Origin of the sequence: Sphingomonas sp. (assembly GCF_965200135.1) — a bacterium.
Taxonomy (GTDB): Bacteria; Pseudomonadota; Alphaproteobacteria; order Sphingomonadales; family Sphingomonadaceae; genus Sphingomonas.
In genome coordinates, this window is the sequence record NZ_CBDATK010000006.1 from 556,703 (window position 1) to 653,290 (window position 96,588).

General features: G+C 69.0%; 104 protein-coding genes, 2 tRNA genes, 2 other RNA genes and 2 pseudogenes (1 of these 110 running past the window's edge). 50 read left to right on the forward strand and 60 right to left on the reverse strand.

The genetic code is table 11. From position 1 onward, the window contains the following. Both ACOFKS_RS07465 and ACOFKS_RS07470 read right to left on the reverse strand, forming a co-directional pair. Nucleotides 1–365: the 5' portion of a DNA -binding domain-containing protein gene (locus tag ACOFKS_RS07465; protein ID WP_419808606.1), read on the reverse strand. 127 nt of this gene lie to the left of the window's left edge; only the first 365 of its 492 coding nucleotides appear in the window; the start codon lies at nt 363–365; its stop codon lies beyond the left edge, outside the window. Nucleotides 366–510: 145 nt separating this feature from the next. Next, nucleotides 511–708: a transcriptional regulator domain-containing protein gene (locus ACOFKS_RS07470; protein WP_419808607.1), complete on the reverse strand. Its 198-nt coding sequence runs from the start codon at nt 706–708 to the stop codon at nt 511–513. Between the two features lie 137 nt (nt 709–845). Between ACOFKS_RS07470 and ACOFKS_RS07475 the strand changes: the two genes are divergently transcribed. From ACOFKS_RS07475 to ACOFKS_RS07485, 3 genes are all read left to right on the forward strand, one after another. Then, nucleotides 846–1,595: a LuxR family transcriptional regulator gene (locus ACOFKS_RS07475; protein ID WP_419808608.1), complete on the forward strand. Its 750-nt coding sequence runs from the start codon at nt 846–848 to the stop codon at nt 1,593–1,595. 411 nt (nt 1,596–2,006) lie between these two features. Further along, nucleotides 2,007–2,864: a hypothetical protein gene (locus ACOFKS_RS07480; RefSeq protein ID WP_419808609.1), complete on the forward strand. Its 858-nt coding sequence runs from the start codon at nt 2,007–2,009 to the stop codon at nt 2,862–2,864. Between the two features lie 845 nt (nt 2,865–3,709). After that, on the forward strand, nt 3,710–4,705 hold the full coding sequence (locus ACOFKS_RS07485) for a rod shape-determining protein (RefSeq protein WP_419808724.1): 996 nt from the start codon (nt 3,710–3,712) through the stop codon (nt 4,703–4,705). 363 nt (nt 4,706–5,068) lie between these two features. Here ACOFKS_RS07485 and ACOFKS_RS07490 read toward each other — a convergent pair whose 3' ends face one another. Together ACOFKS_RS07490 and ACOFKS_RS07495 are read right to left on the reverse strand one after the other, a co-directional pair. After that, nucleotides 5,069–6,055, reverse strand: a complete 987-nt coding sequence (locus ACOFKS_RS07490; RefSeq protein WP_419808610.1) for a hypothetical protein — start codon at nt 6,053–6,055, stop codon at nt 5,069–5,071. Between the two features lie 454 nt (nt 6,056–6,509). Then, nucleotides 6,510–7,679, reverse strand: a complete 1,170-nt coding sequence (locus ACOFKS_RS07495) for a tyrosine-type recombinase/integrase (RefSeq protein ID WP_419808611.1) — start codon at nt 7,677–7,679, stop codon at nt 6,510–6,512. Between the two features lie 151 nt (nt 7,680–7,830). Here ACOFKS_RS07495 and ACOFKS_RS07500 point away from each other — a divergent pair, with 151 nt between their 5' ends. The 4 genes and pseudogenes from ACOFKS_RS07500 (at nt 7,831) to ACOFKS_RS07515 (ending at nt 12,113) form a co-directional block, all read left to right on the forward strand. Next, nucleotides 7,831–8,304: a hypothetical protein gene (locus tag ACOFKS_RS07500; protein WP_419808612.1), complete on the forward strand. Its 474-nt coding sequence runs from the start codon at nt 7,831–7,833 to the stop codon at nt 8,302–8,304. A 91-nt stretch (nt 8,305–8,395) separates the two neighbouring features. After that, nucleotides 8,396–8,887: pseudogene (locus ACOFKS_RS07505) on the forward strand (TonB-dependent receptor plug domain-containing protein); the annotation flags it as partial. Nucleotides 8,888–9,911: 1,024 nt separating this feature from the next. After that, entirely contained in the window at nt 9,912–10,739 is an 828-nt protein-coding gene (locus ACOFKS_RS07510; protein ID WP_419808613.1) for a TonB-dependent receptor domain-containing protein, read from the forward strand. 3 nt (nt 10,740–10,742) lie between these two features. Continuing rightward, nucleotides 10,743–12,113 carry a PepSY-associated TM helix domain-containing protein gene (locus ACOFKS_RS07515; RefSeq protein WP_419808614.1) on the forward strand — a complete coding sequence of 457 codons (1,371 nt, stop codon included), beginning with the start codon at nt 10,743–10,745 and terminating at the stop codon, nt 12,111–12,113. Here the strand turns inward: ACOFKS_RS07515 and ACOFKS_RS07520 are convergent. The 5 genes from ACOFKS_RS07520 to ACOFKS_RS07540 are packed head-to-tail and all read right to left on the reverse strand — an operon-like array spanning nt 12,058 to nt 17,988. Then, nucleotides 12,058–12,993, reverse strand: coding sequence for a C1 family peptidase (locus ACOFKS_RS07520; protein WP_419808615.1), 936 nt, complete (start codon nt 12,991–12,993; stop codon nt 12,058–12,060). The genes ACOFKS_RS07515 and ACOFKS_RS07520 overlap by 56 nt on opposite strands. 27 nt (nt 12,994–13,020) lie before the next feature. Beyond that, the gene (locus ACOFKS_RS07525; protein ID WP_419808616.1) at nt 13,021–14,580 is read right to left on the reverse strand and encodes a serine/threonine-protein kinase; all 1,560 of its coding nucleotides are present in this window, start codon (nt 14,578–14,580) and stop codon (nt 13,021–13,023) included. Further along, nucleotides 14,577–15,722 (reverse strand): FHA domain-containing protein, encoded by a 1,146-nt coding sequence (locus ACOFKS_RS07530; RefSeq protein ID WP_419808617.1) that lies wholly within the window; start codon nt 15,720–15,722, stop codon nt 14,577–14,579. Before ACOFKS_RS07530 ends, ACOFKS_RS07525 begins: the two co-directional genes overlap by 4 nt. A gap of 37 nt (nt 15,723–15,759) precedes the next feature. Next, nucleotides 15,760–17,427, reverse strand: coding sequence for a hypothetical protein (locus ACOFKS_RS07535; RefSeq protein ID WP_419808618.1), 1,668 nt, complete (start codon nt 17,425–17,427; stop codon nt 15,760–15,762). A 3-nt stretch (nt 17,428–17,430) separates the two neighbouring features. Beyond that, nucleotides 17,431–17,988, reverse strand: coding sequence for a hypothetical protein (locus ACOFKS_RS07540; protein ID WP_419808619.1), 558 nt, complete (start codon nt 17,986–17,988; stop codon nt 17,431–17,433). Nucleotides 17,989–18,122: 134 nt separating this feature from the next. Between ACOFKS_RS07540 and ACOFKS_RS07545 the strand changes: the two genes are divergently transcribed. Then, a complete protein-coding gene (locus tag ACOFKS_RS07545) occupies nt 18,123–18,590 on the forward strand; it encodes a hypothetical protein (RefSeq protein ID WP_419808620.1) in 468 nt (155 codons plus the stop codon). 27 nt (nt 18,591–18,617) lie between these two features. Next, entirely contained in the window at nt 18,618–20,039 is a 1,422-nt protein-coding gene (locus ACOFKS_RS07550) for a hypothetical protein (protein ID WP_419808621.1), read from the forward strand. A gap of 7 nt (nt 20,040–20,046) precedes the next feature. On the opposite strand, the gene ACOFKS_RS07555 is transcribed toward ACOFKS_RS07550, so the two are convergent. Next, the gene (locus ACOFKS_RS07555; RefSeq protein ID WP_419808622.1) at nt 20,047–21,885 is read right to left on the reverse strand and encodes an AsmA family protein; all 1,839 of its coding nucleotides are present in this window, start codon (nt 21,883–21,885) and stop codon (nt 20,047–20,049) included. A 197-nt stretch (nt 21,886–22,082) separates the two neighbouring features. On the opposite strand from ACOFKS_RS07555, the gene ACOFKS_RS07560 reads away from it, so the two are divergent. The 4 genes from ACOFKS_RS07560 to ACOFKS_RS07575 are packed head-to-tail and all read left to right on the forward strand — an operon-like array spanning nt 22,083 to nt 25,960. Beyond that, complete coding sequence (locus tag ACOFKS_RS07560; RefSeq protein ID WP_419808623.1) at nt 22,083–22,964, forward strand: GDSL-type esterase/lipase family protein; 882 nt, start codon at nt 22,083–22,085, stop codon at nt 22,962–22,964. Then, the gene (locus tag ACOFKS_RS07565) at nt 22,961–24,187 is read left to right on the forward strand and encodes a GDSL-type esterase/lipase family protein (protein ID WP_419808624.1); all 1,227 of its coding nucleotides are present in this window, start codon (nt 22,961–22,963) and stop codon (nt 24,185–24,187) included. Before ACOFKS_RS07560 ends, ACOFKS_RS07565 begins: the two co-directional genes overlap by 4 nt. Continuing rightward, nucleotides 24,187–25,593 carry an MBOAT family O-acyltransferase gene (locus ACOFKS_RS07570; protein WP_419808625.1) on the forward strand — a complete coding sequence of 469 codons (1,407 nt, stop codon included), beginning with the start codon at nt 24,187–24,189 and terminating at the stop codon, nt 25,591–25,593. The genes ACOFKS_RS07565 and ACOFKS_RS07570 overlap by 1 nt, the downstream gene beginning before the upstream one ends. A 10-nt stretch (nt 25,594–25,603) precedes the next feature. Next, on the forward strand, nt 25,604–25,960 hold the full coding sequence (locus ACOFKS_RS07575; RefSeq protein ID WP_419808626.1) for a hypothetical protein: 357 nt from the start codon (nt 25,604–25,606) through the stop codon (nt 25,958–25,960). On the opposite strand, the gene ACOFKS_RS07580 is transcribed toward ACOFKS_RS07575, so the two are convergent. Then, complete coding sequence (locus ACOFKS_RS07580) at nt 25,957–26,544, reverse strand: cell wall hydrolase (RefSeq protein ID WP_419808627.1); 588 nt, start codon at nt 26,542–26,544, stop codon at nt 25,957–25,959. The genes ACOFKS_RS07575 and ACOFKS_RS07580 overlap by 4 nt on opposite strands. Nucleotides 26,545–26,996: 452 nt before the next feature. Between ACOFKS_RS07580 and ACOFKS_RS07585 the strand changes: the two genes are divergently transcribed. The 5 genes from ACOFKS_RS07585 (at nt 26,997) to paoC (ending at nt 31,366) form a co-directional block, all read left to right on the forward strand. Further along, nucleotides 26,997–27,209: a cold-shock protein gene (locus ACOFKS_RS07585; RefSeq protein ID WP_419808628.1), complete on the forward strand. Its 213-nt coding sequence runs from the start codon at nt 26,997–26,999 to the stop codon at nt 27,207–27,209. Nucleotides 27,210–27,276: 67 nt separating this feature from the next. Next, nucleotides 27,277–27,519: a hypothetical protein gene (locus ACOFKS_RS07590; protein WP_419808629.1), complete on the forward strand. Its 243-nt coding sequence runs from the start codon at nt 27,277–27,279 to the stop codon at nt 27,517–27,519. Between the two features lie 99 nt (nt 27,520–27,618). Then, a complete protein-coding gene (paoA, locus tag ACOFKS_RS07595) occupies nt 27,619–28,257 on the forward strand; it encodes an aldehyde dehydrogenase iron-sulfur subunit PaoA (RefSeq protein WP_419808630.1) in 639 nt (212 codons plus the stop codon). Then, nucleotides 28,254–29,213, forward strand: a complete 960-nt coding sequence (locus tag ACOFKS_RS07600) for an FAD binding domain-containing protein (protein WP_419808631.1) — start codon at nt 28,254–28,256, stop codon at nt 29,211–29,213. The genes paoA and ACOFKS_RS07600 overlap by 4 nt, the downstream gene beginning before the upstream one ends. Next, on the forward strand, nt 29,210–31,366 hold the full coding sequence (paoC, locus tag ACOFKS_RS07605) for an aldehyde oxidoreductase molybdenum-binding subunit PaoC (protein WP_419808632.1): 2,157 nt from the start codon (nt 29,210–29,212) through the stop codon (nt 31,364–31,366). Before ACOFKS_RS07600 ends, paoC begins: the two co-directional genes overlap by 4 nt. A 1-nt stretch (nt 31,367) precedes the next feature. Here the strand turns inward: paoC and ACOFKS_RS07610 are convergent, their stop codons facing one another. The 7 genes from ACOFKS_RS07610 to ACOFKS_RS07640 are packed head-to-tail and all read right to left on the reverse strand — an operon-like array spanning nt 31,368 to nt 38,539. After that, nucleotides 31,368–31,763: a GtrA family protein gene (locus ACOFKS_RS07610; protein ID WP_419808633.1), complete on the reverse strand. Its 396-nt coding sequence runs from the start codon at nt 31,761–31,763 to the stop codon at nt 31,368–31,370. Then, nucleotides 31,760–33,571 (reverse strand): thiamine pyrophosphate-binding protein, encoded by a 1,812-nt coding sequence (locus ACOFKS_RS07615; protein WP_419808634.1) that lies wholly within the window; start codon nt 33,569–33,571, stop codon nt 31,760–31,762. Before ACOFKS_RS07615 ends, ACOFKS_RS07610 begins: the two co-directional genes overlap by 4 nt. Next, nucleotides 33,568–34,602, reverse strand: coding sequence for an NAD-dependent epimerase/dehydratase family protein (locus tag ACOFKS_RS07620; protein WP_419808635.1), 1,035 nt, complete (start codon nt 34,600–34,602; stop codon nt 33,568–33,570). The genes ACOFKS_RS07615 and ACOFKS_RS07620 overlap by 4 nt, the downstream gene beginning before the upstream one ends. Next, nucleotides 34,599–35,897, reverse strand: a complete 1,299-nt coding sequence (locus tag ACOFKS_RS07625; RefSeq protein WP_419808636.1) for a hypothetical protein — start codon at nt 35,895–35,897, stop codon at nt 34,599–34,601. The genes ACOFKS_RS07620 and ACOFKS_RS07625 overlap by 4 nt, the downstream gene beginning before the upstream one ends. Beyond that, a complete protein-coding gene (locus ACOFKS_RS07630) occupies nt 35,894–36,868 on the reverse strand; it encodes a glycosyltransferase family 2 protein (protein ID WP_419808637.1) in 975 nt (324 codons plus the stop codon). Before ACOFKS_RS07630 ends, ACOFKS_RS07625 begins: the two co-directional genes overlap by 4 nt. After that, nucleotides 36,865–37,707 carry an inositol monophosphatase family protein gene (locus tag ACOFKS_RS07635; RefSeq protein ID WP_419808638.1) on the reverse strand — a complete coding sequence of 281 codons (843 nt, stop codon included), beginning with the start codon at nt 37,705–37,707 and terminating at the stop codon, nt 36,865–36,867. Before ACOFKS_RS07635 ends, ACOFKS_RS07630 begins: the two co-directional genes overlap by 4 nt. Nucleotides 37,708–37,726: 19 nt before the next feature. Next, nucleotides 37,727–38,539 carry an aldolase/citrate lyase family protein gene (locus ACOFKS_RS07640; RefSeq protein WP_419808639.1) on the reverse strand — a complete coding sequence of 271 codons (813 nt, stop codon included), beginning with the start codon at nt 38,537–38,539 and terminating at the stop codon, nt 37,727–37,729. Nucleotides 38,540–38,698: 159 nt separating this feature from the next. Between ACOFKS_RS07640 and ACOFKS_RS07645 the strand changes: the two genes are divergently transcribed. Further along, a complete protein-coding gene (locus tag ACOFKS_RS07645) occupies nt 38,699–40,747 on the forward strand; it encodes a hypothetical protein (protein WP_419808640.1) in 2,049 nt (682 codons plus the stop codon). Then, the gene (locus tag ACOFKS_RS07650) at nt 40,744–41,409 is read left to right on the forward strand and encodes a DUF3142 domain-containing protein (protein WP_419808641.1); all 666 of its coding nucleotides are present in this window, start codon (nt 40,744–40,746) and stop codon (nt 41,407–41,409) included. The genes ACOFKS_RS07645 and ACOFKS_RS07650 overlap by 4 nt, the downstream gene beginning before the upstream one ends. On the opposite strand, the gene ACOFKS_RS07655 is transcribed toward ACOFKS_RS07650, so the two are convergent. After that, the gene (locus tag ACOFKS_RS07655; RefSeq protein ID WP_419808642.1) at nt 41,406–42,908 is read right to left on the reverse strand and encodes a hypothetical protein; all 1,503 of its coding nucleotides are present in this window, start codon (nt 42,906–42,908) and stop codon (nt 41,406–41,408) included. The two genes, ACOFKS_RS07650 and ACOFKS_RS07655, sit on opposite strands and share 4 nt — an antisense overlap. Before the next feature lie 661 nt (nt 42,909–43,569). Next, entirely contained in the window at nt 43,570–44,484 is a 915-nt protein-coding gene (locus ACOFKS_RS07660) for an ROK family protein (RefSeq protein WP_419808643.1), read from the reverse strand. A 99-nt stretch (nt 44,485–44,583) separates the two neighbouring features. Here ACOFKS_RS07660 and ACOFKS_RS07665 point away from each other — a divergent pair, with 99 nt between their 5' ends. Continuing rightward, complete coding sequence (locus ACOFKS_RS07665) at nt 44,584–45,573, forward strand: SDR family oxidoreductase (protein WP_419808644.1); 990 nt, start codon at nt 44,584–44,586, stop codon at nt 45,571–45,573. Nucleotides 45,574–45,583: 10 nt separating this feature from the next. Here the strand turns inward: ACOFKS_RS07665 and glmS are convergent, their stop codons facing one another. Both glmS and glmU read right to left on the reverse strand, forming a co-directional pair. After that, entirely contained in the window at nt 45,584–47,404 is a 1,821-nt protein-coding gene (gene glmS / locus ACOFKS_RS07670) for a glutamine--fructose-6-phosphate transaminase (isomerizing) (protein ID WP_419808645.1), read from the reverse strand. 31 nt (nt 47,405–47,435) lie between these two features. After that, the gene (glmU, locus tag ACOFKS_RS07675) at nt 47,436–48,782 is read right to left on the reverse strand and encodes a bifunctional UDP-N-acetylglucosamine diphosphorylase/glucosamine-1-phosphate N-acetyltransferase GlmU (RefSeq protein WP_419808646.1); all 1,347 of its coding nucleotides are present in this window, start codon (nt 48,780–48,782) and stop codon (nt 47,436–47,438) included. A gap of 62 nt (nt 48,783–48,844) precedes the next feature. On the opposite strand from glmU, the gene ACOFKS_RS07680 reads away from it, so the two are divergent. Next, nucleotides 48,845–49,519, forward strand: coding sequence for an HAD-IA family hydrolase (locus ACOFKS_RS07680; RefSeq protein ID WP_419808647.1), 675 nt, complete (start codon nt 48,845–48,847; stop codon nt 49,517–49,519). Here ACOFKS_RS07680 and ACOFKS_RS07685 read toward each other — a convergent pair. From ACOFKS_RS07685 to ACOFKS_RS07700, 4 genes are all read right to left on the reverse strand, one after another. Continuing rightward, nucleotides 49,491–50,495 carry a nucleotidyltransferase family protein gene (locus tag ACOFKS_RS07685; protein WP_419808648.1) on the reverse strand — a complete coding sequence of 335 codons (1,005 nt, stop codon included), beginning with the start codon at nt 50,493–50,495 and terminating at the stop codon, nt 49,491–49,493. The genes ACOFKS_RS07680 and ACOFKS_RS07685 overlap by 29 nt on opposite strands. Beyond that, nucleotides 50,480–51,346: an HprK-related kinase A gene (locus ACOFKS_RS07690; protein WP_419808649.1), complete on the reverse strand. Its 867-nt coding sequence runs from the start codon at nt 51,344–51,346 to the stop codon at nt 50,480–50,482. The genes ACOFKS_RS07685 and ACOFKS_RS07690 overlap by 16 nt, the downstream gene beginning before the upstream one ends. After that, nucleotides 51,343–51,618: an HPr-rel-A system PqqD family peptide chaperone gene (locus ACOFKS_RS07695; protein WP_419808650.1), complete on the reverse strand. Its 276-nt coding sequence runs from the start codon at nt 51,616–51,618 to the stop codon at nt 51,343–51,345. The genes ACOFKS_RS07690 and ACOFKS_RS07695 overlap by 4 nt, the downstream gene beginning before the upstream one ends. A 109-nt stretch (nt 51,619–51,727) precedes the next feature. Continuing rightward, nucleotides 51,728–52,120, reverse strand: coding sequence for a hypothetical protein (locus ACOFKS_RS07700; RefSeq protein WP_419808651.1), 393 nt, complete (start codon nt 52,118–52,120; stop codon nt 51,728–51,730). 96 nt (nt 52,121–52,216) lie between these two features. Between ACOFKS_RS07700 and ACOFKS_RS07705 the strand changes: the two genes are divergently transcribed. The 6 genes from ACOFKS_RS07705 (at nt 52,217) to ACOFKS_RS07730 (ending at nt 57,292) form a co-directional block, all read left to right on the forward strand. Next, complete coding sequence (locus ACOFKS_RS07705) at nt 52,217–53,332, forward strand: ATP-binding protein (RefSeq protein ID WP_419808652.1); 1,116 nt, start codon at nt 52,217–52,219, stop codon at nt 53,330–53,332. Between the two features lie 70 nt (nt 53,333–53,402). After that, a complete protein-coding gene (phoB, locus tag ACOFKS_RS07710; protein WP_419808653.1) occupies nt 53,403–54,095 on the forward strand; it encodes a phosphate regulon transcriptional regulator PhoB in 693 nt (230 codons plus the stop codon). Nucleotides 54,096–54,274: 179 nt separating this feature from the next. Beyond that, complete coding sequence (locus tag ACOFKS_RS07715; protein WP_419808654.1) at nt 54,275–54,733, forward strand: hypothetical protein; 459 nt, start codon at nt 54,275–54,277, stop codon at nt 54,731–54,733. Nucleotides 54,734–54,820: 87 nt separating this feature from the next. After that, nucleotides 54,821–55,720 carry an SDR family NAD(P)-dependent oxidoreductase gene (locus ACOFKS_RS07720; RefSeq protein ID WP_419808655.1) on the forward strand — a complete coding sequence of 300 codons (900 nt, stop codon included), beginning with the start codon at nt 54,821–54,823 and terminating at the stop codon, nt 55,718–55,720. Beyond that, complete coding sequence (locus tag ACOFKS_RS07725; RefSeq protein ID WP_419808656.1) at nt 55,717–56,172, forward strand: hypothetical protein; 456 nt, start codon at nt 55,717–55,719, stop codon at nt 56,170–56,172. Before ACOFKS_RS07720 ends, ACOFKS_RS07725 begins: the two co-directional genes overlap by 4 nt. A gap of 58 nt (nt 56,173–56,230) precedes the next feature. Next, complete coding sequence (locus ACOFKS_RS07730) at nt 56,231–57,292, forward strand: hypothetical protein (protein WP_419808657.1); 1,062 nt, start codon at nt 56,231–56,233, stop codon at nt 57,290–57,292. A 25-nt stretch (nt 57,293–57,317) separates the two neighbouring features. Here the strand turns inward: ACOFKS_RS07730 and ACOFKS_RS07735 are convergent, their stop codons facing one another. Genes ACOFKS_RS07735 through epsC form a run of 4 tightly spaced genes read right to left on the reverse strand, consistent with a single transcriptional unit; the run spans nt 57,318 to nt 59,451 of the window. Beyond that, nucleotides 57,318–57,722, reverse strand: a complete 405-nt coding sequence (locus ACOFKS_RS07735; RefSeq protein ID WP_419808658.1) for a hypothetical protein — start codon at nt 57,720–57,722, stop codon at nt 57,318–57,320. Nucleotides 57,723–57,748: 26 nt separating this feature from the next. After that, entirely contained in the window at nt 57,749–58,381 is a 633-nt protein-coding gene (locus ACOFKS_RS07740; RefSeq protein ID WP_419808659.1) for a hypothetical protein, read from the reverse strand. A gap of 57 nt (nt 58,382–58,438) precedes the next feature. Continuing rightward, nucleotides 58,439–58,777: a DUF2794 domain-containing protein gene (locus ACOFKS_RS07745; protein ID WP_419808660.1), complete on the reverse strand. Its 339-nt coding sequence runs from the start codon at nt 58,775–58,777 to the stop codon at nt 58,439–58,441. Further along, entirely contained in the window at nt 58,777–59,451 is a 675-nt protein-coding gene (epsC, locus tag ACOFKS_RS07750) for a serine O-acetyltransferase EpsC (protein WP_419808661.1), read from the reverse strand. Before epsC ends, ACOFKS_RS07745 begins: the two co-directional genes overlap by 1 nt. 154 nt (nt 59,452–59,605) lie before the next feature. On the opposite strand from epsC, the gene ACOFKS_RS07755 reads away from it, so the two are divergent. Next, nucleotides 59,606–60,373, forward strand: a complete 768-nt coding sequence (locus ACOFKS_RS07755) for a sulfite exporter TauE/SafE family protein (RefSeq protein WP_419808662.1) — start codon at nt 59,606–59,608, stop codon at nt 60,371–60,373. A 51-nt stretch (nt 60,374–60,424) separates the two neighbouring features. Next, on the forward strand, nt 60,425–61,045 hold the full coding sequence (locus ACOFKS_RS07760) for a fasciclin domain-containing protein (protein ID WP_419808663.1): 621 nt from the start codon (nt 60,425–60,427) through the stop codon (nt 61,043–61,045). On the opposite strand, the gene ACOFKS_RS07765 is transcribed toward ACOFKS_RS07760, so the two are convergent. The 3 genes from ACOFKS_RS07765 to pgsA are packed head-to-tail and all read right to left on the reverse strand — an operon-like array spanning nt 61,042 to nt 62,323. Further along, a complete protein-coding gene (locus ACOFKS_RS07765; protein WP_419808664.1) occupies nt 61,042–61,503 on the reverse strand; it encodes a molybdenum cofactor biosynthesis protein MoaE in 462 nt (153 codons plus the stop codon). The two genes, ACOFKS_RS07760 and ACOFKS_RS07765, sit on opposite strands and share 4 nt — an antisense overlap. Then, a complete protein-coding gene (moaD, locus tag ACOFKS_RS07770; RefSeq protein ID WP_419808665.1) occupies nt 61,500–61,754 on the reverse strand; it encodes a molybdopterin converting factor subunit 1 in 255 nt (84 codons plus the stop codon). Before moaD ends, ACOFKS_RS07765 begins: the two co-directional genes overlap by 4 nt. Before the next feature lie 2 nt (nt 61,755–61,756). Next, the gene (gene pgsA / locus ACOFKS_RS07775; RefSeq protein ID WP_419808666.1) at nt 61,757–62,323 is read right to left on the reverse strand and encodes a CDP-diacylglycerol--glycerol-3-phosphate 3-phosphatidyltransferase; all 567 of its coding nucleotides are present in this window, start codon (nt 62,321–62,323) and stop codon (nt 61,757–61,759) included. 153 nt (nt 62,324–62,476) lie between these two features. Between pgsA and ACOFKS_RS07780 the strand changes: the two genes are divergently transcribed. Further along, nucleotides 62,477–63,793 carry an MFS transporter gene (locus ACOFKS_RS07780; RefSeq protein WP_419808667.1) on the forward strand — a complete coding sequence of 439 codons (1,317 nt, stop codon included), beginning with the start codon at nt 62,477–62,479 and terminating at the stop codon, nt 63,791–63,793. Here ACOFKS_RS07780 and ACOFKS_RS07785 read toward each other — a convergent pair. From ACOFKS_RS07785 to ACOFKS_RS07805, 5 genes are all read right to left on the reverse strand, one after another. Continuing rightward, nucleotides 63,785–63,952, reverse strand: coding sequence for a hypothetical protein (locus ACOFKS_RS07785; protein WP_419808668.1), 168 nt, complete (start codon nt 63,950–63,952; stop codon nt 63,785–63,787). The genes ACOFKS_RS07780 and ACOFKS_RS07785 overlap by 9 nt on opposite strands. Nucleotides 63,953–64,100: 148 nt before the next feature. Next, nucleotides 64,101–64,175, reverse strand: a tRNA-Val gene (locus tag ACOFKS_RS07790). A 154-nt stretch (nt 64,176–64,329) separates the two neighbouring features. Further along, nucleotides 64,330–64,632, reverse strand: a complete 303-nt coding sequence (locus tag ACOFKS_RS07795) for an HU family DNA-binding protein (RefSeq protein ID WP_419808725.1) — start codon at nt 64,630–64,632, stop codon at nt 64,330–64,332. 98 nt (nt 64,633–64,730) lie between these two features. After that, nucleotides 64,731–67,142, reverse strand: a complete 2,412-nt coding sequence (lon, locus tag ACOFKS_RS07800) for an endopeptidase La (protein WP_419808669.1) — start codon at nt 67,140–67,142, stop codon at nt 64,731–64,733. A 177-nt stretch (nt 67,143–67,319) separates the two neighbouring features. Next, nucleotides 67,320–67,390: transfer RNA gene (locus ACOFKS_RS07805), tRNA-Gly, on the reverse strand. Nucleotides 67,391–67,501: 111 nt separating this feature from the next. On the opposite strand from ACOFKS_RS07805, the gene ACOFKS_RS07810 reads away from it, so the two are divergent. Continuing rightward, nucleotides 67,502–69,049 carry an acetolactate synthase large subunit gene (locus ACOFKS_RS07810; RefSeq protein WP_419808670.1) on the forward strand — a complete coding sequence of 516 codons (1,548 nt, stop codon included), beginning with the start codon at nt 67,502–67,504 and terminating at the stop codon, nt 69,047–69,049. Between the two features lie 35 nt (nt 69,050–69,084). Next, nucleotides 69,085–69,450, forward strand: coding sequence for a hypothetical protein (locus tag ACOFKS_RS07815; RefSeq protein ID WP_419808671.1), 366 nt, complete (start codon nt 69,085–69,087; stop codon nt 69,448–69,450). A 31-nt stretch (nt 69,451–69,481) separates the two neighbouring features. On the opposite strand, the gene rimM is transcribed toward ACOFKS_RS07815, so the two are convergent. The 4 genes from rimM to ffh are packed head-to-tail and all read right to left on the reverse strand — an operon-like array spanning nt 69,482 to nt 72,123. Continuing rightward, nucleotides 69,482–69,928, reverse strand: a complete 447-nt coding sequence (rimM, locus tag ACOFKS_RS07820) for a ribosome maturation factor RimM (RefSeq protein ID WP_419808672.1) — start codon at nt 69,926–69,928, stop codon at nt 69,482–69,484. A 19-nt stretch (nt 69,929–69,947) separates the two neighbouring features. After that, nucleotides 69,948–70,091 (reverse strand): hypothetical protein, encoded by a 144-nt coding sequence (locus ACOFKS_RS07825; RefSeq protein WP_419808673.1) that lies wholly within the window; start codon nt 70,089–70,091, stop codon nt 69,948–69,950. Between the two features lie 49 nt (nt 70,092–70,140). Then, on the reverse strand, nt 70,141–70,605 hold the full coding sequence (gene rpsP, locus ACOFKS_RS07830) for a 30S ribosomal protein S16 (RefSeq protein WP_419808674.1): 465 nt from the start codon (nt 70,603–70,605) through the stop codon (nt 70,141–70,143). Between the two features lie 27 nt (nt 70,606–70,632). After that, on the reverse strand, nt 70,633–72,123 hold the full coding sequence (gene ffh / locus ACOFKS_RS07835; RefSeq protein ID WP_419808675.1) for a signal recognition particle protein: 1,491 nt from the start codon (nt 72,121–72,123) through the stop codon (nt 70,633–70,635). Nucleotides 72,124–72,334: 211 nt separating this feature from the next. On the opposite strand from ffh, the gene mtaB reads away from it, so the two are divergent. The 3 genes from mtaB to ACOFKS_RS07850 are packed head-to-tail and all read left to right on the forward strand — an operon-like array spanning nt 72,335 to nt 75,260. Then, nucleotides 72,335–73,645, forward strand: a complete 1,311-nt coding sequence (gene mtaB, locus ACOFKS_RS07840; RefSeq protein ID WP_419808676.1) for a tRNA (N(6)-L-threonylcarbamoyladenosine(37)-C(2))-methylthiotransferase MtaB — start codon at nt 72,335–72,337, stop codon at nt 73,643–73,645. Next, nucleotides 73,642–74,577, forward strand: a complete 936-nt coding sequence (ftsY, locus tag ACOFKS_RS07845; protein WP_419808677.1) for a signal recognition particle-docking protein FtsY — start codon at nt 73,642–73,644, stop codon at nt 74,575–74,577. The genes mtaB and ftsY overlap by 4 nt, the downstream gene beginning before the upstream one ends. Next, the gene (locus ACOFKS_RS07850) at nt 74,574–75,260 is read left to right on the forward strand and encodes an inner membrane-spanning protein YciB (RefSeq protein WP_419808678.1); all 687 of its coding nucleotides are present in this window, start codon (nt 74,574–74,576) and stop codon (nt 75,258–75,260) included. Before ftsY ends, ACOFKS_RS07850 begins: the two co-directional genes overlap by 4 nt. 2 nt (nt 75,261–75,262) lie before the next feature. Here ACOFKS_RS07850 and ACOFKS_RS07855 read toward each other — a convergent pair whose 3' ends face one another. After that, entirely contained in the window at nt 75,263–75,865 is a 603-nt protein-coding gene (locus ACOFKS_RS07855; RefSeq protein ID WP_419808679.1) for a superoxide dismutase, read from the reverse strand. Nucleotides 75,866–75,929: 64 nt separating this feature from the next. Continuing rightward, nucleotides 75,930–76,940 carry a phage shock protein operon transcriptional activator gene (gene pspF / locus ACOFKS_RS07860; protein ID WP_419808680.1) on the reverse strand — a complete coding sequence of 337 codons (1,011 nt, stop codon included), beginning with the start codon at nt 76,938–76,940 and terminating at the stop codon, nt 75,930–75,932. A 254-nt stretch (nt 76,941–77,194) separates the two neighbouring features. Here pspF and ACOFKS_RS07865 point away from each other — a divergent pair, with 254 nt between their 5' ends. The 10 genes from ACOFKS_RS07865 to ACOFKS_RS07910 all read left to right on the forward strand — a co-directional run bounded on the left by ACOFKS_RS07865 (nt 77,195) and on the right by ACOFKS_RS07910 (nt 80,839). Next, nucleotides 77,195–77,332 (forward strand): hypothetical protein, encoded by a 138-nt coding sequence (locus tag ACOFKS_RS07865; protein WP_419808681.1) that lies wholly within the window; start codon nt 77,195–77,197, stop codon nt 77,330–77,332. An 89-nt stretch (nt 77,333–77,421) separates the two neighbouring features. After that, nucleotides 77,422–78,096, forward strand: a complete 675-nt coding sequence (gene pspA / locus ACOFKS_RS07870; RefSeq protein WP_419808682.1) for a phage shock protein PspA — start codon at nt 77,422–77,424, stop codon at nt 78,094–78,096. Nucleotide 78,097: 1 nt separating this feature from the next. Beyond that, nucleotides 78,098–78,406 carry an envelope stress response membrane protein PspB gene (gene pspB / locus ACOFKS_RS07875; protein ID WP_419808683.1) on the forward strand — a complete coding sequence of 103 codons (309 nt, stop codon included), beginning with the start codon at nt 78,098–78,100 and terminating at the stop codon, nt 78,404–78,406. A gap of 1 nt (nt 78,407) precedes the next feature. Then, a complete protein-coding gene (pspC, locus tag ACOFKS_RS07880; RefSeq protein WP_419808684.1) occupies nt 78,408–78,788 on the forward strand; it encodes an envelope stress response membrane protein PspC in 381 nt (126 codons plus the stop codon). A 54-nt stretch (nt 78,789–78,842) separates the two neighbouring features. Further along, the gene (locus ACOFKS_RS07885; protein WP_419808726.1) at nt 78,843–79,136 is read left to right on the forward strand and encodes a hypothetical protein; all 294 of its coding nucleotides are present in this window, start codon (nt 78,843–78,845) and stop codon (nt 79,134–79,136) included. Nucleotides 79,137–79,161: 25 nt separating this feature from the next. Then, entirely contained in the window at nt 79,162–79,452 is a 291-nt protein-coding gene (locus ACOFKS_RS07890; RefSeq protein WP_419808685.1) for a hypothetical protein, read from the forward strand. A gap of 10 nt (nt 79,453–79,462) precedes the next feature. After that, nucleotides 79,463–79,729, forward strand: a complete 267-nt coding sequence (locus tag ACOFKS_RS07895; RefSeq protein ID WP_419808686.1) for a hypothetical protein — start codon at nt 79,463–79,465, stop codon at nt 79,727–79,729. Between the two features lie 15 nt (nt 79,730–79,744). Next, nucleotides 79,745–79,981: a hypothetical protein gene (locus tag ACOFKS_RS07900; RefSeq protein ID WP_419808687.1), complete on the forward strand. Its 237-nt coding sequence runs from the start codon at nt 79,745–79,747 to the stop codon at nt 79,979–79,981. Nucleotides 79,982–79,991: 10 nt separating this feature from the next. Continuing rightward, nucleotides 79,992–80,228 carry a hypothetical protein gene (locus ACOFKS_RS07905; protein WP_419808688.1) on the forward strand — a complete coding sequence of 79 codons (237 nt, stop codon included), beginning with the start codon at nt 79,992–79,994 and terminating at the stop codon, nt 80,226–80,228. A gap of 200 nt (nt 80,229–80,428) precedes the next feature. Then, nucleotides 80,429–80,839 (forward strand): SufE family protein, encoded by a 411-nt coding sequence (locus ACOFKS_RS07910; RefSeq protein ID WP_419808689.1) that lies wholly within the window; start codon nt 80,429–80,431, stop codon nt 80,837–80,839. Between the two features lie 223 nt (nt 80,840–81,062). Here the strand turns inward: ACOFKS_RS07910 and ACOFKS_RS07915 are convergent, their stop codons facing one another. The 10 genes from ACOFKS_RS07915 to ACOFKS_RS07960 all read right to left on the reverse strand — a co-directional run bounded on the left by ACOFKS_RS07915 (nt 81,063) and on the right by ACOFKS_RS07960 (nt 89,231). Beyond that, nucleotides 81,063–81,593, reverse strand: coding sequence for a J domain-containing protein (locus tag ACOFKS_RS07915; protein WP_419808690.1), 531 nt, complete (start codon nt 81,591–81,593; stop codon nt 81,063–81,065). A 204-nt stretch (nt 81,594–81,797) separates the two neighbouring features. Beyond that, an RNA gene (gene rnpB, locus ACOFKS_RS07920) (RNase P RNA component class A) lies at nt 81,798–82,182 on the reverse strand. 10 nt (nt 82,183–82,192) lie between these two features. Beyond that, nucleotides 82,193–82,876 (reverse strand): N-acetylmuramoyl-L-alanine amidase, encoded by a 684-nt coding sequence (locus tag ACOFKS_RS07925; protein ID WP_419808691.1) that lies wholly within the window; start codon nt 82,874–82,876, stop codon nt 82,193–82,195. A gap of 38 nt (nt 82,877–82,914) precedes the next feature. After that, the gene (locus ACOFKS_RS07930) at nt 82,915–83,757 is read right to left on the reverse strand and encodes a CheR family methyltransferase (protein ID WP_419808692.1); all 843 of its coding nucleotides are present in this window, start codon (nt 83,755–83,757) and stop codon (nt 82,915–82,917) included. Next, nucleotides 83,754–84,827, reverse strand: coding sequence for a chemotaxis protein CheB (locus tag ACOFKS_RS07935; RefSeq protein WP_419808693.1), 1,074 nt, complete (start codon nt 84,825–84,827; stop codon nt 83,754–83,756). The genes ACOFKS_RS07930 and ACOFKS_RS07935 overlap by 4 nt, the downstream gene beginning before the upstream one ends. 12 nt (nt 84,828–84,839) lie before the next feature. Next, nucleotides 84,840–85,202 carry a response regulator gene (locus tag ACOFKS_RS07940; protein ID WP_419808694.1) on the reverse strand — a complete coding sequence of 121 codons (363 nt, stop codon included), beginning with the start codon at nt 85,200–85,202 and terminating at the stop codon, nt 84,840–84,842. 62 nt (nt 85,203–85,264) lie between these two features. Next, a complete protein-coding gene (locus tag ACOFKS_RS07945; protein WP_419808695.1) occupies nt 85,265–85,699 on the reverse strand; it encodes a chemotaxis protein CheW in 435 nt (144 codons plus the stop codon). 4 nt (nt 85,700–85,703) lie between these two features. Beyond that, nucleotides 85,704–87,992 (reverse strand): chemotaxis protein CheA, encoded by a 2,289-nt coding sequence (locus ACOFKS_RS07950; protein ID WP_419808696.1) that lies wholly within the window; start codon nt 87,990–87,992, stop codon nt 85,704–85,706. A 119-nt stretch (nt 87,993–88,111) separates the two neighbouring features. Further along, complete coding sequence (locus ACOFKS_RS07955) at nt 88,112–88,765, reverse strand: histidine phosphotransferase family protein (protein ID WP_419808697.1); 654 nt, start codon at nt 88,763–88,765, stop codon at nt 88,112–88,114. A gap of 61 nt (nt 88,766–88,826) precedes the next feature. Then, nucleotides 88,827–89,231: a Mov34/MPN/PAD-1 family protein gene (locus tag ACOFKS_RS07960; RefSeq protein WP_419808698.1), complete on the reverse strand. Its 405-nt coding sequence runs from the start codon at nt 89,229–89,231 to the stop codon at nt 88,827–88,829. A 19-nt stretch (nt 89,232–89,250) separates the two neighbouring features. Between ACOFKS_RS07960 and ACOFKS_RS07965 the strand changes: the two genes are divergently transcribed. The 4 genes from ACOFKS_RS07965 (at nt 89,251) to mtgA (ending at nt 92,461) form a co-directional block, all read left to right on the forward strand. Further along, nucleotides 89,251–90,186 carry an RluA family pseudouridine synthase gene (locus tag ACOFKS_RS07965; RefSeq protein WP_419808727.1) on the forward strand — a complete coding sequence of 312 codons (936 nt, stop codon included), beginning with the start codon at nt 89,251–89,253 and terminating at the stop codon, nt 90,184–90,186. A 58-nt stretch (nt 90,187–90,244) separates the two neighbouring features. Continuing rightward, nucleotides 90,245–91,150, forward strand: coding sequence for an RNA polymerase sigma factor RpoH (rpoH, locus tag ACOFKS_RS07970; protein WP_419808699.1), 906 nt, complete (start codon nt 90,245–90,247; stop codon nt 91,148–91,150). Nucleotides 91,151–91,271: 121 nt separating this feature from the next. Next, nucleotides 91,272–91,787: a hypothetical protein gene (locus ACOFKS_RS07975; RefSeq protein ID WP_419808700.1), complete on the forward strand. Its 516-nt coding sequence runs from the start codon at nt 91,272–91,274 to the stop codon at nt 91,785–91,787. Then, a complete protein-coding gene (gene mtgA, locus ACOFKS_RS07980; RefSeq protein WP_419808728.1) occupies nt 91,787–92,461 on the forward strand; it encodes a monofunctional biosynthetic peptidoglycan transglycosylase in 675 nt (224 codons plus the stop codon). The genes ACOFKS_RS07975 and mtgA overlap by 1 nt, the downstream gene beginning before the upstream one ends. A 134-nt stretch (nt 92,462–92,595) precedes the next feature. Here mtgA and ACOFKS_RS07985 read toward each other — a convergent pair whose 3' ends face one another. From ACOFKS_RS07985 to ACOFKS_RS08010, 6 genes and pseudogenes are all read right to left on the reverse strand, one after another. Next, on the reverse strand, nt 92,596–92,919 hold the full coding sequence (locus tag ACOFKS_RS07985) for a YbaB/EbfC family nucleoid-associated protein (protein ID WP_419808701.1): 324 nt from the start codon (nt 92,917–92,919) through the stop codon (nt 92,596–92,598). A 45-nt stretch (nt 92,920–92,964) separates the two neighbouring features. Further along, entirely contained in the window at nt 92,965–94,602 is a 1,638-nt protein-coding gene (locus tag ACOFKS_RS07990) for a DNA polymerase III subunit gamma/tau (RefSeq protein ID WP_419808702.1), read from the reverse strand. A 261-nt stretch (nt 94,603–94,863) separates the two neighbouring features. Then, nucleotides 94,864–94,958, reverse strand: an RNA gene (ffs, locus tag ACOFKS_RS07995) — signal recognition particle sRNA small type. A gap of 84 nt (nt 94,959–95,042) precedes the next feature. Then, the gene (locus ACOFKS_RS08000) at nt 95,043–95,306 is read right to left on the reverse strand and encodes a hypothetical protein (protein ID WP_419808703.1); all 264 of its coding nucleotides are present in this window, start codon (nt 95,304–95,306) and stop codon (nt 95,043–95,045) included. Between the two features lie 106 nt (nt 95,307–95,412). Then, entirely contained in the window at nt 95,413–95,715 is a 303-nt protein-coding gene (locus ACOFKS_RS08005) for a 2Fe-2S iron-sulfur cluster-binding protein (RefSeq protein ID WP_419808704.1), read from the reverse strand. Continuing rightward, nucleotides 95,712–96,588, reverse strand: a pseudogene (locus ACOFKS_RS08010) (cysteine desulfurase family protein); the annotation flags it as partial. The pseudogene ACOFKS_RS08010 and the gene ACOFKS_RS08005, both read right to left, overlap by 4 nt.

The window sequence follows — 96,588 nt, forward strand, 5'->3', positions numbered from 1 at the left end:
CGAACCTGTGATCGCAAGGAGTCAGATGTTCCATTCCACGCGAGCCTCGCTCGATCTTCTCCAAACAATGCCGCGGCGATTTGACGATGAGTCGCACCGTCAGCGAGGGCGTCGTGAACGCGAAGCAGTGTTAGCGCCCTTTGCGCCCGTGGTTCTGGCGCAAATAGCCTTATAGGGAATCGTCTCCGGGCTGTGATCTCTATTGCTCTCCTTAATGGCAGGACCTTCGAAATCGCGCTGCGTGACCCTTCAATAGCATACACTAAAAGAACGGGTTCATGACCGAGATAACCGCCTGCCACGTCTATTCGAATTCGACGCAACCCATCCGAAAGGACAACGTATTCTCCCCATTGATCGACCACGCTCGCAAACCAAGGTCGCAATATATCGATCGAGACCGCATCGGTATTGCTTGCACTTGTTCGATGCGCTGTAGCCTTAAGTGTTTCGGGATCGCGTTCGGCACGCCAGATGATCCGGGCGTCGGGTGCAATGACGTCGGGGTCCTCAGCGAAAGTGCAACCCCCAAATAGCGGGGTCGCGAAAACGAGGCTCGACGTGTTGAGCGAAACTGCCTGCTCTCTGAAACCAAGCTACGTATCCAGCATCACGGCGAAGCCATTCCCACATCAGCCCTGCGCGATCGATTCCGATCAAGCGGCTGTACGTATTTGCATCCTGCCAATCTTGGCGGGTCGCCTTCATCCCTCGGCTCGCCAAACCAAAAGGCTACTGAGACGCGGTCGCCGCTTGACTCTATGTAACCCTTTGGGGGAGCTATATTCCTGTTCGATTGAAGCGCATGCTCGAGCCGGTTGAGTCCTCGAAAAGGAGGAATTCCGATGATGAGATTCGAATCTGTAGAACGCCTTCTGGATGTAATTGACAGCTCCGAGTCTCTTCGAGAGCTTGGCTGCGCAATGGCAGAAGCGACTAATGATCTCGGTTTTCAATATTTCGCCATTACTCATCACACGGACTTCGGTCGACTGGCTCCGCATTCTATCCGGCTGCATAACTACCCGGCCAACTGGGTCGGAACCTATGATGAAAGTGATTTGGGCGCGCGCGATCCCGTGCGACGGGCGTGCAATGTTACGAATGTAGGGTTCCCGTGGTCGCGCATTCCCTCGATGATTCCACTTAAGGCCCTGGACCATCAGCTTATCGAGTTGGGTCGGGACCACGGCATTCAAGACGGATTCGCTGTCCCAGCGAGCCTCCCAGGAGAGGCGCTGGGTTCTTGCACCTTCGCGACCCCTACCGGTCGGACAGTCGCTCCAGAGCATTTCCCCGTGGCGCAGCTCGTCGGCGCATTTGCTTTCAATCGCGCAAGGCATCTCTGGATTGCGGCGCGACCGATCGCAGAGGATCCGCCCGCCCTTACAGCACGCCAGCGCGAATGCGTGATATGGATGGCACGCGGCAAGAGCGATTGGGAGATCAGCCGCATCCTCTGTGTCGGCGAGGAAACAGTGACCCGCCATCTCAAAGCTGCCCGGGAAAAATATGGTGCCGAGAAAAGAACATCACTTGCAGTCCGTGCGCTAGCTGATCGGACGCTGAGTTTTGACGAAATCCTAGCGTGTTAAAATTACCCTTTAGGGCCCGGCCCAGCGAGCCGTCATCAGAGTAACGGAATAATCAGGCGAATCGGGGCATTGCGCCCCATAGTTGCCGTTTGAGCGTATCAGCATGAGCTCAACAGCTGTCGTTCGAATTAGGTAACGCAGCGGGCTAAGCAAGAGTTGAGATAATACCGCCCTTAGCGCGCGCCGCGTGTCCGTTGACCAGCTCTAACCCATAGGACGCGTTCGGTGGACATCGTTGGCTCGAAGACAGGTCGTGTCGGTACCTGCGGAAAGAGATCAATAAACGCGAGTAAAATCCCGGCAGGTTTTTTTCCAACAAGTTCGCCGGATATCGCATAAAAATTGGGGCCAGCTGCGTCCTGCCGTTGCGACGCGCCGAAGCCTGCGTCAACGTCTACACCTGGAGGTTGGATGACGCAGCGTAACCGCAAGATACGGACATGGGCGAGCGGGCTGCCGCGTCGGGTCGACGAGTATGATTTCGACCGTCCATTGCGACGCTATTTTTCGCGCCTGGCCGGGGCGGACCGGCTGCCGATCGTCCACGTCACCCACGTCCATGCCGCGCGGCGGATTGTCGAGACCGCCAAGCTGACGACCAAGCTGTGCGAGGTGTTTGCCAAGAGTCTGGCGTATTTCTTCGTGCTAAAACCGGCCTATCTCGGCAAGTTCGACCGCGAAAAATCCGATTTCCTCGACTATTTTCCCGTCGCCTTCATTCTCAAGCCTGAGGCCGTGCCGGCACCCTATCATGTCTACCCTTTCGACACCGGCGGTGCCGCGACCGGCGCGTTCAAGGCGCGCGCCAACCGGCTGGTACCGCTTGAGGATTATGAACTCGAGACGAGTCATGAAGCCGCGGTCGGCTTCATCGGCTGGGCGTTCGGCAGCACTGCGGCATATTATGACGGCATGCTCCGCCACCATCTGTCGACCGAACTTAGCCCTGCGGACAGCGTAGCAACCGGTTATGTTGCGATCGCCCGGCTCGGCGTGCCAGGCGACCCAGAGCACGATATGCGCGCCGCCACGCTCGAACTGGCGAGCGCCGATGCCATCGACCTTGCGGGCAATGTGCTCCTGACGATCATCCCCAAGCAGCTACTCGAGTCCCAGGACCGCTTCGGCCAGGCGCTCGATGCTCTAAAAGCTACGGGGGCGATGATCGAAACCTATGACTGGCAGCCCAACCGCGCCCCGGCGGAATTTCAGCGCGATCTTTTACGACTGGCCCGCGTCTGGTACGCCGAAAACGGGCTCGATGTCTAATGGAAGCGGTGAAGCAAGAGGGCGCGAAGCCGGCAACATGCATGCAGCTGGCGGGCTATATATCACTGACCGATCGCGGGTTCGCGTTTCCGACCTATGAGCGGGCCGACCTGATCGGCAATGCTTGTTATCGCGCCGTTCCTGAGATCGACGGGGATCACAGCTCGGCGATTGCCGAATTCGAGGTACTCAACGGCCCTAATGCCACGCCGCTCGATCGTCGCAGAAACGTGTCCGCCGGCGATCATTGGCTCGACATCTTCCTCTGGGACGATCGCGCGCTGGTCGGAACGACGCGCGAGATTTATGAAGCGCTCGCCGATCAGCACGTCGAGATTGCTGTTGCGGCGCCGCTGACGTTTCTCGATCTCGGCCTCGCTGCCGAGGCGGTCGACACGCCAAGGATGTCGGCGGCCGCCCGCACCTTTCTGCACCGCGCGCTCGGTGAGAGGACGGGCGAGCGCAATTTCCGGGACGTCGTGATCCAGCCTGGCGTCGCCCTGGCGGTCCGCCGGTGCCTCCACCGATTCGGCGACCCGGTGCCGTTCGGTGCCGGGGTCGGCTTCGACACCGTGCCGATCAATGAGCAGAATTTTCATATCGTGCTCGATGGCGAAACGCTCCGGCGCGTCTCGACGGGCAGTTTGTTCGAGGACGTTCGCGCCGCTATAGCTCGGTTCGGACGGTCGCTCGGGCTTGGGATCGAGATGCTCGAGCCGCCGTCTGCGCCTGCTGCCGTCGAACCGCGAGATGAGACGCCGCCCCCGCCCGAGCCCGACGCCGTAGCATCTGTGGGTGGCGGCGGCCGCAAGCCCCGCTCGCGACTGTTCGGGCTGGTTCAGGAAATGGCCATGGACCTCGGAACTAACAACATTCGTGTCCATGCGCGGGGCCGCGGGGTGGTGCTTTCTGAACCGTCGGTAATCGCAGTGGAACGTCGCAATGGCATCCGCAAGGTATTCGCGGTGGGCGATGAGGCGAAGCGTGCACTCGATCGCACGCCGGAAAATGTCGAGGTAATCCGGCCGCTGCGCGACGGGGTGATCGTCGACCTTGACGCCGCGGTGATGATGCTTGGCGGAGTGATCCGGAGGATCCGCCCCGTTGGCCTGGTGCGACGCCCGCTCGACCTCGTCATCTGCATTCCCTGCGGGAGCACCAGTGTCGAACGACGCTCGCTCCAGGACGCCGCTAGGAAAGCGGGGGCAAGCAATACATGGCTAGTCGAGGCGCCGCTCGCCGCGGCGATCGGCGCTGGGCTGCCAGTGAACCAGCCGGTCGGGTCGATGATCGTGCAGGTCGGAGGCGGTACCACTGAGATCGCCCTCGTTGCGCTTAGCGGCCTTGCCTATACGACGTCTGTCCGCGTCGGTGGCGATATGATGGATGAGGCGATCGTCAATTATGTTCGACGGTCGCACAATCTGCTGATCGGCTTGCGCAGCGCGGAGCAGCTGAAGCGCGAGATCGGCAGTGCGCTACGGCCGGCCGATGGGATCGGTGCGCTGGCGCGCGTGAAGGGGCGCGATCTGGTCAATGGTGTACCGAAGGAAATCGAGATGAACCAGGGTCAGATCGCCGAGGCGATCGCTGAACCTGTCGGCACGATCCTCGAGGGCGTGCGGATCGCGCTGGAGAATACCGCACCGGAATTAGCCGGCGACATCGTCGAACAAGGGATTGTGCTCACCGGCGGCGGGGCCCTGCTCCAAGGGCTGGAAGATCTGCTGCGCAATGAAACCGGCTTGTGGGTCCGGGTGGCCGACGATCCCACGCAGTGTGTGACCATCGGCTTGGCACGCATCCTCGATGAGGAGATCTGGCGTCCGCTGCTGAAATAACCGGTCACGACGCTGCCCGCGGGCGATTTATATTAGACAGGCAAGATCTAGGCACAGCATCGTGCGACCAGGGGCGCGACTATCCGACGCCGAGCCCATCGACCTCACGACAATGTCAATCGTTTCAGCCTAGAGGGGCCCGCCAACTCAAGGCACTCCAAACACCGTAGAAATGCGCCCTCAGTCCTCGCTCTCGATCCGATGTCGGAAGCCGCCTCACCGCTGTCGGTCCAAATCGAGAAGGCGCGAATCCTGACCGAAGTAATGTCCGATTTCGCCGTGAAGCGCCGCAACAGCTAGCATTCTGCAACCGGCCCAATCGTGATAGACAAGGCCGATGACCGATGGCAGTTTCTGATCTGGTCACATTAAACCGAACGACCGCTTGCCGGCGGCGTCGGTCGGCAACCACGCAGTATTGTCATCCTGGTGTACGGTCGCACCCGTAGCTTGACTTTCGGGGGGCCGGTCATCCGGCCTCGGTTCCGGCAGGCGCGAGCTGATTAGCGTATCGGGGTCAAGGAAGAATCGTTCTGTCCGCTCGTATCCGAAGCATTTCCGTCCTTGCAAATGAGGACTCCCGGCGCCTCTGTCGGGCCACCACACTCCCAGGGGGACACAGTCCGAGTACTGGTAAACTTTTACGACCTGCGGCGGGCCGCCGATAGTATGCGCCTTCGACGGGTCTCTAAGCATGTCACGAACCACTTCGAATGGCTCGAAATCCAGCTTCCCGAACGAGGATGCGTCGACCTTGGTCTTGATCAGGTTGGCCAACTCTTCACGGGCCTTCGGCGCTTGGTCGCCCGCTATCGCGACCTGCCCTATCGGTCGAAAGTTACGCGCGCGGCGCTTCCTCAAGCCGACCCGGCCTGTGATCGTATCGATGCCAATCCAGGGGGCCGGCTGAGCCAGATGTCGCTTCTCACGGCTGCTATATTTAATCGTCCAGAGCAGGAATTCCTTGCGAACCCAAGAATACCCTCCAAACAGAAACTCTGCGGCGGGGCTTGGCTGCGCGTCGGGAACGCCATGTATGAGAGGTGACGGTCGGATAGCGGCTCCCATAGCGTCAATGACCTTCAGGGCATGGGTCTTCGCTGCTGGCAAATCCATTGATCTGCGGCGGAGGGGCGCATGAGCGTCGAATGCTGCCGCGACCTGATGCATCATCGGGTAGGCGTGGTCGGTTTCGCCGGCGAAGGCGATCGCGCAATCACTCCGCGGCAGGGGAAGTACCTTCGGGCAGGCGTCGAAATCGAAAGCGGTGCCAGACAAGCGGCTGTCGGTCGTGAAGACCAGTTCCTCGCAATCCGTGATCCTCCGCACCCATGCAATCGCGATAGTCAAATTCCATCCCCAACGAGATCGTCGTTCTTGTAACGAGCAGCGTTTGCGGTCGCTCGCGCTGACAGCAGCTAACAAACGGCAGAGCTTTGCACGACTACCAATTGAGCACGCTAGTAGTGAGGATGCCACTGCAGAAGCGTGGCCCGCTATTTGCTCCCTCGGTCAGTGGTGCCCTCTCATCGACGTTTGTATCATGAGCCTGGTGACAATCTCTGTCGGGAAGCTTCGATATTGCCCGATCGAAAAGCCGATCGTTCGGTTTGCCGAACTCCCGTCGTTTTTGCCGATTCCTTCAAATCAATAAGCGGGCGACAGGCTATGCTGAACCGACCGCAGCAGCAGGAAGCTCACTCCGGCTCCCAACGGCCGCCATGTTGGCGCAAGCCGCACGTCCGCACCCGCAGTCGAGGACGCCGAAACCGGATGGTCCGCTACCGGCCCAGCTCTCGCCATATCAGCGTGCTGGCCACTTCATCAGGAAACGTGCCCAAGAGATCATGAGGCCGCGCCGTTTATCGAAGAAATCTGTTCGCCGGTATGCAGCCTCCACCGCGTTTGGAATCTGATGCGCCAGCGCCCTCTCCACCACTTCCTTGGGCACCCTCGTGCTCTCGGCCGCCCAGTCGGCGAAGGTGCTGCGGAAGCCATGGACCGTTGCGTTGCTGATCATCATGTCACGCAGCACCTTGAGCATGGTCATGTCGCTGATCGGTTTATCGTCCCTCGCACTGAACAATAGGCTTTCTGACTTCACCTCGCCGTGCAATTCCAAATGGCGTGTCCGCAGCGCCCGTAAAAGCGTCACCGCTGCGGGCGCGAGCGGCACAATATGTACCTCCTTCATCTTCATCCGCGATGCTGGTATCGACCAGACTGCCTTGGTCAGGTCAAACTCACCCCACATGGCGCGTCGTGCTTCCCCTGACCGAACCGCAGTCAGCATAGTCAGCTTGAGCGCATCTCGCCCCAGAGTTGGCGGGAGAAGCATGAGCGCTTCCATGAATGCGGGGGCCTCGACGTATGGCATCGCAGCGCGATGGGTTACCTTCCGCGTTTGACGCGGCAGCCCGCGCATGACCGAGCGTAGCGACACCTCCTCCGGCACCAATCCCTTGATGTGTGCATAGTCGAGGACGGTGCCGATCCGCTGAAGCACCCGCTTGGCGGTATCCGGCCTAGTCAGCCAGATCGGTTCCAGCACGGCAAGCACCGCGGCGCCGTCGATCGCGGTAACGGTCTTCGTGCCAATCTTGGGAAAGACATGGCGCTCAAAGCTAGCAAGCCACGAAACATGGCGCTGGTCTTTCCAGCCACCCTTCATCGCGTCGTAGCAATCGCGCGTCACGCGCTCGAAGTTTGGCGTCAACTTGCGCGCATCGCGCCGCTTCGCAGACGGATCTGCTCCGGAGCGAACCGCCTTACGCAGGTTGGCAGCAAGGATGCGTGCCTCCGATAGCGGTACGTCGTGCGCTGCTCCCAAGCCGAAGTCCCGACGCTGTCCCTCATGCTGCATTCGCAGCACCCACGAGCGAGTTCCGCTGTCGCGGACGAGGAGATACAGTCCATGGCTATCGGCGTGCCTGCCGGGGCCAGCATGGCGAACCTTGAGCGTAGTAAGCGGCATTGTGACCTCGTTCTGAAGTCCCACATCGCGTCCCACATCTTGATCCGGATTTGCAGAGAAACTGTGGGACATGCTGGTCCGTAGTTTTTCCACAACTCGCTTGCAGATCAATAGGTTGAGACGTTCTGATGGTGACTGGAATTTCAGAACAGTGCCCGTAGGGGTCACCAGCGACGCGGGGACGAAGGCGCGACCTTCCCCGGCTCGGCAGGAGCGGCCCGTCACCTCGCTTCGCCTCCTGATCGCCGCCCGCTCCCACTGGTTCGCGGTGCTGATGGCCTGCACGCTGGCGGCGCGGCTGCTCGTGCCGGTGGGGTTCATGCCGGTCACCGACCACGGCCGCGTGACGTTGCAGATCTGTCCCGGCACCATGCCGACCGTCGCCGCTCATGCGATGGCGGGGATGCATCACGACCAACCGGCCGGCGGCGAGCATGGCAAGGCGGAGATGCCGTGCGCCTATTCGGGCTTGGGGCTCACCGCGCTCGGCTCGGTCGCACCCGTGCTGCTGGCGGCGGCGGTCCTGTTCGCCTTTCTCCTCGCCGCGCGTGCGGTCGCGCTCGTCCTGCCCGCCCCGCCCGGCCGCCTGCGCCCGCCGCTGCGCGCGCCGCCGCTCACCGCCTGATCCCGACCGTCCCGCCGGCACCGTCCGGCTGTCCTCGCCCGCATCGGGCGAGCCTTCGGCGCGTGCGCGTCCGGACCGATCAGGAATTGTCATGTCCCCCAATCTCTTCGCGGCGCTGTGCGTCACGGCCGTCGCCGTCTCTCCCGCCGCCGCCCAAACTGTCCCGGACCGCCGTGCCGAGCTGCTGCGCCAGCGCGCCGCGATCGACGCCGAGCTTCGGGCGCTCGACGCCACCCGAACCGACCTGCCGGCCGCCCCGGACCTCTCGCCCGACGACGTCGTCGTCACCGGCCGGGCGCTGTCGCTGACGACACGGGTCACCGGTCAGACCGTCACCACCGTCGACGACGGCGCGTTCCGCAACACGCCCGCGACGACGATCGCCGACATCGTCAAGCTCGCGCCCGGCATCGCGGTGATCCAGGGCAATGGCCCGCGCGACGTCGGCGTGTCGATCCGTGGCTCCAACGCGCGCAACGCGTTCGGCGCGCGCAACATCCAGGTGTTCGAGGACGACTTTCCGGTCACGCAGCCCGACGGGCTCGCGCGCTTCGACCTCACCGACCCGCATGCCTATGGCGCGGTCGACGTGGTGCGCGGGCCGTCGTCGGCGCGGTACGGCAATTATGCGCTCGGCGGCGCGGTCAACTTCCGCACCCGGCGCGGGCGCGACATTCAGGGCGTGGAGATCGGCACCGACGTCGGCGGGGACGGCTATGCCAATGTCTACGCCACGATCGGCCATGCCGGTCCGCGCTACGACTATGCGCTGTTCGGCAGCCTGGTCGGCGGCGACGGCGCGACCGGGCACACCGGCTACCGGACCGGCACGATCAACGCCTACGCCACCTTCGCGCTCGGCGACCGCGATCGGGTCGCGGCCAAGGTGATCTATAACGAGGGCGAGTTCCGCCTGTCGACGCGGCTGTCCTACAACCAGTATCTGGCGAACCCCTATCAGCAGGGTTGCGAACGCGCCGCCGATGCGGCACCCGGCTGCGGCACGATCGCGGTGCTGGTCAACGGCACCAACGGCGCGCGTATCGCGCAAACCGCGGCAGAGGGCGACCTCGCGCGCAACGACCGCCGCACCATCGTCGGCACCCGCTACGAACACGACTTCGGGGCGAGCACGACGTGGCGCACGCAGGCGACCTTCGACAGCCGCGTCGTCAATCAGCCGACCAGCGCCACCCCGTTCAAGGGCACGCTCGACAGCTACAACATCACCTCGGACGTGACGAACCGGAGCACGGTCGGCGGCATGGCGCTGACCGGCTTCGCCCAACTGTTCTACAACTACCTCGACAACCAGAGCTACAGCTTCAACAAGACACCCGCCGGCCGCGACGGGTTCGGCGCGCTGGCGCAGACCGTGTTCGGCGATGTCCGCAACTATGGCGTCCGCGCGCGCGCCGAACTGTCGCTGCGGCCGACGCTGCAGCTGATCGCGGGGGCGAGCGGCGAGCGGTCGCTCCTCGCCGTCCGCCAGACCGCCTTTGCCTATCCGATCGGCGGCAGCCCGGTGCTGACGCTGATCCCCGCACGGCGCACGTTCTGGAACGTCGCGCCGGAGGCGGCGCTGTTTCTGGACGCCCGTCGCCCCGGTGCGGCTCCATGCCCGGATCGGGATTGGCTTCGGCATTCCGCAGGCGGGGCAGCTGTTCGTCACGCCGCAAGGCACCTTCGGCAACAACGTCGATCTGCGGACGCAGCGGAACACCGGCGTCGATCTCGGCGCGGAGCTGACGCTGGGCGACGACCTCAAGGCGGAGGTAACCGGCTATCAGGAGTGGTTCCGCAACGAGCTGGTCAGCCAGTCGGCGGGCGTCAACCTCCAGACCTATACCTCGAACGTCCCACGGTCGCGGCATCGCGGCATCGAGATCGGGCTCGACTGGCGACCGTTGCCGGCGGCGCTGCCGGGCGCACGGGTGCAGGCGAGCTACAGCTACAACGACCAGTATTATACCGATTTCCGCGAGCGGCTGACGGCCGGCCCGACCTCGGTGGTGCTGGACCGGGCGGGCAATGCCATTCCCGGCGTGATCCCGACCTTCGTCAACGCGCGGGTCGGCTATGACCATCCGGCGGGCGGGCTGGCCGGACTCGGCGCATTCGGGGAGGTGACCTATCGGCAGCGTTATTTCATCGACAACGCCAATCTGCTGCGCGTGCCCGGCATCACGCTGGTCAACCTGAATCTCCATTACGACCCGCTGCGCGGCGACGGCTGGTGGTCGCGGCTGAGCCTGTTCGCGAGCGTCCAGAACCTGTTCGACCGGACCTATATCGGCTCCGCATCGATCGTGTCGGACGGCATCGCCGCCGGCTCCGGCGTGCCCAATGGCGAGGCGGTGCTGAGGAGCGCGACGGGCTCGATCTACGCCGGTCAGCCACGCACGGTGTACGCCGGCGTGAAGTCGAGGTTCTGAGCGATGCGCTGGCCCAGTCTCCTCACCATCCGCCGCTGGCACTTCTACGCCGGGCTGTTCTGCATCCCGTTCGTGCTGTGGCTGGCGCTGACCGGATCGATCTACCTGTTCCGTCCGCAGATCGAGGCGCTGATCGACCGGCCCTACGCGCACGTCATCCCCGCCGCCGCCCCGCGCCGGTCGGCGGCGGATCAGGTCGCGGCGGCGGTCGCGGCGGTGCCCGGCGCGACGCTGCACCGCTATCAGCTGCCCGACACGCCCGAGCAGGCGGTCCAGGTCATCGTCGGGCAGGCGGGCCGCGAGACGCGGGTCTACGTGCATCCGGGCACGCTCGCGGTGCTCAAGACGGTGGGCGAACAGGACCGGCTGATGCGGATCGTGTTCCGGCTCCACGGCGAGCTGCTGGCGGGCGATGTCGGCTCCTATGTGGTCGAGCTCGCCGCGTCGTGGACGATCGTGATGATCCTGACCGGCCTGGTGCTGTGGTGGCCGCGCGGCGGCGGCTTGGCCGGCGTCGTCTATCCGCGCCTGTCCGCCGGCGGGCGGCGTTTCTGGCGCGACCTGCATGGCGTGACCGGGTTCTGGGTCTCGGCGATGGCGCTGCTGCTGCTCGTGTCGGGCCTGCCCTGGGCGAAGAGCTGGGGCAGCTACCTCAAGGCGATCCGGACCGTCGCGGAAGGATCGGCGGGTCGGCAGGACTGGACGATCGGCAGCGGCGGGGCCGGCACGGCGGCGATGGCGGACGCGCACGCCGAGCATGGCGGCATGCGGATGGCGCACCCGGCGATGTCCTATGCGCCGCTCGACCGGCTGATCGCGACGCTGCGCCCGCTCGATCTCGCGGCACCCGTGCTGATCGCGCCGCCAACCGGCGCGGGCGAGCCGTGGACCGCCAAGTCGGACGCCGCCGACCGGCCGCGCCGCACCGACCTGACGCTCGACGGCGCGAGCGGGCGGGTGCTGACCCGCACCGACTTCGCGCAGCGTCGGCCGATCGATCGTCTGGTCGGCTATGGCGTCGCGCTGCACGAGGGGCAACTGTTCGGCTGGCTCAATCAGCTCGTCAACCTGCTCACCGCGCTCGGGCTGATGCTGTTGTCGATCAGCGGCGTCGTGCTGTGGTGGCGACGACGCCCAAGCGGCAGCCTTGGCGCGCCGGCCGATCGCGACCGTGTCACGTCATGGCCGGCCGCCGTGTCGATCGGCCTGCTCGCCGTCGCGCTGCCGCTGTTCGGCCTCAGCCTGCTGGTCGTGCTGGCGCTCGAACGGCTGCTGCTCCGGCGGTTGCCGGAGGTTCGCGTCTGGCTCGGCCTGTCGCCTATTCGCGCAGGCGCCGCGCGAAGCCCTGCCGCGAGGTCTCCAGGCGATTGTTGAGCGACCCGCGCAATTCGCCGCGCAGCCGGTCGAGCGCCTCGTTGCTCATCATGCCACCGGCGACCTTCTCGACGCTCTCCGCCACCGATGGACCGAACATGCCCAGCCCCTTAGACTGCTCGATCGCGCCGATCGTCCAGAACTGGTCGGGATGGGCATGGCGCTCCATCACCTCGAAGGGGATGTTGAGGTAGCCGTTCTGGCCGTAACCGGCGCCCCAGCTGTTGCGGACGATATAGACCTTCTCCTCGAGGTCGTAGCCGACGATCAGCATCGCGTGCCCGCTGGGCGCGGAATTGACCTGGATCGTCTCCGGGTTCGGCACCGTCCCGGTCTGACCCGCCACCTGATAGCATTCGCTCGGCAGGACGATGCCGAACGCGACCGGCAGCCCCTGCGCCAGCGCCGCCATCGCCGGTTCGCCGCGCGGGGTGCGGGCGAACTGGATCGCTTCATAGGAGGTGGCGTTCTTGAAGCAGGCGTCGGTCGGCTGCGCCCTGACCATCGCTTCCTCGAACGGCCACATCCGCTCCTCGCACACCCCGAAGGCGAGCACGGCGGCCATGCCGTGATGGATGAAGCTGCCGTTGTCGTTGGCCTCGTTCTTGGTGATGCTGCGCGCGTTCCAGTAAAGGAACAGCCGCGACATATCGACGGGCGCCATCCCGGCCTTGCGCTGATGCAGCTCCAGCGCGCCGACGATCGCGTTGGCGACGCAGCTGTTGGTCTGGCGCTGGTCCTCGACGGGCGAGCAATGCGGGCGCAGGTCGACGCGGCGCGGCAGGTCGCCGCCGCCCGCCAACGTCAGCATGGGTGCCGCCGCCGGCGCGCCTTCGAACAGGCAACCGTCGAGCGGGCGGCCGTTCCAACTATCCGTCATGATGCGTCTCCTCTGTCCGGCGACAGGTCAATTTCCAGTGATGCGGAGCGACTGTGCCGGGCACGGTGTCGTGGGCTGATGATTGATGTGGAAACAGCCTTGCCGCAATCCGGCAGGGGTATTCCTGTCGTAGTTCACATGGCCCTCGTTGGCCCAATAAAGCCGACCGCTCTGGCCGTCCGACAGCGTGAAGCTGGCCTCGGCTCCGCTGAAGCGGCCCTCGATCTTCGTCGGCACACCGCCGGCGATACCATCGCCGCCGAAGCTGCCGTTCGCATCGAATCGGACGTTGAACTCGGCTCCGGCAGGGTCGATCCACGGCCCGTTGAGCCTTGAATAGTCGAGTATCGGCGCATCGTCATCCTTCCCGACGATGCCAGTGACGCTATTCTCAACGACGATGCCGCCATCGTCGTTCCGATGCATGGTGTTGGCCTGAGGTTCCTGTTTTGCGCCGTCGATCGCCGCGCCGATGCCACCGAGCAACAGCAGCCCGCCTAGGACGCCGCCGCTGATCTTCGCCCACATCGGCACGCCCGCCGCCGGCGCACGGGGCACCGAATCACCGCCGACCAGATTGTTCACCTGCTGTTGTCGCTGGACGCCGCCGCCGAACGCCGCGTTCAGCCGCTGCCGATAGTCGGCGACGCTCTGCGGGCGGCTGGCGGGGCGGTTCTGGAGCCCCGACTGGATCAGCGCGTCGATGCCCTGCGGCACGTCCGGCCGCCCGCTCGACGGCGGTTGCCAGCCGCCGGTCGGCAACACGTCGACCAGCAGCTCGTAGAAGATCGTCGACAGCGAATAGAAGTCCGCGGCCGGGGTGGCGCTGTCCGGGTTGGTGATCTGTTCGGGTGCCATGTAGCGCGGGGTGCCCAGCCCCGTGCTGCCGCTGTCGGTCGTGCCGCCGCCGACCACGCGCGCGATGCCGAAATCGAGCAGCTTCAGCGACACCGCCTCCGCCGTCGGTTCGCTGGTCAGCATGATGTTCTCGGGCTTCAGGTCGCGATGGACGATGCCCATCGCGTGCGCGACCTCCAGCCCGTTCAGCACCTCCGCGATGATCCGCGCCGCCACCGCCATGGCGATGTCCTTGCGCGCGTTCAGCAGCTTGCGATGCCATTCGCGCAGGGAGACGCCGTTGACGAACTCCATCGCCATGAACGGCTGACCGGCGAGCTGATCGACGTGATAGACCGCGACGACGTTCTTGTGGCGGATGTCCTGCGTCAGCACGCCTTCCGCGATCAGCCGGTCGACCGCGCCCGCACCGTCCAGCCGGTCCGGGCGGATCAGCTTCAGCGCCACCTCGCGATTGCCGATCCGGTCCTTCGCGCGATAGACGACGCCCATGCCGCCGCTGCCGAGCAGCGACTCGATCGTGTAGCGCTCGGCGAAGACGGTGCCGGGCGCCATCGTCGCGTCGTTGGACCAGACGCGGCGTTGCGTCGGATCGCCGCCGATCGTCTGGAGATCGCTCATCGTCCGCAGCGTCGGTCCCACCGTCGGCGCCGCGACGGGCTTGCCGCACTTTTCGCAAAAGGCGTTGCCCGACGGATTGTCGGCGCCGCAATGGGGGCAGGTGGTCATGCGGACGCTCCGGTGACGGCGGGTTCTCGCGCCAGGGTGACGGTGCAGACCTGATCGAACTCGCGGGTGAAACGGACGCTCAGCGCCAGCGCGTCCGCCGCCTTCGCGACCGGGGCGATCACGTCGCCGTCGTTAAGCCGGACGGTCGCATTGGCGGCCTGCGGCTGGCCGTTGACCCTGATCCCGTTCGATCCGGTGACGCGCAGCATCAGCCGGTCGTTCTCGACGTAAAGCTCGAAATGCCGACGCGAGATCATCTGCGACAGCTCCTCGTCCAGCTTGCCGCCACGATCGGTGACCAGCAGCCGCACGTCGTTGTCGCCGCCGTCTGCCCGCGTGCGCGACCGCCCGAACGCGAGCACCGCGTCGCTGGTCAGCACCGGCAGGCCCGACGCCGGCGCTTCCTTGTCGCCATAGCCCCGGAACGCGAAGGTCGCCGACCGCAGCACGCGCAGGTCCTCGCCCATCCCGCGCAGGCCCAGCCGGCGTTCTTCCAGGTCCAGCCGCTGGATGTTCATGTCGATCGCCGACACGACCTTGCCGTCGTCCTTGCCGGTGCGGCCGCTGTTGTCGGTGATCTGGATGACGTTGCCGTTCATCTCGTTCTCGCTGGAGATCTGCACCACCGGGCCCTTCTCGTCCTTGTCGCCGGCGATATTGAGCAGCACGCGCGTCGAAAACGCGAAGTTCTCCTCGCGCGATCGCCAGCGGGTGGCGACCGCCCACATGATCTCGATCTCGTGCAGGCCGGCACGGTCGAACTCGCGCGCGATCACCGATGCGGGCGCGCGCGTGTTCGGGTCGAGCTGTTCCCAGCCAAGCCGCTCCTTGCGCCACTCCCCCTTCTCGCGGCTCCACAGCCCGGTGACGAGCAGCGGTCGATCGACCGTCGACGAGTTGTAGAGGTCGAACGGCAGCGCGACCGAGCCGCCGATCGGCGCGTTCATCGTCGCGCCGGGAATGATCTGAAGATGCGGCGCGACGCAGACGTGGCAGAGCCCGTCCTCGCCGACCAGCCCGCCGCAGTCGGCATGCGCCATGCACCGCGCCAGCGGCTGTCCGCACGTCGCGCAGAACAGTGCCGCCGGATCGGCACGGACGCTGTCGAAACAGCAGTCGCGCGGGCTACGCAGGCGCCGCATCGCCACCATCAGCCGGCCCGCCCCCGCGCCGCCCGCGTCATGTCCGCATCTGGTGGCCGCAGCCGCCGCAGAAGTTCGCCTTGGCCGACAGCACCTTGCCGCATTTCGGGCATTCGGTGGTCGCACCGTCGGTGCCGCCCAGCCCATGATCGCCCTGCTCGCGCGCACCGCCCGCGCCATAGGCGACGCCCGTCGCGCCCTTCATCCCGGTTTCGAGCATGCGATGTTCGTGCTCGCGGCTGGTCGCGCGCTCCTCGCGCATGTCGTTCGCCATCTGCCTGACGACCTGCCCCAGCTGTTCGCCGCCGGCGGCGCGCGCCTTGGCCTCCTCGATCTTGGCGTTCGCGGCGGTCTCCGAATAGCTCGCGGTGATCGCCATGATCTGCTCGGGCGTCATGCCGGCGGCGGCGCCCATCTGATCGACGCGATTGCGCGCCTCGGCATCCATGACGCTGATCCGGTTCGCCGCGCCCGCCGTCTCGACCTTGATGCCGCGATCGGCTTTCCGGTCTTCGAGATCCTGCTCGATCTTGCCGACGCCGGCGAGATTTTCCTGCGCGATCGTCTGCCAGCCGCGCGTCTGGCTCTGCTTCGATCCGACCTGCGCCTCGTCGATGTCGACGTCGGTCAGCGCCTCCAGCTTCCGCATCTCGGCGGTGTGGCGGCGATCGAGCGAGTCGATGTCGCGTTCGACGACGCGCAACCGCGCGCGTTCGCCGGTCAGGTCGATCTGCTGGCCGGCCTCGGCAAGCTGGTTCTCGAACTTGCCCGCCCGCTCGGTCCGCAGGATGCCGATCTCGTGCTGGAGCGCCTCGGCTTCCTGCCGCCGCGCCGCCGCCTCGCGCGCGTCGGTGAAGCTGACCTCGCTGTTCAGCACCATCAGCGCCAGCTCGTCGGCGCTCGCCTGTTGCAGCTTGGTCAGATCGGTCTGGCTGGTGATCCTGACCTCGGTCGCGTCCGCCTGTCGCGCCACCGCGCGCTTCATCAGGTCGAGCTGATAATCCAGCCCGGCCTGCTGCCGCTCGATCTCCGCCTTTTCCAGCTGCTCGCGCTCGACCGCGTTCATCGCCCACTGGATCGAGCCGTTACGCACCATCAGACCCAGGTCGCCGCAGATCCGCTGCGCCTCGGTCATCATGTCGGCCTGGATCTGATCCTGCAGCCCGCGATTGCCGCGGATTTCGCCCGCGTCGTGACGACCGATCACCGCCTCGAACACGCGGTCGCGGAACTGCGGCTCGATCCGTTCCAGCACGTCGAAACGCGACAGCGCCTTGCGCCCGCCGGCGACGGCGCCGTCCTTCGACTCGACGGTCTGCTGTCGCGACACGCCGCTCATCAGGCCCAGGACGTTGGTCGGCTTGTCCGGATCGAGCTGCAGCTCCAGCGTTGCGGTGCCCGCGATCTCGACGGTGTCCTTGCTGACGCCCTTGACGGCGAACTGGACCTGGAACGGTTTCAGGTCGGCCAGCATGATCGCATAGTGATGCGACCCGCCGATCACGCCCTTGATGTTCTCCCACAGCCCGCCGACCGAGAACTGAGCGCCCTTGAAGCTGTTGATGAGCGCGCCGTCGCGGAACAGCAGCGCCGCAAGGTCGGGCGGCGATGCGAAACGCTTCTCGAAGAAGGTCTTGAACTCGGACTCGCGGACGAACTCCGCCAGCAGGTTTGGATCGGTCAGAACGAGTGGGCTCGACTCCATGGCTTACGCCCCCTTCCATTTGCGCTCGTGCAGAAACTTGTAGACGTGCCAGGCGATCACCAGGACGGCCATCAGCGCGGCGATCCAATGGTCAGTGATGATCTTCTGCATCTTCTCCGTGCTCGACAGCTGCTTGAAGGTGGCGCTCATCGAGCCGACCTGCCCGACCGCGCCGATCAGCACCGTCAGCAGCGTAAATACGGACATCAGGAACGCCGCCGCCGACGCCAGCCGCTCGCCGATCGTGACCGGATGCTTCGCCGCCGCCAGCGCCGCCGCCTCCGCCCGTTCGCGCGTGTCCAAGTCGTCCTCGTGCGCCTCGCCGCGTTCGATCGCCGCCGCCCGCGCCTTTTGATCGACATGGAGGAAATCGGGCTGCGCGTTCCGGGAGCGGCTCGCGGTCGAGGCGATCGTCAGGTTGTAGGCGTGACGCCGCCACCAGGCGACGAGCGCCAGGAACAGCCAGACCAGCGTCACCACGACCGTGATCTTGAACAGCGTATCGATCAGCGGCCACGCATCGGGCGGTATGCTGTCGATGACATCCTGGACGTTCGGCATGGTCAACCCCTTCGATGGGGCAGGATAGGTCGGTCGCTCCGCCGTCACACCTATCGGATTCGAGAGGTTCTCGCGCGGCGGGCGCAATGCGAGGGTCGCGCGCCGCACCGTGTCGGGGGCCGGAGGACAGGGGTATGCAGGTCGCGCCGAGGAAGGGGATGGTCGGGCTCGCGCTGTTTCCGCTGCTGCTGATCCCGATCCTCTTCTACGACATCATGGCCGCCGTCTCGGCCGCGCCCCCGCCCGGCGGCACGACGCCGACGTTGCTCAACACGCTGCACGGCGAGGCGCTGGCGATCCCGATGCTGTCGGGATCGACGCTGTCGCTGGCCTGGGGCGACCTGTTGCTGCTGCTGTCGGTCGGCTGCCTGCTCGCCGAGGTCATCAAGTCGGCGCACACCGGCTCGGCCGCGATCGTCAATCACATGCTGTCGCTGGGGCTGTTCATCGTCTGCCTGGTCGAGTTCCTGCTGCTGCCGAGCTTTGCCAGTTCCGCCTTTTTCCTCATCACGATGATCGTCCTGCTCGACGCGCTGGCGGGCATGGTGGTCACGATCATCGCGGCGCGACGCGACTTCGACGTCGGCGCGACCGGGCCGTAGCGCCGCATCTCTGGGGGGAGAAGCAGGATGGGAAAGAAGCTGATCTCGGTCGCGACGGCGCTCGCGACGTCGGCCTGCGCCTTCGCGCCGCAGTTGCAGCGGGTCGCGGTCGACCACGATCAGATGGTGGCGCGCACCGAGGACGAGCTGACGCTCCGCAACATCCTGCGCGCGCGCTATCGCTACCCGCTCCACTTCACCGCCGTGACCGAGGTCAACGGCGACGCGCAGATCTCGGTCGGCGCTTCGTTGGGCGCGACCTTTCCCGGCACCGCCGCGACGCGCAACTTCGGCGCGGGCGGCGTGCCGACCGGGTCGGGCGAGGCAGACGGCGCGACCAGCATCGCGCCCGGCCTCAGCGGCAGCGTCGTCACCCGGCCGAGCTTTCGCGCGGCGGTGCTGGAAACCGACAAGTTCCAGCGCGGGCTGCAACGCTCGGTCAACGGCGAGCTGATCGCCTATTATCTCGACGCCGGCTGGCGCGACGAACTGTTGATGGCGCTGTTCGTCGAGCGGCTGGACGTGGTCGACAAGCAGAGCCGGCGGCGACTGGCGTCGATCTTTAACGATCCCGACGACGCCTATGGGTTCCAGAGCATCGTCTGCAACTTCGTGCTGCGGTCGCAGCGGATCGACGATCGCTATCAGCTCGGGCGCGCCGCCGACGTGTTCAAGCCCGAAGACCTCCCGACGCTCGACCCCAGCCTGCGCGTCGAGACGATCCGCAACTTCGTCGATCTGGTGCGCGACGAGCGCGTCGCGCTCGACGCCAACCGGCTGAGCCTGCGGACCAACTCGTCCTATTCGGTGACCTTCACGCGTGGGCGCGACCGCTGCACCGGCGCCGACTTCTCCGGGAGCAAGGCGGCGTGGAAGCGCGCGCATCCCGGCGCCGGGCTGGCCGTCGGCGAGGTGCGGAACGGCATCCCCGTGCTGCCCGGCACGGCGCTGCTCGACCCCGAACAGTTCACGCTGCTGGGTGGTGCGGCGGATACCGACGGCGGGTTCAACGCCCGCTACCTCGGGCGCTCGCCCGGCGTGCCCGTCACCGACCGGCACGACGTCACGCTGGAGGTGCATTTCCGCTCGGTTCAGGACGTGATCTACTTCCTCGGCGAATATCTCCGCGCCGGGCAGACCGCGTACCAGATCCCGCGCGAATATTTCCTGACGCAATGCGGCGCGACCACCGCCCGGCCGCTCCGGCGGATGCGCTGGATCCTCAAGGTGAACGAAGGCGACGCCGACGCGGCGGTCAGCACGCGTTTCCTCGGGCGGCGCATGTTCGTGCCCGTCGAAGCGGAGGGCGACGACGCGAACCGGTGCGGCAGCGCCGGGGGCGAGAGCAGCCGGGGCCTGCAGGTGATCGCGCTGGTGCAGCAGCTGCTCAATCTCAACAAGTCCGCCGACCAGCTGCCGACCTCGCTGTCGATCACCGCGATCCGCTGACGCCGCGTCAGTTCGTCGGGCACGCCGCCGGCTGCGTGCCGCCGGGATCGACGAAGCGGAACAGCGCGTGCAGGTCCGGCACGCTGAACTCCAGCCCCAGCAGCGTCGCCGGGCGCAGCCACGGCGTCGGCTCGCGCGCCACAACCGGATCGCGCCACGTCCCGCCGATCGTCACCGGATTGGGCCGGCCGAACAGCGAGAAGCTCTTGCTGCCCGCCGCCAGGCGCAGGTCGAGCCGCTCTTCGCGCAGGTCGATCGACCCCTGCCCGCTCAGCACATGCGCGGCGGTGTCGATCAGCAGCGGGTCGGTCGTCCCGACGCCATCGCGCACGGTAAAGGCGATCGCGCCGCAGTTGATCGCCGCGCTCTCGCCGTTCTCGCCGAAGATCGCGGCGTCGAGGCCGTCGAGATCGAGCGCCGACCCGCTGGCCCGCGCGACGCGCACTTGGCCGGCGGGCAGCACCAGCGCGATCCGCCCGGTGGCGGTCGCCAGCGTCTCGCGCACCGACATGCCGCGCCCGGTCAGCAGGATGCGACCCCGCGCCATCGCGGTCGTGCCCGCCGGCGCGACGCCCCAACCGGGCAGCAGCCGTCCCATCGGCGTCGGCGACAGGCGGATGTCGTAGCGCGCCACCACCGGCAGGCGGCGCGAGTCGACCAGGACGTCCGACGACACGAAGCCCCCGTCCATCGCGACCCGCACCGGCGACAGCACCAGCACACCGCGCCGCATCGCCAGCCGCATCGATGCCGGCCCGGCGGCGCGGGCGAGGCCGACCACGCGCTCGGCGGTCAGGTCGATCGTCGCGTCGAACGCGCCCAGTGCGGCGGGGGAAAAGGCCGCATCGGGCAGCAGCCGCGACGCGCCGTCGCTCGCGAGGCCGACGCCGAAAAGCCGGGCCGCATCGTCGAGGTGCAGCGCGCGTGAGGACAGGCGGGCGACGACCTGCGGCCGGCCCGCCTGTTGCCACACCGTCAGCGACCCGGCGAGGTCCGTCCGTCCGGCACGACCCGCGATATGGCCGAAGCGCCAGACGCCGTTTCGTCGCGACGCGCGCGCCGACACGGCATAGTCACCCACCGCCGCCAGCTTCAGCCCCGCCAGCGCGGCGAGCGGCGCGGTGTCCGGTCCCGCCGCGAATACCATCAGGCGCGAGCGGACCAGACCCAGCGGGCGCGCGGCCTCCGCTTCCGCGCCCAGCCGGTCGCCGCCGCTCCACGCCGCCAGCCGCAGCCGCGCCGGTCCGCCGGCCGCGTTGCGGACCTCGCCCGCCACTCCGAACGGACGGCCTGCCGCGCGCACGACCCCGGTGAAGATCGTACCACCAGCGCGGGCCAGCAACGCCAGCGTCGCGGTCGTCCCGGCGTGGTCGTCGCGATACGTCACCTGCACCCGATCGGCGGTGACCACCCGCGCGCGCGCCACGTCGAACAGCGGATCGCCCACGCGCTCGGGCCAGTTCGTACGGCGTCCATCGGCGGACCGCTCCAGGGTCACGATGCCGTCGGTGAGGGATATCGCTTCCAGCCCCGGACGCGCGGTCAGCATGTCGAACATCGATCGATGCGCCGCGACCATCGCGACGCGCAGCAGCGCCGGCTCGCGCGCCCAGATCGGGTTGCCGACGCGCACGTCCCGCGCGGTGATGTCGATGCCCCATGGGGTCAGCACGACCCGCAGCGACCCGTCGATGGTCACCGCGCGGCCGAGCGCGGCGCTTGCCCGCCGATCGACCCACCCCTTCAACGGCGTCGGCACGCCGATCGCCAGCATCGTCCAGACGGTCAGCGGCAACGCGACCGCCCCGATCAGCGCCGAGCGACCGTAGCGACGCCTGTCGGGCACGTCATGGCCGCTCTGGCTCAACTCCGCCTCACTTTGCTGGTCGTTCCGCGACCCTGCCCGGCGGTATCGCCGGCCCGACGGCGCGACAACGGTCGGATTCGACAGGTACGGATCGCGTCCAACGGCATGACGCCGATTGAAAAGCCGCACCCGGCGTGACAGGTGCGCCCGCGATGGCGCTTCGTGGAATCGGATTGGTGGCGGATCGCACGGCGGTCCTGGCGGTCGGCGTGGTCGCGGGGTTCGCGATCGGGCTCTCGTTCGGCGGCGGCACGCCCGCCGCGCCCGAGGTCGCCGCGCCGACCGCGCCCGCGACGCCGACCGCCCTGGTGTCGACCGGGACGCCGGAACGCGACGCCGGTCTCCCGCCACAGGTCGTGCGCCGCGTCGCCGCGACCGGACGGCTGCGGGTGGGAGTGTTCGGCGACAGCTTCGGCAACGGCGTGTGGAGCGCGATGTATCGCCTGCTCCCGCCAGGCGAAGGCTATGACGTGCTGCAATTCAGCAAGGAGGCGACCGGCTTCACCCGCTACTATCGCCTCGACCTGACGCAGCGCGCGCGCGAACAGGTCCGTGCCGAGCCGATCGACGTGGCGGTGATCTGTTTCGGGGCGAACGACCTCAATCCGATGTGGAAGGGCAACGATGTCTACCCGCTGCTCGGCCCCGAATGGCGGCGCATCGTCGGCGAGCGGGTCGACGCTTTCGTGAAGGAGGTCCGCGCGACCGGCGCCGTCGTTTATTGGGTCGGCCTGCCGGTGGTGCGCGACGCGACGATGGACACGCAGTTGCAGCAGTTGGACGCACTGTTCGCCGACCATATGCGGCGGCTCGGCGTGCCGTTCCTAGACTCGCGCGCGACGTCGCTGGATCCGACCGGGCATTACAACGCGCATCTCGCCGATCCGAAGTCGGGCAAGCTGCAGCTGGTGCGTGAATCGGACGGACTGCACATGAACGGCATCGGCTATGCCCGGCTGGTCACCCCGCTCGCCGCGCGGGTGCGGGTCTATGACGCGCGTGTCCGCCGCGCCGCCGGGCGCCCCGCGCCTGCTCCGACCGGAACCCCACGTTCGTGATCGCGCTGGCGATGATGCTGGCGCAGGCGGCGGCGGGCCTGCCCGCCGACTGCACCTCGATCTGCGACGCGCGCCGGCTGAAGCCCTATTTCGACAAGCTCGCGCATCTCCGCCGCGACGGCCGCACGGTGCGGATCATCCAGATCGGCGACAGCCACACCGCCGGCGATCAGATCACCGGCGCATGGCGGGCGGCGTTGCAGGCACGCTACGGCAATGCCGGGCGCGGCGTGCTGGCGCCGGGGCGACCGTATCAGGGCTATCTCACCCGCGACGTCACCGCCGCGCAAGGGCCGGGCTGGACGGTGTCGGGCATCTTCGGCCCCGCCTATCGCAGCACCGGCGCACCGCCGATCGGGATCGGCGGCTACAGCTTCTCCGCGCCCGGCGTGGCGGGCGAGCGGCTGTCGATCGCGGCGGATCGCGGCGGGTTCGATCGTTTCACCGTCTGCGCCCTGACCGGGCCGGGCGCGGGAACGCTGACGCTCGACCTCGGTGCCGACCAAGCGACGATGTCGCTCGACGCCGCTAGGCCGGGCAGCCGTTGCCAGACGCTGGACGCGACCGGCTTCGCCACCACCGCCGGGCTGACCGCGAGCGGCCCGGTGACGGTCACCTCATGGTCGACCGAGCGTGCGACGCCGGGGGTGATCCTGTCGAACCTGGGCACCGTCGGCGCACAGTTCATCCACGCGACGCGGATGGACGAGGCGGTGATCGCGACCGAGATCGCGGCTTACAAACCCGACCTGCTGGTGGTCGCGTTCGGCACCAACGAGGCGTTCATGCCGCGCTTTTCGGCGGCGGAATATTCGGTGCGCCTGCGCGCGGGCGTCACGCGATTGAAGCGGCTGCTGCCCGGCGTCCCGATCCTGCTGATCGGCGCCCCCGACAGCGCCACCAAGCAAGTCGCATTGCAGACGAGCGAGGACGGCGTGTCGCCGCTCTGTCCGGCCAGCACCACGCCCGAATGGCGCGCCACCGCCGCGCTGGTGACGGTGCAGGCGATCCAGCGTCAGATCGCGCATGAAGAGGGGCTCGCCTTCTGGGATTGGGGCCGCGCGATGGGCGGGGCCTGCACCGCGCTCGCCTGGTCCACCGCGATCCCGCCGCTGATGCGCCCAGACCGCGTCCACTTCACCTCGGCGGGCGGAGCCACCGTCGCGCGGTTGCTACAGGCGGACCTCGACCGCGCCGCCGCCGACCTGTCGACGGATCGCTGATGCTGTTTCCGACGCTCGGCTTCGGGCTGTTCTTCCTCGTCGTATACGCGGTCGCCTGGTCGCTCCAGCTATCGAACGAATGGCGCAAGATCGCGCTGCTGCTCGCCAGCTGGTTCTTCTACGGTGCGTGGGACGGCCGCTTCGTCGCGTTGCTGATCGCCTCGGCGGTGGTCAACTGGGCGCTCGCCCGCGCCATCGTGGCCTCGCCCAAACCGGGGGTGCGAAGGGGGCTGGTGACGTTGGGCGTGGTCGCGAACCTCACGGTGCTGGGCTTCTTCAAATATGTCGGATTTTTCTCCGAACAGCTCGCCGACCTGCTCGGGCTGATCGGGCTGGCGCGCGACGTGCCGCTGCTCACCGCGCTGCTGCCGGTCGGCATCTCGTTCTTCACGTTCCAGGCAATATCGTATCTGGTCGACGTCCATCGCGGCAAGGTGCCCGCCGCCGGGCTGCTCGACCTGACGCTGCTGATGTCGTTCTTCCCGCATCTGGTCGCCGGCCCGATCGTGCGCGCGTCGGACCTGCTGCCGCAGTTCGCGACCGCGCCGCGCGCCAATCGCGGGCGCGCGACGGCGGGGCTGCTGCTGATCGTGTGGGGGCTGTTCAAGAAGACGGTGATCGCGTCCGAGCTGGCGAGCGCGCTGGTCGATCCCGCCTTTTTCGATCCCTCCGCGCGGTCCAGCTTCGACCTGCTGATCGGCGCCTATGGCTATGCGGTGCAGATCTTCTGCGATTTCTCGGCCTATACCGACATGGCGATCGGCATCGCCGCGCTGCTCGGCTACACTTTTCCGCGTAATTTCGACCAGCCCTACCGCGCGCGATCGCTGCAGGACTTCTGGCGGCGCTGGCATATCAGCCTGTCGAGCTGGCTGCGCGATTACCTCTACATCCCGCTCGGCGGCAGTCGCGGCGGCACCGCGTTCGTATGCCGTAACCTGATGCTGACGATGGTGCTGGGCGGGCTGTGGCACGGCGCCAGCTGGAACTTCATCATCTGGGGCGGGTGGCACGGCGCGGTGCAGTGCTGGGAGCGGGTCTGGCGGACCGAACGGCCGCGCTGGTGGCGACCGCTGCCGGTGTGGGCGGCGGTGTTCGTCACCTTTCACATCGTGCTGATCGGCTGGATCTTCTTCCGCGCGCCGACCTTCGCCGATGCGACCGGGTTCTTCGCGGGACTGGCGGCGCTGGATTTCCGCAACACGCTGGTGACGCCGCTGTCGCTCGGGCTGGTCGCGCTCGGCATCGGGATCAACTTCCTGCCCGCGCATTGGCTGCCGCGGCTGGCGACGCGGCTGCGCCATTGGCCGGCGCCGGTGCTGGGACTGGCGCTCGGCGCGACGGTGCTGGTCGTCGACGCGATGCGCCCGGCGGGGATCGCGCCGTTCATCTACTACCGGTTCTGAGGGGGCGGCAATGACGACCAGCGCGGATCAGGGCGTGATCGCCGATGTCGGTTCGCCCGTCCTGATCGTCACCAACCCAATCGATACGCGCGCACCATGGCGCTGGCAGACGACGACGATCGCCACCGCGACGGCGCTGCTGCTGCTGTTCAACGCGCACGCCGTCACCGGCTGGTTCGACGAACTGGTGCCGAGCCGTGCCACCGAGTGGCTAAGGCGACCGATCGGTGGCTGGACGCGGACGACGGAGGCGGCGGGACTGGACGCCCCGCGCGCGCAGCTGCACGCCCGGTGGAGCCGCGTCCGCGCGGCGCGGTTCGGCAGCGAGCAGCCCGGCGAGCAGGGCGCCGCCGCCGCAGGGGATTAACGGTAGAAGACGTGCCCGCCGATCTGGCCGACACGCACGCGGCCGGGCATCGGGGAATAGGCGGCATGGAAGAACAGCGCGCCGGGCACCACCTCCTCGCCATCGCCGCGCAGCGTCTCGGCGGCGATCGCCACCGCGTCGGCCCAGGCCGTGCCGTCGCGCGAGGGCCGGAAGGCGTCGACGTCGAAGAACTGCCCGCGTTGGCGTGCCACGCCGCACGCATCGGCGGCGAAGCGGCCGCTGCGGATGCGGGTGCGGACGACCTGCGCGACGGCGACACGGCCGGACCGGGGCTCATAGGCCGCTTCGTGCATGATGATCTTGGCGATGCACTCGACCTGACGGGCGTCGGGAGTGTCATCGGCGGTCGCAGCGGCGTCATCGGAGGCGACGGCGGCGATCCCGGCGTCGGCGACGGTCACCGGCGCGGCGGGAAGAACGGAAGAATCGGTCGCCGCCTCCGGCAGCGGCTCGATCCGGGTCTGGAGAACCTGGGCGCTCGTGGAAGAAGCCAGCGTCGCCGGTGTCACCACCGTCGCGATCGACAGGGCGGCACCGAGGTAGGAACGGAAATGAAGAGTCACTTGCTGCCAAAACTATGCGCGAGGCGTCCGAGCGACCGCGACCGAACGCGGCAACTGAGATAAAGGCGATCGCCGAAGTCCCCACGTCTCGCCGGCACCCTTTCCTTCTCGGACGAGGGTGCGCTGGCTAAACTGAGAGCTCATTGTTGCGGCGGCGATCGAGAGTCAAAGAAACGGCGATGGATCGTTGCGTGACCGGGACGAAATGACGCACTGCAGCGAGAAATATCGTTAATGTGCGCCGTTTGGCCGCGCACCTATGCCGACTCGGCCGCCACATTCTTCGACAGCGCCGCGTTGCAACTTGGGCGTCGGCACCTTACATTCAATCTGCTATAGTCGCATATCGACGGTCCTACGGCGCTTTGCGGCACCCTCGTTCCTTCCATCCCTGCTTCCACGGCACACGAGGCCGTCCCAGCGGGGCCGCCGATCACAAAAGGAACGATCACATGAGCCAGACCGGCACCGTCAAATTTTTCAACGCCGACAAGGGTTATGGCTTCATCGCCCCGGATGGCGGTGGGCAGGACGCATTCGTCCACATCTCCGCCGTCGAGCGCGCGGGTATGGCCACGCTGAGCCAGGACCAGCGCGTCGGTTACGAGCTGGAGGAGGACCGTCGCGGCAAGATGGCCGCGGTCAACCTCGTCGCCGCGAACTGACCGGTGACACCGGGCGGCCCGTCGAGGTCGCCCGGTGCCTCATTCAGCCAGTTCGAGGAGACGACCGATGCGTGATTCCCTGATCTTCCACCAGCGCGCGACCGAGTGTCGCGAGCAGGCGGATGCCGCCGAACTGGACAATGTCCGCGACCGCTGTCTGCGCGCGGAAGCGGCGTGGAGCGCGATGGCGCAACGCTCGCTTCGCACCGAGAACGCCCGCGACGCGCGCGAGGCGGCCAGCGTCTCCGCCGAGCACGCGGCCCACGACTCCGATCGTCCGGGCCTGATGGCCACGTTGCGGGAAGCGTAGCTCGACCGGTCCGCCAGATGGAACCGTCGGCGCGCACAGCCGTAGGTAGCCACATGGTACGTATCGCCTATTTCCAGGCGATTTGGCGGAGAAGCGGCGATGACGACCAGCCGGGATGATGACAGCTTGCTATCGAGACGCGGTGTGCTGATCGCCGGTGCGGCCGGTGCGGCGCTCACCGCCGTGCCGCCCGTCGAAGCGGCCCCTTTGCCGGCGAGCAACCCACCGCAGCTGCCGGTCCGGCTCAAGGTCAACGGCAAGCGCCACGACCTGCGGCTGGATACACGTACCACGCTGCTCGATGCGCTGCGCGAGCATCTGCACCTGACCGGCACCAAAAAGGGCTGCGACCACGGTCAGTGCGGCGCTTGCACCGTCATCGTCAACGGCCAGCGCATCAACAGCTGCCTCAGCCTGGCGCTGCAGCATAACGGCGACACGATCACCACGATCGAGGGGCTGGGTACGCCGGACAAGCTGCATCCGATGCAGGCCGCGTTCGTCAAGCATGACGGCTATCAATGCGGCTATTGCACGCCGGGCCAGATCTGCTCGGCGGTAGCGGTCCTAGACGAGATTCGCGCCGGCGTGCCGAGTCATGTCCAGGCGGACATCACCGTTAAGCCTGCCGTCACCAACGCCGAGCTGCGCGAGCGGATGAGCGGCAACATCTGTCGGTGCGGCGCCTATTCCAACATTGCGGATGCGATGGCCGACGTGGCGGGGACGCGCGCATGAGGAGCTTCACCTACGAACGCGCCAGCTCGCCCGCGCAGGCGGCCGGCGCGGTGGGCCGAGTTCAAGGCGCGCGGTTCCTGGCCGGCGGCACCAACCTGCTCGACCTGATGAAGCTGGAGATCGAAACGCCGACGCATCTGGTCGACGTCCAAGACCTCGGCCTCGACAAGATCGAGAAGACGCCGGACGGCGGCCTGCGGATCGGCGCGTTCGTCAGCAACACCGCGCTCGCGGCCGACTCGCGCATACGCCGCGATTATGGCGTCCTGACCCGCGCGATCGTCGCAGGGGCATCAGGCCAGCTCCGCAACAAGGCGAGCGTCGCGGGCAATCTGCTCCAGCGCACGCGCTGTCCCTATTTCTACGACACCAATCAGCCGTGCAACAAGCGCAAGCCGGGCTCGGGCTGCGCCGCGATCGGCGGCTATTCGCGCCAGCTGGGCGTGATCGGCACATCCGATGCGTGCATCGCGACCTATCCTGGCGACATGGCGGTCGCGATGCGGGTGCTCGACGCGACGGTGGAGACGGTCGACGCGCAAGGCCGCGCGCGCGCGGTGCCGATCGCCGATTTCCACGCGCTGTGGGGCGACACGCCACAGGTCGAGACGGTGCTGCGGCCCGGCGAGCTCATCACCGCCGTCACCCTGCCCCGCCCGATCGGCGGCACGCACGTCTATCGCAAGGTCCGCGACCGCGCGTCCTACGCGTTCGCGTTGGTGTCGGTGGCGGCCGTGGTGCAGCGCGACGGCACGGGGCGGGTCGCGTTCGGCGGCGTCGCGCCCAAGCCGTGGCGCGTGGAGGCGGCGGACGCCTTGCTGCCACAAGGCGCGAAGGCGGTGACCGCGCGCGCCTTCGCCGGCGCCCGGCCGACCGCCGACAACGGTTTCAAGCTGCCGCTCGCCGAGCGCACGCTCGCAGCGGTGCTCGCCCAGGCGAAAGGTGCTCTCGCATGAAGTTCGACACGCCCGCGGGCACCAACGCGATCGATCAGCTGAAGGTCATCGGCCGGCCGACCGACCGGATCGACGGCCCCGCCAAGACCGCCGGCACCGCGCATTACGCCTATGAGCGTCACGACCGGATCGCCGACCCCGCCTACGGCTACATCGTCGGTAGCGCGATCGCGAAGGGGCGCGTCACCCGGATCGATAGTGCCGCCGCGCGCGCCGCTCCGGGCGTCATCGCCGTCGTCACGCACGAGAATGCGGGCAAGCTGGGCAAGGGCGACTTCAACACCGCGCATCTGCTCGGCGGCCCGGCGGTGGAGCATTACCACCAGGCGCTGGCCGTCGTGGTCGCGGACACGTTCGAACAGGCGCGCGCCGCCGCCGCGCTGGTCCGCATCGACTATGCGCGCGACAAGGGTCGCTACGACCTCGACGCGGCGCTCAAGGTCGCGCCGCTGAAGGGCGACAGCTCGGGCGAGGGTTCCGCCGCGCCGGCGGTCGAGCGGGTCGGCAAGTTCGAGGACGCCTTTGACGCCGCGCCGGTGACGGTCGACGCGACCTACACCACCCCAGACCACAGCCACGCGATGATGGAGCCGCACGCCACGACGGCGGCGTGGGACGGTGATCGGGTGACGCTCTACACCGCCAATCAGATGATCGCCTGGAGCAAGGGCGACATCGCCAAGACGCTGGGCATTCCAAAGGAGAATGTCCGCCTCGACGCGCCATATGTCGGTGGCGGCTTCGGCGGCAAGCTGTTCGTCCGTGCCGACGCGGTGCTCGCGGCGCTCGGCGCCAAGGCGGCGGGGCGGCCGGTCAAGGTGGCGCTGACCCGCCCGTTCATCTTCAACAACACGACGCACCGTCCGGCGACGGTGCAGCGTCTCCGGCTGGGCGCGACGCGCGACGGCCGGCTGACCGCGATCGCGCATGAAAGCGGCTCGGGCGACCTGCCCGGCGGCGGGCCGGAAACGGCGGTGTCGCAGACCAAGCTGCTCTACGCGGCCGCGAACCGCATGACGTCGATGCGACTGGCCACGCTGGATCTGCCGGAAGGCAACGCGATGCGCGCGCCGGGCGAGGCACCGGGGCTGATGGCGCTGGAGATCGCGATGGACGAGCTGGCCGAGAAGCTCGGCATGGACCCGGTCGAGTTGCGGATCGTCAACGACACGCAGGTCGATCCCGCCAAGCCCGAACGCACCTTCTCGCAACGCCACCTGATCGAGTGCCTGCGGACCGGTGCGACCCGCTTCGGCTGGTCGCGGCGCCAGGCCAGGCCGGCACAGGTACGCGACGGCGATCAGCTGGTCGGGATGGGCGTGGCGGCGGGGTTCCGCAACAACCTGTTGATGAAGTCGGCGGCAAAGGTCGGTGTCCGCGCCGACGGCGGCATTACCGTGTTGACCGACATGACCGACATCGGCACCGGCACCTATACGATCATCGCGCAGACCGCCGCCGAGGTGATGGGTGTGCCGCTCGACCGCGTCGAGGTGCTGCTGGGCAATTCGGACCACCCCGCATCGGCCGGATCGGGCGGGCAATGGGGCGCGAACAACTCGACCGCCGGGGTCTACGCCGCCTGCATGAAGCTGCGCGGCGAGATCGAGGCGCGGTTCGGCACGATCGACCTGAAGCGAGCCGTCGGCATGACCGCCGAAGACCAGATCGAATATGGCGACCTCGCCAAACGCTATCAGCAATCGACTTTCGCCGCGCATTTCTGCGAAGTCGGCGTCGATGCCTGGACCGGCGAGGTCCGCATCCGGCGTATGCTGGCGGTATGCGACGCCGGGCGCATCCTCAATCCGAAGGCGGCGCGCAGCCAGGTGATCGGCGCGATGACGATGGGCGCGGGCGCGGCGTTGATGGAGGAGCTGGCCGTAGACAAGCGCTTCGGCTTCTTCGTCAACCACGACCTCGCCGGGTACGAGGTGCCGGTCCACGCCGACATCCCACATCAGGAGGTCGTGTTCCTCGACTATCCCGACGACAAATCCTCGCCGATGAAGGCCAAGGGGGTCGGCGAACTCGGGATGTGCGGCGTCGGCGCGGCGGTCGCCAACGCGGTCTACAACGCCACGGGGGTGCGCGTCCGCGACTATCCCATCACGCTCGACAAGCACCTCGCGCGCCTGCCCGCGATCGCCTGATTCAGCGACGCGGCGCGGCGCCGAAGGTAAGGCGCGAGTGGAAGAACCAGCTGCCGATCACCGTCGCGCCGACGAACCCTAGTTGTGCGACCCATGGTCGCAGCCGCACCACCTCGACCAGGAACGGCAGCGCCAGCCAGTTGATCGCGTAGATGCCGAGGTAGAAGGAGGCGAAGCGCGCGAACTCACGCGGCACGTCGCCGCGCGTGCGGAACACCCAGATCTTCTGCAACGTGTAGGCGAACACCAGGCTCACCGCCTGCGCGATCGGCAGCGCGCCCATGTAACCGATGCCGAGCGGTCGCAGCGCGATCAGCAGCGCCGGATAGACCGCCAGCCCGAACGCGGTGTTGATGCCGCCGACGATCAGGAACCGGAGCGGGCGTCCGTCGGTCACTCGTCCACCAGATCGATCAGCATGTTCTCGCGCAGCACCTCGCGCGGCAAGAACGGCGACAGGTCCTCCAGCGGCGGCGAGGTGATGCGCCCGTCGGCATGGACCTTCGCGCCGAGTTTCGGCGCAAACCCCGCGTCGGGATCGACCATGATCTCGCACAGTACCGGCCCCGGTGCCGCCAGCGCCTCGGCGAACACCGCTCCCAGCGTGTCGTGATCGTCGGCACGGAAATAGGTGAAGCCGAACGCGGCGGCGATCCGCTCGAACTGCGGAAACGTGACGTTGCTCAGCGGCCCGGCGCCCACCTCCACGCCGAAGTGGTTGCGCTGCGACTGGAAGATCGAGACGTAGCCGGCGTTGTTGAGCAGGATGACCTTCACCGGCATGCCATAGCCGGCGATCGTCTGCAGCTCCTGCAGGTTCATCATGATGCTGCCGTCACCCGCGATGCAGACGACGCGCTGCCGGTTGCGGGTGGCCACCGCGACGCCGATCGCGGCGGGCAGGTCGTACCCCATCGTGGCGCAGCCGGAGTTGGTCCACAGCCGCTGGCCGGGCTTCAGCTGCGCGGTCTGGAAACTGACGACGCACGCGCTGCCGTTGCCCGCGACGACGACGTCGTCCTCGTCGAGCGCCTCGAACAGCGCCTCCATCGCCACATAGGGGTGGCATTGCGCGTTGTCGCGATACGCTGCCTCGATCACCGGGAACGCCGCGCCACGCGCGCGTGCCCAGGCCAGCCAGTCATGCTGCTCCGCGGTCGACCCGTCGTACGGCGCGGCGAGCAGCGCCGGGATCAGCGCGCTGAGGTCGGCCACCACCGGCATGTCCGGGACGACGGTCGGCTTCTGCAACTCCACCGGGTCGATATCGACCCAGATCTTGTAGGCCCCTCGCGCGAAGCTCGCCCAATTGTAGCTGACCTGGCGGATGTTTAGGCGCGACCCCAGCACCAGCAACAGATCGGCGCTCTGCGTCACCAGATTGCCCGCGCGGTCGCCGACGGTGCCGGGACGGCCGCAGTAAAGGGAATGGTCGTTGGGCAACACGTCGTGCGCGTTCCAGCCGGTAACGACGGGCACGCCGAGCCGCTCGATCAGCCGCAGGAAGTCGGCGTGCGCGCCCGACAGCCGCACGCCGCTGCCCGCGAACACCACCGGGCGCTTCGCCGCGCGCAGCTTGGCGAGGATCGCGGCCGCGACGGCGGGCAGGTCGGTCGCGTGCCACGGCTCGTCCAGCTCGGCGGGATCGAAACCCGGCAGGTCGGCCGGATCGATCAGCGCCGCCTGCACGTCGAGCGGGATGTCGAGCCAGCATGGCCCCGGCCGCCCGCTGCGGGCGAGGTACAGCGCCTTTTCCAGATGATAGCGGATCGAGTACGGGTCGGTCACCATCCTGGCGTATTTGGTGATCGGGCGGACGATCGGCTCGATGTCGAGTTCCTGATCGCCGAACTGGCGCAACGGCAGGCCGGTGGCGCGCACCGTCGTTTCGGTCTTCACTTGACCCGATATGACCAGCATCCCGCATGAATCGACATGCGCGCCCCATACGCCGGTGATCGCATTGGTGCCGCCGGGACCGGAGGTGACGTTGACCACCGCCAGCCGATTGGTCAGCCGGTAATATGCCTCCGCCGCCATCGTCAGCGCCTGCTCGTGATGGCAGAACGTCGTCGTCAGCGCCGCATGCGTGCCGAGTGCATGGTTGAGGTGCATCGCGCCGCCGCCGGTCACCATGAACACGTCGCTGATACCGGCGTCGGCGAGCCGGTCGGCCAGCCAGGTCGAAAGCTTGATCTTGGTCACTTGTCCCACCCGTTCCACATCGCCGTCCGCCGGATCGCCTCGTCGAGGCCGACCGTCGCGCGCACGTTCAACTCCCGCCGGATCAGCGCGGTCGAGGGCACGTAGCGCCCCAGATTCCATCCCGCATCCGGCCGCCCGAGCACCTCGTGCCCTGCCCCGCCCAGCACCCCCGCGGTGCGCTCAGCGAGCGCCGCGATCGACACGGCCTCCTCCGACCCGACATTGTAAGTCGTGCCCGCCGGCGCGCGCACCAGCATCGCGAGCAGCCAGGCGGTCAGGTCGGCGGCGTAGAGATACGACCGCACCGCCGTCCCCGCCCCCTCGACCCGGATCGTGCGCCCGGCGATCGCGTCGCGGATGAAATTGCCCGCCGCGAAGTGCGTATCGAGCGACAGCAGCGGGCCGAGCACTGCGAAGATGCGCGCGGTCGCCACCTCCAGCCCGCGCGTCCTGCCATGGATCGCGCACAGCATCTCGGCGGCACGCTTCGCCTCGGCATAGACGTTGCCGACATTGCGTGGGTCGGGGCCACCGGCGAAGTCCTCGCCGATATGCGCCACGTCCCAGGGCTGCGCGCCATAGATCGCGCCCGAGCTGAGGAACAGGACCCGCGCCCCCGACGCCGCCGCGAGATCGAGCGCGTTGCGCGTGCCCGTCACGATCGTGTCGAACATCAGCGCCGGCTGCTCGGCGGTCAGTTTGGCGCTGGCGTCGGTCGCGGCGTGGATGACATGGGTGTAGCGCTCGCGGTCGGGCGCGAGGCTCAGCACGTCGCCGGCGACGAAGCGGAAGCCGGGATGGCCGGCGAGGTGCGGCGCGCGGGCGGCGAGGGCAGCCGGATCGCGGGTCAGGGTCGTGACGCGCAGGTCGAGTCCGTAGCGCCCGTCCGCGAAGCGCAGCGCTTCGAGCAACCAGCGGCCGATGAAGCCGGTCCCCCCGGTCACGAACAACCGCGCGCCCGCAAGCCGGTGCCAGTCGTCGGCGAACGCCGCGTCGATCGCGGCGAGATCGTCGGCGAAGGACCAGCTCATGCCGCCACCGGCTCCGGTCCGACGCTGCCCGTCGGTGCCGGCGCGCGCGCGATCAGCAACAGGCTGTCGACCGCGAGGCTCCAGATCATCAGGAGGATCAGCAGCGGGCGCACGTACATGCCTACCGCGATACCGAACTCATGCCCGATCGGCAGCCCCGACAGCCAGCTGTCGCCCGGCCGGTGGAGCACGTTCCACAGCACATGGTCGCAGGGCACGCTGAGCAGATACCCGGCGACCAGCGCGATCGCGGGTCCGCGCCGTTCCGCGCGCTCCAGGAACAGCAGGAAGATGAGGAACGTCTGCGTGTACCCTCCCGGCGACTGGCCGATCAGATAGGTGCCGAGCAGCAGCAGCGCGACGCGGGCACCCGTCAGTGCGTCGGGCCGCCACCATGTACCCACGACGGCACAGGCCAGCGCCAGCGCGCGGGTGGCATTGACCGCGAACGGGATCAGGAACAGCAACCAGCCCGGCGTCGCCGCCTCAACCAGTGCGGGGTTCGGCGCAAGCCCGGTGTCGAGGCTCAGGAACGGCGCGAAGCTGGTCGAATACAGTCCCTGCTCCCAGACCAGCACGGTGCCGACCCGTGCGAAGCCGATCGTGTTCGAGACGAGCTGCACCGGATCGCCCGACCCGAACAGCGCGAAGCTGACCAGATAGATCGCCAGCCCCGCCACGACGGCCAGCCGCACCTGCCGCCACTCGCGCCGCACCACCCAGGCGAGCACCGGCACGACCAGATAGGGCTTGAGGTTGACCGTCACCGCCGCCGCGACCGCGCGCACCGCCACCGACCGCGACAGCCCGCCATAGGCGAGGATGAAGAACGGCAGGCACAGCAGGATCAGATTGCCCCGCTCCAACGCGAACAACAGCGGCAATCCGAACGCGAAGGTGAGGCTGCGCCACGGCGCGGTCAGCGGGTCGCGGCGGTGAAAGGCGACCGCCGCCAGCCCGGCCGTCGCCGCATAGGCGGCGAAGATCGCGGCGAAGCCCAGCGTGTCGCAATCGCGCGCGGTCAGCGGATCGCCGGCATAGCAGCCGCTTAGCCCGAACAGCTGGAGCAGCAGGAACGACAGCGGCGGATACACCGTCCGCCACACTTCGAACGCGCCCGGATGATGCGCCCACCAAGCGGTGTTGAACCAATCCATGAACGTATCGCGCGCATCGAACACGAACGGCTGCGGCAACCGCCCGTCCACCATGTAGCGGAACGCGACATTCACGCCGCCCGCCAGCACGAGCAGCGTCAGCAGCGCTTCGGCCCAGACCCGCCGCGCCGCCGTCACGCGAGCGGCTGGACGAAGGTGCGCGTGCTCGGCCGCTCGCGCCCGGCGGGAAAGCCGATCCGCTCCTCCTCGATCACCAGCGGCACGTTGCGCGTCCGATCGGCGATCGCGCGGACCTGCACGCCCAGCAGCCCGAGGAACAACAGCAGCACCGCGAAGATCCCGACCTGCACCGCCAACAGCAGCAGCAGACCCGCCGGCCCGTCGCGCAGCGACGCGAAGATCGACCCAAACAGCAGCAGCACGGCCACGCCCGCCGCACCGACCGACAACGGCAGCGGCAACCGCAGCAGCGCCCGCGTCGATCCGGCCAGCCCGCTGAGCGCGAAGTCGACCAGCGTCCGCCAGTTATTCTTGCTCTCCCCGGCCGCGCGCGCGGGCCGGTCGAACGGGATCACCGCGAGGCGAAAGCCGCTCTCGACCAGCATGCCGCGAAAGAACGGCTCCGGCTCGTTCCACGCCGCCAGCGCATCGACGCAAGCGCGGCTGTACAGCCCGAACCCGGTCGCGCCGGGCACGATCGGATGGTCCGCGAACCGCCCGAGCAACGCATAGCCGACCGTGCGGCTCAGCCGGGTGGCGAACGACGCGCGCTCCGCCCGGCGCTGGCCCAGCACGATCTCCGCCCCGGCCCGCCATTGCGCGATCAGCGGCCCGAGCAGCGCCGGCGGGTCCTGGAAATCGGCGCACATGCCGATTACCGCCGCGCCCTCCGCCTGATAGATGCCGTGCGTCGGCGAGCGCATCTGGCCGTAGTTGCGGTTGTTGAAGATCACCCGCACCGCCGGATCGGCGGCGGCGATCTCGCGCAGCAGCGCGCGGGTGCGGTCGGTCGAGTGATTGTCGATCAGGATGATCTCATGGCTCGCCGCATGCGCGCGCAGCTCGGCGCTGACGGCGGCATGGATCTGCCGGACATTGCCCTCCTCGTTGTAGCACGGGATCACCACGGAGATTTCCGGCGTCGTCACGGCAGCCGTTCGCCGAACGGCGGCGGCGCGATGCCCAGCTCGAACAGCGCGTGCCGCGCGGCCGTCCATGCCGCCAGGCTGTTGGCCGCGAGCAGGCCGGTCCTGCCGTCGTCCAGCCGATAGGGCGTCCCGTCCCAGCGCGCGACCACCCCGCCCGCTTCGACGACGAACAGCGCCCCGGCGGCATGGTCCCAGGGCAGCGTCCGCTGGAACAGCGCGACGTCGTTCTCGCCCAGCACCAGGCGCGGATATTGCTCTGCAGCGCAGCGCGGGATCGGGACGAGATCGAAATGCTCGGCGCCGCCGGCCTCGACCGCGGCCCGGTCGGCGGCGGACATGAACTGCGTCGCCAGCCCGGCGACATAGCGGTCGCGCGGCGGCATCGCGGCGCGGACGCTCCTGCCGTCGATCATCGCCCCCTGCCCGCGCACGGCGGTGCAGAGCCGGTCGTGCAGCGGATCGTAGAGCCACCCGGCGACCGTCTCGCCATCCTCGACCAGCGCGATCATCAGCCCGAACGGCCCGCGCCCGGCGGCGTAGTTGGCGGTGCCGTCGATCGGGTCGACCAGCCAGTGCCGCCCCGCCCCCACCGTATCCAGCAACGACGGGTCGGCGGCGCACGCCTCCTCGCCGATCACGCGCACATCGGGCGCCAGCACCGACAGCCCGGCGGTCAGCCGCACCTCGGCCTCGCGATCGGCGACCGTCACCAGCTCGCCGGGCGTCTTCTCGACGATGTCCCCCGCCGCCAGCGTGCCGAAGCGCGGCATGACGACGTCCGCCGCCACCTGCCGGAGCAGCGCGGCGACATCGTCGATCAGGGTGTGTGAGATGGTCATGGCCCGCCGCCTAGCGGGCTCAGCCGGCTGCCGCCATCCGGGTCTGCGGCACGAAATGGCGTGCGCGCGACTGCATCATGTCGATCCGGGCGACGTCCTCGTCCGCGATCCGCTGATAGAAGGAGCGCTTGTTCTGGAGCCACATCAGCTCGAACTCGGCGGCGTTGGCGATCCCCGCCTTGATCGTGTGGCTGTTGATCGCGGCGCCGTCGAACACGATCTTGCGCGTCTCGAACCGATCGAGGCGGATCGCGGCGACCTCGCGCAGCGCGTCCACCGCGTCGGCGGTGACGGAGCCGCCGACCACCAGCTCCAGGTCGGTCGCCAGACATGCCTTGGCGACCGCGACCACCGCATCGGTGATCTCGCGGTCGTTGATCGCTGTGCGCGGCAACCCGCGCGATAGCGTGAAATCGACGCGGCCGAAGACGATCCCGTCGACGCCCTCCTTCGCCAGCGGCAGCATGTCGTGCAGGTTGCGAAGCGTCGTCTCGGTTTCGAGATTGAACAGGAACTGCGTCCGGCCCGGCTCGCGGCCATGCGTCTTGCGGTGCGCGTCGACGAACTTGGACAGCGCGTACCGCGTCTCGACCATCGGCGCGATGACGTAGTCGACGCCATACAGGTGCGTGGACAGCAGGTCGGAAACCGCCTCGCAGCCACCGATCTTGAGCGCGACCTTCAGGTCGGCGCGCTGCGTCAGCTCCAGCAGACGCAGGAACTCGTCGGGCCGGGTGCCCTCCGCCTCGAACTCGGCCTTGACGGCGACCACGCCGAACTCGTCGCGCCCCATCTTGAGCGCATCGAGCATCTTGCGTTCCAGAACGTTCACCGCGGTCCCTTTCCATGGCCCGGCGAGCGGGCTTCCGGCGAAGGGTTAACGCGGAGATGGTAAACGACACGTTACCGCCGGCGATCGGATGGCCGACGTCGATTGCCTCTCGACGCGACGACCCCGACCGGGGCACGATGCCCGTCGGGGGAGAGCGGGATGCGCGGGTTTGCGGTGGTGGTTCTGGCGTCGCTCGCGGCGGCGTTCGGCTGGACGGCGCCAGCCTGGGCGAGCGGCGACACCGGCTGCACGCCGCGCTGGACGCTGGCGCTGCGGGAGGCGACGGGTTGCGACAACCGGCTGGTGCTGGGGCCGGCGAACGACACCCGCGTCAACCTGTTCCTGCTGCTCCGCGACCGGCACCGCCTGCCCGCGCAGCCGCCGGGCAATCCGCAGGCGCCGCTGCTCCCGCATTTCGAGTGGATGGCGTATCGCGACGCCTGGCAGCCGCCGGCCGCCGCGCGCGAGGCCTTTACCGATGGCGAAGGCTCGCGGTGCCGCAGCAACGACGATGGCAGGCGCGCCTTCGCCGCCGCGGTGCGGGCCGCGCGCGGCCTCGCCGACGATGACCGAGCGTCGCTGATCGCGGCGCGCGATGCGTTCGCGCCGGATTGCGCGCAAACGCTACCGCCGGCGGCACCGGCCGTCGCGCGGACGGCCCGGCCATGGGCGGACTACCTGGTCGCCGCCGCCGCCTTCTACAATGGCGACTTCGACCGGGCGACGGCGGGCTTCGCCGGGCTGACGGACGCGGGCGATCCGTGGCTGGCGGAGACCGCGCGCTACATGACCGCGCGCGTCGAGCTCAACCGGGCGCAGGCACCGGCGTTCGACGACTGGGGCGAGCTGGATGCCACGAAGGTCGATCGGCCGGCGCTGGCGCGCGCGTCGACCGGCTTCGACCGCTATCTCGCCGCCTATCCGACCGGTCGCTATGCCGGATCGGCGCGCGGGCTGCTGCGGCGCGTCTGGTGGCTGGGCGGCGACACCGCCCGCCTCGCCGGGGCCTATGCGGCCCTGCTGGCGCAGGACGCGGCGACGCGCGGCATCGACGACGTCGCGCTGGTGCAGGAGATCGACAACAAGCTGCGGCCGGCGACGCTGGACGCGATCGCCGACCCGCTGCTGCTCGCGACCTTCGATCTCGCCCGGATGCGTGCGGGCGACCCGGTGCTCACCGCCGCCGAGCTGACCCGCCAGCGTCCCGCCTTTGCGCGCGAACCGGCGCTGTACGGCTATCTGCAAGCCGCCTTCGCGCTCTACGTGACAAATCAGCCTGCCGAGGTCCTGCGCCTCATCCCGGACGCGACCCGCGAGCGCGGCATCGCACCGGTGGCGCTCAGCCGGCAGGTGTTGCGCGGTCAGGCGCTGGACGCGGTCGGCGATGCCAACGCGCGCGGGTTCTGGCTGACGCTGTTACCGGCGGCGGGCGCGCCGATGCAGCGCGCGGTCGTCGAACTCGGGCTGGCGCTGCACGAGGAGCGGGCTGGACATCTCGACGCGCTGCTCGCGCCGGGCTCGCCGCTGACCACCCCCGTGCTGCGCGAGACGCTGCTGTTCACCGTCGCCGATGCCGCCATGCTGCGCCGCGCCGCTCGATCGACCGAGGTGTCGCCGCACGAGCGCGCGGTGGCGCTGTTCCAGCTGCTCTACAAGGAGCTGAGCCGTGGCGCCTACGCGGCGTTCGGGCAGGACCTCGCCCTGGTCCCCGCCGCCGCATCGACCGAGCCGATCTCGTGGGAAGGGCTGCTCTACACACCCAACATCCCGGTCGGCGTTTTCGTCCGCACCGACCGGCTCGGCGATCTCGGTTGTCCGCCGCTGCGCGCCACCGCCGCAAGGCTCGCCGTCGATCCGCGCGATCCACGCGGGCGGCTGTGCGTCGCGGACTTTTTCCAGGCCAATGATTTCGACGGCGGCGTCTATGACGAACAGCCGGTCGCCGCCGATCTGGGCGGCACGCGGTCTCTGTTTTCGGGCAAGCCGTACGAGCGCGCGGCGGTCTATCGCGCGCTGCTCGCCGAACCGGGCACGCCGACGGACGACAAGGCTTATGCGCTGTATCGCGCGATCCGCTGCTATCAGCCGACCGGCACCAACTCGTGCGGCGGGCCGGAAGTGCCGGTCGCGATGCGGCGCGCGTGGTTCCAGCGGCTCCAGCGCGAGTTCCCGCGCTCGCGCTGGGCCAGGTCGCCGCTCTATTGGTGATCGCCGCCGCTCTCGCCCTCGCTGCGGCGACCGTCAACGCACGCGACCATGACAGTTTCTGGCTGTGGGCGGGCGTGGGACCCCGGCCCGAACTGGCGCGGGCGCGGCGTGTGTACCTGCTCAACGGCGAGGTCACCGACGACGCCCGCTATGTCGCTCAGCGCCCGGCGGTGCCGCGGGTGCGCGGGGCCGAGGTGTGGCTGGTCGTGCGGGTCGAGACGCTGACCTGGTCGCCGCTGGTCCACCGCCAGCTTCTGGCGCAGCTCGCCCGCTGGCGCGCGGCGGGCAATCGCGTCGTCGGCGTCCAGATCGACTTCGACGCGCGGACGCGACACCTCGCGATCTATGCCGCCTTCCTGCGCGGATTGCGCGCCGAACTGCCGCGCGATTGCCGGCTCGGCATCACCGGGCTGCTCGACTGGAGCGCGAACGGCGATCCGGCGGGGCTGAACCAGCTCGCCGGCGTCGTCGACGAGGTGGTGGTGCAGATCTATCAGGGCCGCCGCGTCATCCCCGGCTATGCGGGCTATCTCGCCCGGCTGGACCGTCTCCCGATCCCGTTCCGCGTCGGATTGCTGGAGGGCGGCGACTGGACGCCGCCGCCGGGTCTCGTCCGCAACCCGCGCTTTCGCGGCTACGTCGTCTTCCTGCGCCGATCCTAGCGGCGACGGCAGGCGAGCGACATCGCCAGCCCCGCGCCGAAATCGCGGCAGTCCCAGCGTGGATCGCGGATCAGTGCATCAGGCTGGCGCAACGGGTTGTCGCCTCGTGCATTGCCGACCCACAGCAGCGCATTGTCGCCGCGCGCGTCCGCCCGCGCCACCACCGCCGCGACCGCGTTCGCCTCCTGCGGGACGTGGAGCACGTCGACGGGCACCGGCTGACCGTCGCGGTGGAGGAAAAAGCCGCCGAGTTCGGCAAGATTGCGGTCGAGGTCGGGCGCCAGCTCGGCGGTAGTGTCCGACCAGAAGAACAGCAGCCGCCCGACCTTTCGCTCGGCCAGCCAGCGGCTCGCCAGATCGATGCCGAACGCATGGCGCTGGTCGAGCGAGGTGTCGCGCCAGCCCGATACCGCCACCCCGGCGCAGCCCACCACCATCGTCAGCAGGAATGCCGCCGCCGCCGCCTCCCCTCGCTTCAACGCGCCGGTCAGCCACCAGGCGAGCGCGAACAGCAGGCCGGGCAGCGTCGGCAGGAAATAGCGCAAGGCCATGCCCGGCACGATCAAGCCGATCCCGAACAGCGCGGCGAAACTCGCGATCGCCGCCAACACCGTCCACGCCTCCGCACTCGGCCGCCAGCGACGCAGCGAGACCTCCCGCACCCGCATCGACCCACTCCAGACCAGCAACGCTGCCAGCATCCCCGCGAACAGCCCGTCCCCCGCGATCAGGGCCGGCAGCTGTAAAATGACATAGGGCGTCAGCGTCGTCGTCATAGGAATCCCAACGCTCTGGATTCGCACGACAAACGGCAGGTGGATCGCCATCCAGCCGATCAGTACCAGCAACGGCGCCGCCGCCGGCCACAGCCGGACCGCCGACCGCCGGTGAACGGCCAGCAGCATCAATCCCTGCACCAACCCCGGCAGCAGCGCGATATAGTGCGTCAGCCCGATCGCCAGCGTCGGCAGCACCCATCGCAGCGCCGCCGCTCGCGTCGGTTCGCGCATCAGCGCGCAGAACGCCGCGATCTGCAGCGTGCCGAGCAGGAACAGCAGCGCATAGGGCCGCGCATCCGACGCGAGCACGCCCGCCGGCATCCACAGCAGCAGCACCGCCGCCCACGCCAGCCGCATCGTCGCGTCGGGGTGCCCCCGCCGCCACACGATCAGCGGCGCCAGCAGCGTGCAGGCGAGGCTCGGGAAGCGCAACGCCTCGGTCGACACGCCCGCAAAACGCGCCCACAGCCACATCGGCGCGTAATAGCCGGGTCCGGTCAGCTCCGTCCGCAGCCAGTGCCAGAGCCCGCCCAGCGTCGCCTGCCCCGCGATGATCCCGGTGAAGGTCTCATCGAACCACAGCGGCATCGCCCGATTATAAAACACCCGCGCCGCGGTCCCCACGATGATGGCGACGATCAGCAGCGTCGGACGCCACCAGCGTGCGACATCGCGCTCGAAGGCCGAGCGTGCATCGGCAGCGGCGATGGTCGCGGTCATGTGCGTCCGACTATCAGCGGTGTGTCAGCGCTTGGTTAACGGCGATCGCGCCGCCACCTTCAGTGTGTTTACCGCCCGGAGTGTCAGGATGGCGACCGCACCAGGTCCCTTCCCACACTTTCTGGGCGCGGTGCACCGTCATGGCAATCACGTGTTCGCGCACCGCTGCAGTCCCAGCCCACCGAACTCATGCTCGCGGTCGTCTTCCCGAAGCAGCGCCAACAACCGCGACGCGCGCACCGGCCTATGTACGTTTCGACTCGGTCGAGGGCGGCAAGACCTGGGCGGGCGATCACGCGGCTCGGGACCGTGAGCACCATCAGCAGCACCGTCGACCAGGCGACTGCGAGCAGCAGAATGCCCTCGTTAAGCCGGTCGAAGGGCGCTGTGATGACCGGCGCTAGTAGCGGCATGGTCGCGAGCGCCCGGCGGCATTGAGGATCAGCGCCGGCCTCGCGTGGCCGCGATGGATAATCGAATGAACGATGGCCGCCGGTTCGCATTCGCGGCCGCCGCCCTGAAGAACGACCGATCCTGAGGCTGTCCAATATGTGCACCATGCGCCTGGCCGCCTCCCGGTCGCCGATGCCGTGGCATGCGAATGTCGATAAACGACGACGAAGCAAGGCACGGCAGCGTTTCCCGCTGATAGCCGACACGGTTACGGCGTCGTAAACGCCCGTTCCCGCACTGCCTGCGCCCCTAGGAGTACGGCACCCAGCGGCCCCGCCCGACCGCCGAGTCCTGCCGGCACGACATAGGTGTCGGGAGCCGCGACCTCTGGCAGCATCGAATAGCCACCCAGGCTTTTCGTCATCGCCTCGCGCACGCGCGGCAGCAGGTGGGACGCGCCGGTCATGACCCCGCCGCCCATCACCACCCGACGCGGCACGCCGGTCAGGACCAGCGTGTGGAGCAGCTGCCCGAGCGCGTGGACGACATTTTCCCACACCAAATCATCCGCAGCGAGATCTTCGGCCTTGCGCCCCGCACGCGCCGCGATGGCGGGACCGGACGCCAATCCCTCCAGGCAGGCGCCGTGGAATGGACACGTGCCGATCCAGTCGTCGCCGCCAAGCCGCACCGGTCGGATGTGACCAAGTTCCTGATGCGTCAGTCCGTCGACGGGCCTGCCGCCCGCGACTAACCCGACGCCGATGCCCGTGCCGACGGTGACATAGGCGACGTCGGCCAACCCCGCCGCCGCGCCCCACTCCGCCTCGGCCATCGCGGCGCCGACGACATCGGTGTGAAAGCCGACCGGAACGCCGTACCGCCTCCCCAAACGCCGGGCGATGTCGGTATGCGACCAGCCCGGCTTGGGCGTGACGGTGACCTGGCCCCAGTCGGCGCCAGCGCGATCAACTCCCACGGGACCGAAGCTGGCGACTCCGATGCCGACAAAGCCGGTCCATCGATCCAGCACCGCCTCGATCGCCGCCAGCGTTTCGGCCGGCGTGGTGGTCGGAATGCGGATCTCCTCCTCGACCGCGTCCGGGCCGCGCGCGAGGATGCAGATGCACTTGGTGCCACCCAGTTCGACGCCGGCGATGAGAGGAAAGGCGCTGTCCTGCATGACCCATGTTGTGGCCCAGCGAAAAGCGAAAGCCAACCGGGCACCAAGCCGGCACGCCGGCGTTCAGCCGATATCTCGCCCATCGAAAGGAATGCCACGATGTCAGACACTTCCCGCCGGACCGTGCTGGGCGGCGCCGCGCTTGGCGCCGCTGCCGCCGCTACGCCCGCGCTGGCGCAAGGTGTCGTGGCGGACCGGCCGGCGGCGATGACCGACCCGCGCTCGAAATACACGACCATCCCCTTTCCCGAACAGCGCCAGCCCTGGCCGGCGCTTCAGTCGAGGATGACGCCGCGCCCCGACTGCGGCGAGACGAGCTACAAGGGGTCGGGACGGCTCGCGGGACGCAAGGCACTGCTTACCGGCGGCGACTCCGGCATCGGTCGCGCCGCCGCCATCGCCTTTGCGCGCGAGGGCGCCGACGTCGCGATCAACTACTATCCGACCGAAGAGCCCGACGCGCGCGAGGTGGTCGATCTGATCCGTCAGACGGGGCGCCAGGCGGTCGCGATTCCGATGGACCTGCGTACCGAGGACAATTGCAAGGCGATCGTCGAAAGAGCCGTCAACAGGTTGGGTGGGCTGGATATCCTGGTCAATAACGCGGCCTATCAGCAGTCGAAGGCGACGATTTTCGAGGTATCGGACGAGGAGTTCGACCGGACGTTCAAGACCAACATCTACGCTCCCTTCCGCCTATCCAAGGCGGCGATACCGCACATGAAGCCGGGATCGTCGATCATCAACACCGGCTCGGTCAACAGCTTCGATCCCGAGGAGGAGTTGCTCGCCTATGCCTCGACCAAGGGCGCTATCCACATCTTCACCCGCGCATTGGCGAAGCAGCTCGCCAAGCAAGGCATTCGCGTCAACATGGTGGCCCCTGGTCCGATCTGGACGCCGCTTCAGGTCGCTGGCGGGCAGCTGCCGGGCAAGATGGGCGAGTTCGGCCACGACCCCGACCGCCCGCTGGCCCGCCCCGGTCAGCCTGTCGAGCTGGGGCCGCTGTTCGTGGCGCTCGCGTCCGACGAGTTCAGCTACACCACCGGCGCGACGTTCGGAGCGAACGGCGGCAAGGGGATGCCGTGACGGCTCACTCTCACTCCACCGTCACGCTCTTTGCCAGGTTGCGCGGCTGATCCACATCCGCGCCCTTCGCGACGCCCACATGATACGCCAGCAACTGCACCGGTACCGCATAGACGAGCGGCGCGATCAGCGGGTGGACGGTCGGCATTTCGATCGTCGCGAGGCAGTTTTCGCCCGCCGCTGCGATGCCGGCTGCGTCCGAGATCAGCACCACCTTGCCGCCGCGCGCCTGCACCTCCTGCATGTTGCTGACGGTCTTCTCGAACAGTGGGCCGGACGGGGCGATGACGATCACCGGCACGTTCTCGTCGATCAATGCGATGGGCCCGTGCTTCATCTCGCCTGCCGCGTAACCTTCGGCGTGGATGTAACTGATTTCCTTCAGTTTCAACGCACCTTCGAGGGCCAACGGGTAGTCGAGGCCACGGCCGAGATACAGTACGTCCCGCGCTCCGGCGACGGTGTGCGCCATCGCCGCGATCGCCTCGTCGTAACTCAGCGCGGCATTGATCGCCGCCGGCGCCTCGGCGAGGTGGCGTACCAGCTCCCGCTCCGCGTCCGCGTCCAGCTTGCCGCGTGCGCGCGCCAGGTTGGCGGCCAGCGCGGCGAGCACCGCCAGCTGACAGACGAACGCCTTGGTCGAGGCGACGCCGATCTCCGGCCCGGCATGCGTCGGCAGCAACAGGTCGGCCTCGCGCGCCATCGAGCTGGTCGGCACGTTGACGACGACCGCAATCTTCTGCCCCTCCGCCTTGGCATGGCGCAGCGCCGCCAGCGTGTCAGCGGTCTCGCCCGATTGCGAGATGAACAGCGCCAGCCCGCCCGCCTCCAGGATCGGCGAGCGGTAGCGGAACTCGGACGCGACATCGAGGTCGACCGGCACACGCGCGAACTGCTCGAACCAGTATTTGGCGACCATCCCCGCGTAGAAGCTGGTGCCGCAGGCGACGATCGTCACCCGCTTCACCGCTGCCAGGTCGAAGTCCGGAATGGGCAGCGTCACCCGTTCCTCCATCCGCTGAAGGTAGGAGCGCAGCGTCTGGGCGACGACGATCGGCTGCTCGTAGATTTCCTTGAGCATGAAATGCGGGTGATTGCCCTTGTCGATCACCTCGGCGCGGGCACCCGCCACGATCGGCCGCTCGACGGGATTGTTCTCGTGATCGAAGACCTGCGTGCCCTCGGCGGTGCAGACCACCCAGTCGCCCTCGTCGAGATAGGCGATCCGCTGCGTCAGGGGTCCGAGCGCCAAGGCGTCCGAGCCGAGATATGTCTCGCCCTCGCCATAGCCGACCACCAGCGGCGAGCCGAGCCGCGCGCCGATCAGCAGCTCGGGATGCTGGCGGAACAGGATGGCGAGCGCGAAAGCGCCGTGCAGCCGAGGCAGCACCACGCGAACCGCGTCCGCCGGTGCCAGTCCCGCCTCGACCTGCTCGCTGATGAGGTGCGCGACGACCTCGGTATCGGTCTCGCTGGTGAAGATCCGACCGCGCGCGATCAGCTCGTCGCGCAGCGTCTTGAAGTTCTCGATGATGCCGTTGTGAACGACGGCGACTTCCTTGGTCGCGTGCGGGTGCGCGTTGTTGGTGGTCGGGCCGCCATGCGTCGCCCAGCGGGTGTGCGCGATGCCGGTGGTGCCGGGCAGTGGATCGGCGGCGAGTTCGCGCGTCAGGTTGACCAGCTTGCCCGACGCGCGGCGGCGGTGAATGTGGCCGTCGTGATCGGTCGCGATGCCGGCGGAATCATAGCCGCGATATTCGAGGCGCTTGAGCCCGTCGAGGAGGCGCTCGGCCACCTGCTGATGCCCGACGATGCCGACGATGCCACACATATCTGCGATCCGGTTCTGGAGGGAGGCGCGCTTAGCCCGCGGCTTTACGCGCCCGCATCGCTTCGCGAAAGCGCTTGGCCCAACCGGGCTTCGCCTGTTGCGGCGGGCGGACGAGCGCGAGCGCGTCGACGTCGACGTCCTGCGTCACCACCGCACCGGCGGCGACGATCGCACCCGCGCCGATGCTGACGGGGGCGACCAGTGCCGAGTTGGAGCCGATGAACGCGCCCTCGCCGATCTTCGTACGATATTTGAAGAAGCCGTCGTAATTGCAGGTAATCGTGCCCGCGCCGATGTTCGCGTCAGCGCCGACCTCCGCGTCGCCGAGGTAGGTCAGGTGGTTCGCCTTCGCGCCCGCGCCCAAGGTGGTCTTCTTGACCTCGACGAAGTTGCCGACCTTGACGCCTTCCTTCAGCACCGCGCCGGGACGTAGCCGAGCGTAGGGACCGACCTCGCACCCGCTGCCGATGTCGGCGCCTTCGAGGTGGGAGAAGGCGCGGATCGTTGCCCCATCGGCCACGCGGACACCGGGGCCGAAGAAAACGTTGGGCTCGATCGACACGTCGCAACCGAGCGCGGTATCATGGGCGAACCAGACCGTCTCGGGCGCGATCAGCGTCACCCCCGCCGCCATCGCCTGTGCGCGGCGCTCGGCCTGCCACGCGGCCTCCACTCCCGCCAGTTCGCCGCGACTGTTGATGCCGGCGACCTCGTCGGCGCCCGTCTCGATCACCGCCGAGGCGCGATCGGCGATCATGACCACGTCGGGCAGGTAGTATTCGCCCGCGGCGTTGGCGTTATTCACCTGGGCGAGCAACGCGAACAGGTCGTGGCTCCCGGCCGCCATCAATCCTGAATTACAAAGGGTTACGCCACGTTCCTCAGTGGACGCATCCTTGAACTCGACCATCCGGTCGATCCGGCCGTCGGCGGTCGCGATCACGCGGCCATAGGCCGCCGGGTCGGCCGGACGGAACCCGAGCACGACGGTCGCCGGGCGGTCCGGCGCGGCCAAGCGATCGAGCATCCGCTGCATCGTCGCCGCCGTGACCAGCGGCACGTCGCCGTAGAGGATCAGCACGTCACCGGTGAACCCGGCGAGCGCCGCCTCCGCCTGCCGCACGGCGTGGCCGGTGCCGAGTTGCTCGGCCTGAACCACAACCTCGGCGCCGAGCGGAACGACCGCGGCCTCGACCTGCTCGCGCCCCGCACCGACCACGACCACCGTACGCGCAGGCGACAGCGCATCGACGCTTGCGAGCAGGTGCAGCAGCATGGGCCGGCCCGCGATCGGATGAAGCACCTTGTGCAGGTCGGATTTCATCCGCGTGCCCTTGCCGGCGGCGAGCACGATGACGGCGAGCGGACGGGTGGCCATGGCGGCGCGCCCTGCCACGAAGTGCTTGCCAAGACCATAGCGAGGGGAGCAGCGACCGGGCCATGAACTTTCCCTTTGCGATCGTCGGGTTCGACCTGGACGGGACGTTGCTCGACACGAGCGGCGATCTCGCCGCGGCGGTGAACCATGCGCTGACGGCGGACGGGCGCGCGGCGCTGCCGGTCACCCAGATCGTGCCGATGGTCGGCGGCGGGGCGCGGCACATGCTGGCGCAGGCGCTCGGGGCGACGGGCGGCGGCGACGAGGTGTCGCTCGACCGACTCTTGCCGGTGCTGCTCGCCTATTACGAGGCGAACATCGCGGTTCACACCCGGCCGTTCGCCGGCGCGGTCGCCGCAGTCGATGCGCTGCGGGAGCGCGGCGTCCGATGCGCGATCGTGACCAACAAACGCGAGGATTTCGCACGCAAGCTGTTGGGGGAGCTGGCTTTGCTGGATCGGTTCGACTGCTTGATCGGGGGCGACACGCTGGGGCCGGGACGCGCAAAACCGGCGCCCGACATGGTGCTGGCGATGATCGAGCGGTGCGGCGGCGGGCGCGCGGCGTTCGTGGGCGACTCGATCTATGACGTGCGTGCGGCGCGGGCAGCGGGGGTGCCCGTCGTCGCCTGCGCGTTCGGCTTCCTGCAGCAGCCGGTGGAGACGCTTGGTGCCGATGGGCTGATCCAGGACTTTGCCGCGCTTATTCCTAAGCTTGAAAGCCTTTCCTCCACTTGATCCAGAGGTGCCGGGCCAACATCGGCGGCGGCATCCGGAGCAGGTGCGATCGGGCATAGAAGGCCAGACGGGTCATCGGTCGCGTCGGGCGGCCCCACCCGTCGCGGGTCAGCAGGCGACGAAGGTAGACGGCATCGGCGGTACTCCTGCGCGGCAAGCCATCGGACGCTTGATGCCCGAACAGCGTTGTGGCCAGCCGGGCCGCTCGCATGACGGGGCCGAGCAGTCCGTGGAGCGCGGCGCGGGCCTCTAACGATTCGCTGCCGAAGTCGTTCAACAAGCAGTGAATATCCCACAAGTTGCGAAGGCCGCCGGTCAGGTCGCCGTCGGCGAACAGGTGGGCGGCGGCGTGGACGATCATGTCGGCCGGCGCGAGGACGTAGAGGCCGTTCCCCAGTCGAATGGCGTCGTTTATCAATGAGTTGGCATCTGGCCGGGGGCCTGCGGTGGGGGGCAGGATGGTGTGATGGACGTCGGCCATCCGGTCGCGGTCTCGGTGGATGAGCGGCGGCAGTTCGTGCATCCACTGGCGATAGTAGAGGTCGTCGTAGGGATCGGGCTTAACCCACTCCCACCCTTGGGAAAGTAACGCCGCTTCCGCCGCCGCAAGATCATCGCGGCGGACCAGGATGTCGAGGTCGCCGATGGCGCGGCCCTGCCCCGCCGAGAGGCCGGCGGCGGCGTAGGCAGTGCCCTTGAGCAGCACCACCGGGAGGCCGAGCGGCGCAAGCGCGCGGCGGGCCATTTCGGCCTCCCACAAGGCACTTCGGCGCTGTTGTTCGGACCAGATGCGAGTATCGGCAAGGATCGGCCCGACCTCGTCCGGGACCGGCAGGCCGGTCAGCCGGTGGGCCAGCGTGCCGAGGAGCTGCTCGGCGCGGGCGACGGTCAGGAGGGTCGTCCAGCCCGGACCGTCGAGCGCCGCGACGCTGGCCGGGTCCGCCAACGCGCGGCAGAGGGTCAGGCCTGCGTCCACAGATCCTCCACCGCCGCCACGCCGGCGTCGCCGTCAGGATAATCGATCGCGATCGCAGGGACTTGCCTGATGAAACTGGTCAGCGATCGGAACCCCACTTCGCCCAGCGACACGTAGTTGGTCGATGCCTGAGTGAGCCTGGCGAAGGCCTCGCTGGGCAGGAAATCTCGGGTGGCGGCGGGGTGGCCGTAGCGGGGGAAGAGGAAGAGCGCGGGGCTCGCCACCATCACGTTGCGGACTCCAATGTTGGCGGCGGTGCCGCCTGCGTCGGGCACGAGGTGGCGAATGTCACCCTTCGGGGTGCCCTGCAGCAAGGGTCCCCATCGCGCGGTCGGGAGCGCCGCCGCGACCGCCGCGACGCTTTCGTTCTTGAGGCTTATCAGCCGCGGGTGGGGATGGAGCATCCCGTCCGCGCCGAGCAGCGCGAACTCGTCGCCGAGCAGCCGCCAGCCGCGCGCCATCAGCAGCGCCGCCAGCGTCGACTTCCCCGCGCCCGACTCGCCCGTCAGCACCACCGCGCGACCGCCGCGCTCGACCACGGCGGCGTGGAGCAGCAGGTGCCGACGCCAGCCGAGTGCGACCTGGAGGTTCATCGCCATCTCGGCGGCGAGCAGCGCGTGGGCGAGCGGCAGCGGCAGCGCGCCGGGGAGCGTCAGGTCGCCGCCGATCGCGACCTGCGGCCGCAGCCAGCGGCGATGCAGGCGGGGCGCTTCCAGCCGGACGGTGAAGTCCGGCACCGAGGGCGCGGGGTAGCCGGCGTAGAGCGCGCGGAGCTGATCGATCGGCGCGCGCCAGTCGCTGCCGATGCGGAAGCCGACCGGGCCGACCTTCAGCGCGACACTGTGCCTCATGCGGTGGCGATCAGGCCGGCGTCGACGAGTTCGGCCAGGCGCGCGGCGAGAGCGTCGTCGGTGAGGTCGGGCAGATCGTAGTCGGCGGCGAGATGCTCGCGGAGCGCGGACAGGGATCGGGGGGTGTCGGCCAACGCCGCAAGCAGTTGGGGCGCGGGTTCGGCGAGGAGGTGGGTAATGCCGGAGCGGCGATCGTAGAGCGCGATGAAGGGCGGGAGGTCCGCGGTGACGCAGGTGCCGGGGGGTGTGGCGCGGTAGAGGGGGTCGGTCATGCTCCCTCCCCTGTCGGTCGCTTGGTGAAATAGGAAGAAACGGGATCCCGGCTCGAGGCCGGGATGACGGACGGGGGCAGGCGTAGGTCGCGTGCCCGACGAAGGGGCCTCAGCCGCGCGGCATCTGGAGCGAGGCGAAGCAGGTGAAGCCGCCCTGCCCGCGCTGGAGCCGACGGATGTAGTTGAGATAGGCCTGGTTCGCCTCGCTCGACGTGCCGGGCAGCTGGCCGCCGGCGAGCGCCTGCTTGACGTCCTCGCCCCGGAACGAGCCCGGCGGCGCGAAGGCACCCGGCGTGCCCGCCGCGACCGTCGCGCCGTCGGCGGCGATGTAGCTGCCGGCGCGGCCGCTGTCGGGAACGGGGATTTGGCAGTTGAGCACCGACCCGGCGGTCTGCGCCAGCGCCGGGCGGACCGACAGCACCGCGCTCGCCCCGACCGCGCCGATCATCAGCGTGCGCCGGGAGGTCCTGCCGCCGGTGGAAGGGGTCGCGTCGTCACTCATCGGGTCGGGTCCTAGCCCCAAGCTGTTTCATAAAGCTGAAGCGCGGGCAAGCCGCGTGCTGGCGGCAATGAGGGCACCGGTGTAGCGCGCTGGGACATGCGAATCGACAAGCGATGGCCAGCGGCGTTGCTGGCGGGAGCCAGCGTGGCGGCGGGCGTAGTGGCACTCGGATTGAGCGTGCGTCGCGCGCCGGGCGATGCCGAGCCGCCGGTCGACGACGAACCGGCCCTGGGCGACGTGCTCGACGCGGTGGCCGAGCCGGTGCTGCTGGTCGAGGGGTCCGCGATCACGCTCGCGAACCGTGCCGCGATCACCGTCATGGGCACCCAACTGGTCGGGCAGGACGTGCTGGCGGCGATCCCGCACCCCGAGGCGGCCGAGCGGCTGAGCGACCTCGACATGGGCGACGGCGGGCCGATCGAGCTGATCGGGCTGGGTGGCGCGAAGCAGCGCTGGCAGATGCGGGTCAACGCGGTCGGCGGCGGACGGCGGCTGATCCACCTGATCGACCAGACCGAGAGCCACGCCGCCGAGCGGATGCGGACCGATTTCGTCGCCAACGCCAGTCACGAGCTGCGGACGCCGCTGGCCGCCGTGCGCGGCTTCATCGAGACGCTGGAGGAGGCGGGCGACGACGCGGAGATGCGCGGACGCTTCCTGTCGATCATGGGCGCGGAGGCGCTGCGGATGCAGCGGCTGGTCGAGGACCTGATCTCGCTCAGCCGGATCGAAGCGGAGAAATACCGCCTGCCCAGCGACGCGGTCGACCTGGGCGCGCTGGTCGATGAGGTCCATGCCGAGCTGGTCGCGACCGGCGACGGGCGCGGCCGCGACATCGTGCTGGCGCTGGCGGCGGTGCCGGAAGTGACCGGCGATCGCGCGCAGCTGAGCCAGGTCGTCCACAATCTGGTCGGCAACGCGATGAAATACGGCCGTCCCGGCACGCCGGTGAAGATCGCGCTGGTGCGCGAGGGCGACGAGGTACGGCTGGCGATCGTCGATCGCGGCGAGGGCATCCCCGCCAAGCACATCCCGCGCCTCACCCAGCGTTTCTATCGCGTCAACAAGGGGCGCAGCCGGTCGCTGGGCGGCACCGGGCTGGGGCTGGCGATCGTCAAGCACATCGTCGAACGCCATCGCGGCCGGCTGTCGATCGCAAGCCAGGTCGGCGTCGGCACCACCGTCGCGGTGACGTTGCCGATGCAGCCTTAACCTGTGTCATCAAGGCGTCACAGCCCTGGCGCATTCCCGTCATCGTTCCGTAACAGAAAGTCCATCCGTCATGACCCGGCCCCACATGCTCCTGGTCGAGGACGATCCGGCGATCGCCGAGCTGTTGACCTGGCATTTCCGGCGCGAGGATTTCGACGTCGTCCAGACCGCCGACGGCGAGGAGGCGCTGCTGCTGGCGCGTGAGAAGACGCCCGACATCGTGCTGCTCGACTGGATGCTGGAGACGCTGTCGGGGCTGGAGGTTTGCCGCCGGCTGCGCCGTCAGGCGGAGACCGCGAACGTGCCGATCATCATGCTGACCGCGCGCGGCGAGGAGGAGGACCGCGTGCGCGGCCTCGACACCGGCGCGGACGATTACGTCACCAAGCCCTTTTCCCCGCGCGAGCTGGTGTCGCGGGTCAACGCGGTGCTGCGCCGTGTCCGCCCGGCGCTGGCGGGCGAAGCGCTGACCTATGCCGATGTCGAGATGGACCTCGGCAGCCACAAGGTGAAGCGCGCCGGCGAGACGGTGCCGCTCGGCCCCACCGAGTTCCGGCTGCTCAAGCATTTCCTGGAGCATCCCGGCTGGGTGTTCTCCCGCGAGCGGCTGCTGGATGCGGTGTGGGGCCACGACGCCGACATCGAGGCGCGGACGGTCGACGTGCATATCCGGCGACTGCGAAAGGCGATCAACCTGAACGACCGTCCGGACATCATCCGCACCGTGCGTTCGGCGGGCTATGCGCTCGACGCGGGCGAGTGAGGTCGCGGCGGGCGCCGACCTGCTACCTGCCCCGTCCGACTGGCCGGTCGCTGGTCGCTGTCCGCACCGATCGCCCGGCTGGCCGATTCGGTAGCGTAACGATGGAAACCATCCGCGCTTCGGGCGTTGCAGGGGAGCGCACGTTGATGGGCGCTGCCCGTTTTAGGAGTGTTGATCCGATGAAGCATCTTTTCCTGGCCGCCGCGGCGATGGTCGCCCCCCTCGCTGCGATGCCCGCGCTGGCGCAGACGACGCCTGCCCCCGCCGACCAGACCATGACCGCACCGGCCGGCCAGACCACGCCGGATGCGATGGCGCCGACGCCGCCGGCCGACACGATGGCGACGCCCCCCGCCGCCGACGGCACGATGACGACGCAGACCGCGCCGACGCCGCCGATGACGACGCAGGGCGGCACGCCGGTGGGCGGCTATCAGCCGTCGGGTTCGGCGCTGAGCGGCCCCGCGCAGCCGGGCGTCACGCCGACGTTCCAGCAGGCGCAGACCCCCGATCAGGCCTATCCGGCTCCGGCGCCGCTCGCCAGCTATCCCAAGTGCAAGCCTGGCCAGTTCGACCAGTGCATGCAGGGTGCCGGTTCGACCCACTCGCGTCAGGTGCATCGCCGCGCACGTCGCTGACCCCGCCAGCTGAGCGGCCGCGGTTGCACGACCGCCGTCGCTGACTATGGAAGGGCGCTCCTCATTCAGGCAGGAGCGCCCTTTTTCATGACTATCCGCTTCGACGACAGAGTCGCCATCGTCACCGGCGCCGGCGGCGGTCTGGGCCGCCAATACGCGCTCGAACTGGCGCGGCGCGGCGCGAAGGTGGTCGTGAACGACCTCGGCGGCTCGCGCGACGGCGCCGGACATTCCGACGCCGCGCTGAAGGTCGTCGAGGAGATCGAGGCGACGGGCGGCGAGGCGATGTCGAACGGCGGCAACGTCGCCGAATACGAGCAGATGGCCGACATGGTCGCGCGCGCCAAGGAGCGCTGGGGCGGCGTCCACGTCCTCATCAACAATGCCGGCGTGCTGCGCGACAAGACCTTCGCCAAGATGGACCCGGCGGACTTCGAGTTCGTGGTCCGCGTCCACCTGATCGGCTCCGCGTTCGCCACCAAGGCGTGCTGGGAGACGTTTCGCGAGCAGAATTATGGCCGCGTGCTGATGACCGCGTCGTCGACCGGGCTGTTCGGCAATTTCGGCCAGGCGAACTACGGCGCGGCCAAGATGGGCCTCGCGGGGCTGACCAAGACGCTCTACATCGAGGGCGCGAAGAACAACATCCGCGTCAACACGCTGGCGCCGACCGCGGGCACGCGGATGACCGAGGACCTGTTCCCGGCCGAAGCGTTCAAGCTGTTCGCGCCGGAGAAGGTGGTGCCGGCCGCGCTGTACCTGGTGTCGGAAGACGCGCCGACCAATCAGATCGTCGCCAGCGGGGCGGGCGTGACCGGCGCGGTCAACGTCACGCTGACGCCGGGCAAGCTGCTGAGCGGCGACGACCTGTCGGTAGAGGGCATCGCGGCGAACTGGGACGCGATCGTCGACCGGACGGGCGAGGTCGTGCCGCAGTCGGGCGCGGAACAGGGAATGATGGCGGCGAAGGCGATCCAGGCGGGATGAAGGCGGCGGCGGGCGTGCTGATGCTGCTCGCCGGCTGCGGGGCGCCGCGAAGCTATATGGGGCTGGACCTGACCGGCCCGGTCGGGTCGATGCCCGACGGGCTGGGGCGGCTGGCGCTGACGGCGCTGACGGCGCGGGCCCGCGACAAGGCGGCGCAGCTGGAGCTGGCGGGCCGGTTCGAGGACGGCCGGGGCGTGCCGGCGGATCCCGATCGCGCGTGCCGCCTCTACGAGGCGGCGGCGACGACCACCGGCGGGACGATGTGGATCTACTCGCCGCCGGTGGTGAAGGGCGGCAGCGGCCGCGTGATCCCGATCACGACGCCGGTCAGCCCGGGGCTGCCCGCCGCCCACGCGCGGCTGATCGCCCTCGCCTGTCGCGCCGGGGGTCAGCGCGGCGCGTCCCGGTGCCTGATCCGCCATCGGGCCACGCGACCCGTCTTGCAGGAGTAACACACCCGTGTCATATCGCGCTGGGACACGGGTGGGCAGCGGCCGGGGAGAGCCACGCATGTATAGCGAGAGCGATATCGACGGCGCGGTGACGGCGGGCGCGATCACGCCCGACGCGGCAGCGGCGCTGCGGCGGCATGTCGCGGTCGGGCGGCAGGCACCGGCGGCCGACGAGGAGCAGTTCCGGCTGCTGACCGGGTTCAACGACATCTTCGTCTCGATCGCCTGCGTGCTGCTGCTCGCCGCGATCGCCGGCATCGGCGGCGCGATCGCCAGGATATTGGCGCCCGCCGCAATCGCCGCCGCCGCCTGGGCCTTGGCGGAATATTTCACCTTGCAGCGACGCATGGCGCTGCCGTCGATCATCCTGCTGCTCGCCTTCGTCGGCGGCATCGCCGCGACGCTGGGCGTGGCGCTCGCGAACGAGACGGTGGCGACCTGGGTTCAGGGCGTCAGCGGCGACGAGAACGTGCGGACCGGGGTCGGTGCGGTGCTGGCGGCCGGCGTGGCGGCGGTCACGGCGGTGGCGGCGTGGCTGCACTGGCGTCGCTTCATGGTGCCGATCACCGTCGCCGCCGGGGCGGTCGCGGTGGTCGGCGTGGCGATGTCGCTGATCGTCGGGCTGATCCCGCCGGCGCGCCAGGCGGTGCTGCCGCTGGTGCTGGTCGCGGGGCTGGCGATGTTCGCCTTCGCGATGCGCTGGGACATGAGCGATCGCGAGCGGCGGACGCGGCGGTCGGACGTGGCGTTCTGGCTGCACCTCGCGGCCGCGCCGATGATCGCGCACGCGCTGTTCAACCTGCTGGGCGTATTCGAGGATCAGATCGGGCTGCTGCAGGCGGTGGTCGTGCTGGCGCTCTATGTCGCCTTTGCGCTGGTGGCGCTGGCGGTGGATCGCCGCGCGCTGCTGGTGTCGAGCCTCGCCTATGTCCTGTACGCGCTCTACTCACTGTTCCAGCAGGCGGGCGCGGTGGAACTGTCGGCGGCGTTCACCGGGCTGGTGATCGGGTCGGCGCTGCTGCTGCTGTCGGCGTTCTGGCAGGTGGCGCGGCGGCGCGTGGTCGCATTGCTGGGCGGCGGGCTGGCCCAGCGGCTGCCGCCGGTGGCGGTCGCGGCCTGATCGAAACGCGGCCCGCCGGCGCCGATCAGAACTCGGCGCCGGCGGGCCAGCGCATCGCGCGGACCACCCGCGCCGTACCGTCCCGCTCGGTCGACCACAGGGTCAGGCGACAGTCGCCGGCCGCCCAGGTCCGCTCGTGCACCTGGATCGCCGCGTTGGCGGGCAGCGGCAGGTCGTTGCTAAGCTCGATCCGGAACTCGTTCATGCCCTCGCCGAGCGCGAACCGTTCGTCGCCGATCGGCTTTCCCAATTTGGTGCCGGCCGCCGTAGCGTCCTGCCCCGCAAAGCCCGCCATCGTTTCGGGCCGCTCACAGCCGCCGCTCCACCAGTCAGTTTCCATCCGTCGCTCCTCGATGACCGTCGCCGCGCCGGTCGCCCTCGCCTTTGGTCCCGCTGACGTGACGCCGCACGCCGTCAGCGCGATTGCCACCGTCGCAAGACCATACCGGACCGGCGTCACGTGATGCTGCCGACGGAGAAGGTCGTGCCTGCCGACATCTGATTGAGCTCGTTGATGACATGCGTGAAATGGCGCGCGCGCAAGCTGTTGCCGTGATTCATGATGCTGACGGTATCCGCATTGTGGGGCGACGATGCGGGGTACTCATCGCCGCGTCCCAGCACCGCGGTGTTGCCGAAGGCGTGCCCGAACTCGTGGCTGACGGGACGCTGGTTCATGCCCGGCTCGCCGCTCGCCGCATTGCGCCACGTGAGATCGTTGGTGTCGAAGATGATCGTCCGTGCATCCCACAGCACCGACGACGTCACGAAGAGCGCGGGTGGCACCTTCGTCACCGTCACCGTCCAATGCGGGTTGCGGGTGACCCAGCGCAGGTCGATCCGGACCGGGATGGCGTGCCCGGCGAGTTGCTTCGCCAGCTCCGTCGTCCCGCTGGCCTGCACACGGGCCCGATTGTCCCACGAGGCGCGGATCGCCGCTTCCGCACGGGCATGAAAACGCTGCTCCTGGGCTAGCGTCCAGGCCGGAAGCGGCGGCTGCACCGCCCAGACATATTGCCAGCGCTGGACGACCAGCACCTCGGCGCCGAGGGTCTCCAGGTCAATCGTGCAGCGATCCGTTTCGCGCACCAGATGTCCCAAGCGCCGCGCTCCGTCTGAGTCTCGCGGATGTTACGCCTACATCGGCTACTCGACCAGCTTCATCAGCCGCCGCTCGACCGGGGCCAGTACCGGGCCCAGCTCGTGGCCGCGTTTGACGACCTGACCGGCCTCGCCGATCAGCGCCCACATACCCTGACGGCCGCGTAACGCGGGGCGCTTCTCGATGCGGAACTCGGGGCGCTCGGCGGCGCGGCGGAACGCGGCGAAGGTCGCGGCATCGCGGCCCAGATCGATCGCATAGTCGCGCCAGTGACCGGCGGCGACCATCCGGCCGTAGAGGTCGAGGATGCGGGTCAGCTCGAGACGGTCGAAGCCGATCTGGGTGGCGCGCGACGGGGCGGGGAACGGCGTGACGATGCCCATCAGGCGCGCTTCTGCTCCTCCTCGGCGAGCAGCGCGTCCAGCCGCTTGCGCATCGTCTCCAGCTCGCAGCGCAGCAGCTCCACCTTCTGCGTCTGCGGATCGAACTGTTCGGAACATGGCGTGCCATAGGCGAGGAACGGCGCCTCGCCCTTGCCGCCTACCACCGTCGTCGCGCGTGCCGGGATGCCGACCATCACCGCGCCCTCGGGCACGTCCTTGGTCACCACCGCATTGGCACCGACCCGCGCGCGGGTGCCGACCAGGATCGGGCCGAGTACCTGTGCGCCGGAGCCGATGATGACGCCGTCGGCAAGCGTCGGGTGGCGCTTGCCAGCGACACCGTTGTCGGGGCTGGTCCCACCCAGCGTCACGCACTGATAGATGGTAACGTCGTCGCCGATCTCCGCCGTCTCCCCGATCACCACGAAGCCGTGATCGATGAAGAAATTGCGGCCGATGGTAGCGCCGGGGTGGATGTCGATCGCGGTCCAGGCGCGGGACCAGTGATTGACCAAGCGCGCCAGGAAGAACAGCCGCCGCCGGTACAGCCGATGCGCGACGCGATGGAACCCCAGCGCCCAGACGCCTGGATAGGTCATCACCTCCGCCCGGCTGTGCGGCGCCGGGTCGCGTGCCCGGATGGAATCGAGATAGGCCCCCAATCGGCTCGACATCGTCGCTTTCTTCCCTGCGCTTGCCCGCCATGTATGAAGGCGCGTGCGCGATTGCGAGAGGCAAGTGTCGTCGCGAACACAGAGCGACATAGCCTATCTATGTTGTAGGAAATGTCGAAGCGCGGCAGATACCGGCAAAACGGGGGCCGAGAACGTGCACTGGCTGGCGAGCATCGACTGGATCGACCTACTCCCCTTCATCGGCGTGGGGTTCGCCGCGCAGCTGGTGGACGGCGCGCTGGGGATGGCGTTCGGGCTCATCAACTCGACGCTGCTGGTGTCGGTGGTCGGCGTGTCCCCGGCCGTCGCCTCGGCGAGCATCCATGCGGTGGAGACCTTTACCACCGCCGCGTCGGGAATCAGCCACGTCGCGCACCGCAACGTCGACTGGAAGCTGTTTCCGCGCATCGCCATCCCCGGCGTGATCGGCGGAGTCATCGGCGCCTACGTCCTCGCCAGCGTCGATGCATCGGTCGCGAAGCCGTTCGTGATGGCCTATCTGGCGGCGATCGGGCTGTATTTGCTGTTCCGGGCGTGGCGCGGGCGGATCGAGCCGCGCTCGCCGCGCGTGATCGAGCCGCTCGGGCTGATCGGCGGGTTCCTGGATGCGGCGGGCGGCGGCGGCTGGGGGCCGGTGGTCACCTCCAACCTGTTGCTTCAGGGCGCCGAGCCGCGCCGGACGATCGGCACCGTCAACACGTCGGAGTTCTTCCTGACCGCGACCGTCTCGGCCACCTTCTTCCTGACGATGGGGCTGGCGGCGTTCACGCTGCAGACGATCGGCATCCTGATCGGCGGGCTGGCGGCGGCGCCGCTGGGCGGCATCCTGGCGCAACGGGTGCCGGCGCGGCCGCTGATGGCGGCGGTCGGCGTGCTGCTGACGCTGACCAGCGTGGTGACGATCTGGAGCGCGCTGCGCTGAGGATTGGGCACCGACCTTGCCGGGGCGGCGCGCGCTTGCGACAATGACGCCATGAAGAAACTTCTCCTCGCCCTGCTGCCGCTCGCCGGCTGCGTGGCCCCCCAACGGGTGACCGTCGCGCCCGCCGTCGCGGTGGTGGACGCGGCCGATTCCGCCCCGGCGAACAACCCGCTGGTCGCGGGCACCGTCATGCCCACGGATCGGACGATCGCGGCGGCGGTGGCGGCGGTGCCGGGTTTCGCGATCCTGCACCGCGCGATCGTCGCGGGGAGCTTCGGCGCGACGCTGGCGGCGGCGGGACCGATGACGCTGTTCGCGCCGACCGACGAAGCGTTCGGCCGGCTCGCGCCGGGGACGGTCGACGCGCTGGTGCAGCCGGAGAACCGCGACTCGCTCGGCAAGCTGCTGCGGCTGCACCTGGTGCCGGGGCGGCTGACCTCGGCGGCGCTGCTGCGGCTGATCGCGGCGGGGGGCGGCCGCGCGACGCTGACGACGGTGGGCGGCGAGTTGCTGACGCTGAGCCTGACGGGAGCGGTGGTGACGCTGACCGATGCGGGCGGCAACAGAAGCTATGTCGAGACGGCGGACGTGCGGCAGACCAACGGGGTGCTTCACGTCGTCAACGGGGTGCTGGTGCCCCGACTGGATCGGGCACCGACGCCGCGGCCCTAGCCGTCCTGCGATGACGGCAGGGTGTCCCACCGCGCCGCCGCCGCATCGTCGCCGGTCCGCGCCTCGACCCAGCGCCGCTCCTGCCCCCGCGTCTCGCGCTTCCAGAACGGCGCATCGGTCTTGAGGCGGTCGATCAGATAGGCGCAGGCGTCCAGCGCCGCCGCGCGATGCGGCGCGGCGGTGGCGACGAGGACGATACGTTCGCCCGGCCGCATCGGCCCGACGCGATGCACCACCGTTGCCGACAGCAGCGCCCAGCGTTCGGTCGCGGCGGCGCATAGATCGTGCAGCGCGCGTTCGGTGACGCCGGGGTAATGCTCCAGTTCGAGCAGCTCGGTGCCGCCGTCGGCGCGGACCAGCCCGGTGAAGGTGGCGATGGCCCCTGCCCCGTCGGCTTCTGCCAGCGCAAGCTCCGCCGCGACGTCGATCGGCTCGGCCTGCACCGCGACGCGGATCATCCGCCCGTCACCGGGGGGAACAGCGCGACCTCGGTCGGCGTGCCGAGTTCAGCGTCGAGAGCCACGAAGCGGCCGTCGATCGCGGCGCGCAGGCGGGCGCGATCGGCGAAGGCGGCGTGGTGCGCGGGGCTCTCGGTCGCCAGCCAGTCGACCAGTGCGGACACCGTCGCCACCTCGGGCGGCACGTCAAGCAGTTCCTCGCCGACGCCCAACGCCTCTCGCACCGACGCGAAATACAGCAGCCGGATCATGCTCAATCCATGTGCTTCAGGCCGACGCGGAGATAATCCCAGCCCGTAATCAGCGTCAGGCCGGCCGCCGCCCACAAGGTCGTCAGGCCGACCAGCTTGACGAACGAATAGTGCGGCAGTCCGCCCGCCAGGATCAGCGCGCCGAGCGCGACCAGCTGGAACGTCGTCTTCCACTTCGCCAGTCGCGACACCGGCACCGAGACCTGGATGCCGCCCAGGAACTCGCGCAGGCCGCTGACCGCGATTTCGCGCAGCAGGATGACGAGCGCGGCGATCAGGTGGATGCCGGTGATGATCGCGCGATCCTCGAACCGCGTGCCGACCAGCATCAGGATCACGGCGGCGACCATGATCTTGTCGGCGATCGGGTCGAGGAAGATGCCCAGCCTGGACACCGCGCCCTGTGCGCGGGCGAGATAGCCGTCGAAATAATCGGTGATGCCCATCAGGCAATAGAGTACGAACGCGGCGAGATACCCCGCCTCCCATTGCGGCCACCACAGCAGCGCGACCAGCACCGGCAGCGCCACGATCCGCGACAGCGTCAGCAGGTTGGGGAGCGTCAGCATCGTGGCCCAGCCTTACCGCCCCGGCCCGGCGGGGGAAACCCCGGAAGCACGACGCGTGCCGGGGAGCCGCACGCCCGACCACGGGCCGGTTGGCGTCGGGGCCGGGCTCGGCTACGCTGGCGCGATGCTGCCACGATCACCGGCCCCGCTTCCGTGCTGAACAGTTTGCGGCTGCTGAAGCAGCGTCGGTTCCTGCCGCTCTTCACCACGCAGTTCCTGGGCGCATTCAACGACAATCTGTTCAAGACCTCGATGGTCCTGTTCGCGACCTATCAGATATTCAACGACGAACGCGCGGAAGGGTTCTTCAACGCGCTGGTCGCCGGGCTGTTCGTGCTGCCGTTCTTCCTGCTGTCCGCGCTGGCGGGGCAGCTGGCCGACACCACCGACAAGACCCGCATCATCCGCATCGTCAAGCTGGCGGAGGTGGGCATCATGGCGGTCGGGTGTGCCGGGCTGATCCTGGGGCGGACCGGCGCGGTGACGCTGCCGGTCGTGCTGATGCTGATCGCGGTCGCCGGGCTGGGGGTGCATTCGACCTTCTTCGGGCCGATCAAATATGCGATCCTGCCGCAGCATCTGGACGATTGCGACGTGCTGGGCGGCACCGGGCTGGTCGAGGCGGGGACCTATCTGTCGATCCTGTTCGGGACGATCCTGGCGGGCGTGATCTATGAGAGCACGCTGCTGGTCGCGGCGTTGACGCTGCTGGTGGCGCTGAGCGGGTATCTGGCGGCGCGCCGCATCCCGCCGGCGCCGCGGCTGGGGCCGCCGCTCCAGCTCGACTGGAACCCGTTCACCGCCTCGCGACGGCTGATCTCGGGCACCATGCACGTGCCGCGCCTGTTCCTCGCGATCTGCGCGATCTCGTTCTTCTGGACGATCGGGTCGGTGCTCATCATCGCCTTTCCGCCGCTGGTGAAGAACGTCCTGACCGCGCAGGCGTCGGTCGCGAGCCTGGTGCTGGGTATCTTCTCGATCGGCGTCGCGGTCGGATCGGTGGTCATCAACCTGCTGCTGCGCGGCAACATCTCGGCGCGCTATTCGCCGGCGTCGGTGATCGCGATGGCGGTGGCGGTGGTCGGGCTTTGGCTGTCGGTGGGGCGGTGGACCCCCGCCCCGGCCGGCCAGCTGTATGGCGTGGCCGAGTTCATCGCGCAGCCGGGCGCGATCGCGGTGTTCGGGTCGCTGTTCGCGGTGGCGATCTTCGGCGGGATGTTCGTGGTGCCGCTCTACGCCTTCCTCACCACGACGGTCGCCAAGGACCAGACGGCGCGGACGGTGGCGGCGAACAACGTGGTCAATTCGGGCGCGATGACGGTCGGGTCGGGCGCGGTCGCCGGGATGATGGCGATGGGCGTGTCGGCGATGGAGCTGCTGCTCGTCGTCGCCGCGATGTGCCTGGTCGCCGCCTGGATCGCGCAGCGGCTTCACCGCGCCTGCGACGCGGCGCCGGTCGTCCTACAGTAAGTAGGTGTAGAAGCTGACGAAAAAGGCGAGGAAACTCAACACGAAGAGTTTCCAGTCGGCATCGTCGTCGCGCGCGGGCTTGATCGCCGCGGGTGCGGGCAGGCGGCGGCGGAGCGGGTGGCCGGCGCCTTCGTTGGTCAGGACAAGTCGTCGTTGCATGGCGAAGACGTTAACGCTTCGTTTACGTTTCGGACCATCCGTAAAGAGGGTTAACGGCTGCCCGTCCCGGCGCGGGACGATTAGCGATCAGGCCCGCGTGACGCCAGCGACCGATCGCGAGCCGACGATGCTCGCACCGCTGGCGCGGTGGTGGGCGCGACAGGGATTGAACCTGTGACCCCACCCGTGTGAAGGGTGTGCTCTACCGCTGAGCTACGCGCCCGATCCCGTCCCGGTCGATCGGAAGGCGGCGTCTTAGCAAGGCGGACGGTGGTGTCCAGCCTGTTCTCCGTCCGTCGTGGCGAACCACGTCGGTCCCGCCGTTCCAATGCCGACGAAGAAGCGGGATCCCGGCTCAAGGCCGGGATGACGAAGGGTCAGTTTACCGAATCCTTCAGCCCCTTGCCCGCCTTGAACTTGGGCTGGCTCGACGCCTTGATCGTCATCGGCTCGCCGGTGCGGGGGTTGCGTCCGGTCGACGCCTTGCGCTTCGACAGCGAGAAGGTGCCGAAACCGACCAGGCGGACCTCGTCGCCCTTCTTGAGCGCGCCGGAGATCGTCCCGAACACCGCCTCGACCGCCTTTACGGCGTCGCCACGGGTCAGGCCCGACTGGTCGGCGACCGACGCGATCAGCTCCTGCTTGTTCATGCTTCGCTCATCCCATGCTTGTTTACGCAGGCGCGAGAATCACGCGGCCCAATCGGATCAGTTAACCCCGTGGTGATAACCTGAGTCAATGGCCGCCAGCGGCCCGCTCTACCGGCACTGGCCAGCTTTCAGTGATGCCGCTCGCCGCCCGTCGACCCCGTGGCGACCTGCTGCACCACCGCCGGGGGCAGCGCCGCCAGCTCGTCGGCCTCGGTCCAGTCGATCGCCTCGACCGGCTGCGTCAGCGCCAGCGCCAGCACCTCGTCGACATGCGCGACGGGTACGATCTTCAGCCCCGCCTTGATGTTGGCGGGAATGTCGGCGAGGTCCTTCTCGTTTTCCTGCGGGATCAGCACCGTCTCGATGCCGCCACGCAGCGCCGCGAGCAGCTTCTCCTTCAACCCGCCGATCGGCAGCACGCGGCCGCGCAGCGTGACCTCGCCGGTCATCGCCACCTCGCGCCGCACCGGGACGCCGGTCAGCGTCGACACGATCGACGTGACGATGCCGACACCCGCCGACGGCCCGTCCTTGGGCGTCGCGCCCTCGGGCAGATGGATGTGGATGTCCTTGCGCCCGAACAGCGACGGCTTGATGCCATAGCTGGGCGCGCGCGCCTTGACGTAGCTGAACGCGGTCTCGATCGATTCCTTCATCACGTCGCCGAGCGTGCCCGTGAGCTTGGCCGCGCCCTTTCCCGGCACCGTCACCGACTCGATCGTCAGCAGCTCGCCGCCGACCTCGGTCCAGGCGAGCCCGGTGACCGCGCCGATCTGATGCTCTGTCTCCGACAGGCCGTGGCGGTATTTCTGGACGCCGGCGAACTCGTGGAGGTTGTCCGGCGTGACGGTGATCGCGGTGTCCTTGCCCTCCAGGATACGACGCAGCGCCTTGCGCATCAGCTTGGCGATCTCGCGCTCGAGCGTCCGCACGCCGGCCTCGCGGGTGTAGCGCTGGATCAGCGCGCGCAGGCCGTCCGGCGTCAGCACGAATTCAGTCGCCTTGAGGCCGTGCGCCTCCATCTGCTTGGCGATCAGGTGCCGCTCGGCGATCTCGACCTTCTCGTCCTCGGTATAGCCTTCCAGCCGAATGATCTCCATCCGGTCGAGCAGCGGCTGCGGCAGGTTCAGCGTGTTCGCGGTGCAGACGAACATGATGTCGCTGAGGTCGAGGTCGATCTCCAGATAATGGTCCTGGAACTTGCCGTTCTGCTCGGGGTCGAGCACCTCCAGCAGCGCCGACGCCGGGTCGCCGCGGAAATCCTGGCCGAGCTTGTCGATCTCGTCGAGCAGGAACAGCGGGTTGGAGGTCCCCGCCTTGCGCAGGTTGGTGACGACCTTGCCCGGCAGCGAGCCGATATAGGTGCGACGGTGGCCGCGGATCTCCGCCTCGTCGCGGACGCCGCCCAGCGACTGGCGCACGAACTCGCGCCCGCATGCCTTGGCGATCGACTGGCCCAGCGACGTCTTGCCGACGCCGGGCGGGCCGACGAGGCACAGGATCGGACCTTTCAGCTTCTGCGTGCGCGCCTGCACCGCCAGATACTCGACGATCCGGTCCTTGACCTTGTCGAGCGCGTAATGGTCCTCGTCCAGCACCGCCTGCGCGGCGGCGATGTCCTTCTTCAGCTTCGACTTCTTGCCCCAAGGCAGGCCCAGCAGCACGTCGAGATAATTGCGGACCACCGTCGCCTCGGCGCTCATCGGCGCCATCGACTTCAGCTTCTTCAGCTCCGACGTCGCCTTGGTGCGCGCTTCCTTGCTCAGCTTCAGCGTCGCGATCTTCTGCGTCAGCTCGGCGATCTCATCGCCGTCGCCCTCGTCGTCGCTGTTGCCCAGCTCGCGCTGGATCGCCTTGAGCTGCTCGTTGAGGTAATATTCGCGCTGCGTCTTCTCCATCTGGCGCTTGACGCGGGTCTTGATCTTCTTCTCGACCTGCAGGACGCCGAGCTCGCCCTCCATCAGCGCGAACGCCATCTCCAGCCGCTTCTGGGGGTTCAGCTCGACCAGCAGCGCCTGCTTGTCGGCGACCTTGACCTGGATGTTGGCCATCACCGCGTCGGCGAGCTTGGCCGGATCCTCGATCTCGGCGAGCTGCACCGCCGTCTCGGCGGGCATCTTGCGGTTGCCCTTGGCATAGGCCTCGAACTGCGAGACGACCGAGCGCATCAGCGCCTCGACCTCCGGCCCGGCGACCTCCTCGTCGGCGACCATGTCGATGGTCGCGGTCAGATAGGCGCCGTCTTCCGTCAGCTCGCTGAGCCGCGCCCGCTGCTTGCCCTCGACCAGCACGCGCACGGTGCCGTCGGGCAGCTTGAGCAATTGCAGCACGGTGGCGGTGACGCCGACCTCGTGCAGGTCCGCGCGCGCGGGATCGTCCTCGGCGGCGTCGAGCTGCGCGACGAGGAAGATCTCCTTGTCGGCGGCCATCGCCGCTTCGAGCGCCGCGACGGACTTATCGCGACCGACGAACAGCGGCACGATCATGTGCGGGAAAACGACGATGTCCCGCAGGGGAAGAACGGGGAAGGTCTGGGTCATGCAAGCTCCGGCGGGCCAGGTGAGCGGCCCTTGTCGACAAGCTATATGGGGAAGGGTTGCCGGAGCATCAATCTGTTCGGGAAGGCAGGCCGAGGGGAAGCGCTCGGCTGGCGTCGAGCCCGGCCGCGCTGGCGCGAGGTCCGGTCAGCGTCGCTGATCGTGCCCGCGCTGCGCGGGAGCGGGTGAAGGGAATCGAACCCTCGTCGTAAGCTTGGGAAGCTTCTGCTCTACCATTGAGCTACACCCGCGTCGCATCGGCCCGCGTCGTCGAGCCTTGCCATGAGCGCGCGCGCGAAGTCAATTCGCGCCAAAGCGCGCTCGAGCGGATAAGGCGGGTGCGGACCCCGACAGGAGCGAACATGAACGGCGCGGAACATCTGGTGGAGACCCTGGCCGATCAGGGCGTCGAGATCTGCTTCGCCAATCCCGGCACGTCGGAGATGCACTTCCTGTCGGCGCTGGAGAACCCGCGCATCAAGCCGGTGCTGTGCCTGTTCGAGGGCGTCGCGACCGGCGCCGCCGACGGCTGGTATCGGATGAAGGACGCGCCCGCCGCGACGCTTCTCCATCTCGGGCCCGGCCTGTCGAACGGACTGGCCAACATCCACAACGCGCGCCGCGCCTCGTCGGGGATGGTCAACGTCGTCGGCGAGCATTCCGCCAGCCACCTGAAATACGACGCGCCGCTGACCAGCGATATCGAGGGGCTGGCCCGGCCGCTGAGCCACTGGGTGCGGCGGATCGATGGGCCGGACGCGGTGGCGAGCGATGTCGCCGCCGGCGTCGCCAAGGCGAACGAGCATCCCGGCCGGATCGCGACGCTGATCCTGCCGGGCGACGCGTCGTGGCGCGACGCGGGCGAGATCGTGCGGCTGCCGAAGCCCGGCCGGACGATGCGCGCGCCCGATCCGGCGCGGGTCGAACAGGTCGCCAAGGTGCTTCGCTCGGGCGAGCCGACGCTCATCATCCTCGCCAACAAGGCGACGCGCGGCAACGCGCTGGCGCTGGCGGGCCAGGTCGCCGGCCGGACCGGCACGCGGATCGGATCGCAGTTCTTCACCGCGCGGATGGAGCGCGGCGCCGGCCGCACGCCGCTGGAGCGCATCCCCTATTCGGTGAAGCCCGCCCTCGCCTTTCTCGCGCCGTTCAAGCACCTGGTTACCGTCGAGACCACGGAGCCGGTCGCGTTCTTCTCCTATCCGGACCTGCCCAGCCAGCTGAAGGCGCCGGGCACGCAGGTCCATGCGCTGGCCGAGGCGGACGAGGACAGCGAGGCGGCGCTGGCGATGCTGCTCGATCTGCTCGGGCCGGCAGACGGCGCGGCGCTGATCCAGCAGCGGGTGGAGACGCCGGTGCCCAGCGGCGCGCTGACCCCGGTCGCGATCGCGCACGCGCTCGCCGCCGCGATCCCGGAGAACGCGATCGTCGTCGACGAGTCGCTCACCACCGGGCGCGAGACGATGGGGCACACGATGGGCGCCCTGCCCCACGACCTCATCAACAACATGGGCGGCTCGATCGGCTATTCGCCGCCGGTGGCGACCGGCGCGGCGCTCGCCTGTCCCGACCGGCGCACGATCTGCATGACCGGCGACGGCAGTGCCATGTACACGATCCAGGCGCTGTGGACGCAGGCGCGCGAGCAGCTGCCGGTGACCACGATCATCTTCGCCAACAATCAGTATGCGATCCTGAAGGCGGAGTTCTCGAACATGGGCGCCGGCCCGGCACCCGGTCCGCGCGCGATGTCGATGATCGACCTGACGGAGCCGACGATCGACTGGCAGGCGATGGCGAAGTCGATGGGGGTGCCGGCGGTGGCGGTCGACACCGCGGAGGATTTCCACCGTCTGCTCGTCGCCTCGATCCGCAGCGAGGGCCCCATGCTGATCGAGGTGCGGCTGTAAGGGAACGGGGGCGCGGCCTCGGCCGTTTTACGCGCATGACCGATCCTGTCGATCCCGAACGTCCCCGCGACTCCAACGAATTCGATCGGCCCCACGGCTATTCGGGCCAGGGCTACACGATCGGGCGGGAGCTGGCGGAGGGTGCGCGCGCAGCCGATCCGGCGTTCCGTCCGCAGGTGGACGGGCGTGACATCCCGGTCGACGAAGGCCACCGCGCCTCCGCCGATCGCGACACCGGCGAGGTCCACGGCAGCGGTGCCGGCATCGGCGGCGGCAATCCCGGCGAGGATTTCGACAGCGCGACGCCCTCGGGCGACACGTTTCCGATCACGGGCGGCGAGGGAACGGACAAGACGCCGGGCGACCTCGGGCCGAAGAACGACGAGGCGAGCTACCTGTAGGCCGCGGCTCGACGCCACGGCCCCGGCTCGATCATTCGACGAACGCAGGGTCGAGCACCAGCCGTTCGGTGTTCCACTCGGGCACTGCGTCGGGGCGGAGCGGGACCATGAATTGCTTGCCGTCCGGTCGCTCGATCTCGATCAGGTCGCCGGCACCGAAGTTCTCCACCGCGACGACGCGACCGATCGCCACGCCGTCGGGCGTCGTCACCGGCAGGCCGATCAGGTCGGCGTGGTAATATTCACCCTCGGCCAGCGCCGGCAAGACGCTCCGCGCGACCGTCAACGCCGTACCCCGCAGCGCCTCGGCGGCGCTGCGGTCGGGCACCTCGGCGAAGCGGGCGATGTTGCCGCGCATCGACGTGACCGTCAGCGCGCCGTCGTTGAAGCTTCGATACGGTGAGAGGTCGTCGGTGAAGAGCTTGAGCTTCACCTCGCCGCCGATCCCGTGCGGGCCGGTGACGGCGGCGAGCACCACCTGACCCGGCTTCAGGGGCTCAGGCGTCGGGCGAGCCGGGGTTGGGACCGGGTTCGTCGTCCGCGCCTTCCGCGGGCGCGGGCGCCGACCGGCCGTCGCCGAGGTCTTCGTCGTCATTGGCGGTGCGCGGATCGGGCAGGGTCGGCTGCGGGTCGGCGGTCATGCGGTACTCCTCTGGAACGACATGAACGCACGACCCGCACGCCGGTGCCTCAAGCCTCGGCCGTCTCGGTCGACGCGGTCTCGGTCGAAGTCGCCTCGTCGATGGCCGGAGCCTCCTCGGCGGGGGTCTCTTCGACCGCCGGGGCGGCGCTGGCGGCGGCGGCGGCTTCCTCGGCGGCCTTCACCTTATCGGCACGCTCCTCGGCGCGCTCGGTGGCCTTTTCGCCGGGCTTGCCCTTGTTCGGGTTGTTGCGCGCGGGCCGCTCCTTGACGCCGGCGACGTCGAGGAAGCGCGCGACGCGGTCGGTCGGCTGCGCGCCGACGCCCAGCCAATGCTTGGCGCGATCGCCGTCGAGCTGGATGCGCTTCTCGTCGTCCTTGGCGAGCAGCGGGTTATAGGTGCCGATCTTCTCGAGATACTTGCCGTCGCGGGGCGAGCGGGCGTCGGCGACGACGATGCGGTAATAGGGACGCTTTTTGGAGCCGCCGCGCGACAGTCGGATGGAAAGAGCCATTGTCGAAATCCTTGCAGGTTAAGGTGGTTATTTCTTCTTCGTGAAATCCATGAGGCCGGGGGGCAGACCCTGACCGCCGGGCAGGCCGGGCAGCCCGCCGCCGGGGCCACCCATCTTGCCCATCATCTCGCCGAGGCCGGGGCCGCCCATCGCGTTGCCGAGCCCGGCCATGCCGCCGCCGCCCTTGCCGAGCATCGCCATCATGCCCTTGAGCCCGCCCATCTTGCGGAGCTTCTTCATCGCGGTGGCCATCTCCTGATGCATCTTCAGGAGCTTGTTGACCTCCTGCACCGTGGTGCCGGAGCCCTTGGCGATGCGGATCTTGCGCTTGGCATTGATGAGCTCGGGCTTGGTGCGCTCCTTAAGCGTCATCGAGCCGATCACCGCGTCCATGTGGACCAGCACCTTGTCGGTGCCGGGCGCAGCGGCCATCGCCTGTTGCGCCTTCTTCATGCCGGGGATCATCCCCGCGAGCGCGCCGAGCCCGCCCATGCGGCTCATCTGCTGCAACTGCGCGCGCAGGTCGTTCATGTCGAACTGACCCTTGGCCATCTTCGCGGCCATCCGCGCGGCGTCGTCGGCCTGGATGCTCTCGGCGGCGCGCTCGACCAGCGACACGACGTCGCCCATGCCGAGGATGCGGCCGGCGACGCGCTCCGGGTGGAACGCCTCCAGCGCTTCCATCTTCTCGCCAGTGCCCGCGAACTTGATCGGCTTGCCGGTGACGGCACGCATCGACAGCGCCGCACCACCGCGCGCGTCGCCGTCCATGCGGGTCAGCACGACGCCGGTCAGCGGCACCTGGTCGGAGAAGTTCTGCGCGACGTTGACCGCGTCCTGCCCGGTCAGCGAGTCGACGACGAGCAGGATTTCCTGCGGCTGCGCGACGTCGGCGACGGCGCGCATCTCGTCCATCAGCGCCTGGTCGATGCTGGTCCGCCCGGCGGTGTCGAGCATCAGCACGTCGAAGCCCTGCAGCTTCGCCGCCGACAGCGCGCGCCGGGCGATGTCGACCGGCTGCTGGCCGGCGACGATCGGCAGCGTCTGGACGTCGACCTGGCCGCCCAGCGTCGCCAGCTGCTCCTGCGCGTTCGGACGATTGACGTCCAGCGACGCCATCATCACCCGCTTGGCGCCGCGCTCCTTGAGGCGCTTGGCGATCTTGGCGGTGGTGGTGGTCTTGCCCGACCCCTGTAGCCCGACCATCATGATGATCGCCGGCGGGGTGACGCCGAGTTCCAGCTCCGACGCATCCGCGCCGAGCATCTCGATCAGCGCGTCGTGGACGATCTTGACGACCTGCTGCCCCGGCGTGACCGAGCGCAGCACGTTCTGGCCGATCGCCTTTTCGGTCGCGCGCTCGACGAAATCGCGCGCGACGGGCAGCGCGACGTCGGCTTCGAGCAGCGCGACGCGGACCTCGCGCATCGCGGTGCGGACGTCGGCTTCCGTCAGCGCGCCACGGCCGCGCAGGCGGTCGAAGACCCCACCAAGGCGATCGCTCAGGCTTTCGAACATGCGCGTCTCAACTCCAATGACCCGCCAACGCAAGAAACGCCGGCGGACGAAACCTCGTCAGCCGGCGTGCGCCCGGAGGCGCTTCGGTTCGTGTCCAGCGGGCTGAACGGCGTCGTCGATAGCTGAAGACGGCCGCGAACACAACCGCCGCGCCGGGTGGCGGTCACGCGGCGCGTGACTTGGGCGCGGCACCCCCCTAAGTCGCGCGGCCATGACCGGGCCGGAGATCGTCACGCTGGGCTGCCGCCTGAACCTCGCCGAGAGCGAGGCGATCCGGGCGATGCTGACCGGACGCGACGCCGTGGTGGTAAACAGTTGCGCGGTGACGGGCGAGGCGGTCAAGCAGACGCGCGTTGCGATCCGGCGGGCGCGGCGGGCACGACCGGGCGCCGAGCTGATCGTCACGGGCTGTGCCGCGACGATCGACGCGGCGGGGTTCGCGGCGATGCCGGAGGTCGATCGCGTGGTGCCGAACGCGGCCAAGACGCTGCCGGCGAGCTGGGGCGCCCTCGCCGCGCCGCTGCCACGGTTCCGCGATCACGCCCGCGCGTTCGTGCCGGTGCAGAACGGCTGCGATCACGCCTGCACCTTCTGCATCATCCCGCAGGGGCGCGGCGCCAGCCGGTCGGTGCCGGTCGCGCAAGTGGTCGCGCGCGTCGCCGGACTGGTCGCGGCGGGGCATCGCGAGGTGGTGCTGACCGGGGTCGACGTGACGAGCTATGGTCCGGACCTGCCGGGCGCGCCGACGCTGGGGCAGTTGTGCGAGGCGTTGCTGGCGGTGCCGGGGCTGGCGCGGTTGCGGCTGTCGTCGATCGACGGGCATGAGGTCGATCCGGTGCTGTTCGAGCTGCTGGCGAGCGAGGCGCGGATGATGCCGCATGTCCACCTGTCGCTACAGGCGGGCAACGACCTGGTGCTCAAGCGGATGCGGCGGCGGCACAGCCGCGCCGAGGCGGTGGCGCTGGTGTCGCGGTTGAGGGCGCGGCGCGACGTGGCGGTCGGCGCGGACCTGATCGCGGGCTTCCCGACCGAGACGGAGGCGATGTTCGCCGACACGGCCGCGCTGCTGGACGATTGCGACATCGTCCACGCGCATATCTTTCCGTTCTCCCCGCGCGAAGGCACGCCGGCGGCGCGGATGCCGCAGGTCGCGCCTGAAGTGCGGCGCGCGCGGGCGGCGCGGCTGCGTGAGGCGGCGGCGGGGCGGAAGGCGCGGTGGCTGCAAGGACTGATCGGAACGGTGCAGGAGATCGTGGTGGAGAAACCCGGCGACCGGGGACACACGCCTCAATTCGCCGAGGTGCGGGTGCCTGACTCCGTCGCCGGCGACATCGTGTCGGTTCGGGTCATGGGCGTCGCGGACGGCGTGCTGCTGTCCTCTCGTCACCCGCGCGCAGGCGGGAGCGCATGTCCCTCGCTCCCGTTCATCGTCCACGCTGTCGAAATGGGTCCCCGCTTTCGCGGGGATGACGGCGGGGCCGAAGGAGCCGCGCTGCACGTCGCCGAGGCATGCGCCGCATGACCGACGATCGTTCCTGGCACGACAAGCTGCTCGGCGGGTTTCGGCGGACGTCGGACCGGCTGGTCGGCAATCTCGCCGGGCTGGGCGCCGGACGGCTGACCGACGAGCAGCTCGACGAGATCGAGGAGGCGCTGATCGCGTCCGATCTGGGGCCGGAGATGGCGGCGCGGATCAGGCGGCGGCTGGTCGAGGTCGGCGTCGAGCGGAACATGGAGGAACTCGGCGTCCGGCTCGTCGTCGCCGAGGAGGTCGAGCGTGCGCTCGCCAGAGTCGCCAAGCCGCTGGAGATCGAGGCGTTTCCGCGGCCGCAGGTGATCCTGGTGATCGGCGTCAACGGCTCGGGCAAGACGACGACGATCGCCAAGCTGGCGCATCTGTTCGCCGAGCAGGACTACGGCGTCATGCTGGCGGCGGGCGACACCTTCCGCGCTGCCGCGATCGGGCAGCTCGCGACCTGGGCGGAGCGCGCGGGCGTGCCGCTGGTTTCGGGCAAGGAAGGCGGCGACGCGGCGGGCATCGTCTATGAGGCGGTCAAGCAGGCGACCGCGACCGGCATCGACGTGCTGATCGTCGACACCGCCGGGCGGTTGCAGAACAAGCGCGAGCTGATGGACGAGTTGGCGAAGATCAAGCGCGTGCTGGGGCGGCTCAATCCGGCGAGTCCGCACGACGTCGTGCTGGTGCTGGATGCGACGACCGGACAGAACGCGCTCAACCAGATCGAGGTATTCCGCGATCTGGCGGGCGTAACCGGGCTGGTGATGACCAAGCTGGACGGCACGGCGCGCGGCGGCGTGCTGGTCGCGGCGGCGGAGAAATACGGGCTGCCGGTCCACGCGATCGGCGTCGGCGAGGGGATGGGCGACCTGCGCCCGTTCGACCCGCGCGAGGTGAGCCGGATCGTGGCCGGGGTGGAGCGAGTACAGAAGTGACCGAGAAACCACGCGCAACCCCGCCGATGATGCGGATGGCGATCGATTACGGCCCTTTGCTGGTGTTCTTTCTGGTGACGTTCGCGGCGCCGTCGGAATGGTGCCGGACGCTGGTCGCGCATTTCACCCGGTCGCTGGACGACCTGACGCGGGTCGAGGCGTTGCTGGTGGCGCGGGTGATCGTCGCGACGTCGCTGTTCACGGTCGCGACGGTGATCGCGGTGATCTATTCGCAGGTGAAGCTACGGCACGTCTCGCCGATGCTGCTGATCTCTGCGGCGCTGGTGCTGGTCTTCGGCGGGCTGACGATCTATTTCCACGACCCCAAGTTCATCCAGATGAAGCCGACGTTCGTCTATGCCATTCTGGCGGCGGTGCTTGGGTTCGGGCTGGTGACGGGACGGCCGTTGCTGGAGGGGCTGCTCGGCATGGCCTATCCGGGGCTGTCGGCGGCGGGATGGCGACAGCTGACGATCAACTGGGCGGTGTTCTTCGCCGGACTCGCGGTCGCCAACGAGCTCGCGCGCGCGCTGTTGAGCTTCGATGCGTGGGTGCTGTTCAAGTTTCCGGGCTGTACGATCGTCACCGTCGCCTTTGCGGTGGCGAACGTGCCGATGTTGATGCGGCACGGACTGGCAGTCGACGAGGAAGAGGCGGCAGCCGAACAGCTGCCGCCCGAATAGCCTCAGGCGTCGAAACGCTTGCCGGCCTCGTCCCAGTTGACGATGTCCCACCAGGCCTTGAGATAGCCGGGACGATCGTTCTTGTACGTCAGGTAATAGGCGTGCTCCCAGACGTCGTTGCCCAGGATCGGCGTGCCCGGCTCCTTGGCGTCGTCCATCAGGGGGTTGTCCTGATTGGGCGTCGAGGTGATCTTCAGCGCGCCGGACGCATCCTTGATGATCCACGCCCAGCCGGAGCCGAACTGACCGACGCCCTTCGCGTTGAAGTCTTCCTTCAACTTGTCGAGGCCGCCATAGGTGTCGATCGCATCCTTGAGCGCGCCCGACGGCGAAGACGAACCCTTGGGACCCATGATCTTCCAGAAGAAGTCATGGTTCCAATAGCCGCCACCGTTATTACGGACAAGCGGCGGCAGCGACGAGATCATGCCGAGGATGTCCTCGATCGACTTGCCGTCCAGCTTCGGATCGGCGGCGACGCCTTCGTTGAGCTTGTCGGTATAGGCCTTGTGGTGCTTGTCGTGGTGGAAGGTCATCGTCTCCTTCGAGATGACCGGCTCCAGCGCATCGTAGTCGTAGGGCAGCGGGGGCAGTTCGAACGCCATGGGGTCCTCCTAGCGGGGTTCAGGAAGGGTAACGCGGGGGTCGCCCGAACGCTCCCGCGCGCCGTTACGCAACCGTTCCAATCAGGTCGTGGCGGCGGAGCGCGTGGCGGAACTGGTCGTAGGTCAGGCCGAGCGCCTGCGCGGCGTGGCGCTGGTTGTAGCGGCTTTCGGCCAAAGCGCGGGTCAGGAGATGGCGTTCGTGGGTGGCGACGCTGGTCTTGAAATCGGCGGTTTCCGGAACGGGCGATGGTGAGGGTGCGGACTCCGATGGTGGCGCAGGTGCCGCGTGGGCGCGGGGTCGATGGGGCGATGCGAACGGGTCGAGCTCGATCGTGTCGACCGGCCCCTCCCCTTCCCACCGATAGACCGCGCGCTCGACGACGTTGCGGAGCTCGCGGACGTTGCCGGGCCAGTCGTGGCGGCGCAGTTCCTCGACGGCGGCGGCGGTGAAGCCGGGCCAACGGCGCCAGCCGATCTCCGACGCCATCCGCCGCGCGAAATGCTCGGCCAGCACCTCGATGTCGCCGGCGCGCGCGCGGAGCGGCGGCAGCGTCACGACCTCGAACGACAGGCGGTCGAGCAGGTCGGCGCGAAAGGTGCTGGCGGCGACGCGGTCGGGCAGATGCTCGTTGGTCGCGGCGACGATGCGGACGTCGACGCGGATCGGACGCGATGCGCCGATACGGGTGACCTCGCCATATTCGACCGCGCGGAGCAGCCGGTCCTGCGCCGCCATCGACAGCGTGCCCAGCTCGTCGAGGAACAGCGTGCCGCCGTCCGCCTCCTCGAAGCGGCCGACCCGCGCCTTGGTGGCGCCGGTGAAGGAGCCGGCCTCGTGCCCGAACAGCTCGGCCTCGATCAGCGTCTCCGGCAGCGCGGCGCAGTTCATCACCACCAGCGGATGGTCCCAGCGCGGCGACAGGCGGTGGAGGCGTTCGGCGACCAGCTCCTTGCCGGTGCCGCGTTCGCCGATCACCAGCACGGGCCGATCGAGCGCGGCGGCGCGGCTGGCACGCTCCAGCGTGTCCAGGAAAGCGCCGGATTGACCGACGAACTGGGTGGTGCGTTCCTGCATATGCCAAGCTGTGGCGTAGATTGCTGAGGGTTGGCAAGGGTGGCAGCGGTGTTTTATTTGAGTGAGGCAGTGGCTGTATGAGGGGTGAGTAGCGCCTACAACCGGCTAAGCTATTGATTTCGCTATGGGCGATGGGTCCCCGCGTTCGCGGGGATGACGACATTTTCAGCCGTGAGCCGGTTGGCACGGGGGGTGCAAAGACCTCGGCAACGCCGCTTCGAGCGGCTTCCAACCAGACCAAGGGAGTTCACGCCATGACCAATCTGAGCCTCGGCCGCCACATCGCCGCCATCGCCGCCACGCTGCTGGTCAGCACCGCCTGCGTGATCGGCGCGGTCGGCCCGGCCACCGCGGGTCAGTCGGCGCCGATGGCGACGGTCGTCCGCGCATGATAATGGAAACGGTGAGAGGGGATTTTGGCGACCCCCGCCCCACGCGCCTGCCACTGGCGGCGCCGCCGACATTGAGGAGCAGCTGGACCATGAGCATCTTTTCCCGGACCCGCGACATCGTCGCGGCCAACATGGCGGACCTGCTCGAAAAGGCGGAAGACCCCGCCAAGATGATCCGCATGATCATCGCCGAGATGGAGGACACGCTGGTCGAGGTCCGCGCGTCCGCCGCGCGCACCATCGCCGACCAGAAGGAGATGCGCCGCCACATCACCAAGCTGGACGGGCTGCAGCACAGCTGGACCGAAAAGGCCGAGCTGGCGCTGAGCAAGGACCGCGAGGACCTGGCCAAGGCGGCGCTGGTCGAGCGGCAGAAGGCGGCGGACATGGCCGACCAGCTGCGGGTCGAGATCGGCGTCCTGGACGATGCGCTGCGCGCGTCGGAAGAGGACATCGCCAAGTTGCAGGGCAAGCTGCGCGAGGCGCGGACCAAGCAGGCCAGCGTCCAGACGCGGCTGGAAAGCGCCAACAACCGCTTCCGCCTGCGCGAGATGTATGCCGGGCCGAAGACGCAGGAGGCCTTCAGCCGCTTCGATCAGCTGGAGCGCCGCGTCGACGACGCCGAGGGCCGCGCGGAAGCGATGGGCCTGGGCAGCGTCAAGACGCTGGACGAGGAGATCGCCGAGCTGCGTCAGTCGGACAAGGTCGACGCGGAATTGGCGGCGCTGAAGGCGCGGATCGCCGGCAACACCGGGGAGCGCTGAGATGGAAGACATCATCGGCATCCTGGTCGGCGGCCTGGCGATCGTCACCCTGTTCATAGGCCTGCCGTGGCTGATCCTGCACTATGTCACCAAGTGGAAGCAGGCGCCCAAGATCACGGTCGAGGACGAGAACCTGCTCGACGAGATGTTCGTCCTCGCCCGCCGGCTGGAAGATCGCCTGCAGACCGTCGAGCGGATCGCCGCCGCCGATCATCCCGACTGGAAACCGGGGCTAAACCCGCCCGCCGCCGACTGGCAGCCCGGCGTCACCGCCCCCTCCCCCACCTTCTCGCTCGACCGGAGGAATTGAGATGTCCGCGCGCCGCACGAAGTTCTACCTCGATTGCGAGAACGCCAAGTGGAAGGGCGTGTGTTCGGGGATGGCGGATTATACCGGGGTTGACGTGCTCTGGGTCCGCCTGGGGGTCGCCGCGATGACGATCCTGGCCGGGCAATGGTGGATCGTCCTGGCCTATTTCATCATCGCCTGGGTGGCGGAGGCCACGCCGAGCGGGCTGTATCAGGACGCCGGCGACGCCAAGTTCTGGCAGGGCGTGCGGTCTAATCCGAAGCGCTCGTCGTCCGAGGTCCGGTCGCGGCTGCGCGACGTCGATCGCCGGCTGGCCGACATCGAGACGCTGTACACCAGCCGCAACAGCCAGCTGGCGAGCGAGATCGACAGCCTGCGCTGAGCGTCGGTCGGGCCTGCTGCAACACATCATCGAAAGGGTTTGGCGGTGTCGGATTTGAGTTTCCTCGTGCCGATCGGGATCGTGACGGCGGTAATGGCGCGCGGCGCCTTCACCACCTGGGTCAAGGCCAAGCATGGCTATCCGATCGAGGACAAGCGCAGCCGGCGCGAACGTCGCGACGGCCATGGTGAGACGCTGGTGGACAGCCGCAAGGTCGCGCTGCTGACCGGCGAGAACGAGCGGCTGCACGGCCAGGTCGGACGGCTGGAAGAGCGGATCGCGGTGCTGGAACGGATCGTCACCGACCCCGCCGAGCGCACCGCCCGCGAGATCGACGCGCTGCGCTGACCCCACGACATCGAGGAATGCGGACATGAACTGGAACGGACCGGAATTCGTCATTGCGCTGGTCGCGATCTCGACGATCGGCTGGGTGGTGAACAACTGGATCAGGGCGCGTCACGGCTATGCCCCGACGGACGATTGGGGAAAGGTAACGCCCGAGGACGGGGTCGAGGCGACGCGCAAGGTCGCGCTGCTGACCGGCGAGAACGAGCGGCTGCACGGGCAGGTCGGGCGGCTGGAGGAGCGGATCGCGGTGCTGGAACGGATCGCCACCGATCCCGCGACGCGCACCGCCCGCGAGATCGACTCGCTGCGCTGAGGGAGACGACATGGACGCGAACATCATCCCGATCCTGGCGCTGTCGATCCCGGTGATCGCCATCATCGGCGGCGTCGTGGTGCAGCCGCTCATCAAGCTGAAGCAGCGACAGCTGGAGTTGCAGGCGGAGCATACCGCCGAAAAGGCGGCGCAATATGCCGCGCACACCGAGCGGCTGGAGCAGCGGGTACGCGTGCTGGAGCGGATCGCGACCGATCGCGGCACCGATCTGGCGCATGAGATCGAGCGGCTCCGCGACGAGCGACCGCAGGTTTGAGGAAGGAAGACCGACGTGCTGTTCTGGGATGCCATGGTCCTGATCGTGCTGATCGCCGCCGTCGTGCTGGTGCTGCTGATGCGGCAGCGCGGGAGCGCGCATGCGGCGGGGAGCGACACGGCCGACCTCGCCCGCTCGCGCGCGGAGATCGACGAACTTAAGGCGCGCATCCAGGTGCTGGAGCGCGTCGTGACCGACACGCATGGCAGCCACCAGCTCGACGCGGACATCGAGCGGCTGCGCGATCGCTGAGGAGGTAGAGATGACCGACCCTTATGTGACGATGACGCTGTCCGCCGCCGGGCTGACCGGGCTGGCGATGGTGACCGCGGCCGGGCTGGCGGGCTGGCGCGGGTGGCTGCAGCTGAAGCGGTCGGAGCTGGACCGGGGACAGGTGGCCGACGTGATGCCCGCGGGCGCAGGGGCCAGGATCGAGATCGCGGACCTGCGCGAGCGGATCCGGAAGCTGGAGGCGATCGCGGCCGGGGTGGAGCTGTAGCGCCGGCGCGCACGCGCGTAGCGGAGCAGCGCGCGAGACGCGCAAGCTCGGCCGGGCTCGGCATCGCCGGACTTCGACGTCACGGCACGGCTTTGCCGCGACGGCCATGAAGCCTCTACCGCTGATCGTCGACTTCCGCGGAGGCCGAAGAAGCGGAAGCTCGGGATGACGGGGTCGCGTTTCGCGGCTACCTGCATCTGATGGCCTCTCCCCTCTCCGACATCAGCGACGAATATGCCTTTCTCGACCCCGACGACCGATACCGCCTGTTGATCGACCTAGGGCGCGGGCTGGAGCCGATGCCGGCAGCGCTGAAGACGGAGGCGACGCTGGTGCGGGGGTGTTCGGCGTCCGTGTGGATCTATCCCACGCGCGCCGAGGACGGCGCGCTGCATTTCCTGGCGGACAGCAATGCGGCGATCACCAAGGGGCTGGTGGCGCTGGTGCTCGCGGCGGTGCAGGATCGCGCGCCCGCGGCGATCCTGGCCACTGACATCGAAGGCGAACTGGCGCCGTTCGAGCTGCAACGCGCGCTGAGCAGCAACCGCACGCAGGGGCTGCCCAACATGATCGCGCTGATCCGGGAAACGGCGGGGCGGCTGGCGGCGTAGGCGTCGGGTCGAGCGACCCGTCATCCCCCGAAAGCGGGAATGCATCGCCCCTGCCGGCTTCGATCGTGCGCGCGTGAGTGTTCCGCGACCGTCGGGCGATAGGTCCCCGCTTTCGCGGGGATGACGAAGGAGCGCGGGGATGACGAACGAGCGCGGGGATGACGTAGGAGCGCGGGACTGACGGAGGAGCGGGAATGTTGGATCGGGGTCGTCGGACCCCGCCCTACCCCGCCCTCGCCTCCTCGGCGGCCCTCAGCACCTCCCAGGCGGTCTGGATCTGCTGGAACCGGGTCGCCGCCGTCGGGTCGTTCGGGGCGACGTCGGGGTGATTCTCCTTGGCCAGCCGTCGCCATGCCGCGCGCGCATCCTCGAGGCCGGCGTCGCTTTCCAGCCCGAGCGCGTCGAGCGCGCGCATCTCGTCGCGGCTGCGGGTGCCGTCGCCGGGCCCTCCCCAGGCATAGTATTTGGCGTTGCTGTAGCCGTCCTGCGTCTGGCGGTCGGCCGCCTCTCGCTCGGCGGCTTCCTCGGCGGACAAGCCCTCGAAGTAGTTCCAGCCGCGGTTATACTCGGCGGCGTGTTCGGTGCAGAAATACCAGCGGTCGGGGCTGTTGGGCGATTTCGGCGCGGGGCAGTCGCCGGGGGCGGTGCAACCGTGGCGATCGCACAGCCGCACCTGCGTCGTCTCGCGCCCGGAGCCGTAGCCACGCCAGCGGGGGAAGCCCCAGTCGTTCGAGCGCGAGGGGGTGCGAGCCATCGAGGGGCAGATAGGGGCTAAGTCGCCGGGTCGGAAGCCGTCATGCGCGTAAATCACGTGACGATCGGCTGTCGGCGAGCGATCCGGACGGGCGCACTCGGGCAGAGCCCGAGCGACGTCGACGCTTGGCTGCGCCCGAGCCCGGCCGGCCCGATGCGTGCCTGACGGCACCGGCGCGTAGCTGTCGCTACGCGCCTCGCAGCGGGCGCCAGAAGGTCTGTAAGCCGGGTTCTGTCCACCGGCGAACCGGATGGGCGACCATTCCTCTAGGCTTGCCGTCGCCGACAAGCTCAAGCGACCAACCCGGACGTCGGGTGGAAACACACCCCGAAACCCGAAGGCCCCATGACGTCCCTATTCGGTCTTGCTCCCGGTGGGGTTTGCCGTGCCGCCCCTGTCACCAGGCGCGCGGTGCGCTCTTACCGCACCCTTTCACCCTTGCGCCGCCGAAGCGGTGCGCGGTCTGCTCTCTGTGGCACTGTCCCTGGGGTCGCCCCCGGCGGGCGTTACCCGCCACCGTCGTTCCGTGGAGCCCGGACTTTCCTCGCCCCCGAAACAGGTCCGGGGCCGCGGTCGCCCGACCTTCTGACCGACCCTCCTTAGTCTTCCCCTTCCGGCTTGGGAAGCAGCAGCGCGAGCAGGATCATCCGGCATTCGGCATCCATCTCGCCGTCGATCAGCTCGGGGCGGAAGCGGCGCTGGAAGGCGACGATGGCGGCCATCGGCTCGGTCACGTCATAGCCGAACCGCTCCAGCGCGAGCAGGAAGCCGGCGCCGGTCCATTGCGGGTCGAGCAGGCGCTTGGTCGGGCGCGGCAGCGCCAGGCGCAGGCGCGCGAGCCGAGCCCACGGGAACAGCTCGCCGGGATCGCGCTTGCGGGTGGGCGCGATGTCCGAATGGCCGACCACGTTGCCGCGGGTGATGGCGTGGCGATCCTTGATCTCTGCGACGAGCGGCACCAGCGCCTCGATCTGCGCGTCCGGGAAGGGGCGGTAGCCGAACTCGTGGCCGGGATTGACGATCTCGATGCCGACGCTGGCCGAGTTGACGTCGGTCACCCCGCGCCAGTGCGCGCGGCCGGCGTGCCAGGCGCGGCGGTGCTCGTCGACCAGCGTGTGGACGCTGCCGTCCTCGTCGACCAGATAGTGGGACGACACCTTGGCGACGGGATCGCACAGTCGCGCGATCGCCTCGCCGGCGGTCTGCATCCCCGTATAGTGGAGGACGATCATCGACACCGGCGCGGTGCGCTCGTCGTGGTTGGGCGAGGGCGTCGCGATCATCGCGCTGCCGTGCCCCGCGACCGCCGGGTTGTAAACCGCTACGCCGCCAGCGCGTCGGCGACGTCCGTGCGGGCGTAGAGACCGCGTAGCGAGCGGCTCGGCGCGAACAGGCTGGTCTGGCCGATCACCGTCTCCCCCGCCCCCATCGCGAGCAGTCCACCCGGCCGCAACGCGCCCGCCAGCTTGTCGAACGCAACCGCCTTCGCGCGGGGCGAGAGGTAGAGCATGACGTTGCGGCAGAGCACCAGGTCGAAACGGCCGGCGGGCGCGGCGTCGGCGAGCAGGTTCATGCGACGGTAAGAGACGTGGCGGACGAGGTCTGGCCTGGCGATCCAGTCGCCGTCGGGGGCACCGTCGAACCATTGCATCAGGCGGCGGATCGGCAGTCCGCGCTGCGCCTCGAACTGCGTGTAGCGGCCGGCGCGGGCGCGGGTGAGCGCGGTTTCCGACACGTCGCTCGCGACGATCTCCGGCATCGCGGCGCCGCTCTCCTTCGCGCGTTCGGCGAACATCATGGCGAGCGACAGCGGCTCCTGCCCCGTCGCGCAGCCGGCGCTCCAGATGCGTGCGCGGCGGCCGTCCGCCTCGGCGGCACGGACCGCTTCCAGCATCAGATCGAACACGGCGGCGTCGCGGAAGAAGCTGGTTTCGCCGTTGACCAGCGCGTCGACGACCTGATCGGCGACCTGCGCCTCCTGGCCGTCGAGCAGCAGCGCCACCAGCTCGTCGAGCGAGGCGAGGCCGCGTTGCTTGAGCAAGGGCTTCAACGCGACGTCGAGCCGCCACGAGCGGTACGATGCGAGCTGCTGACCGGTGCGCGCTTCCAGCAGCGCGGTCAGGACGCTGACGACGGCGGGCGACAGCGGCGGCTGGGCGGTCATCGGCGGCGCTCCACCAGCAGGCGGCCGATCGCGTCGGGCGGCAGCACGGCCGCGGCGATCCCCTGCTGCGCGACGGCACCCGGCATGCCCCAGATCACCGAGCTGGCCTCATCCTGCACCACCACCGCGCCGCCCGCCTGCGCGAGCGCGCGGGCGCCGTCGGCACCGTCGCGACCCATGCCGCTCAGCACCACGGCGGTGGCGCGCGCACCATAGGTCGCCGCGACGCTGGCGAGCATGACGTCGACCGACGGCATGCAGCCGGTGGCGGACGGCTCGCGCGACAGACGGATGCTGGCACCATCGTCGGCGAGCGGCACGACGCGGACATGCGCGTCGCCGGGCGCGACCACGATACGGCCAGGACGGATGCGGAGGTGGTCGGTAGCGACCTCGCAAGGGCGGCCCGCCAGCAGCGCGAGCTGCGCGGCGAAATAGGGCATGAACGTGGCCGGGAGATGCTGCGTGACCAGCACGGGGGTGCGAAAGGCGGCGGGCAGCTCGCGCAGGAGGCGGCTGAGCGCGTGAATGCCGCCGGTAGAGGCGCCGATCGCGACGAGATCGCACGCCCCGCCCTGCCAGCCGACCGGCGTCGTCGTCGGCTTCAGCGCCGGCCGCGGGGCGTGGACCGGCGCGTTCAGCCGGTCGAGCTTGTCGATCAGCGCGGTGCGGAAGGCGGTGGAGAGCGCGCCGGCCGCCGGTTTCACCAGCGTGTCGGCGGCGCCGAACGCCAGCGCCTGCACCGTCTGAACCGCGCCGTCGGCGGCGGCGGAGGAGACGATCAGGACGCGCGCCTGCCCACCGGCGGCGATCAGGTCCGGCAGGGCGGTGATGCCGTCCACGCCCGGCAGGTTGATGTCGAGCAGGATGTAGTCGACCGACGTGGTCGCCAGAAAGGCCAGCGCCGCCGCGACGGTCGGCACCGCGCCCACCACGGCATAGCGGTCGCTGGCATCGACCGCCTGGGCGATCACGGCGCGTGCCACGACCGAGTCGTCGACGATCAGGACGTGACCGGCGTGCAGACGGTCAGGAACGGACGCGAGTACGGATTGAGGGGCGGCGCTCACCGGGCGGTCGGATCAGGCGCCGACGATCTGGAGCTTGGATTCGAGCGTATCGCGATCGAACGGCTTCATGACATATTCGTCCGCTCCGGCCTCGATCGCGGCGCGGATGTGCGCCATGCCGTTCTCGGTGGTGCAGAACACGACCTTCGGGCGCGACGGGATGTCGGACACGCGCAGCGCGCGGAGGAAGTCCATGCCGCTCATCACCGGCATGTTCCAGTCGAGCAGGATCACGTCGGGTGCCGACACCAGACACTGGTCGAGCGCATCGCGCCCGTCGCAGGCTTCGCTGACCGAGAAGTCGAGCGTTTCGAGGATGTGCCGGGCGACCTTGCGGATCACCTTTGAATCATCGACGACGAGGCAGGTCTTCATGAGGGACGACTTTCGCGGAATGTGGCGATGCCGGGTGTAGGCGGCGAAGCGTTTGCGTCGCGTTAAGCCGCGCGCGCGGGCTCGTTCGCGACGCCGGACAGCAGGCCGGGCAGATCGATGACGAGCACCGGCTCGCCGTCGCGCTCGATCAGCGCGGTGCCCGCCGCGGACCAGCCGCGCCGCAACCTCAGGCCGGCGAGCGGCAGGCGGGCGAACGGGGCGACATCCTCCAGCGCGTCGACGAGGACGGCGTAGTGGTGGCCGTCGAGCCGGGTGATGATCGCCCGGCGCGCGCTGTCGGGGGTCGGATCGAGGCCCAGCGCGACGCCGGTATCGATCACCGTCACGACCCGGCTGCGAAGCGCGGCCAGTCCCCTGACGGCGCGCTCCGCACCGGGCACCGGCACGCACTCGCCGAGATCGACGACCGACTCCACCTGCCCGGCGGGCACGGCCACGACGCGGCCGGCGACCTGGGCGATCAGGAACAGCTCCATGCGATCAAGCTCCCGCGAGGCGGCTGGCGACGGCGGCGATCACGCCGGCGCGATCGTAGCGATAGATGCTGCCCTGCGGACCGGCGGCTTCGCGGCGAAGGTGGACGACGTTGTCGTTGGACGCCGAGGACGGCAAGCCGTCGCTCATCACCAGCGTCACCGCCGCCGCCTCGCCGGGCGCGAGCCGCGTCGCGCAGCGGTAGCCGACGCCTTCGAGCGCGGGCTTGAGGAAGGTCTCCATCCACCCCGAGCCGTCGCACGACAACAGGCAGAGCGGGCGGCGCGCGGCGACGGTGCCGCCGTCGCCGAACAGGCTCAGCGCGTCGATCAGCTCGACCGGCTCGCCGGCGATCATGGCGACGCCGGCGATCGCGCCATCACCGGCCGGTGCGATGTCGAGCGGCAGGGTGACGATCTCGATGGGCTCGGCGATCGCATAGGCGACCTCGCTTGCGCCGTCGTTGAGGCGAAGCACCGCGACCGCCGTCCGCTCGCCGAAGCCGGCGACGGCATGCAGCGGCACGGAGCGATCGCCGAGCGACAGGCGGCGGCGTCCGCCGGTGACCGCGATCGCGTCGGTCGCCACCGTCTCCACCCGATCGACGGCGGCGAGCGCGATCAGACGGCGCTGGCCGTCCAGATCCTCGAACAGCAGCGCCGACAGGCCCGTCCCGGTTTCGGTCGCCGGTTCTTCCTCCTGTGTGTCGTGCTTCTCGAACCGGAGCGCCGCCGCCGTCGCCAGTCCGGCGCAGTCGAGCAGCAGCATCGGCCGGCCGCTGTCGGGCAGCGTCATGCCGGCATAGAATCCGGTCGCCATCACCGCAGGCGAGGCGGGCTTCACCACCAGCTCCTCGGTGTCGAGCACGGCATCGACCGCCAGCACGTAGTCGCCGTCGCGCGTCGAGACGATCGCCAGCGTGTCGGCGCCACCGGCGCCCTCGACGCCGATCAGCTCGGCCAGCGACAACAGCGGCAACCGCCGCCCGCGCACGGTCGCGACCGGCGCGTCACCCAGCGTATCCAGCCGGACGGAGGCGCCGTTGGCGGTGACGATCTCCTCCACCGACTGACGCGGCAGGGCAAAATGCTGCGCTCCCACCTGGACGACGACGGTGGCGATGATCGACAGGGTGAGCGGCACGCTGATCGCGATCGCCAGCCCCTGGCCGGGCCGGTTACGCAGCTCGACGCGACCGCCGATCTGCTCGATATTGGCGCGGACCACGTCCATGCCGACGCCGCGTCCCGATACCGACGACACCGCATCGCGGCTCGACAGGCCGGGCTCGAAGACGAGGTCCAGCCGCTGGGCGTCGGTCAGCACCGCGACCTGGGTCTCGGTGCGGAGCCGGTTGGCCACCGCCTTGGCGACGACGCGGTCGACATCGATGCCACGGCCGTCGTCGACGATCTCGATGACGATCTGATTGCCCGACTGACGTGCGGACATGCACAGGTGACCGGCCTCGCGCTTGCCCGCGGCGCGTCGCTCGGCCGGACTTTCCAGCCCGTGATCGACGGCGTTGCGGATGATGTGGACCAGCGGATCGCGCATCAGCTCGATCATCTCGCGGTCGAGCTCGACGTCGGCACCCTCGACCGTCAGCGTGACCGCCTTGCCCAGCTCGGCGGCGGTGTCGCGGACGATGCGCGGCACGGCGGCGAACAGCGCTTCGACCCGCTGCATGCGGGTGCGGGTGACGGCATCGCGCATGTCGGCGACGGTGAGCGACAGCCGCTCCAGCGCGGCTTCGGCGCGGGGATCGAGGTCGTGGACGCGGACGCAGCGGGCGAGCTCGTTGCGGGCGAGCACCATGTCGGACATGCCGCTCATCATCCGGTCGAGCAGGTCGACGCCGAGCCGGATCGTCCGGCTGGCGGCTCGCGGCGCACCGGGCGTGGCGGCGAGGGCGGCGGCAGGCGCGGCGTCTTCGGCGAGTGCGGCGATGAGGAACTCGTCCGAGCTGTCGTCCAGCGCGGTGCCCGCGTCGATGGCTTCGACCAGCTCGCCGATGCGGTCGACGATGGCGAGCACCGCGTTGACCAGCGCCGCGTCGGGAGCACGGGCGCCGTCGCGGGCGGCGGCGAGCACGTCCTCCGCGGCGTGGCTGAGCCGGGCGAGGCGCGGCAGGTCGAGAAAGCCGCAGGAGCCCTTCACGGTGTGGACGAAGCGGAAGATCGCGTCGAGGCGGGTACGGTCGGTCGGGTCCGACTCCCACGCGATCACCTCGCCGCTGAGCGCTTCGAGCGTCTCGCGGGTCTCGGCGATGAAGTCTTGCAGCAACTCGTCCATTGCGGGCGGCTATGGCGCGGAACTGGTAAAGAGCGGGTTTAGGGACGGGGCCTGCGCGGCGGCACGGCCTTACGGTTGGTCGGGTTCGCCCACGCGACCCGCCGGCCCGCAGGCGTGGATCAGCCGGACGTCGGCGGCTGCCACGCCGCGCCGAACAGCATCACGTTGTCGCCCGGTTCCGACACCTGCACCGAACCGGCGAGCGTATGGATCAGGAGGGCGGCGGCGACGCGCGGGGTGACGGCTTCGTCGCCCTCGCCATCGCTCAGCGTGCGGCGGATGTCGGGGTCGAGGATGACGCGCGGCCCCTCGGCGCGAACGACGATCTCGACCTGTCCGCCGTTCTCCTCGCCGCCCACTTCGCCACCGATGTCGAGCCGGCCGCCCCGGACCAGGGCGTCGCCGGCGATCATGGCGAGGTTGAGGAGGACCTTGGCGGCGGGCTTGGGCAGCGTGTCGGCCTCGACCAGCCAGCCCAGCTCGACCTTGCGGCCGCTCGACAGCAAGCCCTCGATGGCGGCGCGGCATTCGCGGGCGTCGACCTGCTCGCCGAAGCCGCCGGCGGCCCCGAACGCGAGACGGAAGAATTTGAGCTTGTTGGCGGAAGTCTTGGCACTCTCCGACAGCAGGTCGAGGCAACGCTGACGCATCGCCGGATCGGTCTCGTCCGCGAGCAGCTCCAGCCCGTTGTTGAGCGCGCCGACGGGGGAAAGCAGGTCGTGGCACAGGCGCGAGCAGAGCAGGCTGGCGAAGTCGGCAGGGGTGATGGGCATGGCGGCGTTGTGACGGGTGAGAGTCGCGGGCGCAAGCGGGGCTCGGTCAAGGGAGTGACGATCAGGGTGCGATCCGCAGCGCGACCTCGCCGAAGCGGCCGTGGATCGCACCCTGCTCGACCGCCCGGAACAGCCGCGCCTCGCCGCCGCCGACGATCAGCCACAGCCAGCCGTTCGGCGCCGCGTCGGCGGCGTCGCGCGGCGACGGCTCGGGGTGGCCGCTGGGGTGCGAGTGGTAGCAGCCGATCATCGCCACGCCCCCTGCCCTCTGCCCGCGATGCGCGGCGATCAGCGCGGCCGGGTCGATCTCGAAGCGGCGGCGCGGATCGGCGGCGACGTTGCGGGTCGGCCGGGCGTCGTCGATCGCGCCTGCGTCGCCGAACAGCAGGCCGCATATCTCGTCGGGCGAGGCGCTCGCGTCGGCGACGATCCGTGCCAGCAACTCGCTTGAAATCCGCACCGTCATGCCCACCTTCGTAGCACGAATGGACCGGGGGGTTGCCATCATCGAAGCGACGATCGCGCCCGCTGCCGACGGCTGGCGGCTGGATCGTGCGCTCGCCGATGCCGCGCCGACGCTGTCGCGCGAGCGGTTGAAGGTGCTCATCAACGCCGGGCAGGTCAGCCGCGACGGGCTGGCGATGCGCGATCCCGCCAAGCGCGCGGTCGCGGGCGACGTGTTCGCGGTGGCGGTGCCCTCACCGACCCCGGCGCATAACGAGGCGCAGGAGATCGCGTTCGACGTCGCGTTCGAGGACGAGCATCTGATCGTGATCGACAAGCCGGCGGGGCTGGTCGTCCATCCCGCCGCCGGCAATCTGGACGGGACGCTGGTCAACGCGCTGCTCCATCACTGCCGGGGCTCGCTGTCCGGGATCGGCGGCGTGGCGCGGCCGGGGATCGTGCATCGGATCGACAAGGATACGTCGGGGCTGATGGTCGCGGCCAAGACCGATCGGGCGCACGAGGGGCTGGCGAAGCAGTTCGCCGACCACAGCATCGACCGGCGCTACATGGCGATCACGCGCGGCAAGCCGACGCCGTCCGCCGGCATCGTCGATGCGCCGCTGGCGCGATCGCCCGCCAATCGCAAGAAGGTCGCGGTCGTGGCTGGCGGCAAGCGGGCGGTGACGCATTATCGCACGCTGGAGCCGTTGACGGGCGCGGCGCTGGTCGAATGTCGGCTGGAGACCGGACGGACGCATCAGGTGCGCGTCCACATGGCGTCGCTGGGCCATCCACTGATCGGCGACCAGGTCTATGGCGGGCGGCATCCGGTGGCGGATAGAATTGCTTTCCGGCGTCAGGCCTTGCATGCGGCGCGACTGGGGTTCACGCATCCGATCACCGGGGCAACCCAGGTGTTCGAGAGCGCGATGCCCGCCGACATGCAGGAACTGTTCAGGGCGCTTCTCGTATAGGATACACTCCGTTTCGCTGCAGTGCGGGAAACGCGACGGATTAGGGAGTTCTTGGATCATGGCAAAAAGCGGCAATCTCCCGGCGACGATCCCGGCACTCGGCACCGAGGCGGGGCTGAACCGCTATCTGGCGGAGATCAAGAAATTCCCGCTGCTCCAGCCCGAGCAGGAATATATGCTCGCCAAGCGGTTCTCCGAACATGGCGATCCTGACGCCGCCGCGCAGCTGGTGACCAGCCACCTGCGGCTCGTGGCGAAGATCGCGATGGGGTATCGCGGCTATGGCCTGCCGACGTCCGAGCTGATCTCCGAGGGCAATATCGGCCTGATGCAGGGCGTGAAGAAGTTCGAGCCCGATCGCGGCTTTCGCCTTGCGACCTATGCGATGTGGTGGATCAGGGCGTCGATCCAGGAGTACATCCTGCGGTCGTGGAGCCTGGTGAAGATGGGCACCACGGCGGCGCAGAAGAAGCTGTTCTTCAACCTGCGCCGGATGAAGTCGAAGCTCGACGCCTTCGAGGACGGCGACCTGTCCCCCGAGAACGTCCGCAAGATAGCGACCGACCTGGGCGTTCAGGAGGACGAGGTCGTGTCGATGAACCGGCGCATGGCGATGGGCGGCGACACGTCGCTCAACGTCCAGGTCGGCGAAGAGGGCGACGCGCAGTGGCAGGACTGGCTGAAGGACGACGGTCCGTTGCAGGACCATGTCGTCGCCGAGGCGCAGGAGGCGGACGTGCGCCACGGCATGCTGGTCGACGCGATGGACGACCTCAACGATCGCGAGAAGCATATCCTGACCGAGCGCCGACTGACCGACGATCCCAAGACGCTGGAAGAGCTGAGCCAGGTCTATGGCGTATCGCGCGAGCGGGTGCGCCAGATCGAGGTGCGCGCGTTCGAGAAGCTGCAAAAGGCAATGATGCGGCTGGCGGGGGAGAAGCGGCTGCTGGTCGCCGCGTAGCAGTGACCGAGGCCCCGGCGAGGCGGGTACGTCATCCGACCTCACCGCCGCCGCCGGACGGACTGGACAACGGCTCGCCCGCCTGTCTAGCCTGATCGCCGGACGAGGCGGGGACGGCGCGATGTGGCAGTGGGTGAAGGCGTGCAAGGGAGTGGCGCTGGTCGCGTTCTTCCTGCCGTGGATGACGGTGTCGTGCACCTCGACCGAGCTGATGCGGGCATCGGGATGGGACCTTGCGATCGGCAAGCCCAAGCTGTCGCCGGAACTGGCTCAGCTGGCGGGTGATCGCGCGATGCAGAGTGACGCGCACCTTAGCGTGTGGCTGCTGCTGGCGCTGGCGGCGATCGTCGTCGGGCTGATCGTGGCGTTCCGGCCGGCGCGGACGGGCGCGCCGGTGGTGGTGGCGACGTCGATCGCGGCGGTCGTGCTCGGCTGGGTCGGCACGCAGCGGCTGAGCACCGAGGCGATCGCCAAGGCTTCGGCGCGCGGTGGTCGGACGACCGGGCTGGACCGGGCGATGGCGGCGCAGATCCATGTCGACTGGCAATTCGGCGTCTGGCTCTGCCTGCTCGCGCTGATCGCGGCGGCGGTGCTGGCCGCGATGAGCCTGTCGCGGCGGAGCGGCGCGCTGCCGTGATCCGGCGGATCGGCCGGATCGCGCTGGTGGCGGGGCTGGGCTTCGTCCTGTTTTCGGTCGTGTGGGTGGGGCTGTACCGCTTCGTGCCGCCGCCGATCACCTGGACGATGTTGGGCGACGCGACCGCCGGCAACGGCGTCGCCAAGGAGTGGATGGGTCTGGATCGGATGGACCCCGACATGGCGCGCGCGGTCATCGCCGGGGAGGACGCGCGCTTCTGTTCGCACAACGGCTTCGACTGGCGCGGGATCGCGAGTGCCGCCTATCACAACGCGCAGGGCGGGCGCATCCGGGGCGGGTCGACGGTCAGCCAGCAGACGGCCAAGAACGTCTTCCTGTTCCAGGGCGGCGGCTATGTCCGCAAGGCGTTCGAGGCGTATTTCACGGTGCTGATCGAGACGCTGTGGGGCAAGCGGCGAATCATGGAAGTGTACCTCAACGTCGCCGAGACGGGGATCGGCACCTATGGCGCGAATGCGGGGGCGGAGCGGTATTTCGGGCACGACGCCTCGCATCTGTCGGCGGTCGAGGCGGGGCGGATCGCGGCGGTGCTGCCGCTGCCAAAGAAGCGCGCCGCCATCGCGCCGCACGGGTTCGTCCGACGGCATGGCGACCGGCTGGCGCGCTATGTGGGGGTGGTGCGGCGGAGCGGGTTGGATGCGTGTGTGAGGTAAATCCTCCCCGGGACGGGGAGGTGGCGCGCGGTGCAGCCGCGTGACGGAGGGGGCCCGCCTCCGGCGCAGCGCTCGCGGCGGGCCCCCTCCACCACCGCTTCGCGGCGGTCCCCCTCCCCGTGCCGGGGAGGATTTCAGAACGGCAATTTGAAGCCCGGCGGGAGCGGCAAGCCCGACGTCATCTTGCCCATCTCCTCGTTCGAGACGGTGTCCGCCTTCGCGCGCGCGTCGTTGAAGGCGGCGGCGAGGAGGTCCTCCAACATCTGCTTTTCCGACGGCTGCATCAGCGTGTCGTCGATGGCGATGCCGATGATGCGGCCTTTGGCGGACGCCTTGACCTTGACCAGCCCGCCGCCGGCGACGCCCTCGACCTCGATCGTGTCGAGCTTCGCCTGGGCGGTCTGCAGCTCGTTCTGGACGTTCTGCGCCATGGCGAGGATGTCGTCGATGTTCTTCATCTTCTACTCCGTTGAAGCTGGTCAGCCGCTGCGCTGGCCGGTCGTTCAGCCGCTGCGCTGGCCGGGCCAGGATTCCAGTTCCGCCTCTGGAAACGCATCAAACGCGGCTTTGACCGCAGACGTGGCGAGGATCGCCTGTTTGGCGGCGTCCTCCGCGATACGCTCGCGCTCGATCAGGGTCGGGGTGCCGGGCTGATCGGCGAAGCTGACGCGCCAGGCGCGACCGCTCAGCGTCTTCAGCGCCGCATTGAGGTCGGCGAGCGTGTCGGCCGACATCGGGCGGCTGCCGCTCAGCACCAGCATGGGCGGCGCGTAGTCGACCAGCCGCGCGCCGTGGCGGAGCCTCGCCACCAGCGCGGGGGAGTTGCCGTCGAGCGCCTCGACCAATGCCTCGAACGTCGCGGGGAACTCGGCGACGGGCGCGGCGGGTGCGACGGGCGCAGGTGCGGCCGGCGCAGGGGGCGCGGAGAGCTGGAGCGTGCCGCTCGCCAGCTGCTTCGCCAGCTCGCCGGGATCGGGCAGCGTCGAGGCGTGGATCGCGCGCAGCAGCGCCATTTCCGCCGCCTCGATCGGCAGCGCGGCGCGGCCGACCTCCTCATGCCCCTTGAGGAACAGCTGCCATAGCCGATGCAGCGCGGGGAACGACAGCGCGCCGGCCCACTCGGCGCGGGCGTCGCGTTCCTCGGCCGCCTGCGACGGATCGGGCGGGGTGCCGACCTTGGCGAGCGTGACGCCGTGCACCGTCTCCAGCAGCGCGCGCAGCACCGACAGCGGATCGACGCCGAGGTCGTATTGCCGACGGAGCAGCTCCAGCGCGTGCGGGCCGTTGCCGGTGAGCACGGCGGCGAACAGGTCGCGCACCGCGCCGCGATCGGACAGGCCGAGCATCTCGCGCACGGCGGCGGCGGTGACCGCCCCGTCCGTCTCCAGCCCGGCATGCGCGATCGCCTGATCGAGAATGGAAAGGCCGTCGCGCGCGGAGCCCTCCGCCGCGCGGGCGATCAGCGCCAGCGCCTCCGGCTCCGCGGCGACCTGTTCCTCGCCGCAGACCCAGGCGAAATGCGCCGCCAGCTTGTCGGCGGTGATGCGCCGCAGGTCGAAGCGCTGGCAGCGCGACAGGACGGTGATCGGCACCTTGTTCACCTCGGTCGTGGCGAACAGGAACTTGACGTGCGCGGGCGGCTCTTCGAGCGTCTTCAACAGCGCGTTGAAGGCGTTTTTCGAGAGCATGTGGACCTCGTCCACGATGTAGATCTTGTAGCGCGCCGACACCGCCGCATAGCGCGCGGCGTCGATGATCTCGCGGACGTCGTCGACGCCGGTATGCGACGCGGCGTCCATCTCGATCACATCGATGTGACGACCCTCGGCGATCGCGCGGCAGGGGTCGCAGACGCCGCACGGGTCGATCGTCGGGCCGCCCTGTTCGTCCGGGCCGATGCAGTTGAGCGCCTTGGCGATCAGGCGCGCGGTGGAGGTCTTGCCCACCCCGCGCACGCCGGTCATCAGAAAGGCATGCGCGAGCCGGTCGCGCTTGATCGCGTTGCCGAGCGTGGTGACCATCGCGTCCTGGCCGATCAGCTCGGCAAAGGTCTGCGGCCGGTATTTTCGCGCGAGGACGCGATAGGGGGTCGCCGCCTGCGGCTGCGGCGGTTCGTCGAGACCGAGCAGCGTGTCGGTCATTGCCGATCCCTTGTCGGGGTGCGGGGCTTCACGATCCTCACGGCACGCCGACGCAGGAAACGGGCCTCGCCCGGCGCACGGCGGCTGCTGGTGGAACAGAAGGTGATTCGGGTCACCCGATCAGTATGACAGGTGGCGGCGGTGGATGACAGGGTAATGCTCGGGAGGCCGGCCTGGTAGCGCGCTGCGGCGAAGCCCCGTCTTTGACGCTCGGCAGTCGAAGCCCGACCACCCGTGCCGACGTGGGAGCTAAAGGCTGTGCGGTGAGAGCCGGGACGACCCCGTGGCGAAATCGTTGTGGCTGCTGCCTTCCGGCCCTGACCAGGTTGGCGACGACCACGCCCGCCCGACTCTCGGCCGCGCATATGGCGGAGCCGGGCGGTGGGTTCAAGCCAGACCCGTCAGCGGCCCCTCCCCCGAATGGGAAGGGGCAGCCGGGATCAGCGGCGATAGACGGTGCGGCAGGCGCGGATCTTGCGGCCGTGATGATAGCGCACGGTGCAGACCCGGCGCGGGGCGCGGCGATAGCCATAGCCGCGATGGACGCTGGTGTGCTGGCGGACGACGACGCGGTCGTGCCGGACGGCCGGCGTGACGGTGCGCTCGCGGACGACGACGCGATCCTGTGCGGCAGCGGGGGCGACGACGGCGGTGAGGCCGGTGACGCCGACCAGGGCGGCGACGATGGCGGTGACGATCTTCATGACACTCTCCTTTGCGGTCGCGCCCTGCGGTGCAGGCACGCAAACTCGTTACACGCCCGTCATGGACGGGCAGTCGTGTAAACTTATGTTGCCGGCGCGAGTTCCGTCAGACGATGCGGATCGTCAGGCCGTCGAGCGCGTCGTCGAGTCGGATCTGGCAGGCGAGCCGGCTGGTGCGGGTCGCGGCATAGGCCAGGTCGAGCAGGTCTTCCTCCTCCTCGCTGGCGGGGGGAAGGCGTGCGAAGTCGGCGGCGTCGACGATGACGTGGCAGGTGGCACACGCCATGTCGCCGTCGCAGGTGCCCTCCAGCGGCTGGCCCGCGCGCTGGGCGGCGTCGAGGAGGCGCTCGCCGGGGGTGCCGCGCGCGGGCGTGACGCTGCCGTCGGCGGCGACGAAGCGGAGGTTCATGCGGTCTGCGCCCGTGCGGCGGCGTCGATGCGATCGATCGCCTCGGCCAGCTCGGCTTCCGTGGTGTAGCGGCCGAAACCGAGCCGAATCGAGGCGCGCGCCTCCGCGTCCGAAAGGCCGATGGCGCGCAGGACGTGGCTGGGGCGGCCGGAGCCGCTGGCGCAGGCGGAACCGGCCGAAAAGGCGAGGTCGCGGCAGTCGGACATCAGGCGCGCGACGTCGAGGCCAGGGCGGCGGATGTTGAGGTTGCCATGGTAGCGGGGAGCGGCGGCGCCGTTCACCCGCCATCCGCCGAGGACATCATTGGCGAGCGCGTACAGTCGCGACACATGATCGCTGTCGGCCTCACATCGCTCCTGCATCAGTCGCGCCGCGACGCCGAAGCCGGCGCACAGCGCGGGCGAGAGCGTGCCGGAGCGGCCACCCTCCTGATCGCCACCGTGGAGGAGGGGGGCGAGGTCGACGCCGTCGCGGAGCCAGAGTGCGCCGATGCCCTTCGGACCGTGGATCTTGTGCGCGGAGATGGCTGCGAGATCGACGTTGGCGGGGGATCGGCACGCGGCCATAGCCCTGCACGGCATCGCACAGGAACAGCGCGCCGGCGGCGTGGGCGAGGTCGGCGAGCGCGGCGATCGGCTGGATGACGCCGATCTCGTTGTTGACGAGCATCGCCGCGACGAGGCCGGTGCCGGGCGCGATCGCCATGGCCTCGACGTCGACGAGACCGTCCGGCCGGACGGGCAGGATCGTGACCGACCGCCCTGCCCTCGCTTCGGCGTCGACGGTGTCGAGCACGGCGGCATGCTCGGTCGCCAGCGTCGCGATCGGGCCGCTACTGCCCTTGATCGCCCAATTGAGCGCCTCCGTCGCGCC

Coding starts and splice junctions, on each gene's coding strand:
- ACOFKS_RS07905 (WP_419808688.1), top strand. CDS start 79,992: ATGACCGACCCTTATGTGACGATGACGCTGTCCGCCGCCGGGCTGACC.
- epsC (WP_419808661.1), bottom strand. CDS start 59,451: ATGTCGAGCCGATTGGGGGCCTATCTCGATTCCATCCGGGCACGCGAC.
- ACOFKS_RS07570 (WP_419808625.1), top strand. CDS start 24,187: ATGCTGTTTCCGACGCTCGGCTTCGGGCTGTTCTTCCTCGTCGTATAC.
- phoB (WP_419808653.1), top strand. CDS start 53,403: ATGACCCGGCCCCACATGCTCCTGGTCGAGGACGATCCGGCGATCGCC.
- glmU (WP_419808646.1), bottom strand. CDS start 48,782: ATGGCCACCCGTCCGCTCGCCGTCATCGTGCTCGCCGCCGGCAAGGGC.
- ACOFKS_RS07655 (WP_419808642.1), bottom strand. CDS start 42,908: ATGACCGCGACCATCGCCGCTGCCGATGCACGCTCGGCCTTCGAGCGC.
- ACOFKS_RS07950 (WP_419808696.1), bottom strand. CDS start 87,992: ATGGACGAGTTGCTGCAAGACTTCATCGCCGAGACCCGCGAGACGCTC.
- ACOFKS_RS07470 (WP_419808607.1), bottom strand. CDS start 708: ATGAAGGCGACCCGCCAAGATTGGCAGGATGCAAATACGTACAGCCGC.
- ftsY (WP_419808677.1), top strand. CDS start 73,642: ATGACCGACGATCGTTCCTGGCACGACAAGCTGCTCGGCGGGTTTCGG.
- ACOFKS_RS07695 (WP_419808650.1), bottom strand. CDS start 51,618: ATGACCGACCCCCTCTACCGCGCCACACCCCCCGGCACCTGCGTCACC.
- pspB (WP_419808683.1), top strand. CDS start 78,098: ATGGAAGACATCATCGGCATCCTGGTCGGCGGCCTGGCGATCGTCACC.
- lon (WP_419808669.1), bottom strand. CDS start 67,142: ATGACCCAGACCTTCCCCGTTCTTCCCCTGCGGGACATCGTCGTTTTC.
- glmS (WP_419808645.1), bottom strand. CDS start 47,404: ATGTGTGGCATCGTCGGCATCGTCGGGCATCAGCAGGTGGCCGAGCGC.
- ACOFKS_RS07855 (WP_419808679.1), bottom strand. CDS start 75,865: ATGGCGTTCGAACTGCCCCCGCTGCCCTACGACTACGATGCGCTGGAG.
- rpsP (WP_419808674.1), bottom strand. CDS start 70,605: ATGGCTCTTTCCATCCGACTGTCGCGCGGCGGCTCCAAAAAGCGTCCC.
- ACOFKS_RS07480 (WP_419808609.1), top strand. CDS start 2,007: ATGACGCAGCGTAACCGCAAGATACGGACATGGGCGAGCGGGCTGCCG.
- ACOFKS_RS07915 (WP_419808690.1), bottom strand. CDS start 81,593: ATGGCTCGCACCCCCTCGCGCTCGAACGACTGGGGCTTCCCCCGCTGG.
- pspF (WP_419808680.1), bottom strand. CDS start 76,940: ATGCAGGAACGCACCACCCAGTTCGTCGGTCAATCCGGCGCTTTCCTG.
- ACOFKS_RS07990 (WP_419808702.1), bottom strand. CDS start 94,602: ATGACCGACACGCTGCTCGGTCTCGACGAACCGCCGCAGCCGCAGGCG.
- ACOFKS_RS07815 (WP_419808671.1), top strand. CDS start 69,085: ATGACCGATCCTGTCGATCCCGAACGTCCCCGCGACTCCAACGAATTC.
- ACOFKS_RS07945 (WP_419808695.1), bottom strand. CDS start 85,699: ATGGAGCTGTTCCTGATCGCCCAGGTCGCCGGCCGCGTCGTGGCCGTG.
- ACOFKS_RS07525 (WP_419808616.1), bottom strand. CDS start 14,580: ATGACCACCTGCCCCCATTGCGGCGCCGACAATCCGTCGGGCAACGCC.
- ACOFKS_RS07960 (WP_419808698.1), bottom strand. CDS start 89,231: ATGACGGTGCGGATTTCAAGCGAGTTGCTGGCACGGATCGTCGCCGAC.
- ACOFKS_RS07930 (WP_419808692.1), bottom strand. CDS start 83,757: ATGACCGCCCAGCCGCCGCTGTCGCCCGCCGTCGTCAGCGTCCTGACC.
- ACOFKS_RS08005 (WP_419808704.1), bottom strand. CDS start 95,715: ATGAACCTCCGCTTCGTCGCCGCCGACGGCAGCGTCACGCCCGCGCGC.
- ACOFKS_RS07955 (WP_419808697.1), bottom strand. CDS start 88,765: ATGCCCATCACCCCTGCCGACTTCGCCAGCCTGCTCTGCTCGCGCCTG.
- ACOFKS_RS07585 (WP_419808628.1), top strand. CDS start 26,997: ATGAGCCAGACCGGCACCGTCAAATTTTTCAACGCCGACAAGGGTTAT.
- ACOFKS_RS07600 (WP_419808631.1), top strand. CDS start 28,254: ATGAGGAGCTTCACCTACGAACGCGCCAGCTCGCCCGCGCAGGCGGCC.
- ACOFKS_RS07680 (WP_419808647.1), top strand. CDS start 48,845: ATGAACTTTCCCTTTGCGATCGTCGGGTTCGACCTGGACGGGACGTTG.
- ACOFKS_RS07925 (WP_419808691.1), bottom strand. CDS start 82,876: ATGATCGCGACGCCCTCGCCCAACCACGACGAGCGCACCGCGCCGGTG.
- ACOFKS_RS07720 (WP_419808655.1), top strand. CDS start 54,821: ATGACTATCCGCTTCGACGACAGAGTCGCCATCGTCACCGGCGCCGGC.
- ACOFKS_RS07475 (WP_419808608.1), top strand. CDS start 846: ATGATGAGATTCGAATCTGTAGAACGCCTTCTGGATGTAATTGACAGC.
- ACOFKS_RS07645 (WP_419808640.1), top strand. CDS start 38,699: ATGCGCGGGTTTGCGGTGGTGGTTCTGGCGTCGCTCGCGGCGGCGTTC.
- ACOFKS_RS07940 (WP_419808694.1), bottom strand. CDS start 85,202: ATGAAGACCTGCCTCGTCGTCGATGATTCAAAGGTGATCCGCAAGGTC.
- ACOFKS_RS07910 (WP_419808689.1), top strand. CDS start 80,429: ATGGCCTCTCCCCTCTCCGACATCAGCGACGAATATGCCTTTCTCGAC.
- ACOFKS_RS07520 (WP_419808615.1), bottom strand. CDS start 12,993: ATGACGGATAGTTGGAACGGCCGCCCGCTCGACGGTTGCCTGTTCGAA.
- ACOFKS_RS07575 (WP_419808626.1), top strand. CDS start 25,604: ATGACGACCAGCGCGGATCAGGGCGTGATCGCCGATGTCGGTTCGCCC.
- paoC (WP_419808632.1), top strand. CDS start 29,210: ATGAAGTTCGACACGCCCGCGGGCACCAACGCGATCGATCAGCTGAAG.
- ACOFKS_RS07620 (WP_419808635.1), bottom strand. CDS start 34,602: ATGAGCTGGTCCTTCGCCGACGATCTCGCCGCGATCGACGCGGCGTTC.
- moaD (WP_419808665.1), bottom strand. CDS start 61,754: ATGATCCGGCTGCTGTATTTCGCGTCGGTGCGAGAGGCGTTGGGCGTC.
- ACOFKS_RS07705 (WP_419808652.1), top strand. CDS start 52,217: ATGCGAATCGACAAGCGATGGCCAGCGGCGTTGCTGGCGGGAGCCAGC.
- ACOFKS_RS07495 (WP_419808611.1), bottom strand. CDS start 7,679: ATGCCGCTTACTACGCTCAAGGTTCGCCATGCTGGCCCCGGCAGGCAC.
- ACOFKS_RS07530 (WP_419808617.1), bottom strand. CDS start 15,722: ATGCGGCGCCTGCGTAGCCCGCGCGACTGCTGTTTCGACAGCGTCCGT.
- mtaB (WP_419808676.1), top strand. CDS start 72,335: ATGACCGGGCCGGAGATCGTCACGCTGGGCTGCCGCCTGAACCTCGCC.
- ACOFKS_RS07985 (WP_419808701.1), bottom strand. CDS start 92,919: ATGAAGAACATCGACGACATCCTCGCCATGGCGCAGAACGTCCAGAAC.
- ACOFKS_RS07700 (WP_419808651.1), bottom strand. CDS start 52,120: ATGAGTGACGACGCGACCCCTTCCACCGGCGGCAGGACCTCCCGGCGC.
- ACOFKS_RS07785 (WP_419808668.1), bottom strand. CDS start 63,952: ATGCAACGACGACTTGTCCTGACCAACGAAGGCGCCGGCCACCCGCTC.
- ACOFKS_RS07975 (WP_419808700.1), top strand. CDS start 91,272: ATGTGGCAGTGGGTGAAGGCGTGCAAGGGAGTGGCGCTGGTCGCGTTC.
- pgsA (WP_419808666.1), bottom strand. CDS start 62,323: ATGCTGACGCTCCCCAACCTGCTGACGCTGTCGCGGATCGTGGCGCTG.
- ACOFKS_RS07810 (WP_419808670.1), top strand. CDS start 67,502: ATGAACGGCGCGGAACATCTGGTGGAGACCCTGGCCGATCAGGGCGTC.
- ACOFKS_RS07865 (WP_419808681.1), top strand. CDS start 77,195: ATGACCAATCTGAGCCTCGGCCGCCACATCGCCGCCATCGCCGCCACG.
- ACOFKS_RS07730 (WP_419808657.1), top strand. CDS start 56,231: ATGTATAGCGAGAGCGATATCGACGGCGCGGTGACGGCGGGCGCGATC.
- ACOFKS_RS07725 (WP_419808656.1), top strand. CDS start 55,717: ATGAAGGCGGCGGCGGGCGTGCTGATGCTGCTCGCCGGCTGCGGGGCG.
- ACOFKS_RS07690 (WP_419808649.1), bottom strand. CDS start 51,346: ATGAGGCACAGTGTCGCGCTGAAGGTCGGCCCGGTCGGCTTCCGCATC.
- ACOFKS_RS08000 (WP_419808703.1), bottom strand. CDS start 95,306: ATGAAGATCGTCACCGCCATCGTCGCCGCCCTGGTCGGCGTCACCGGC.
- ACOFKS_RS07540 (WP_419808619.1), bottom strand. CDS start 17,988: ATGCCGAACGTCCAGGATGTCATCGACAGCATACCGCCCGATGCGTGG.
- paoA (WP_419808630.1), top strand. CDS start 27,619: ATGACGACCAGCCGGGATGATGACAGCTTGCTATCGAGACGCGGTGTG.
- ACOFKS_RS07765 (WP_419808664.1), bottom strand. CDS start 61,503: ATGATCCGCGTCGCGGTGCAGGCCGAGCCGATCGACGTCGCGGCGGAG.
- ACOFKS_RS07515 (WP_419808614.1), top strand. CDS start 10,743: ATGCGCTGGCCCAGTCTCCTCACCATCCGCCGCTGGCACTTCTACGCC.
- ACOFKS_RS07485 (WP_419808724.1), top strand. CDS start 3,710: ATGGCCATGGACCTCGGAACTAACAACATTCGTGTCCATGCGCGGGGC.
- ACOFKS_RS07590 (WP_419808629.1), top strand. CDS start 27,277: ATGCGTGATTCCCTGATCTTCCACCAGCGCGCGACCGAGTGTCGCGAG.
- ACOFKS_RS07550 (WP_419808621.1), top strand. CDS start 18,618: ATGGGAAAGAAGCTGATCTCGGTCGCGACGGCGCTCGCGACGTCGGCC.
- ACOFKS_RS07535 (WP_419808618.1), bottom strand. CDS start 17,427: ATGGAGTCGAGCCCACTCGTTCTGACCGATCCAAACCTGCTGGCGGAG.
- ACOFKS_RS07745 (WP_419808660.1), bottom strand. CDS start 58,777: ATGGGCATCGTCACGCCGTTCCCCGCCCCGTCGCGCGCCACCCAGATC.
- ACOFKS_RS07545 (WP_419808620.1), top strand. CDS start 18,123: ATGCAGGTCGCGCCGAGGAAGGGGATGGTCGGGCTCGCGCTGTTTCCG.
- ACOFKS_RS07635 (WP_419808638.1), bottom strand. CDS start 37,707: ATGACCATCTCACACACCCTGATCGACGATGTCGCCGCGCTGCTCCGG.
- pspA (WP_419808682.1), top strand. CDS start 77,422: ATGAGCATCTTTTCCCGGACCCGCGACATCGTCGCGGCCAACATGGCG.
- ACOFKS_RS07890 (WP_419808685.1), top strand. CDS start 79,162: ATGAACTGGAACGGACCGGAATTCGTCATTGCGCTGGTCGCGATCTCG.
- ACOFKS_RS07665 (WP_419808644.1), top strand. CDS start 44,584: ATGTCAGACACTTCCCGCCGGACCGTGCTGGGCGGCGCCGCGCTTGGC.
- ACOFKS_RS07660 (WP_419808643.1), bottom strand. CDS start 44,484: ATGCAGGACAGCGCCTTTCCTCTCATCGCCGGCGTCGAACTGGGTGGC.
- ffh (WP_419808675.1), bottom strand. CDS start 72,123: ATGTTCGAAAGCCTGAGCGATCGCCTTGGTGGGGTCTTCGACCGCCTG.
- rpoH (WP_419808699.1), top strand. CDS start 90,245: ATGGCAAAAAGCGGCAATCTCCCGGCGACGATCCCGGCACTCGGCACC.
- ACOFKS_RS07715 (WP_419808654.1), top strand. CDS start 54,275: ATGAAGCATCTTTTCCTGGCCGCCGCGGCGATGGTCGCCCCCCTCGCT.
- ACOFKS_RS07760 (WP_419808663.1), top strand. CDS start 60,425: ATGAAGAAACTTCTCCTCGCCCTGCTGCCGCTCGCCGGCTGCGTGGCC.
- ACOFKS_RS07825 (WP_419808673.1), bottom strand. CDS start 70,091: ATGACCGCCGACCCGCAGCCGACCCTGCCCGATCCGCGCACCGCCAAT.
- ACOFKS_RS07895 (WP_419808686.1), top strand. CDS start 79,463: ATGGACGCGAACATCATCCCGATCCTGGCGCTGTCGATCCCGGTGATC.
- ACOFKS_RS07965 (WP_419808727.1), top strand. CDS start 89,251: ATGGACCGGGGGGTTGCCATCATCGAAGCGACGATCGCGCCCGCTGCC.
- pspC (WP_419808684.1), top strand. CDS start 78,408: ATGTCCGCGCGCCGCACGAAGTTCTACCTCGATTGCGAGAACGCCAAG.